The 115,343-nt window shown below is 35.8% G+C and carries 97 protein-coding genes, 2 tRNA genes, 2 pseudogenes, 2 riboswitches and 1 other annotated feature (2 of these 104 cut by a window edge); of the genes and pseudogenes, 27 read left to right on the forward strand and 74 right to left on the reverse strand.

Annotation, left to right across the window (positions count from 1 at the left end):
* From argF to sbnA, 13 genes are all read right to left on the reverse strand, one after another.
* Positions 1-380 carry the 5' end (the start) of an ornithine carbamoyltransferase gene (argF, locus tag C1H58_RS03450; RefSeq protein ID WP_165545340.1) on the reverse strand. Its footprint begins 625 nt before the window's first position, so 380 of the gene's 1,005 nt are visible here — the first part of the coding sequence; it begins with the start codon at positions 378-380; its stop codon lies off the left edge, out of view.
* Between the two features lie 241 nt (positions 381-621).
* The gene (gene rbsD / locus C1H58_RS03455; RefSeq protein WP_165545341.1) at positions 622-1,026 is read right to left on the reverse strand and encodes a D-ribose pyranase; all 405 of its coding nucleotides are present in this window, start codon (positions 1,024-1,026) and stop codon (positions 622-624) included.
* Between the two features lie 18 nt (positions 1,027-1,044).
* On the reverse strand, positions 1,045-1,926 hold the full coding sequence (rbsU, locus tag C1H58_RS03460) for a ribose/proton symporter RbsU (protein ID WP_165545342.1): 882 nt from the start codon (positions 1,924-1,926) through the stop codon (positions 1,045-1,047).
* Between the two features lie 295 nt (positions 1,927-2,221).
* Positions 2,222-3,079, reverse strand: coding sequence for a membrane protein insertase YidC (gene yidC / locus C1H58_RS03465; RefSeq protein WP_165545412.1), 858 nt, complete (start codon positions 3,077-3,079; stop codon positions 2,222-2,224).
* 254 nt (positions 3,080-3,333) lie between these two features.
* Positions 3,334-4,098: a bifunctional transcriptional regulator/O-phospho-L-serine synthase SbnI gene (gene sbnI, locus C1H58_RS03470; RefSeq protein ID WP_165545343.1), complete on the reverse strand. Its 765-nt coding sequence runs from the start codon at positions 4,096-4,098 to the stop codon at positions 3,334-3,336.
* Positions 4,099-4,111: 13 nt separating this feature from the next.
* Positions 4,112-5,299, reverse strand: a complete 1,188-nt coding sequence (locus tag C1H58_RS03475; protein ID WP_165545344.1) for a type III PLP-dependent enzyme — start codon at positions 5,297-5,299, stop codon at positions 4,112-4,114.
* Positions 5,286-6,068, reverse strand: coding sequence for an aldolase/citrate lyase family protein (locus C1H58_RS03480; RefSeq protein WP_165545345.1), 783 nt, complete (start codon positions 6,066-6,068; stop codon positions 5,286-5,288). Before C1H58_RS03480 ends, C1H58_RS03475 begins: the two co-directional genes overlap by 14 nt.
* Position 6,069: 1 nt before the next feature.
* Positions 6,070-7,812, reverse strand: coding sequence for a staphyloferrin B biosynthesis protein SbnF (gene sbnF / locus C1H58_RS03485; RefSeq protein WP_207554622.1), 1,743 nt, complete (start codon positions 7,810-7,812; stop codon positions 6,070-6,072).
* Positions 7,805-9,511, reverse strand: a complete 1,707-nt coding sequence (locus C1H58_RS03490; RefSeq protein WP_165545346.1) for an IucA/IucC family protein — start codon at positions 9,509-9,511, stop codon at positions 7,805-7,807. The genes sbnF and C1H58_RS03490 overlap by 8 nt, the downstream gene beginning before the upstream one ends.
* Positions 9,498-10,757 (reverse strand): MFS transporter, encoded by a 1,260-nt coding sequence (locus C1H58_RS03495; protein ID WP_165545347.1) that lies wholly within the window; start codon positions 10,755-10,757, stop codon positions 9,498-9,500. Before C1H58_RS03495 ends, C1H58_RS03490 begins: the two co-directional genes overlap by 14 nt.
* The gene (gene sbnC / locus C1H58_RS03500; RefSeq protein WP_347563067.1) at positions 10,750-12,501 is read right to left on the reverse strand and encodes a staphyloferrin B biosynthesis protein SbnC; all 1,752 of its coding nucleotides are present in this window, start codon (positions 12,499-12,501) and stop codon (positions 10,750-10,752) included. Before sbnC ends, C1H58_RS03495 begins: the two co-directional genes overlap by 8 nt.
* A gap of 28 nt (positions 12,502-12,529) precedes the next feature.
* On the reverse strand, positions 12,530-13,540 hold the full coding sequence (gene sbnB, locus C1H58_RS03505) for an N-[(2S)-2-amino-2-carboxyethyl]-L-glutamate dehydrogenase SbnB (RefSeq protein ID WP_165545349.1): 1,011 nt from the start codon (positions 13,538-13,540) through the stop codon (positions 12,530-12,532).
* Positions 13,533-14,516: a 2,3-diaminopropionate biosynthesis protein SbnA gene (gene sbnA / locus C1H58_RS03510; RefSeq protein WP_016425799.1), complete on the reverse strand. Its 984-nt coding sequence runs from the start codon at positions 14,514-14,516 to the stop codon at positions 13,533-13,535. Before sbnA ends, sbnB begins: the two co-directional genes overlap by 8 nt.
* Before the next feature lie 213 nt (positions 14,517-14,729).
* Here sbnA and C1H58_RS03515 point away from each other — a divergent pair, with 213 nt between their 5' ends.
* From C1H58_RS03515 to C1H58_RS03530, 4 genes are all read left to right on the forward strand, one after another.
* Positions 14,730-15,710, forward strand: coding sequence for an ABC transporter substrate-binding protein (locus C1H58_RS03515; protein ID WP_060829179.1), 981 nt, complete (start codon positions 14,730-14,732; stop codon positions 15,708-15,710).
* A gap of 24 nt (positions 15,711-15,734) precedes the next feature.
* The gene (locus C1H58_RS03520; RefSeq protein ID WP_165545350.1) at positions 15,735-16,730 is read left to right on the forward strand and encodes a FecCD family ABC transporter permease; all 996 of its coding nucleotides are present in this window, start codon (positions 15,735-15,737) and stop codon (positions 16,728-16,730) included.
* Positions 16,727-17,725, forward strand: a complete 999-nt coding sequence (locus C1H58_RS03525) for a FecCD family ABC transporter permease (RefSeq protein ID WP_165545351.1) — start codon at positions 16,727-16,729, stop codon at positions 17,723-17,725. Before C1H58_RS03520 ends, C1H58_RS03525 begins: the two co-directional genes overlap by 4 nt.
* Before the next feature lie 219 nt (positions 17,726-17,944).
* Positions 17,945-19,936, forward strand: a complete 1,992-nt coding sequence (locus C1H58_RS03530) for a catalase (RefSeq protein WP_165545352.1) — start codon at positions 17,945-17,947, stop codon at positions 19,934-19,936.
* A 239-nt stretch (positions 19,937-20,175) separates the two neighbouring features.
* On the opposite strand, the gene C1H58_RS03535 is transcribed toward C1H58_RS03530, so the two are convergent.
* Together C1H58_RS03535 and C1H58_RS03540 are read right to left on the reverse strand one after the other, a co-directional pair.
* On the reverse strand, positions 20,176-20,841 hold the full coding sequence (locus tag C1H58_RS03535; protein ID WP_165545353.1) for a hypothetical protein: 666 nt from the start codon (positions 20,839-20,841) through the stop codon (positions 20,176-20,178).
* An 82-nt stretch (positions 20,842-20,923) separates the two neighbouring features.
* Positions 20,924-22,699 carry a purple acid phosphatase family protein gene (locus C1H58_RS03540; RefSeq protein WP_165545354.1) on the reverse strand — a complete coding sequence of 592 codons (1,776 nt, stop codon included), beginning with the start codon at positions 22,697-22,699 and terminating at the stop codon, positions 20,924-20,926.
* A gap of 228 nt (positions 22,700-22,927) precedes the next feature.
* Between C1H58_RS03540 and C1H58_RS03545 the strand changes: the two genes are divergently transcribed.
* Both C1H58_RS03545 and C1H58_RS03550 read left to right on the forward strand, forming a co-directional pair.
* Positions 22,928-23,326 carry a (deoxy)nucleoside triphosphate pyrophosphohydrolase gene (locus tag C1H58_RS03545; RefSeq protein ID WP_165545355.1) on the forward strand — a complete coding sequence of 133 codons (399 nt, stop codon included), beginning with the start codon at positions 22,928-22,930 and terminating at the stop codon, positions 23,324-23,326.
* The gene (locus tag C1H58_RS03550; RefSeq protein ID WP_165545356.1) at positions 23,323-26,205 is read left to right on the forward strand and encodes a DEAD/DEAH box helicase; all 2,883 of its coding nucleotides are present in this window, start codon (positions 23,323-23,325) and stop codon (positions 26,203-26,205) included. The genes C1H58_RS03545 and C1H58_RS03550 overlap by 4 nt, the downstream gene beginning before the upstream one ends.
* A 167-nt stretch (positions 26,206-26,372) precedes the next feature.
* On the opposite strand, the gene C1H58_RS03555 is transcribed toward C1H58_RS03550, so the two are convergent.
* The 14 genes and pseudogenes from C1H58_RS03555 to C1H58_RS12320 form a co-directional block, all read right to left on the reverse strand.
* Entirely contained in the window at positions 26,373-27,317 is a 945-nt protein-coding gene (locus tag C1H58_RS03555) for an amidohydrolase family protein (RefSeq protein ID WP_165545357.1), read from the reverse strand.
* Positions 27,318-27,707: 390 nt separating this feature from the next.
* Positions 27,708-28,472, reverse strand: coding sequence for a DeoR/GlpR family DNA-binding transcription regulator (locus C1H58_RS03560; protein ID WP_165545358.1), 765 nt, complete (start codon positions 28,470-28,472; stop codon positions 27,708-27,710).
* Entirely contained in the window at positions 28,465-29,802 is a 1,338-nt protein-coding gene (locus C1H58_RS03565) for an MATE family efflux transporter (protein ID WP_165545359.1), read from the reverse strand. Before C1H58_RS03565 ends, C1H58_RS03560 begins: the two co-directional genes overlap by 8 nt.
* Complete coding sequence (locus tag C1H58_RS03570) at positions 29,786-30,646, reverse strand: metallophosphoesterase family protein (protein WP_165545360.1); 861 nt, start codon at positions 30,644-30,646, stop codon at positions 29,786-29,788. The genes C1H58_RS03565 and C1H58_RS03570 overlap by 17 nt, the downstream gene beginning before the upstream one ends.
* 12 nt (positions 30,647-30,658) lie before the next feature.
* A complete protein-coding gene (locus C1H58_RS03575) occupies positions 30,659-31,555 on the reverse strand; it encodes a carbohydrate ABC transporter permease (protein ID WP_165545361.1) in 897 nt (298 codons plus the stop codon).
* Positions 31,556-31,568: 13 nt separating this feature from the next.
* Entirely contained in the window at positions 31,569-33,260 is a 1,692-nt protein-coding gene (locus C1H58_RS03580) for an extracellular solute-binding protein (protein WP_165545362.1), read from the reverse strand.
* Positions 33,261-33,270: 10 nt separating this feature from the next.
* Positions 33,271-34,233, reverse strand: coding sequence for an ABC transporter permease (locus tag C1H58_RS03585; protein WP_165545363.1), 963 nt, complete (start codon positions 34,231-34,233; stop codon positions 33,271-33,273).
* A 27-nt stretch (positions 34,234-34,260) separates the two neighbouring features.
* The gene (locus C1H58_RS03590) at positions 34,261-35,376 is read right to left on the reverse strand and encodes an ABC transporter ATP-binding protein (protein ID WP_165545364.1); all 1,116 of its coding nucleotides are present in this window, start codon (positions 35,374-35,376) and stop codon (positions 34,261-34,263) included.
* Positions 35,377-35,788: 412 nt separating this feature from the next.
* Positions 35,789-36,145, reverse strand: a complete 357-nt coding sequence (locus tag C1H58_RS03595) for a DUF1722 domain-containing protein (RefSeq protein WP_207554623.1) — start codon at positions 36,143-36,145, stop codon at positions 35,789-35,791.
* A gap of 282 nt (positions 36,146-36,427) precedes the next feature.
* A complete protein-coding gene (gene dhaM / locus C1H58_RS03600) occupies positions 36,428-36,796 on the reverse strand; it encodes a dihydroxyacetone kinase phosphoryl donor subunit DhaM (protein ID WP_016425786.1) in 369 nt (122 codons plus the stop codon).
* Positions 36,793-37,374 (reverse strand): dihydroxyacetone kinase subunit DhaL, encoded by a 582-nt coding sequence (dhaL, locus tag C1H58_RS03605; protein WP_060829163.1) that lies wholly within the window; start codon positions 37,372-37,374, stop codon positions 36,793-36,795. Before dhaL ends, dhaM begins: the two co-directional genes overlap by 4 nt.
* A gap of 38 nt (positions 37,375-37,412) precedes the next feature.
* On the reverse strand, positions 37,413-38,375 hold the full coding sequence (dhaK, locus tag C1H58_RS03610; protein ID WP_165545365.1) for a dihydroxyacetone kinase subunit DhaK: 963 nt from the start codon (positions 38,373-38,375) through the stop codon (positions 37,413-37,415).
* A gap of 7 nt (positions 38,376-38,382) precedes the next feature.
* The gene (locus tag C1H58_RS03615; RefSeq protein WP_165545366.1) at positions 38,383-39,495 is read right to left on the reverse strand and encodes a glycerol dehydrogenase; all 1,113 of its coding nucleotides are present in this window, start codon (positions 39,493-39,495) and stop codon (positions 38,383-38,385) included.
* Between the two features lie 608 nt (positions 39,496-40,103).
* Positions 40,104-40,280: pseudogene (locus tag C1H58_RS12320) on the reverse strand (elongation factor G-binding protein); the annotation flags it as partial.
* Between the two features lie 134 nt (positions 40,281-40,414).
* Between C1H58_RS12320 and C1H58_RS03620 the strand changes: the two are divergent.
* On the forward strand, positions 40,415-42,370 hold the full coding sequence (locus C1H58_RS03620; protein WP_165545367.1) for an acyltransferase family protein: 1,956 nt from the start codon (positions 40,415-40,417) through the stop codon (positions 42,368-42,370).
* A gap of 626 nt (positions 42,371-42,996) precedes the next feature.
* Positions 42,997-43,581 (forward strand): NUDIX hydrolase, encoded by a 585-nt coding sequence (locus C1H58_RS03625; RefSeq protein ID WP_165545368.1) that lies wholly within the window; start codon positions 42,997-42,999, stop codon positions 43,579-43,581.
* A 104-nt stretch (positions 43,582-43,685) separates the two neighbouring features.
* Here C1H58_RS03625 and C1H58_RS03630 read toward each other — a convergent pair whose 3' ends face one another.
* The 8 genes from C1H58_RS03630 to C1H58_RS03665 form a co-directional block, all read right to left on the reverse strand.
* Complete coding sequence (locus C1H58_RS03630; protein WP_165545369.1) at positions 43,686-45,077, reverse strand: cryptochrome/photolyase family protein; 1,392 nt, start codon at positions 45,075-45,077, stop codon at positions 43,686-43,688.
* A gap of 681 nt (positions 45,078-45,758) precedes the next feature.
* The gene (locus C1H58_RS03635) at positions 45,759-47,186 is read right to left on the reverse strand and encodes a sucrose-specific PTS transporter subunit IIBC (RefSeq protein WP_165545370.1); all 1,428 of its coding nucleotides are present in this window, start codon (positions 47,184-47,186) and stop codon (positions 45,759-45,761) included.
* Between the two features lie 25 nt (positions 47,187-47,211).
* Positions 47,212-48,174, reverse strand: coding sequence for a carbohydrate kinase family protein (locus C1H58_RS03640; protein WP_050344948.1), 963 nt, complete (start codon positions 48,172-48,174; stop codon positions 47,212-47,214).
* Complete coding sequence (locus C1H58_RS03645) at positions 48,174-49,652, reverse strand: glycoside hydrolase family 32 protein (protein WP_165545371.1); 1,479 nt, start codon at positions 49,650-49,652, stop codon at positions 48,174-48,176. The genes C1H58_RS03640 and C1H58_RS03645 overlap by 1 nt, the downstream gene beginning before the upstream one ends.
* Positions 49,653-49,723: 71 nt before the next feature.
* On the reverse strand, positions 49,724-50,704 hold the full coding sequence (locus C1H58_RS03650; protein ID WP_182317990.1) for a LacI family DNA-binding transcriptional regulator: 981 nt from the start codon (positions 50,702-50,704) through the stop codon (positions 49,724-49,726).
* A gap of 272 nt (positions 50,705-50,976) precedes the next feature.
* The gene (locus C1H58_RS03655; RefSeq protein ID WP_165545373.1) at positions 50,977-51,639 is read right to left on the reverse strand and encodes an ABC transporter ATP-binding protein; all 663 of its coding nucleotides are present in this window, start codon (positions 51,637-51,639) and stop codon (positions 50,977-50,979) included.
* Positions 51,640-51,654: 15 nt separating this feature from the next.
* Complete coding sequence (locus C1H58_RS03660; RefSeq protein WP_165545374.1) at positions 51,655-52,704, reverse strand: ABC transporter permease; 1,050 nt, start codon at positions 52,702-52,704, stop codon at positions 51,655-51,657.
* A gap of 260 nt (positions 52,705-52,964) precedes the next feature.
* Positions 52,965-53,138, reverse strand: a complete 174-nt coding sequence (locus C1H58_RS03665; protein ID WP_165545375.1) for a hypothetical protein — start codon at positions 53,136-53,138, stop codon at positions 52,965-52,967.
* Between the two features lie 67 nt (positions 53,139-53,205).
* Positions 53,206-53,308, reverse strand: a riboswitch (SAM riboswitch).
* A 219-nt stretch (positions 53,309-53,527) separates the two neighbouring features.
* On the opposite strand from C1H58_RS03665, the gene C1H58_RS03670 reads away from it, so the two are divergent.
* The 3 genes from C1H58_RS03670 (at position 53,528) to C1H58_RS03680 (ending at position 58,843) form a co-directional block, all read left to right on the forward strand.
* Positions 53,528-54,508, forward strand: a complete 981-nt coding sequence (locus C1H58_RS03670; protein WP_207554624.1) for a tRNA dihydrouridine synthase — start codon at positions 53,528-53,530, stop codon at positions 54,506-54,508.
* 732 nt (positions 54,509-55,240) lie between these two features.
* Positions 55,241-56,623: a melibiose:sodium transporter MelB gene (gene melB, locus C1H58_RS03675; protein WP_165545376.1), complete on the forward strand. Its 1,383-nt coding sequence runs from the start codon at positions 55,241-55,243 to the stop codon at positions 56,621-56,623.
* A 3-nt stretch (positions 56,624-56,626) separates the two neighbouring features.
* Positions 56,627-58,843, forward strand: coding sequence for an alpha-galactosidase (locus tag C1H58_RS03680; RefSeq protein WP_165545377.1), 2,217 nt, complete (start codon positions 56,627-56,629; stop codon positions 58,841-58,843).
* Position 58,844: 1 nt separating this feature from the next.
* Here C1H58_RS03680 and C1H58_RS03685 read toward each other — a convergent pair whose 3' ends face one another.
* Together C1H58_RS03685 and C1H58_RS03690 are read right to left on the reverse strand one after the other, a co-directional pair.
* Positions 58,845-59,675 (reverse strand): AraC family transcriptional regulator, encoded by an 831-nt coding sequence (locus C1H58_RS03685; protein ID WP_165545378.1) that lies wholly within the window; start codon positions 59,673-59,675, stop codon positions 58,845-58,847.
* Between the two features lie 398 nt (positions 59,676-60,073).
* Positions 60,074-63,022 (reverse strand): Ig-like domain-containing protein, encoded by a 2,949-nt coding sequence (locus C1H58_RS03690; protein ID WP_242680999.1) that lies wholly within the window; start codon positions 63,020-63,022, stop codon positions 60,074-60,076.
* 559 nt (positions 63,023-63,581) lie between these two features.
* Here C1H58_RS03690 and C1H58_RS12325 point away from each other — a divergent pair.
* Both C1H58_RS12325 and C1H58_RS12330 read left to right on the forward strand, forming a co-directional pair.
* Complete coding sequence (locus C1H58_RS12325; protein WP_242680157.1) at positions 63,582-63,956, forward strand: hypothetical protein; 375 nt, start codon at positions 63,582-63,584, stop codon at positions 63,954-63,956.
* 33 nt (positions 63,957-63,989) lie between these two features.
* Positions 63,990-64,166, forward strand: a complete 177-nt coding sequence (locus tag C1H58_RS12330; protein WP_242680158.1) for a hypothetical protein — start codon at positions 63,990-63,992, stop codon at positions 64,164-64,166.
* A gap of 444 nt (positions 64,167-64,610) precedes the next feature.
* Here C1H58_RS12330 and C1H58_RS03700 read toward each other — a convergent pair whose 3' ends face one another.
* Positions 64,611-65,183: a helix-turn-helix domain-containing protein gene (locus C1H58_RS03700; RefSeq protein WP_165545380.1), complete on the reverse strand. Its 573-nt coding sequence runs from the start codon at positions 65,181-65,183 to the stop codon at positions 64,611-64,613.
* 387 nt (positions 65,184-65,570) lie between these two features.
* Between C1H58_RS03700 and C1H58_RS03705 the strand changes: the two genes are divergently transcribed.
* A complete protein-coding gene (locus C1H58_RS03705; RefSeq protein WP_165545381.1) occupies positions 65,571-67,316 on the forward strand; it encodes an ATP-dependent nuclease in 1,746 nt (581 codons plus the stop codon).
* 700 nt (positions 67,317-68,016) lie between these two features.
* On the opposite strand, the gene C1H58_RS03710 is transcribed toward C1H58_RS03705, so the two are convergent.
* Both C1H58_RS03710 and C1H58_RS03715 read right to left on the reverse strand, forming a co-directional pair.
* On the reverse strand, positions 68,017-68,796 hold the full coding sequence (locus C1H58_RS03710; RefSeq protein ID WP_242680159.1) for a DNA-methyltransferase: 780 nt from the start codon (positions 68,794-68,796) through the stop codon (positions 68,017-68,019).
* 12 nt (positions 68,797-68,808) lie between these two features.
* Positions 68,809-69,618 (reverse strand): DNA adenine methylase, encoded by an 810-nt coding sequence (locus C1H58_RS03715; protein ID WP_165545382.1) that lies wholly within the window; start codon positions 69,616-69,618, stop codon positions 68,809-68,811.
* 365 nt (positions 69,619-69,983) lie between these two features.
* Between C1H58_RS03715 and C1H58_RS03720 the strand changes: the two genes are divergently transcribed.
* The gene (locus C1H58_RS03720; protein WP_165545383.1) at positions 69,984-70,199 is read left to right on the forward strand and encodes a hypothetical protein; all 216 of its coding nucleotides are present in this window, start codon (positions 69,984-69,986) and stop codon (positions 70,197-70,199) included.
* A gap of 206 nt (positions 70,200-70,405) precedes the next feature.
* Here the strand turns inward: C1H58_RS03720 and C1H58_RS03725 are convergent, their stop codons facing one another.
* From C1H58_RS03725 to C1H58_RS03775, 12 genes are all read right to left on the reverse strand, one after another.
* Positions 70,406-71,311 (reverse strand): type II restriction endonuclease, encoded by a 906-nt coding sequence (locus C1H58_RS03725; protein ID WP_165545384.1) that lies wholly within the window; start codon positions 71,309-71,311, stop codon positions 70,406-70,408.
* A 470-nt stretch (positions 71,312-71,781) separates the two neighbouring features.
* Positions 71,782-72,213 carry a hypothetical protein gene (locus C1H58_RS12335; RefSeq protein WP_242681000.1) on the reverse strand — a complete coding sequence of 144 codons (432 nt, stop codon included), beginning with the start codon at positions 72,211-72,213 and terminating at the stop codon, positions 71,782-71,784.
* A gap of 101 nt (positions 72,214-72,314) precedes the next feature.
* A complete protein-coding gene (locus tag C1H58_RS03730; protein WP_242680163.1) occupies positions 72,315-73,910 on the reverse strand; it encodes an AAA family ATPase in 1,596 nt (531 codons plus the stop codon).
* A 121-nt stretch (positions 73,911-74,031) separates the two neighbouring features.
* A complete protein-coding gene (rlmH, locus tag C1H58_RS03735) occupies positions 74,032-74,511 on the reverse strand; it encodes a 23S rRNA (pseudouridine(1915)-N(3))-methyltransferase RlmH (protein WP_165545385.1) in 480 nt (159 codons plus the stop codon).
* A 509-nt stretch (positions 74,512-75,020) separates the two neighbouring features.
* The gene (locus C1H58_RS03740; RefSeq protein WP_050344928.1) at positions 75,021-75,803 is read right to left on the reverse strand and encodes an MBL fold metallo-hydrolase; all 783 of its coding nucleotides are present in this window, start codon (positions 75,801-75,803) and stop codon (positions 75,021-75,023) included.
* Positions 75,804-75,825: 22 nt separating this feature from the next.
* Positions 75,826-76,605: a two-component system regulatory protein YycI gene (locus tag C1H58_RS03745; protein WP_165545386.1), complete on the reverse strand. Its 780-nt coding sequence runs from the start codon at positions 76,603-76,605 to the stop codon at positions 75,826-75,828.
* The gene (locus C1H58_RS03750) at positions 76,602-77,939 is read right to left on the reverse strand and encodes a YycH family regulatory protein (protein WP_165545387.1); all 1,338 of its coding nucleotides are present in this window, start codon (positions 77,937-77,939) and stop codon (positions 76,602-76,604) included. The genes C1H58_RS03745 and C1H58_RS03750 overlap by 4 nt, the downstream gene beginning before the upstream one ends.
* Positions 77,929-79,761: a cell wall metabolism sensor histidine kinase WalK gene (gene walK, locus C1H58_RS03755; protein WP_050329614.1), complete on the reverse strand. Its 1,833-nt coding sequence runs from the start codon at positions 79,759-79,761 to the stop codon at positions 77,929-77,931. The genes C1H58_RS03750 and walK overlap by 11 nt, the downstream gene beginning before the upstream one ends.
* 12 nt (positions 79,762-79,773) lie before the next feature.
* Positions 79,774-80,475 carry a response regulator YycF gene (gene yycF / locus C1H58_RS03760; RefSeq protein WP_165545388.1) on the reverse strand — a complete coding sequence of 234 codons (702 nt, stop codon included), beginning with the start codon at positions 80,473-80,475 and terminating at the stop codon, positions 79,774-79,776.
* Between the two features lie 225 nt (positions 80,476-80,700).
* Complete coding sequence (locus C1H58_RS03765) at positions 80,701-80,940, reverse strand: hypothetical protein (RefSeq protein ID WP_103356121.1); 240 nt, start codon at positions 80,938-80,940, stop codon at positions 80,701-80,703.
* Between the two features lie 170 nt (positions 80,941-81,110).
* Positions 81,111-81,184: transfer RNA gene (locus C1H58_RS03770), tRNA-Asp, on the reverse strand.
* A gap of 8 nt (positions 81,185-81,192) precedes the next feature.
* Positions 81,193-81,267 (reverse strand) — tRNA-Glu (locus tag C1H58_RS03775).
* A gap of 105 nt (positions 81,268-81,372) precedes the next feature.
* On the opposite strand from C1H58_RS03775, the gene C1H58_RS03780 reads away from it, so the two are divergent.
* From C1H58_RS03780 to C1H58_RS03790, 3 genes are read left to right on the forward strand one after another with little or no spacing between them, the layout of a single operon-like run.
* Positions 81,373-82,266, forward strand: a complete 894-nt coding sequence (locus tag C1H58_RS03780) for a YitT family protein (RefSeq protein WP_050344924.1) — start codon at positions 81,373-81,375, stop codon at positions 82,264-82,266.
* A gap of 24 nt (positions 82,267-82,290) precedes the next feature.
* Positions 82,291-82,557, forward strand: coding sequence for a YrhK family protein (locus tag C1H58_RS03785; RefSeq protein WP_060829132.1), 267 nt, complete (start codon positions 82,291-82,293; stop codon positions 82,555-82,557).
* A gap of 10 nt (positions 82,558-82,567) precedes the next feature.
* Positions 82,568-83,095, forward strand: a complete 528-nt coding sequence (locus tag C1H58_RS03790; RefSeq protein WP_060829131.1) for an SA1002 family membrane protein — start codon at positions 82,568-82,570, stop codon at positions 83,093-83,095.
* Positions 83,096-83,226: 131 nt separating this feature from the next.
* Here C1H58_RS03790 and C1H58_RS03795 read toward each other — a convergent pair whose 3' ends face one another.
* The 11 genes from C1H58_RS03795 to hutH form a co-directional block, all read right to left on the reverse strand.
* Positions 83,227-84,510, reverse strand: a complete 1,284-nt coding sequence (locus tag C1H58_RS03795; protein WP_165545389.1) for an adenylosuccinate synthase — start codon at positions 84,508-84,510, stop codon at positions 83,227-83,229.
* Positions 84,511-84,797: 287 nt separating this feature from the next.
* A complete protein-coding gene (gene dnaB, locus C1H58_RS03800; RefSeq protein ID WP_165545390.1) occupies positions 84,798-86,198 on the reverse strand; it encodes a replicative DNA helicase in 1,401 nt (466 codons plus the stop codon).
* 143 nt (positions 86,199-86,341) lie between these two features.
* On the reverse strand, positions 86,342-86,788 hold the full coding sequence (rplI, locus tag C1H58_RS03805) for a 50S ribosomal protein L9 (RefSeq protein ID WP_050344919.1): 447 nt from the start codon (positions 86,786-86,788) through the stop codon (positions 86,342-86,344).
* On the reverse strand, positions 86,785-88,752 hold the full coding sequence (locus tag C1H58_RS03810) for a DHH family phosphoesterase (RefSeq protein ID WP_165545391.1): 1,968 nt from the start codon (positions 88,750-88,752) through the stop codon (positions 86,785-86,787). The genes rplI and C1H58_RS03810 overlap by 4 nt, the downstream gene beginning before the upstream one ends.
* 8 nt (positions 88,753-88,760) lie before the next feature.
* Positions 88,761-89,672 (reverse strand): DUF2232 domain-containing protein, encoded by a 912-nt coding sequence (locus tag C1H58_RS03815; protein WP_165545392.1) that lies wholly within the window; start codon positions 89,670-89,672, stop codon positions 88,761-88,763.
* Positions 89,673-89,884: 212 nt separating this feature from the next.
* Positions 89,885-90,850, reverse strand: coding sequence for a homoserine O-acetyltransferase MetX (gene metX, locus C1H58_RS03820; RefSeq protein ID WP_165545393.1), 966 nt, complete (start codon positions 90,848-90,850; stop codon positions 89,885-89,887).
* An 84-nt stretch (positions 90,851-90,934) separates the two neighbouring features.
* Positions 90,935-91,033, reverse strand: a riboswitch (SAM riboswitch).
* Positions 91,034-91,083: 50 nt separating this feature from the next.
* Positions 91,084-91,413 carry an AzlD domain-containing protein gene (locus C1H58_RS03825; protein ID WP_060829127.1) on the reverse strand — a complete coding sequence of 110 codons (330 nt, stop codon included), beginning with the start codon at positions 91,411-91,413 and terminating at the stop codon, positions 91,084-91,086.
* Positions 91,410-92,105, reverse strand: a complete 696-nt coding sequence (locus tag C1H58_RS03830) for an AzlC family ABC transporter permease (protein ID WP_060829126.1) — start codon at positions 92,103-92,105, stop codon at positions 91,410-91,412. The genes C1H58_RS03825 and C1H58_RS03830 overlap by 4 nt, the downstream gene beginning before the upstream one ends.
* A gap of 319 nt (positions 92,106-92,424) precedes the next feature.
* Positions 92,425-92,952 carry a YceI family protein gene (locus tag C1H58_RS03835; RefSeq protein ID WP_165545394.1) on the reverse strand — a complete coding sequence of 176 codons (528 nt, stop codon included), beginning with the start codon at positions 92,950-92,952 and terminating at the stop codon, positions 92,425-92,427.
* Between the two features lie 72 nt (positions 92,953-93,024).
* Positions 93,025-94,305, reverse strand: a complete 1,281-nt coding sequence (gene serS, locus C1H58_RS03840) for a serine--tRNA ligase (protein ID WP_050344913.1) — start codon at positions 94,303-94,305, stop codon at positions 93,025-93,027.
* 78 nt (positions 94,306-94,383) lie between these two features.
* Positions 94,384-94,583 (reverse strand) — a binding site (T-box leader).
* 46 nt (positions 94,584-94,629) lie between these two features.
* A complete protein-coding gene (gene hutH, locus C1H58_RS03845) occupies positions 94,630-96,132 on the reverse strand; it encodes a histidine ammonia-lyase (protein WP_165545395.1) in 1,503 nt (500 codons plus the stop codon).
* Positions 96,133-96,567: 435 nt separating this feature from the next.
* On the opposite strand from hutH, the gene C1H58_RS03850 reads away from it, so the two are divergent.
* Entirely contained in the window at positions 96,568-97,410 is an 843-nt protein-coding gene (locus C1H58_RS03850; RefSeq protein WP_207554685.1) for an NAD(P)H-hydrate dehydratase, read from the forward strand.
* Positions 97,411-97,539: 129 nt separating this feature from the next.
* On the opposite strand, the gene gyrA is transcribed toward C1H58_RS03850, so the two are convergent.
* The 7 genes from gyrA to dnaA form a co-directional block, all read right to left on the reverse strand.
* On the reverse strand, positions 97,540-100,170 hold the full coding sequence (gyrA, locus tag C1H58_RS03855) for a DNA gyrase subunit A (RefSeq protein ID WP_165545397.1): 2,631 nt from the start codon (positions 100,168-100,170) through the stop codon (positions 97,540-97,542).
* Between the two features lie 35 nt (positions 100,171-100,205).
* Positions 100,206-102,128: a DNA topoisomerase (ATP-hydrolyzing) subunit B gene (gyrB, locus tag C1H58_RS03860; RefSeq protein WP_050344910.1), complete on the reverse strand. Its 1,923-nt coding sequence runs from the start codon at positions 102,126-102,128 to the stop codon at positions 100,206-100,208.
* Between the two features lie 23 nt (positions 102,129-102,151).
* Complete coding sequence (gene recF / locus C1H58_RS03865; protein WP_060829121.1) at positions 102,152-103,267, reverse strand: DNA replication/repair protein RecF; 1,116 nt, start codon at positions 103,265-103,267, stop codon at positions 102,152-102,154.
* A complete protein-coding gene (gene yaaA, locus C1H58_RS03870; protein ID WP_016425730.1) occupies positions 103,264-103,503 on the reverse strand; it encodes a S4 domain-containing protein YaaA in 240 nt (79 codons plus the stop codon). Before yaaA ends, recF begins: the two co-directional genes overlap by 4 nt.
* 109 nt (positions 103,504-103,612) lie before the next feature.
* The gene (locus tag C1H58_RS03875) at positions 103,613-104,314 is read right to left on the reverse strand and encodes a DsbA family protein (protein ID WP_165545398.1); all 702 of its coding nucleotides are present in this window, start codon (positions 104,312-104,314) and stop codon (positions 103,613-103,615) included.
* 190 nt (positions 104,315-104,504) lie between these two features.
* The gene (gene dnaN / locus C1H58_RS03880; protein WP_016425728.1) at positions 104,505-105,641 is read right to left on the reverse strand and encodes a DNA polymerase III subunit beta; all 1,137 of its coding nucleotides are present in this window, start codon (positions 105,639-105,641) and stop codon (positions 104,505-104,507) included.
* A 174-nt stretch (positions 105,642-105,815) separates the two neighbouring features.
* On the reverse strand, positions 105,816-107,159 hold the full coding sequence (dnaA, locus tag C1H58_RS03885) for a chromosomal replication initiator protein DnaA (RefSeq protein WP_060829119.1): 1,344 nt from the start codon (positions 107,157-107,159) through the stop codon (positions 105,816-105,818).
* Positions 107,160-107,696: 537 nt separating this feature from the next.
* On the opposite strand from dnaA, the gene rpmH reads away from it, so the two are divergent.
* The 8 genes and pseudogenes from rpmH to C1H58_RS03925 all read left to right on the forward strand — a co-directional run.
* Positions 107,697-107,834, forward strand: a complete 138-nt coding sequence (gene rpmH / locus C1H58_RS03890) for a 50S ribosomal protein L34 (protein WP_000240855.1) — start codon at positions 107,697-107,699, stop codon at positions 107,832-107,834.
* An 83-nt stretch (positions 107,835-107,917) separates the two neighbouring features.
* On the forward strand, positions 107,918-108,265 hold the full coding sequence (gene rnpA, locus C1H58_RS03895) for a ribonuclease P protein component (RefSeq protein WP_050346185.1): 348 nt from the start codon (positions 107,918-107,920) through the stop codon (positions 108,263-108,265).
* 264 nt (positions 108,266-108,529) lie between these two features.
* Entirely contained in the window at positions 108,530-109,912 is a 1,383-nt protein-coding gene (mnmE, locus tag C1H58_RS03900) for a tRNA uridine-5-carboxymethylaminomethyl(34) synthesis GTPase MnmE (RefSeq protein WP_082704431.1), read from the forward strand.
* An 18-nt stretch (positions 109,913-109,930) separates the two neighbouring features.
* Positions 109,931-111,805: a tRNA uridine-5-carboxymethylaminomethyl(34) synthesis enzyme MnmG gene (gene mnmG / locus C1H58_RS03905; RefSeq protein ID WP_165545399.1), complete on the forward strand. Its 1,875-nt coding sequence runs from the start codon at positions 109,931-109,933 to the stop codon at positions 111,803-111,805.
* Positions 111,806-112,525, forward strand: coding sequence for a 16S rRNA (guanine(527)-N(7))-methyltransferase RsmG (gene rsmG, locus C1H58_RS03910; RefSeq protein WP_060830480.1), 720 nt, complete (start codon positions 111,806-111,808; stop codon positions 112,523-112,525).
* A 39-nt stretch (positions 112,526-112,564) separates the two neighbouring features.
* The gene (locus C1H58_RS03915) at positions 112,565-113,413 is read left to right on the forward strand and encodes a ParB/RepB/Spo0J family partition protein (protein ID WP_165545400.1); all 849 of its coding nucleotides are present in this window, start codon (positions 112,565-112,567) and stop codon (positions 113,411-113,413) included.
* A gap of 189 nt (positions 113,414-113,602) precedes the next feature.
* On the forward strand, positions 113,603-113,923 hold the full coding sequence (locus C1H58_RS03920; RefSeq protein ID WP_165545401.1) for a hypothetical protein: 321 nt from the start codon (positions 113,603-113,605) through the stop codon (positions 113,921-113,923).
* Positions 113,924-114,360: 437 nt separating this feature from the next.
* Positions 114,361-114,471 (forward strand): annotated as a pseudogene (locus C1H58_RS03925) (IS6 family transposase); the annotation flags it as partial.
* Between the two features lie 212 nt (positions 114,472-114,683).
* On the opposite strand, the gene mhqD reads toward C1H58_RS03925, so the two are convergent.
* Both mhqD and C1H58_RS03935 read right to left on the reverse strand, forming a co-directional pair.
* Complete coding sequence (gene mhqD / locus C1H58_RS03930; RefSeq protein ID WP_165545402.1) at positions 114,684-115,271, reverse strand: methylhydroquinone degradation carboxylesterase MhqD; 588 nt, start codon at positions 115,269-115,271, stop codon at positions 114,684-114,686.
* Positions 115,272-115,291: 20 nt separating this feature from the next.
* Positions 115,292-115,343: the 3' end of a flavin reductase family protein gene (locus C1H58_RS03935; protein WP_103356649.1), read on the reverse strand. It continues 563 nt past the right edge of the window; 52 of the gene's 615 nt are visible here — the last part of the coding sequence; the start codon falls outside the window, past its right edge; it ends in the stop codon at positions 115,292-115,294.

The raw sequence follows: 115,343 nt of genomic DNA on the forward strand, positions 1-115,343 counted from the left end.
TTCCAAACAGGAACACCTGATTTGTCTGCTAACGTTTCAACCGTACGTTGTGAAAATCCTCGGTATTCAATGCCATCATACATAGCACCTAATACGCGTGCTGTATCCGCGACTGTTTCTTTTTTGCCCATTTGACTACCTGTAGGACCAAGATATGTGACACGTGCCCCTTGGTCATAGGCAGCTGTTTCAAATGCACAACGTGTGCGAGTTGAGTCCTTTTCAAAAATTAATGCAATATTTTTCCCTTTCAATGTTTGTTGCTCAATACCTGCGTATTTCGCTCTTTTCAAATCTTCAGAAAGGTTCAATAAAAACTCAACTTCTTCCTTTGTAAAATCAAGTAAAGTGAGAAAGCTTCTATTTCTTAAATTTTGCATTATCCATACAACTCCTTTGTGATTGATTTCACACTAATTGTAACCGCTTTCTTTCCAATTCGTCAATACATTTTACACTATTATTTTACTTATTGTAGTATTTTGTATTTTAATATCTTAAAGCTGTGGAGATTGACGCAATGCCAAAACAGCCAACAATTGGACGCTTCAAGCGAACCTAAAAAAGCCCCTCCAAGGACATTCAAAACGAATGATTTGGAAGGACTTTAAAAAGTTTTAATTAAAATGTGACATTAGATTCCAAAATAATATTCGAAAACGGGGTAATCTCACCTGTGCGGATATTGCCTTTATTCAACGGATGACTCAAATACGCTTTCATTTCTGAGTGCGGGATAAACGCAATTTCTACATCTTGATTGACCAATGTTTTAATCTGTTTCAATTGTGCAGCATTATGCGTTTTAATTTCTTCCGCCAAATAGATTTTTTGAATCTTCAATTCATCTAAAACAGCTGCCAATACATCGATAAAAGAAGGCAATCCTTTTGTTACGGCTAAATCGATTCTTCTCTCATCATTTGGAATCGGCATCCCTGCATCATTGACTGTTAATAAGTCAAAGTGCCCCATCGTTGCGATGGCTTGAGAAACATGGCTATTGAGCATAGTTGATTTTTTCATTATCCTCACCTCTGGCTATTATTTAATAAACACCGTTACCGTTGCGGCTACTAAAATTAATACTAAACCAATAATAGTGACCAACATTTCTTTTTGAGTTTTGCGTTGATTTAAGAAATAAATACCTGTTAATGTTGCTAAAACCACAGATGTTTGAGACAATACGAAACCTGTTGCTAAACCATTCATGTCCGATTGTGCAGAGATTAAATATGTCAACGCGGCAAAAGCGAAGAAGAAACCTGAAATGATTTGTAGCCAAGTGACCTTTTTGTTGAAAGGATTATCTTTTTTCATTGTCATCAAACCATAAATGACAGCAGCAAGCACCATTCCCATTGCTTGTGGTAAAAATGCGGCTTTACCTCCAATATCTGTCGCTTGCGGTGCTGCTGAATAAAGCCAGTATCCAATTTCACCAATTAATAAGATAACCACAGCTTTTTTCAAGTCATTATTTCTTGCTTCTTTAGAATCTTCACTCCAAACAGTCATGCGGGCACCGATTAAAATAACGACTAAAGCGGCAAACCCAATCAGTTTGTTTGTCAAACCTGGCCAGTTCCCTAATGCAAATACACCCCAAAGTGATGCACCTAACAATTGGAAAGCTGTCGTTACAGGCATCGCTCGGGAAGAACCGACATATTCAAAAGCTTTGAATGTCATGATTTGACCAAAACACCAACCTGCACCTGAAAGTAATGCAAAAAATAAATCCATCCCAGTAGGAAAATCTCTACCTGTAAATATGAAAAAGGCACCTGCGAAAATCAGCGTTCCGACTGTAGTACCGATAATCTGATTGACTGGTTTACCTCCAAATTTTGATGCGATGGTAGGAAAAAGACCCCAACCTATGAGTGGTCCTAATCCAATCAATAATGCGACCATGTTCATTAATTACACTCCTCTATCTCTATTAAACAATTTATTTTTTCTTTAACAAGTCTATGTATTAAAATATAACACTTATATATAAATACATAAACTTTCTTTTGTCAAAATTGAAAATGATTATTTTAAAATTTAAAAAAATGAAACAAACTTGTCACAGATTTATGAGAATTTCATTTATTCTCATTTTTATATAAACGATGTCTTCTACTTACATCCCCATCACGTCACACGAATCCATTTGAAAAAAGCTTAGCAACATTTGAATCTGCTACCAAGCTTTGCTTTCATCAATTTGTTATTTTTTCTTTTTAGAAACAACCTGAGTATTTTTACCTTTTTTACCGTTACCTGATGTTTTATCCAATTTCGCTTTAATTCTTTTAACTTCTTGTTCGGCATAGGCACCATAATATCGGTTTGCCAAAAACATTTGAACAATCATAAACAAGGCTGACACAGACCAATATAAACCTAACGCTGAGGCAGAAGTTAATGAAATATAAATGATAAAAATTGGTGAGATAATCATCATCATATATCCCATTTGTCGTTGTTCTTTTGGCATATTTTCTAAACTCACGAGTGATTGTAAAAAGTAAAGAACACCGGCAATAACAGTAATTAAAATGTCAGGCTGCGTGAGATGAAACCACAAAAAGTTCGGATGTTCCGTAATACCGCCGTGTGATGGCCATTTTAAAGAAACATATAAGCCAAATAAAATCGGCATTTGAATTAAAATTGGCAAGCAACCTAACATGCTTTTAAACGGATTAAATTCATATTTCTTATAGACTTCCATCATTTCTTGGTTGGCTGCCATTTTTTCTTCTTGTGTCCGCGCTCGTTTCACTTTTTCTTGTACAGCGTTCATTTCAGGCTTTGCTATTTCCATTACTCTACGCATCATTTGACCATTTTTAGTTTGGCTTAACATAAATGGCAACATTACAAAACGAATCACAAGGACGATAATGATAATCGCAAGCCCATAGTTATGGTTGAGATGGTTACCTAACCAATGTAATAAATGATCCATCGGTTGCGCAAAAGTATTATAGAAAAAGCCCGTTCTGTTTTCACTTTTTGAGTAGTCACAACCTGCTAATAAGACTGTAGTTAAACCTAATAACAGTATGTATTTGAGTTTCATCATTCAATCTGCCTTTCCTAATTTGTCGACACATAATCTGTTGTATCCACTTAGCGTCAAAGATACCGCACGATTCATTTGACAGTTTTGTTTTATTGTGTCTATCTTTTGATAGTATCATAATCCATTCGCTTGTCAAATATACGCTGAGTGAACTAAAAAAGGCAGATTTTATTATTTTCTATACGTAAAGTGCCCTACAGCTTACTCGAATTTTGACCTTCAGCTCACTGTAGTTAATTTACCTATACAGATTAAGACTCTATCAAATAGACTTTTTCGTTATAGCAACGCATATGTGTGACCTTATCATGTAAGAATTGTTGCCACGCTTTCAGTTGTGACGCACTGTATTTTTCTTTAAGTAACTTCAAAGGGACTTGTAGATTCAAACATCGTCCCGCAATGTTAAAACGTGTGACGCCTGCAGGGACTGTTTTACCTTTACGGACAATGGCTTCAATTTCACTAAACTGTAGCGGCTGATATTTCATCAAGATTTCCCGAGGTGTGATACATGTACATGCATCCTGTAAAACACGCTCTACTTGGCAAGTCGAACTATAACTCTCTACAACCTTTTCCCAGACATTCATTTTATTCGTGCTCAAATCTTCAGGATATAAGTATTGCTCGATATCTTCATAACACATAGTAATAAATGGTGTCGTATAACGAATTTCGGTTGTCCAAGGCAAATCGGATTCCGCACTTAGAATGGACGTGAGTTGATCACATGGTACTTTGTGACACCACGCTTCTATAGAATATTGAGCTTGGTGAATCACTTGAACGGGAATCACTTTACAGCCTAATGCTTTCAAACTTGTAAAGCGATGAACACCATCAATCACCATATAACGTCCTTGATTCATTGGAACGACTAAAATGGGATGACGGATAAACTGATCCGCTTCAATACTCTCTTTTGTTTTCTCTAAGCGCGAAGGTTCATACGTCTCATGAATGTCAATTTGATCGACATCTATTAATTTGAGTGATTCATGTAAGTCTTTCAATATGATCCCCCCTTTAATGTTGAGATAAATATATAAATTCAGGATGTGGATGACTCAGAAAATCATGATGTGAGATGGACCAACCATATGCGCCGGCATATTGGAAAACGACGACATCTCCAGTCGCGATTTCTGTGATGTCCACTTGTTTCGCAAAAACATCTTTAGGTGTGCACAGTTGACCGACTAATGTCGCAGCATCATTTATTAGATTTACCTTTTCAAAAGCGTAAAGTTCCAATGGAGAGGTATAGACCTCAAATGGATGGTTATGTTGCCATGAAACGGGAAGTCGAAACTGCTGTGTGCCACCTTTTAAAATGACAAACCATTCTTGATGGACCTTCTTAATATCTAAAACTTCTGTCGCATAATAACCGATATGTGCGACCAGATAGCGACCACATTCAAAATTCAATGTGACATCTTGCATCTCATAAACTTCTATAACCGCTTTAAACCCTGCGACAAAATGAGGCCAATCGAATTGGGCGTTTAAATCCTGATAGTTGACACCAATGCCACCACCCAAGTTGAGATGTTGGAGTTCAAACTGATGTTTCTCTGCCCAAGATTTCGCTTTTTGGAAATAGAGTGCCATCACACGCAAGTGTAATTCGGCATCTAAATTATTCGAGATAGAATGAAAATGAAAGCCCTCTAAATGAATATGCGGTAAAGCGAGTGCTTTTTGGATAACCGTATCTATGTCCTCTTCTGAAATACCGAACTGTGTCGGGCGCCCAGCCATATGTAATGTCGCTTCTGGGAAAGGTCCAGACAAGTTGGCTCTTAATAGAATAGACTGTTGACGATTTTCTTCTTCTAATATGGCATTAAGTCGTTGGAGTTCATAGAGGCTCTCAACATGAATACGACGCACTCCAGATTGGACAGCATACCGTAATTCGGCATCTGTTTTTCCAGGGCCACCAAAAATGATATGGTTGGATGCTACGTGAGCTTGTGCCTTTTCAATCTCACCTTGAGAAGCCACTTCAAAACCAGCAACATATTGAGACATCGCACTTAAAATCGGTGCTTCACTATTCGCTTTCATTGCATAGTACATCTCACAATTTTCAGGTAAAGACTGCACGCAAGCTTGGACATGTGCTGCTAAAGCATCCATATCATAAATATAATGACAAACCGAAGCATCCACCTGTATCGTCGCAATCGTCTCGTTAATTTTCTCCATCTATGTTCACCTCTTTGATTTCTCCAACAGTCTGTTTAAAATGACGATAAATTTTACCGCGGTCGTCACCTAAAACAAACATTTTCACGCCTTTGTGTTGCCATTCTTTAATATGGGCTTGCGTTCTTGGCAATGCACAAAATAGCTTATCGTGGGCTTGTGTCGCTTCAAATACACGCGTAATATGATCCCGTACTGTTGGATGCGTTGTTTGCCAAGGCAATCCTACAGATTGAGATAAATCAGCAGCGCCTTCGATAATCATATCGATACCGTCGACTTGTACGATGTCTTCAATCGCTTCTACACCTTCGATATCTTCAATCATGACTATGACCATAATATGTGCATTCGCTTGCTTCATGGCTTCATCAAGTGGAATCTCGCCGAATTGTGCTATGCGCCCGCCATTCAAACTTCTCATACCTTGCGGGTAATAACGACTCAACTTCACCACTTGTTCAGCAGTTTGCTTATCTTTAACATGAGGCACAATGATACCTCTTGCGCCCATATCTAATACTTTAATAATGTCACGTTCAATCGCTTGTGTGACTCGCACAATTGGAATGATATGCGCCGCTTCAGCTGTCCGTATCAAATGCGCTAATGTCTCATCATTAATCGCGACATGTTCCGTATCAATAATGACAAAGTCAAAGCCACTCGCCGCCATGATTTCAATCATTAACGGGTCAGGAATGGAATTAAACAAGCCATACAATGCCTCTGTTTGGGCCAATCTTGTCTTCACTGATAAACGTTGCACTTTATACGCCTCCTAACGGATTATTCACGTGATGAATACGCATTTCCGAATCATCTCTCAAACGCCGTGTCGTCAATTTTTCAACTTGAATGGTCGGTTCAAACAAATCAAAATGCGCATAATTTTGAAGATTTGGAAAATGATTTTGATACGTTTTGATGACTTGTGCAATCATCTCCCATTGTTTGCGTTCCTCTAGCTGATATTGGGCATTGATAAACCGTACGATTTCAGCGATATTGATAAAGAAAAAGGCATCATGCAAAAAGTCTCTGACTAATGCTTCATCTTCTGTTTCAATAAATGAATTACTATTAATCTTTTTATGCGACTCTGGCATCTCTTTTAACTTTGGATCTTGTGCAATATCACTAAGTAACGCACGTTTAAAGCGAACACCATCATGAAAGTCTTTTAATGCAATGCGTGTTGGCCATCCATCTTCATGAATAAGCATCATGTTTTGCGCATGCGATTCAAAAGCGATGCCGTGATAGTAAAGCATGTGAATCATCGGCTCAATCGCAACTTTGAAAAATTGCTCTAACCATGCTTCTAAGCCATATTGCGCAATCCAAGTTTGGATGAGCGGTTGCTGTTGTGTATCTAAAACGTAAAGTGCATTAAATGGTATCGCAGACTCTTTTGGTTCAAGGTAGTTGTGAATATTTTCTCTCCATATCACTCCAAGCGCGCCGTATACGTGCGCTTGCTTGGTCTCTGTTGCCTGTTTATTCAAATAGGCTTGACCCAATACTTCGCCTAAAAAGACTGTTTTTAAAGTTTCTGCTAAATAAACATCGTGCGCTTGAATTTTTTTTATCCAATCCGTAATCTGTGCTGCATTTTCAATCGTATGTGGTGCTAAGATGCGTTTTGTCGATGTATTCGTCAAGCTCATCGGTACTTTTAAGTAGTAACGCTCCGGTTGTTGTGGCGTTAATGTACGAATAGATTGTTGCGGCGTGTACTTTTCTTCTGATATTCCTAAGTACAACAATTCGCCTTGCCATTTCGCCTCCGCAAATTCGACTTCTATGACACGTTCAAATTGCCATGGGTGAACGGGTAGGATGGCGACATCGTCAACGTCTTTGCCATGAGATTGAATCGTTTCCACAAATTGCGTATAAGTATCAGACCCCAGTTGCGCTTGTAACAGCTGACTCACTTCTATCGACTGTGAAATAGTTTCTTCTATATTATGTTTATCTACAGCCACCCAATGTAGTTGAAATGCAGGTCGAAAATCTGGGCCATATGTCGCGTTATCTTTTAAGCTAAAACCTAAACGTGATTTGTAGCTCGGATGATACATGTGTCCATCCATCGCATAAGCTTCATAGTCATCATAAGTGACGAGCTTTTCAACGGGATGTGCCTTGCGATAACGCCAAGCTTGGATGTCTTTAAGCTCGGTTTGTAGCAATTCAATGATGAAGTGCTCTAATTTTGCTTCATCTTTTTCGAATGTAAATTCAACTGTTCTTAACAGTGTCACATAATCTAGCGTTTCCGTTTGACCTTCTGCATGACGCAACCATACAGGAGAAACAACCGTTAAGCGCCCAAAACTCAATGAAGCTTGAATATCAACCTGATAGCTGACATCCGTTCCTTTAAGGGTGTAACGATCGTAGTCTTTAAACGATGCAACGTCATACTGTACGACATCTTCATAAATTAATGACGTTATCAGTTGGTTCATAATGCGTGTTCTTACTTTTTGTACGATACTATCCAATGAGTTGATCCTCCTTTTCCATAAAAATCGGATTCGGTATGTCGATGTAAATTGGATTTTCGCCACAATCTTTCAATTTACTTGTTAAGTTCGCTTTCGCTTCAAAAAATGGTGTGTCACATAAATCTTGAATACACGCTTGCATCACTTCATTACCACTAGCTTGCCACTGGACTAACTGTTGGCGCACTACAGACCAAAGTTGTGATTCATTACGGTATCCTTTTCCTATCGTTGAAATGAGATGTCCAAGCTGATTGACAATAATATAATATTTAAAGCGATGCCATGCTTCTTGATGTGGTAAGACTACTGGACTCTCTTCGTGAACAATATTAGGAATAATATTCGCTTGTTGTGCAAGTTCACGTGATACACAAATACCTTCTAAGTCTCTGACATAACACGTATGCGGACTCCCCTGTTTTAATGCAATCAGTGTATTTTGAACATGCGCTTCTAAACTAATCCCTGTTTCTGAGAACAGTTTCAACATTGGTCGTAACGTCATATTTAAGTAATCAGCAAGCCACGCTTCACTCGTAAATCCACTCTGTTCAATACGCAGACTTAATAACGATGTCGCATTATCTGGTAACGTTTCTACTAAACTCGCAAGCACGTGAATATCTTGCTCGGTTTGATAACTTTCAATACCTTCTCTTACAATCATGGCGCTATTTTCTAAAAGATGACTGTCGGCTTGCGAATCTACTTTAAAAGCGCGATAACCTTCTTCAAACATCAGCTTAAAGGCTGCAGTTTCATAAGAACGTTTAACTGTTGCGATGATTTCTGCGGCATCTAATGTACGTTCAATTTGTTCGAAGTCATTGGTTCTTACAAAATTAGTAATTTTCACTTGAATCGGTAGCTTCAAATAAAAGTTCAAATGTTTCGCAAAAACTGTGCGCACAGAGGAAGTCGGATAAACTTCATCACCACATGGTCCATAAACACGGACTAACCCTTTTGCACACCATACTTTGAACAGTCCACTTTGTTTCAAAATATCAATTTGGAAAGGGTGCACAGCAAGTAATTTGAAGTCTTTGCCGATGTCTGATTTAGGAATTTTAGACAACTGATGTAATTTCGTATCCACCCCTGACTGATGTCCTGTTACATAACGTTCAAGTAGCAATGATTGGTGGACTGCAATATAAAATAATCGGAATGACACATGACACTCTGGCGCATATGCTTGAATGTCTGCTTGTGAAAATCCTGTCGCACTTTTAGGCGTAGGATGAAAAGGATGACCTAAATAGAGCGACTGTTCTGATTGAATGTAACGCGTTTCATGATGTTGAGACTCACGAAAGGCTAAATAGCAAGCTGTCCGTTCAATACTATTATCAATATCAGTTTGCACTGCTTCCAAACGCTGTTTGATTTCACTTTGGTCTTCATCCGTCTCATCCACCATTTTTTCTAAAATAAGATGGATCCCTTCCACTGGTGTCAGTTGCGATACTGTATCACCTTCGTGTAATGTGATGTGATTGTCATACATATGATGCCCCATCGGTGACCAGTAACTGAATTGTCCCATCAATTTACGCGCCTCATTCAGTTGAATTGTCCATTGATGAGAAGGGTCAGACTCCCGGTACTGTCCATTTTCTCGAAAATAGACATTCAATATTCTTTCTAATGCAGCATGCGTTGCGATGTTTTTTGTATTATGCTTTTGCACGTTTTTCCTTTGCCTCCCATAGTTTCATTAAAGTCAAATCGACTTTCTGATTTTTAATATGTGATGAGCATAAAACTAAACTGCTCATTATAAAAACACAGCCCATGACAATAAAGGTCATACTTGGTTGCGTATAACTTGTAATCGCGGCGCCACCTAAACTACCTAACACCTGTCCTAACACGAGCAAACTATTCGTCGAACCTACAAAAGTCCCTTTCAAACGTTGATCACTCGCATTAACGACGACAAACATTACACTTTGAATGAGTGCGCTATATGTGAGGCCCTGCAAAATACGCGTGATTCCGAGTATCCATACGTTTGGTGAAATGCCTTGTAAGACAACACTCAAACCGCATAAAACACTCGCAGTGACATAAACACTTTTGACATAGGAACGATCATTAAAATAACCCCATAACGGTGCACTCATCATTGAAGCCGTCCAAAAAGCAGACTGCAAGAAACCGACGACGGCGCGATGATCGACAGCTGTTTGATTCACTTCTGATGTTAAAGGTGCTAATGCTGTCAACATGCCGTACATCGCAAAGTTTGCTAAAATGCCTACAACGATGAAACGAGACGTCACTTTGGATGACAATAAACATTGAATGGAACGGCGTACACTCGTCTGAACCTTTTGCGCTGACGTTATAGCGATGTGTGCAGTTTCTTTGAGTAAGAAGACACCTAACACACAAATAACAAAAGTGAATATGGCGATACCTATTAATAACACTTGGAATCCGAGAAGCGTCGCAAGCACACCCCCGATGAGGGGCCCTATCAATGATCCTGCACTGACAGAGCTTTGCAATTTGCCTAACACGGCGCCCCGCTTCTCCGGTGGTGCTTCACTACTTGCGAAAGCACTTGATGCATCAACGACACCACCAAAAACACCTTGTAACAATCTCACAATGACAAATTGTAAAGGGGTTTGACAGAATCCCATTAATAATAAGCACATACCTAATCCGAAAAGTGCACGTAAAACCATCCATTTTCGACTGATTTTGTCACCGAGCTTGCCCCATAATGGAGAGGAAATCATTGTTGTAATGGCCGGTGCAGCAATGGCAATACCACTCCAAAACTGAATCTCTACGACACTCAAATCTTGCAGTGACGCCATATAAATAGGTAATAAAGGCACTAATACCGTTAACCCTGCTATGGAAATAAACTGGCTCATCCACAACATTCTAAAGTTGGTTTTCCAAATTTTCTCACTATTCATGTTTCATCATAGGATTGGGCACACGACCTAAACTGGAAGGCATACTCCCTCCACCCGATTCTTTTTGCAATAACAGTGGCAATATAATGCGTTTAAACGGCCATGTCTGTTGCTCAAGTAAAATAGCTTCGACTTTCTCTTTATCTTCAGGCAACCATTCTATCGTAGAAACCCAATATGTTAATTGATTGCGTAAAATAGTCATTAAATCATGTTCTGCAATATCAAAGACTTGGACTAACGCATCAATAATGGCGTACAAATTAACACTGACCGCTAACGTTTGGAAATAAGCAAAGAAATCTTCTAGCGTTTCATTGATGAGCGTGTTCGGTGTATCTTTACGTACGGTATACTGAGGCACCTCAATGTGTTGCTGTTTTAACCATTTCGGATAGATGCGTACCGTATCGTGATCACGTAAAACGAAACTTGAAACTTTGCCATCTTTAAATGCAATCAGTACATTTTGTCCATGAAGTTCAGGTAAGGCGCCCGACTTCATAAATGAACATGTCATCTCTAAAAATGACGACGTAATAGCTTCAAATAAATCCGTGATTTGTGCCTGTGTGAGTGACCCATGAGGCTGACTTAAAATCATGCGGTACAGTGAATCATCGTGTGCTGCAAGAGCTGCCATTGAAACCAACTGTTGCCCGACATCTTTTTTAATCGCTTCAGGATATTGTCTGAATTGCATCGTCAAATGTCCTAACTGATCTTTGAAAATATCACCGTCTGCCGATAAATAGGACCACCATGCCGTCTCATCACATGGCCATACATGACCTTTGAGTCGCTCATCTTGTTGAATCAACGTGTGTAATAATTGTTCAGCTACTTCGCCATTCTTCATATAACGTGTCGGTGTTAATCGAAGTGCCCCTAAAGATTGAATGGATAGTGGCACTTTCAAATGTTCAAACGGTTGTTCCAGATTAATGAGCGTTCTCATAGAAGAAGAGGATAAATAACGTCCAAACGTATGCTTTAAGCGCACCACTTGTTGTGCTTCTATTTCAGCTTCGAATTCAACAGGAAGTACATGTTCATACTGCCATGGATGAACTGGAAAGATCATATACGCTGTCTCTAATAGACCTCTCTCTTGAAGTTCTGCTTTGCATGGGTCTAACGTTGCACCAAAATAATCCTGATAACGTTGGGCATCTGCTTTTTGACCATTTAATACGAAGTCTTTATGAACCGCTACCGTATTCAGTGCGATCGGTTGATGAAATTCTGACTGATACTTTTCATAGTCACTTACGCGAAATCCACGCTTTTCCTTCGCGATAGGATGAAACGGGCGATCTTTAAAACTCGCTAATTGCTCGGCTCTAATAAATGGATGGTCAGACAAGTTCATGCCCTTCAGTTGTCCTGTTAATTGTTGTACAGCGTCTTGTAATCCTTGTCTAAAGCGTCGCCATTCCCACGCTTCTGCTTCTGATGGATTCATTTCGACGATTTGCTCCCATAATTCAACAGCATGCAATGTTTTTTCTTGACCATGCTGACAGAGTAGGACAGCACTCGGCGCATAACGAAACAGATTTAACCCACTCATATAAACAGGAATGCTTAAGTACCTTTCCGTTGTGCCATAATGTAAAAACAATTGATGACCATGCATCACAACCTCACTCTTAGACGCTAATCCACCGATATCTTCGAATAAAAGCGCATCTACCAAATCTTTTAAAATCGTTTGTTGCGCAAGCGCTTCGTTATTTCGTATTTTTTGCACATTCATGAGTGAACACCCCTTAATATAAACTCAATGATGTTCCAATATTTTGTGCTTTTGCTTCTCGATAAATGAAATACGCACTTGCAATATCTTCAATCGCCATACCCATTGGATTTAATAAAATGATTTCTTCATCATTTTCTCTTCCTACAACTTCACCTGTCACAAGCTGTCCTAATTCAGCATGAAGTTTATCTTTACTAAATTTACCTTCTAAAACAAGTTGATTGATTGTTTTCTTCTCGCGATTACATTGTGACCAGTCATCGACAACGACTTTATCTGCTTTAGCAAATACGTCTTTTTGTACATCCATAATCGAAATATTACTAATAAATGCACCTTTTTGAAGCCATTCATATTCAATGTAAGGTTGATCCGTCACTGTACATGGAATAATCACTTCACCTTGCATGACCGCTTCTTTAGCTGTTTCAGCTTTAATAAATGTAATATCCGGACGCAATGCTTCCCATTTCTCGATAAATTGAATCGCTGCTTTGTCAAAATGATCATATATGTATACATTGCGAATACTTTCAAATTGTTCAAGCATCGTTTGGAGCTGCTTATCTCCAATTAAGCCACATCCAATGATTGTTAAATCTTTAAAACCAGGCTTAGCTAAATATTTTGTGGCAATAGCGGAAACGGCAGCCGTACGCATACTACTAATCAAACTTGCTTCCATCACTGCGATAGGATAGTTCGTTTCAGGGTCATTAAGAATAATAACCGCACTTGCACGTTCTTTTTGACGTTTTGACGGATTGTCATGCTTACTACCAATCCATTTAATCCCAGAAATTGAAAGGTCGCCGCCAATATGACTTGGCATCGCGATAATACGGTCAGCAATATGGCCGTTCTCTGTATTTTGTCTTAAGTAAGGCTTTAAAGGCTGGACAAAATCTTCATGGGCATGCGCAGTGAGTGCTTCTGTCAATGCATCAACATAGATTTGTGAGTGATCGCCTCCTAAGTTTTGGATATCTGTACGATTTAAATATAATAATTCGTTATTCATGCGTGATGTGCTCCTTCTTATGTTTTAATTGTTCTAACCATTGTTCTGAATAAACTAAATCTAAATAACGATCGCCTCTATCTGGAAAAATCGTCACAATTGTTTTGCGCGGTTCTATGCGTTGCGTCAACTGTGCAATCGCAGAAACGACTGAACCTGTCGAGCCTCCTGCAAAAATGCCTTCTTCATTGACTAACTGCTGGCATCCGAGCGCTGAATCATAATCATCGACATGAATGACATCATCAATCTCTGCGTGATTAAGAATTTCGGGTACGCGACTGGCACCGATACCCGGTAGCTCTCGATGACATGGCGTGTCACCAAAAATAACAGAGCCTTTCGCATCGACAGCGATAATTTGCGCGTTCGGATGATGGGCTTTTATTTTTCGACTCATCCCCATAATGCTTCCTGTCGTACTGACAGGCGCCACAAAGTAATCAATGGGTCTATCCATAGCGGCAACAATTTCACTTCCTGCCCCATGATAGTGCGCTTTCCAATTCAACTCATTCGCATATTGATTGATCCAGTAGGCATTGTCATCTTGTTGCAACAGCGCCTTTACTCTCTTAATACGCGTGATTAAATAACCACCGTGTTCATCTGGTTCATCAACCATATCTATATTTGCACCATAACTTTGGATAATTTTTAAATTAATGGGTGAAATTTTAGGATCAACGACACACGTTAACTTTAAGCCTTTAATCTTGGCAATCATGGCTAAAGCAATGCCGAGATTTCCAGAAGTGCTTTCGATTAAGTGTGTGGACGAATCAATGCGTCCTGTTTCTAATCCATGTTCAATAATGTATTTGGCCGGTCTATCTTTCATACTTCCACCAGGATTCATATACTCCAATTTGGCAAACACATCATGTTCCGGAAACATTTTTTGAAGTTGTACCATCGGTGTATTGCCAATACAAGACAGTAATGTATCTTGGTGCGGTTCAGCTTTATTAAACAAAAACATTCCTCCTAAAATTATATTGTGTGATTCAATTGATAATGATTATCATTATCGATAGGCTGTATTATATTTTCTCAAAATATTCATGTCAAACATTTATATATTTTCTTTTTTTTAAAAAATTGTATTGACTTAAAGATAACTTTCATACATACTACAATTGATAATGATTCTCATTGTCATAATATAGGAGGAGGATTCCGACAACTTATGAAGAATACATTTAAGGTCTTTATGATGGCGCTTGCTTTCATTCTTGTGTTAGCCGCATGTGGCAATGATTCTCAAAAAGAGACAGAGAAAAAAGAGAACGATGCGGTGACAATTAAACATGCTTTAGGTACGACTGAAATTAAAGGTGAACCTAAAAGAGTCGTTACGTTATACCAAGGTGCAACTGATGTTGCCGTTGCTTTAGGTGTTAAACCCGTTGGTGCTGTAGAATCATGGGCACAACAACCTAAATATGATTATTTGAAAGATGATTTAAAAGATACAAAGATTGTAGGTCAAGAACCTGCACCGAATTTAGAAGAAATTGCGAAGTTAAAACCTGATTTGATTGTTGCTTCAAAAGTGCGTAATGAAAAAGTTTACGACCAACTTTCAAAAATCGCCCCTACAATTTCTCAAGACACTGTTTATAAATTTAAAGACACGACAGAAATGATGGGTAAAGCTTTAGGTAAAGAAAAAGAAGCAGATGCATTACTGAAAAAATATGATGATAAAGTAGCGAAGTTTAAGAAAGATGCAGAAGCGAAATATGGTGACAAATGGCCACTTTCTGCTTCAGTTGTGAACTTCCGTGCTGACCATACTCGTATTTATGCAAGTGGTTATGCAGGCGATATTTTACACGACTTAGGTTTCAAACGCCCAGAAGCGCAACAAAAAGAAGTTGATAAAGGAAAAGACATTATTCAATTAACATCTAAAGAGAGTATTCCTTTAATGGATGCAGATCAAATTTTCGTTTTCAAATCTGATCCTACTGCAAAAGATGCTAAACTCGTTAAACAAACAGAAGACGAGTGGACTTCAAGCAATGAATGGAAAAACCTAGACGCTGTTAAAAAAGGACACGTTGCTAAAAACGTCGACGAAATCACTTGGAATTTAGCAGGTGGTTATCAATCATCATTAAAATTAATCGATGACTTATACGAAAAATTAGACATTAAAAAATAATGTCATGAAATAAGGAGTTACACTATGTCACTTAAACCTCCGCAACATCTTTTGATTGCAGGTTTATGTCTTATCGTTGTAACCGTGCTGAGTTTAATGCTTGGGAATACGCTTGTATCACTACCACAGTTGATACAGGCGTTCTTCCACTTTGACAGAAACAACGATATACATACACTGATTACAGGCGCTCGTGCCTCTCGCACACTCATTGCACTACTGACAGGCGCTGCTTTATCCGTCTCAGGACTTTTAATGCAAGTCCTCACACGAAATCCAGTTGCATCTCCAGGACTTTTTGGTGTTAATGCAGGTGCTGTTTTTTTTATCGTATTTAGCATTACGTTTATTCAAGTAAGTTCATTTGAAGCATTAATTGTGATTGCATTTATTGGCGCAATGCTTGTCACGTTTTTAGTCGTTGCTCTAGGAATGTTTCGACAAACGCAATTTTCACCACAGCGTGTGATTTTAGCAGGTGCCTCTATCGCAATGCTTTTTACCGCCTTTACACAAGGCATATTAATCATGAGTGAAACCAATTTACAAGGCTTTCTATTTTGGCTTGCAGGTTCCGTTTCACTGCGTAATATTTGGGAGATTAAATGGATTATCCCCTTCCTTATCGTTCTCATATGTATTGCTTATTGTATGTCTTCACGCATTAATATCTTGATGACAAGTGATGAGATCGCGACTGGATTAGGTCAAAACATAAAAGCGACAAAGTGGCTATTGATACTTTTAATCAGTTCCCTTGCTGGCCTATCTGTAGCCTTAGCGGGTTCTATCGCATTTATTGGATTGATTGTCCCAAATATTAGTAAAGCGCTATTACCACCAAACTATAAATATTTAATACCTCACTCGGCTATCGTCGGTGCTTGTTTAATGATGATTTCTGATATTGTTGCGAGAATGATTATTCGCCCGTTAGAACTGCCGGTCGGTGTTGTCACAGCTGTCATTGGCGCAAGTGTATTGATTTATCTTATGCGGAAAGGAATCTATCGCCTATGAATTCAACATTAAAACTGAAAGAAACCTTTCTTCTGTTTGGCATTACCGTTGTGCTAATCGTTCTTGTACTTTTAAGTATGATGATTGGGCCGACATATATTCCGTTATCAGAGGTCATCGCATATTTGATTCATCCATCAGAAAGTGCTAACCAATTTACGCTAGAAGTGCTTCGGTTACCTCGTATTATATTAGCCATTTTAGCCGGAACTGCATTTGGTATCAGTGGTTTATTACTACAAAATGTCTTAAAAAACCCAATCGCCTCTCCTGACATTATCGGTATCACAGGGGGTGCAAGTTTAAGTGCTGTCTTTTTTATTACATTTTTCAGTAGCTTGAGTATTCACTGGTTACCCGTATTTGCTGTCAGTGGTGGTGCCATTGGTATGTTAATATTGTTGTCCTTTCAGGTTAAGCGTACGATTCGTCCCTCTACATTGATTATTATTGGGATTGCGCTTCAAACACTCTTTATTGCACTCGTACAAGGCTTAATGCTGACAGCCAAGCAATTGTCAGCATCTAAAGCCTATACATGGCTCGTTGGGAGTCTTTACGGGGGAACTTTCCAAGATGCTGCCGTTTTATTCATCGTTCTATTATGTATGGTGCCATTGTTGGCTCTCATTATTCCAAGAATGAAAGTGGCCGCATTAGACGATGCTATTAGCATTGGCTTAGGACTTAACTTAACCCAAACACGTCTTATCCAAATCATCATCTCTACCGTGCTTGTTTCTGTTGCGATCAGTTTTGTCGGTAACATTGGTTTTGTTGGTTTGATTGCCCCTCACATTGCTAAAACACTGATTAAACAAAGCGCGTTTAAACAAATACTGATGTCTGCGCTGATAGGTGCTATTTCAATATTGGTCGCAGATTTCGTCGGACGGACACTCTTTTTACCGAAAGAAATACCGGCAGGTGTCTTCATCGCCAGCTTCGGTGCACCGTTTTTCATTTACCTATTACTAACCGTAAAAAAATTTTAATTGACCTAATTCATTGCTTCATCCGATGGGAGTGGAACATGAAATCGAATTGATTTCTTCATTTCATTCCCTTTTTTTCAATCTTCTCTACTCGCTTAAAATTATTCGTATACAATCTTTTATGTTCTCCGTTTTTATTCAAACAAAATGTTTCATATTTCACTAAAAATGGAAAAGAGAGTAAGTGTAAGTTAATTTTAATATGTGAGGAGAGTTGAAATGGGAAACAAAAAGACAGATCAACTAAAACATGTAGAAAAGCACAATGAAGGAAAAGCCATGACGACGAATAATGGGGTTAAAATAAGTGAGGATGAAAATACGTTAACCGTGGGGGAACGTGGTCCAAGCTTACTCGAAGACTTCCATTTTAGAGAAAAAATAATGCATTTTGATCATGAGCGTATTCCAGAAAGAATTGTCCACGCCCGTGGTTTCGGTGCTCACGGTGAATTCAAAGTTTATAAAGACTTATCTGAATACACTTCTGCAGACTTTTTAACTCATCCTGAAAAAACAACACCAGTGTTTGTAAGATTTTCAACTGTTCAAGGTTCGAAAGGTTCCCCTGACACTGTCAGAGATGTTCGTGGTTTTGCGACGAAATTTTACACTGATGAAGGCATTTTCGATCTCGTTGGAAACGACATCCCTGTCTTCTTCATTCAAGACGCAATTAAATTTCCAGACTTAATCCATGCGGTAAAACCTGAACCCCACAACGAAGTCCCTCAAGGGGGCTCAGCACATGATACATTTTGGGACTTCTTCGCTCAAAATCCCGAATCCACACATACAGCAGTTTGGGCAATGAGTGACCGTGGTATACCTAAAAACTTTAGACAAATTGAAGGATTCGGCGTACACACTTTCCGTTTAGTCAATCGTGAAGGCCAATCCTACTTTGTTAAATTCCACTGGAAACCTACACATGGTTTAGAGTCATTAGTATGGGACGAAGCCCAAATTTTATCAGGTAAAGATATCGACTTTCATCGTAAAGATTTATATGAATCAATCGAAAAAGGCGACTACCCTGAATGGGAATTAGGTCTTCAGATTATTAAACCAGAGCAAGAATTTGACTTTGATTTTGATATTCTTGACCCAACTAAAATATGGCCAGAAGATCAAGTTCCTGTCGAAATCGTCGGAAAAATGACTCTCAATCGAAATGTATCGAATGTATTTGATGAGACGGAACAAGCTGCCTTCCATCCTGGACACATTGTACCGGGTATAGATTTTTCAAACGACCCTCTTTTACAAGGCCGTTTATTCTCATATACCGATACACAAATTTCAAGACTAGGGGGTCCTAGCTTCAACCAAATTCCAATCAACCGCCCTGTCAATGAAGTGACGAACAATCAAAGAGATGCAATGCATCAAATGAATGTTCATGTTGGTCAAACGGCTTATCACAAAAATGCTTTGAACAATAACGATCCCCATACGACACCTAGAGAAGAAGGTGGCTATGAACACTATCAAGAAAAAGTTGAAGGTCGTAAAATTCAAAAACGTAGTGAAAGTTTCAAAGACTACTACAGCCAAGCTAAACTTTACTTAAATAGTTTGACGCAGCCTGAATATGACCATACGGTAGATGGTTTTTCATTTGAAATAGGTAAATGTAAATCAGTGATGGTAAAACAAAATGCGGTTAATCAATTGAATAAAGTTGACCGTACATTAGCAGAACGTGTCGCTGCGAATGTAGGTGTCGAAGTCCCTGAAGAAAATGAAGAAGTACAATCAGACGCGAAAGATAGTAAACTCACAATGGAAAAATTCGATATTCCATTGCCTGGCCATTCTGTTGCTGTTCTGATTAATGGCAATATCAGTGAAGAAACGTTGAAAGCTTTTGCGAAAACATTCACTGAAAACAAACTCAATTATGCTTTTGTAGGAAAACAGCCTAAAAACATTAGCGAAGAGTTCGGTATCACTGAAACCTTTGATACCGCGCACCCAACACTTTTTGATAGTGTCTTTGTGTTGTCAGATGACTCAGATTTATTACCTGAAGTTGAAGAATTTGTTGAACTCACATACAAACATCATAAACCTGTCATTGTCGACCGCTCAGCATCAGAAAAACTAGGTCATTCAAAGATAAATATTCATGCGTCAGGTGTCTTTATCTCTAATGAGCCTGAAGTTATTGTTGAAGCTTTCGCTAGAGCAAGATACTGGGACAGATAAACTAAAATAAAGTACTTTTAAACTGTGTATATCGGTGCATAACGCACCGACTGCACAGTTTTTTGTTGTTTTTTAACAATAAAGAAGGCTGAGGAGGCCCTCTCGGAAAGCAAAGTCATACAATACGAAGTTTAATCATAAACAAAATAACACTCAGATGATTTTCTATTAAAAATCATCTGAGCGCTATTCATTTCGGAATTGATGTCCCAACCGTTTCATCAATCGAACATATTGAATTATTTCTGAAGACAGCGTTGATAAAACGAACTTAATGCTTTATTTTGCGTGCGCTTAAACTGTTCATTCGGTGCCAAGTTTGGATCTTTATCATTATGATCTTTTGGGGCAAAACCTGAAGAAAGCGTCACGTCCTTCCCATTTTTAAAGGTATATTCATAAACTTGACCTTCTTCAGTGAAAATATATTTAGTGATGGGTTGATTTAAATCTGCCACCTTGCCATAACCTTCAATATTCGATAAGTCAGAAGCGGATGAATCAAATCCAGTCTTTTTATCTTTAGAAGTATAAACCACCGCACCGGTTACCGCATGAAAATCAAAATGCTGACGTCCCGGCTTCCCATTATCATTAATTTGAATTGCACCTTGATCTGTCATCGCATACCAGTCACCAGTTGAAATACTACTTGTACTGAAATAACGATTTGAGACTGCCCTTCCGTCTTCTTTTACCATTTTGGACAGCTTTTGAATGACTTCCGCTTTGATTTTCTTTTTCTTTTCATCTGAAAATTTGGACGCTTGCGGTTGATTTTGTTGAACCGCAGTTGTAGCTTTATCCTTTGCGCCACTTTTTGAGTCTACTTGGCTATGACTACAACCCATGAGCAAGACCATACAACACAACGGAATCCACATCACTTTCATACGTGCTCTCATACAGACTTCGGCTCCTTTTCCAAGGCAATCATTGTGCCTCATCGCATCAACAAGCGACATTTAAATACAGATAGATTTCTACTTAGTCTTTACTAATTCCAAATTCATCTACCAATTGAATATGACGTTGTTCGCCTTTGCTAATGTCACCGCTTAATTGATAAATTTTCACTTTGAGTTGATTTCCTTTCACTTCATAAACAGAGAAGTTTTGATTAGAAGAATCTCTATTATTTTCATGCTTATCATTAAATGCATCCGTCTGTTGCGGCTGTTGACCTACTTTAAATAAACTATTGTAATGAGCTAATTTCTTTTGATCTAACCATGAAAGCTCAGGTCTTACTTTTTTAATATGTGCCAATGAACGATCATAAATACTATCATATTCTTTCGTTCCACCTGTATTCGGTAGTACATAGACTGCACCTTCAGGATGGTCATAATACGTCACTTGATCTTGACCTACAAATTGTTTTGCATCCTCTTTTTTCGCATTCACAAAACTATTTTTAGTCGACGTGTGTTCCAAAGGATACGTACGTGACAATACATGATCGTGACCTTGCAACACAAGATCCACATCTAAATCATCTATCGTCTTTGTCAATTCATCTCTAATTTTTTTCACATCTTTATCCGAAAGGGCATGGTAAGATTTAGAGTACATTGGCTTGTGTAAATTCAAAATAATCCATTTCGCGCCATTTTGTCGGGCTTTTTTAATATCTTTTTTAATCCATTTCATCTGTGTTTTTCCAATGGCTTTTTCATCTGGATTATCTTTAGATTTTTTATTATCATTTGTATTCGCAACGACCATATGCGCGCCATTATAATCAAATGAATAGTATGAACCACCATTTACAGCATGGTTTGCTTCAGGCACATTCACATGCTCATTAAAAGCACCTAACAATTTATCGTCATCTTCATTCAATGCATATTCGTCATGGTTACCCGCTGCCGCAACGACAGGTAATGACATAAATGAAGGACGTGACTTTTCATATAAATCTTTCCATTCATCTTCTACTTGCGCTGTTTCAACAAAATCACCTGTATGTAACGCAAAATTAGGATTTCCAGCTGTTTTTATCGCATTTTTCAGTGTATCTGCACCAAATGCCGCTTCATTTCTAACGTGTTCATTCCAAAATGCGTTTTGGGTATCCGTATATTGAATGAAGCTGAATGCATCGCCTTTGTCTCCACCCGTTTTAAATGTACCGACTTGACTCTTCTTTCCTTTTTCGCTACCCACTTTATAATAATATTGTGTATTCGGTTTTAAATTTTTCGCCTTTGCTTTATACGTATATTCTGGTTTACTGATTAAATCGGTTTCCCCATGTTGATCACCACTCGTCCAAGCTGGCCCTCCTACATTTTTATCCGTATAATAACCGTTCACTTTAGGTTTCCCATTTTTCTTAACTGGCTTACCTTCATCATCCTTTTCAATATCCTTGAAAATAATGTTACCTGCTTTATCTCTTTCAAGATATTTAGAGTTTACCTTTTTAGATTTTGCTTTGAAAGTTTTGGCATGTTTAAAATCTTTCGATTGAGAAACCCAAACTTTGGCATCTTTAAATTCATCCGTCGTATACCAACTAAATCCCATTTCAGATTTTGTTTTCCCATTGATGTTCGTAATGATACGATTCGGGTGATTATTCGTCGGGACGTCAGCGACTTTAGGTTTCTGATGTTGTAACTGTATTTTCTTCTCTTGTGACTGTCCTTCCCCGCTATTCGCGCTCGCATCTACATGACTTGGTGCGACCGTCGTTACAATAATACTTGCACTCATCACAGCACTCAATACGAATGACTTTCTTTTAAACCCTTTCATAAAGAACCTCCCACAGTCTTTTTATTATGTACAATATCATCTTAGCAATCACATTTTAATTTAAAGTAAATTTTATTAAGACAATATAAGAATTGCGTTACTGTTTGTATTAAGAGGAAATAGATGTATTTTTTACAACTTATTGACCCAAAATCTTACATTTTGTGACTGTATCAACTAAATTTTGTTAAAATATAAATAAATATGATGTTTTTGGAGGTCTTATACTTGAAGAAACAAATAGAGGTTGTAGGCGCTGTTATTTTCTCAGATCAAAAAGTGCTTTGCGCTCAAAGAAATGAAAATATGAGTTTACCTCTCATGTGGGAATTTCCTGGTGGGAAAATCGAAAAAAATGAAACTGAAGTTGAAGCGTTAAAAAGAGAAATTAGAGAAGAAATGTTATGCGACTTAGAGGTCGGTGATAAAATAACATCTACCTCCCATGAATATGATTTTGGTGTTGTTCATCTTCATACATACCGATGCAAACTAAAAGATACAATGCCAACTTTGACAGAGCATAAAAATATAAAGTGGTTAGATGTTCATGAGTTAGAAACCCTCAATTGGGCACCTGCAGATATCCCAGCGGTAAAATTGATTAGCTCTGAGGAACAATTATGAATCACCTTCTAGAAGATTTTAATCAATCATTACACAAAGGCTTTATTGATCGTACAATTTCTCACAAGGGAAATTTTATGCCAAAGCTAGTGATTAATAATAAAGAAGAAAACGTTTTATCAAGTATTATTAATGAATTATACAAATGTGAATCATTTACCTTTTCTGTTGCTTTTATTACTGAAAGTGGATTGGCAAGTTTAAAATCATATCTTTATGACTTAAATCAAAAAGGCATTAAAGGTAAGATTATTACTTCCAATTATTTAGGCTTTAATACACCCAAAATGTATAAAGAACTACTAAAACTTAGCAATGTGGATGTAAGACTGACTGATGTTAACGGATTTCATGCAAAAGGCTATGTTTTTGAACAGAAACATTATGCTTCTCTGATAGTAGGCAGCTCCAACCTTACTTCAAATGCTTTAAAAGTTAATTACAAGCATAATATTTTACTATCAACTCAGAAAAACGGTGATCTTGTATATAATATAAAAGCGCAATTTGATGAATTATGGGATAAAAGTGTCCCCCTTACAGAAGCTTGGATCGAAAATTATGCATGCACATATGATTCGCGCTCTTTGAAAAATGCTATACAACTTACAGAAGAACAAAATAATATCAAAGATCAATTAGATCAAACGCTTAAAATACAACCGAACCTCATGCAAAAAGAAGCCCTACATTCATTGGCTGAACTAAGGAAAGAAGAAAAAAACAAAGCGCTCATTATTTCTGCTACAGGTACTGGAAAGACCATTTTATGTGCTTTAGATGTTCGAAACTATCAACCACAAAGATTTTTATTTATTGTTCATAACGAAGGGATTTTAATAAAAGCTATAGAGGAATTTAAAAAGGTTATGCCTTTTGCTAAAGATCATGAATTCGGTTTGTTAACAGGTAAGCATAAGGATATTAAATCAAAATATTTGTTTGCCACAATACAGACATTATCAAAAGACAATATCTTAAAGCAGTTTAACCCATCGCACTTTGACTATATTGTTTATGATGAAGCGCATCGGTCAGCAGCTGAAACATATCAAAAAGTTTTCAATTATTTCACACCTAATTTCATTTTAGGTATGACCGCAACACCTGAAAGAACGGATGACTTAAATATATTTGAAATGTATGATTACAATATTGCTTATGAAATTCGATTGCAGAAAGCACTTGAAAGTGAAATATTATGTCCTTTCCATTATTTTGGTGTAACTGATTATATGCATCAAGGCCGCTTAACTGAAGATCTTACACAGTTAAAACAGTTGACTTCTGATGAAAGAGTTAAACATATTATAGAAAAAACACAGTATTACGGATACTCTGGAGATGAACTTAAGGGCCTTATATTTGTTAGTAATACCGAAGAAGCAAAAATATTAGCTCAAAAATTAACTATAAACGGAATCGCTTCAGTTGCACTAACTGGAAAAGATAATCCTACTAAGAGACAACAGGTGATTTCACAACTCGAAACTGGTGATATTTATTACATTATTACTGTCAATTTATTTAATGAAGGCATTGATATCGCTTCGGTCAATCAAATAGTTATGCTAAGGGAAACAGAATCCAGTATCATCTTTATCCAGCAGCTAGGTAGAGGATTACGTAAAAGTGTTAACAAAGAGTATCTCACCGTCATTGATTTTATTGGTAATTATCAAAAGAACTACCTAATACCTATCGCTTTATCTGGTGATTCCTCACAAAATAAAGATAATTATAGAAGGTTTCTAACAGATAATACCGCCTTAACAGGAGTTTCGACAATTAATTTTGAAGAAATTGCGGAAAAGAAAATTTATGAGTCCCTTAAACAAGCAAAGTTAAGTTCAGCAACTGTAATTAAACAGGCATATAACGAGGTTGCACAAAGAATCGGAAAAATCCCTTTACTTATGGACTTTATCTGGCAAAATTCAATAGATCCACGGGTGATTTTTTCCTCTGATAGCCCGTACAAAAATTATCATGACTTTCTTGTAAAATTCAAGAAAGTTGAAGACAATTTAACTATTAATGAAAAGAAAAATTTGACATTCCTATCTCGAGAAATAGCACCGGGCTTGAAAAAGGTCGACCATATTATTTTAAAAGCAGTTATTGAAAAACCCCGAAAAGTTGATGAGCTTTTCGAGATTGCTAAACGTGAAGATACTAATGTAACTATAAAAGATGTTCAAACAACATTAAAAATATTAGATTATCATTTCTTTATTTCCACAATTCATAATGTATATGGTGAGCCAATTATTGAAATTTCAAACGACGAAGTTTCATTAACAAGCACTTTTACTAATTCACTTAGTAATTTACAATTCAAAAGATATGTAGATGATATTATTGAGTTAGCTGAATATAATCATGTAACGCATCATGGAAATCAGACCGGGCTCTTACTTTATAACAAATACACAAGAAAAGATTTTGTTAAATTATTGAACTGGTCAAAAGACGAATCAAATACAATCAATGGTTATAAATTTGGCCATAACACTTTGCCAATCTTTATCACATATCATAAGCAAGATCATATTAGTGAAACAACTAAATATGAAGATGCCTTTTTAAGCCCGGATGAACTTAAATGGTTCACTAGGGCTAGAAGAACTTTAGCATCTTCAGAAGTACAAAAAATAATAACACATAAAGAAAATCATGTAGATATGTATATCTTTGTTAAGAAAGAGGATGCCGCTGACGGCAAAGAATTTTATTATCTTGGAAAAGCAAACTATCTAGAAGGAACTGTACAACAAACGACTATGGATAATGCTAATAAAGATCAGATTGTTACTATGACATTATCCATGGAAACCCCTATCAAAGATACGCTTTATAGATATATTATTGAATCGTAAGGAGCATGACAAAATTCTGTTTAAACTTATTTTTTAGCCCCTTTTAATAATGGCTAGATTGCGCTCATTAGAAATCATATGCGCAATTTAGCCATCTACTATTATTGTGTTTTTATTTAAACCGGCTAATGGATCAGTCCAAAATGCGCCAGAATCTTCTACCCTTCTTAATGATGATCTGACATATTCAACAATGTTGCTGCGTTTTGATACATCATTTTTTCTTTCTGTTCATCAGATAACAGTGAGGTTGTCGTTATTTCATCTGCAAGCGACGTCACTACTTTTTCTATGGTATACGGTGTATCTGAACCATAGACAATTTTATTTTCATCCGCCATTTCAAGTAATGGTTTTAATTGATAAGGTAATACTTTCCCAGCTAAATCAAAGTATAAATGTTGCATGACTTGTGCAAAATCATCAGGCTGTTCATCATAGTGAAATATTGCATTGGCCATTTTAATGCGTTGTACGATGACAGGCAATAATGCACCACTGTGAGGCACAATCCATTTAATATTCGGATAACGACTAAATGTCCGATTTTGATTCATAAATACAATCGCTCTCGTCGTATCAAAGAAAAACTCCATTAAAGGTGTGAGCACTTTCGCTTTAATGGCATCATTCATCGGCTGAGGTTCATTCGGATGAATGGCGACGATCGCATGACGTTCATTTAACTTTTCAAATATCCGATCTAAACGTTGGTCACCAAGATAAATGCCACGTGCATTTGTCGGTAAGAGGAAGCCTTTCGCATGTTGCGCATCTAACGCACGATCAATCATTTGAATACTTTCTTCTAAAGGTAAAGGGAGCGAAGCAAAAAAGCCTATCTTGTCAGGATATTGAGACGCGAGTTGCGCCCCGTATGCATTCATTTCTTCTGTTAAGTCCAACATTTCATAATCTGGTGCCACACTTTGATGCGGCCCTGCAATAGATAAAATGCCATAATCGATAGTCATCTTCTTCATCAATGCCAAATAGTTTTCAATAGAAAAGTAAGGTGTCGCAACACCGGCACCTTTGCCATCAAAATAATCATCTAAAAACTTTATAAAACCCGGTGAAAAATAATGCGCATGTAAATCAATCTTTTTCATTATACACACTTCTCTCTCTTTTTATGATGTGCTCGATTGGCTTATGGAGAATAGCTCAACTTTAGCATAACAACTGCAACTAAGTATGTTTGCAATTTTAAATAATAACATTATTTATACTTTATATTATATGATTAAAACATCTCCGTCACAAATGTTTACCTTTAATATATTACTGCTAAAATTACACCCCTGTATATTTACATGCATTCTTTATCGTCTCTATGTGTTGTTCATAACTTTTTGGTGATGTCACATGCCCTTGTAATGATAGGTGCATTATCATTTTCAATAGCGTATTTCGTTTTAATTGGAATCATCGTATATTTAATTTGAACATTTTCAGTCTAACAGTATTTTTTATTTCTCTCATACTCAAATATACGCCTTTTAAACTTGTAACCAATGATGTTCATCAAACACAATTTTATCTGGCTTTGCATAATCTGTAATCATATAATCAATAGCCTTAAATGCATTGATTACAAATGCTGCTTGATTATCTCTTTTTGTACTATCTGTGACTAAAAACGTTTCTACACTTTGTTGAATCATAGTATTGCTCACCAATGCCTCTTCTAAATCATATTCATAGATACTTGTTGTATCAAAGGCACCACACGATAAGAAAGCTTTATCGAATTTAAATTGTTGTAATAACTGATTGGTTAATGAGCCACGTACGACATCCTGTGCTGTATTGGTTTTTCCTGGCAACATTATAATCTCCGCATCTATCCGCTGTTCCTCAACCGCTTTGTTCAACTCCGTCACAGTAATCAACGATGGCGTGACAAATGTACAATTAGAAAGATGATTTAAATATTTTGGGATACGTCCTGTGGTTGTGCCACCATCTAAGACAATTATTTCACCATTTCGAATGAACTGGGCAGCCTGCATGGCTAATCGTTCTTTCACGGGTGCTTGCTTTTGCCATTTATTAACAAATGACTGTTCTTTATTCAAATAATTATATTTTACTGCACCACCATGAATTCGAGTTACTTTTTTATCTTCTTCAAGTTGCTCTAAGTCTTTTCGAATCGTTTCCGGTGTGACTTCAAAATATAAAGCCAGATCACTCACAAATACTTTCCCATTAGTGGCAATACGATTACAAATCATCTCTAGCCTAGATTTCTTTTTATACATGTGCGCCGACTCCTATCTTTGATAACTTCAATTTCCATCGCCCTTTGTGCCATCTTCTCAACATGAGAAAGAAGCGTATACTTTCTTCAAAAATATTAGTAAAAATCATTCCAGTATAACCCCAACCCAATCTCATAGAGACAAAGTATGAAATAGGGATTAATAGACACCACGTCGTTATGATATTGATGCAAACTGGATAACGCACATCTCCCGTTATATTGAGCAAATCTACAATATAATTATTCACTGCTCTTATAGGCTCTAATAAAATAAAACAACATAAGTACAATACAGTAAAATGAAAAACCGTTTCATCAATGAAATACCGCCCTAACATATAGAATACTCCAACTAAAGTCGTCATAATCACTACAGAACGTGTGGCATTAATGACTAATCCCCGATGTACGCTTTTAGTCAACACAGTGAACTTTTTACGTGCCATTAATTTACCCAAATAGATTTGGCTTGCCATACTGTATGCCATCACCACACAAAATGAAACATTGCTCATCGCCACTGCTAACGTTTTAGATGCAACAACTTCTGTCCCTATAATAGCTAAAAAAGCGACCATTATCGTTTGGGCAAAGTGATATGAAATTTGTTCACCTGCCCCAGGAAGTCCTAATGAGAGCACTTTTTTACTCTTGAAACGATTCAGCTTAAAATTTTTTAATTGAGGTCTATACATTTTGATTAAATGATAACCTGCATAAAACATCCCTAGCATCCGAGTAATCAACGTTGCAATGGCCACAGCTAATATAGGCTGTCCAAAGTAATCTACAAAAACGAATAAAACGAGATAATTCAATACAATATTGATGATATTCATTCCAATTGTTGTTTGTGCAGCAATATGTGCTAAATTTAAAATTCTTAATAAACTACTCACTAACATTTGTGTTGTTGTTATCCCAAATCCCCATAAGAATACAACGCCAAATTGATAAGTTATCTCAAAGATCTCCTGTGGCACATGCATAAAAATGAGCATTTTATGATAAGTGAAGTGCGCGATGAGGCTGATCAATATGGAAAATACGAAATTCAGCGTTAAACTGTGATAGATTTCTGATTTAAGTTCACTCACTTCATACGCTTTTTGATGAACTAATCGAATCGAAACACCTACATGTATCACCGTAATTATAAATGTTAATAACATCATAAGTTGTGTATTAATACCAGAAACTGCAATGGCTTTCGTATCATAAGCACTTAACATTAACACATCGATTTGGGTCATAAGCATCATAAACAGCTGTTCAATAAGAATAGGGACATAGAGTTGTCTAAACCGTAACTTAGAAACGTTGATCATATTCTACTATCTTCGTTCGATAAGGTTGATATGGTGATAAATCAATGAGTCTTGCACCTCTATTTACATCTCCATAGCAGTTGAATCCACTGATACGACCATAGTTCAAACCAATACCATAATGATTGAAACTAAAATCATTGTCATGGTCATGTCCACAAAACATCCCCTCAATATGACCTAAACTTAACATTTGTGCAAACAAGCCTGAATTCACTGTCGGACAACCAATCTCTTCATTAAATATCCCCCTATAATTTTGGGTTGATGCAATCGCTTGATATTCTGGTATAGGAATATGTGTAAATACCAAATTATGATGCAACATCAACTTACTTTTATCTTGATAGTACTTTTCAACCTCACTCATCCAAGCAATATGCCCTGGATGAATATAGGCATATTCACCAACAGCAGACTCACTGTAATCCCCACCATCAATGATATATAAAAGATGTGACAGTTCGTTTTCATGAAATATTTCTACCACATACGCTTCTTTATCATCAATCAATTTTGAGTGGTGTTTATCAACATAACGCTTAGAGATTGCCGCTTCCATATTCCTCAAATCACTTCGGCGCAATTGATTTTCAATATCGTGATTGCCAAATGTGGTCGCTATTTGGGTATCAAATTGATTTAAGAATATTAACAAAGATTTGTATGTGTTAGCAGCATCCATCACACCTTGCGTCCATATTTGATCACCTGTAAACACACACAAATCAGGATGATACGTCGAAATCATTTGTTCTAACAATTTAAAAGTCTTTTGATCTTTCTCATCATGATTTGAACTTAAATGCAAATCTGTGAACTGCAATATTCTGAAGAACGACATTTTTACACTCCTTTATTCTTTAGTAGAACCGATATTGACTCCCTTAACAAAATGTTTTTGTACGAATGGAAATAACAAAAGGATAGGGATAATAAGCAAAACAATCATTGCCATTTGCAGTGAATCTCCTGTAATCGTGATACGCTCTATCATCTGATATGCCCCTGATTTTTGTTTAAGCGCATTGGCAATAGATTCTTGACTTGTCAACATATCTTGTAAAACTGTAGCTAAAGGCTTTAATTTGGGGTTTCTGACAAAGAATGCACCTGTAAACCAATCATTCCACTGACTTACAGCGTTAAAGAGCGTCACTGTTGCAATCACAGGTTTACTCATTGGTAAAATGATTTTCCAAAATATTTGCCAGTGATTACAGCCATCTATACGCGCTGCTTCGATAACACTATTCGGTATTTGAGAAAAAAACGTACGCATAATCAAAATATTATAAACACTATACAATGAAGGAATAATATAGACCCAAAATGTATCAGTTAAACTTAACTGGTTCAGCAAAATATACAAAGGAACAACACCTGCATTAAATAACATTGTAAAAACTAAGAAAAATGTTATCGTCCGTCGAAAGGGTAAAGTTTTGATTGTTAATACATAAGCTGCCATTGCTGTGAGTATGACACTGAGGACCGTTCCAATTAATGTTTTAGCCAAACTAATCAACAACGCATTCAAAATTGTTCCTTGTTTAAAAATTTCTTTAAAATTATCTAATGAAAACGTTCGTGGCCAAAACGTGATGCCTCCTCTTTGCGCGTCCGTCCCACTGTTAAAAGCAAGTGCAACAATATGAAGCATGGGTAACACAATTGATAATGCCATAATGATAATGATTACCCAGGAAATACTACGAATGATGATACTACTCCAATCATGGTTGATTTTCATTGATACTCATCCTTTAAAATCTTATTTGTTCCCCATCTTTCATTTTCTTTTCAATCATTTTTTCAAACTCTGGCAAGCCCGCTTGGTCGAGTTTATTTTTAGCATCTTTCAAAATACGTTCAGATTCTTTATCTGTTGCTGCATAATATGCACGTTTTATAGATTCATCATATTCATCCAATGCAATCTCTAACTCCTCACCTTTATCAAATTTAGGTAAGAATGATTTCACTGTTAAGCCATCAATCACTTTGGCATGTTTTAAATGTTCATCATAATGCCATGCATCTGCCATCTTTTCCGGATTTGTTTTACCTTGTGCTTTACGAACATGGTCCCCGTACTCTCTTTCGCCAAAATCTGCCTCGTTATCTATATCTGTAAGTCCGAGATGGTCTGCCCAATATGCACCTGCCCCACGAAAACCTCTTTTTTTAGCTTTATCAGGATGAGTTTCGATTTCTTTTAATACTTCTTTTTTTACAAGTGGATTACCTTTTTTATCCAAAGTGTAATCGCGCCCTTCAATTCCATATTGGCCTAACAATTTCCCTTCACGACTGGCTAAAAAGTCAGCTAATTTGACGACGTCTTCTGGGTGTTGCGTACTTTTAGGAATGGACCACCCTCCGTAACCCGACTTATACGGTAAATTCATTTGATAAGGTCCTCTCACTGTATTCAAAGGACCAAGTGGCACGTATTTCATATTTTGATTTTCAGCGACATAATTGTGTAAGTCAGAGACAATACCCCAAGATCCGTTAACAAGCCCTTCTTTCGCTTTGTTTTCAGGCATCGTATAAAATTCTTTTGTCATCAACCCTTGGTGCATTAGCGATTTAACATATTTGACACGTTGCATACCATAATGCGTATCAGCTTCATGTTTTACCTGCCCATGATCAAGTTGGAACTTTTCATCCGCTCCCCCTGTCCATACCAAATCACTATAAAAAGCTGTTCGATCACTACCACCCCAAGCCGTTGGACCAATAGGGGTAATAGCTTTACCGTTCTCATCTTTAAAATGATGTGCTTTGATTTTTTCTGCTAATGCTTTCATCTCTTCCGATGTTTTAATCGAACTTGGATCTATATGAAGTTGTTCTGCAATATCTTTACGTATGTAAGGACCTCCTACCAGCTTTCTGCCCGGATCTCCCGGTTTTCGATTAATATTCATGTGAACGAAATAAGTCCCGTTTAAATCTTTTGGAAACATAATATTTTCACGCGTATCTTTAGGCAAGTAATCTTTCTGTAAATATTTTTTATAAACTTTTGTATCTTTTAAAAGTGGTTTTAGATCTGTTAATTGACCTTGTTTCGCGGCTTTATTCAACACTTTCATCTCTGGACGCCCACTATTATCCAAATAGTAAACGATGAAATCTGGTAAGTCTCCAGAAGCCAGTCCAGAAGTTAAAGCTTCTGTCGCATCGTCACCTGATGCCGTTTGAAGTTCTAAAGTAATACCTGTCTTTTCTTTTAATTCTTTTGCAATGGCTTTATTCATTTCAGGAGATGCATCATTTTTGCTTTGAAAAACAAGCCCTGTAAGTTTACGATCTGCAATCCAAGTATCAGGTTTGTCCTTTGCATCTGCTTTTCGTTTTTCTTCATCTTGGTCCTTGCCACAAGCTGTTACAAATACAATGAGAAAGGTCAACAATACAATACTTATTTTTTTAATATGTTTCATCATTTTCTCCTTAATATAATGATGTATTTAATTTCTTATTGGCAAAACGATTTACAACTACTACGAGCAATAATCCTATCAAACCTTGTAACAAACCAATTGCAATCGAATAACTGAAATCTCCTTGTTGAATCCCTGTACGAATCACGAAAGTATCAAGGATCTCTGAGTATTTTGCATTACCGGGTGTTTTTAATAAGTAAATTTGATCAAACCCTGCTTTCAAAATATCTCCCAAAGATAAAATGAACAAAATGACAATTGTAGGGGATAACATTGGAAGTGTAATATGAATGATTTGTTGCCATTGATTTGCACCATCGATTTTGGCAGCTGCATATATTTCTGGATTAATCCCCATTATTGCAGCAAAGTAAATAATGGAGTCCCAACCGACATTTTTCCATAAGTAACTTGAAAACATAATCGTATGAAAATATTCAGGATTCATCATAAAATAAGTTGACCCGTCTCCTCCAAATTGCTGCATTAATTGATTAATCAAACCACTATCTGGAGCTAGTATTTTTTGAAAAATACCAACGACAACCACCCAAGATAAGAAATGAGGAATGTACATGATTCCTTGAAAAACTCCTCGAAAACGTCCTAATTGGGTCTGCGCAATTTCATTAAACATAATTGCCATAATGATCGGAAACGGTAGCGCTAATACGAGTTTCATTCCGCTAATCACTAATGTATTAATAATAATTTGATAACTTTGTCCATCAGAAAAGAAACGATTGAAATATTTAAGTCCTTCCCATTGTCCACCGAAAATTATCGTATCAAAACGAAATGATTTGAATGCTAAAATTAAACCCGCCATCGGAACATAGTTGAAGATAATAAAAAAAAGTAAACATGGTAATAACATAAAATATAGCCCTTTATGTTGCCAAAATCGACGTAATAAAGACGTTTGTGTAATAGCATCCTTTCTCTTTCCGGGGCGTAAAATCTTTTTCATAGTACTTACTCCAATCCATTGATCTTATTAAATAACAATTTCTTCAGAAGCGGTGTTTTGTTTCTGTAACAATACTTCACCCGTTTCACTATGAAAACAGTGACAATCTTTTCTTTGCATCCCTAGGTGAATGCATTGTCCTATCTCTACATCGGTTTGGTTATCTGCGGATATAACAATTTCTGTTTCTCCTTGCTTACAGTGGATACGTTTTGTTGCACCGATTAATTCTACTAATACTACTCGCCAATCTGGCATTTGAATCTCATTTTCCTTTAAGTCTTTTATATCTGAAGCAAAATGAATATACTCTGAACGCACCCCAAGATTGAAATGTTGCTGTGTCATTCCATTGAAAATATGTACAGACGCAATAAGGTGCTGATGAAAATACCAGCCCTGTTCATTTTGAACAACCGGTATGATATTCATAGCTGGATGACCTATAAAAGTGGCTACAAATTGATTTTTAGGGTAATGATAGATTGCTTCGGGTGTTCCCACTTGTTGAATCACACCTTCTTTTAGCAAAACAATTTTAGTTGCCATCGTCATCGCTTCAATCTGATCATGAGTGACATAAAGGGTAGTTGCTCCCATTTCTTTATGTAATTTGACAATTTCCGTGCGCATATGCGTTCGTAATTTAGCATCTAAATTAGAAAGCGGCTCATCCATCAGAAAAATTTTGGCATCGCGTACAATAGCTCGTCCAAGGGCTACACGTTGTCTCTGTCCACCAGAAAGTGCTTTCGGTTTTCTATCTAACAGGTGGGTGATTTCTAAAATATTTGCAGCCTCTCGAATACGTTGATCGTAATGCTTTTTCTTTACACCACGCATTTTCAAACCAAAAGCTAAATTATTATATACCGTCATATGTGGATATAGTGCATAGTTTTGAAACACCATGGCGATACCACGGTCTTTAGGCGGGACTTGGTTTAAACGTACGCCATCCACATAAATCTCACCCTGACTCACCTCTTCCAACCCTGCAATCATGCGTAATGTCGTAGATTTCCCACAACCAGAAGGTCCGACAAGAACAACAAATTCTTGATCTTCAATTTCTAAGTTAAAATCTTTAACCGCATAATTATGGTCATCATAAATTTTGTTCAAATTTTTGAGTGTAATCATACCTTCACTCCCTTCAATAGGTTTTACAATTCAATTTTAGTTCTGATATGTTAAGTTAATATATTGTTTCAATAAAAAAAGATTAAAGTCCAAATTTTTGTTTATTATTTTTCAAAAGTTTTTCTCTTTAAACGTATCAAAACTACAGCAATATCATTGAAGTTCAAAGCAAAGATATTTCAAAAACTTTTACATTGAAATCATAAAATTCATATGTGCAACATAAAATAAAAGTGAGTAAAAATGATGGCATCAACTAAAAAACAAGTTGACATCCGTAGCAATTGTTTCACTTAAACGCATCAAAAGCGTGCGACAGAAACTGATTTAGTTTACCTTAAAGCTTAAGCCCCTTAATCTTTCTCACATAAAAAAACTACTCACATTTAACCAATAATGTGAGTAGGCGATTCTAGTCGATTAAATTGTAATCATCACTATCAATCTTTGGGAAATTTTTAATGATACTCGATTCTTTGATATACTGTACGTCATAAATCATTGCCATACAATAAAGAAAAAGAATGAGCGTTCTTTCGTCAACTTGACCTGATAAATAATGTGTTTTTAACGATTCGTATAGATGTTTTTCTGAAGGTCTACACACTTTTTTGAAATAGCCCCACATATGGCTCAATGCATTGATAACAGACCCTTTCGTCGGCTCAATCGCCAAGGCTTGATCAATCAACGCTTTTACTTCGTCATAATTGCAGTCGCCTTTTAACGTGGTTCTAATACGGTTGTAACTATTTTGATGATGCCACATGACCTCATACTTATACGTTTTCCACAGCACTTCAATTTCATGTCGACGTGAAATGACAACCCCTCCTCATTTGTTCTTATCTCGTTTATCCTATTGTAGCGATTTCGTACTGATTGATACACTTTCACGCTTGTTTCAATCGATACGGTGACCTCTGTGGCTCAATTTTTATATAAAAAAGCGTGAGGCAGAAATTCAATTTCTCTCATTTCCGTCTCACTGCTCTGTATATAGTGTGTAAATATGTCTTAATATTTTATATAAAACCGTTAAATATTCGCATTATTTATACTGTGTCTTAACTTCTGCAATCGCATCATCCATACTCATGTTTGATTTAATTGCGACACTTGCGATAAAACTACCTTCTACAATAGGTGCTTCAATTTTTTCAATTCGATGTGGACCTTCATACATTTCTAAAACTGTATCAAGGTTCATACCTGCTGAACCGATATCATAGAAGCATAACGCATCATCTTTTAAATTGTTAATTGCTGAAAAAATACGATTAAAGTCTGTTCCTATTTCTTGATTTTCTAAGCCACCTACTGCGACGATGTTGACGCTGTTGTCTGTCATTTGGCCATTTAATTCTTTTACACCTTCTGCAATTTTGTAACTATGACTGACAATGACGATAGATGTCATAATGATTCGCCCCCTATAATTGCGTTTAAGATATAAACGCTACTTTGAGCGCCAGGATCAATGTAGCCTTTTGATGCTTCATTGAAATAAGAAGCGCGTCCTTTGGTTGCTATCATGTCTTTTGTTTCATTTGCATAAGATTGTAACTTTTCAAAATCAACGTTTTCGTTATTTTCTAATGCTTGTCTTGTGCGTTCAATGACATCATACATTGTTTTTTCATTTAATTTAACTTTACCACGTTGTTGGATGCCCTCAGCGAATGCAGTAATGACCTGTTTTAAATTTTCACTGTCCATTTCATCTTGCACTTCATTCGCCATTTTAATAAAACCAAATCCGTATAAAGGTCCAGACGCACCACCGATATTAGACATTAATGTCATTCCTGTAGATTTAAATAATGATTTCATGTCTTTATCATCGATTTTATCTTTTAAATGTTCAAAACCTCTTAGCATGTTCACGCCGTGATCACCATCACCGATCGCTCTATCTAAATCAGTTAATTCTTCTTCTTTTTCTTTAAACTGATCTGCTAAATCCAGTAATCTTACTTTCATTTCTTGCACATTCATTTAAGTCACCTCAAAAATTTAAAACAATGATTATTCGCTTAAAAGTATCGACTTGCTGTAGGTGCAGCTAAAGCTTCACCTAGATCTTCACTATATGGAACAATTGTAATTGAGAAGCCTTGCATATCTATAGAAGTCATGTAATCGCCCACGAACCATTGTTTAACGACAAAGTTGTGGTCTTTCAATTGTGCATCTAAATATTTAGCCACAATATTCAATTCTGATAACGGTGTACCACCCATACCATTGACCATTACAATGATATCTTTCTCTTTGACTTCTTTTAGTAATGCATCTAATAATCGTTCAATAATAACATCTATCGGTTGAACTGCTTCTCGATGTGATCCTTTTTCACCATGAATACCAATACCGATTTCCATTTCTTGATCGTCGATATCAAAGCTGTATTTACCAGTTGTTGGTACCATAGGTGAAGTTAAAGCCATACCAATACTTTTAATTTTCGGAATGACTGTTTCAACTTTTGCTTTAATGTCAGCTAATGAAAAACCATTTTCAGCTAAATAACCTGCATATTTATGAACCAAAACTGTACCAGCGACACCACGACGTTTTTCTGTGTCAGAGACCGCAACATCATCACGAATAATGACACTTTCAACTTGAATGTCTTCCATTTGTGCCATTTCTTGAGCCATTTCAAAGTTCATTACGTCGCCAGCATAGTTTTTGATGATGAGTAAAACACCATCTCCTGTGTCTACGGCTTTAATGACATCAAGAATTTTATCTGGTGTTGGAGAAGTAAAGATTTCACCGCAAACTGCAGCGTCTAACATTCCTCGTGCAACAAAGCCTGCATGTGCAGGTTCGTGACCACTACCACCGCCAGATACGAGGGCCACACCTGATTGCTTTTTATCTTTTCTCACAACAACCGTATCTGATATTAATTCCACATCCGGATTCGTTGTGATAAGTCCATCTAGCATATCAGCTAAGATTTGGTTTTTGTCTTTGATTAATTTTTTCATACTCAAATTACTCCTTTGAAGAGAAATGACTTCTAGACAGTTCATCGACTGTTAAAATGGCATCTGCAATTTCATCTGCTGTAATTTTATCGCTAAGGTTAGCAAATGTATCATCTGGTGACAATGCACGTTCACCTACACTTACTAAATCTTCATAGCTTTTATCGTCGATGTGAAGGCCTTCTAAAGTTGTTGGCATGTTAATGCTACTTAGGAATCTTTGATATTTTAAGAATTTTTCTGTTGGTGCATTTTCTAATACTAATTGGACTAAAATACCATATGCGACTTTTTCACCATGTGTTAAGTGATGGATGTTACCTTGAAGCGCCGTAAAACCGTTATGAATCGCGTGTGCCGCAGCAAGACCCCCATTTTCAAAACCTAAACCTGAAAGTAAAGTGTTCGCTTCAATCACTGCATCAACTTGAGGTGATACAACATGTTTTTCAACCGCTGTATATGCACTGAGGCCATATTCAAAAATAGTTTCTTCACATTTTTGAGCAATTGCTAAGCTTGCCAATGAAGGGCGACCATGAAACATATTCTTACCTTGACGACGTAATGTAGATTCAACTTCTAACAATGTCGCTAAACCATCACTCATCCCTGAAGCAAATAGTCTTACTGGGGCTTGTGCAACAATTTCAGAGTCGACCATCACTGTGTCAGGGTTTTTTGGATAAAATTGGTAACCGCTGAACACACCGTCTTCTCTGTAGATAACTGAAACAGCAGCAGTAGGTGCATCCATTGAAGCTGTTGAAGCAAAGTCAATGACACTTGCTTTTAATGCGTAACCTACAGCTTTACCTGTATCTAATGCTTTACCGCCACCTAAACCGATGACAACGTCAACACCTGATTTTTTATAAGATTCGACAATACGATTAATTTCATCTTCTGAAGATTCACCTTTGAATACTTCATAATCATATTTCACATTTTTGTTGTTGGAAAAACTTTGCTCAATTTGATTTTTCGTAATATCCCAAACAAGACTATCTGAAATAATCAATGCGTGTGTACCTAAACGTTGTGTCTCTTCAGCAATTGAATTAATAACGCCTTTCCCTTGTACATATCTTCCTGGTGATTGAAAAATTAATTTTGACATACGAATTCCTCCAAAATAGTTATAATTAATAATCTGATTTGAAACCAAATTATCACTAACAACAGATAGAATAAGTGTGAATGGAATCATACCCCTTTTTTTCGCCCTAATGTGTTTACCCGTTTTTTTGTAAGAATACATTAATTTTTTAATTTAATTGTTAACATTTTGTTAACGAATCACAAGATATTGATGTTTGTTATTTAAAATGTACTTTACATAAACAGTTCAAAATAAAGATTTTTCTTTTTGAATAAACGCGCACTAACTTTAGCTTTTAAGGGCAAATAATACAGACGAAAAAATAATTCTCATCATTAATTTGCCTTCAAAATAACATTATCTATTATATGAAAGCGTTTTAAATCGAATAACAAGTATATTATCTCACTTTAATAATAAATTTCACTACCATTTATTGACAAATTTCAAAACTTTTTAAAAAATATAACATGATTAAGATAAATATATATTTTATAATATGGGGAAAGGGCTTGGTTCCGCTATATTGTCGGAAACAAACTCTTATATTAATACGTGGCAAACAAAAATTGATTCTGTTCCACTTCATATAAAACTGCTTGATTGTCTAATTTGAAAAATATTTATTAATCAAGTTTTTCTAAAAACTCACTGAAATGTTTTAAATCCGTTAACTGAAAATTACATTTTTCGCTATTATGACAAATATAATTGCCTCTTGTCGTGTAACGTCCGTCACTAGAACTATGTGTCTTTTTCATAAATAGAGACACGTTGGACTCGGTATTACAAATCGAACAAAATACTTGTTGTTTTAATTGTGTTAATCCGATGTTAATCTAAAGTAAAATTAATTAAGAATTTATATTATCATAAAAACAAAATCTAATATTTGATAAGATGTTTACACATAGGAAATTGTAAGGGAAGTGCAAAAATGGACGGACAATTTTTACAAATTGAGAAGAGATTTCGAACAGAAATTGAAGGATTACGTTTTATTGCTGCATTATTAGTGGCAATTTATCATATCTGGTTAGGCAGAGTGTCAGGCGGTGTTGATGTATTTTTTATTATTTCAGGTTACTTAATCACTGCATCGATCATTTCTAAAATCAACAAACAAGGTTACCTTTCTTTTTCCAAGTATTTCGGTGGATTACTGAAGAGATTACTTCCTAACGTACTTATTATCTTAACTGTTGTTGCTATCGCTACCTTTTGGATTATTCCAAGTTCAATCTATGGTAAAACGATAAAAGAATTAATCGCATCATTGTTTTATTATCAAAATCTACAGCTTGCCTTTTCACATACGGACTACTTAAATTCAGAACAAGCGAAAACACCTTTAGAACATTTTTGGGCAATGTCTATTCAAGGTCAATTTTATGTTATATGGTTTATATTATTTTCATTTATCGTTTTATTGTGGAAGAAGCTTAAAACGATACATATTCACACAACAATCAACATCATACTTATTATCCTTTTTTTAGGTTCACTCACATTTTCTATATTTCAAACGAGTACAAATCAACAGTTTGCTTATTTTAATCCAGTCGCACGTGTTTGGCAATTTGCATTAGGGGGTTTAGTCTACCTTAACCTTTTCAAAATAAAAATTCCTGTCATGTTCTCGAATATACTGGGTTGGATAGGTTTAGTGGGCTTAATACTCACCGGTATCATTTTTGATGTCTCAACGATGTTTCCTGGTTATGTTGCATTGTGGCCAATGACATGTGCAATACTCATCTTATTATCTGGCAATGATCCATCACATTTTGGGGTTGAAGCTTTATTAAGTCGCCCAATCCTCATGAAGCTAGGTGGCATTTCTTTCGGAATTTATTTATGGCATTGGGTGCTATTATCGTTTTATAAATATACCGTTGATACACATATTTCTACCCTTATCGGTATAGGTATCATTTTATTAAGTATAGCACTGAGTATTATCACAACAAATTTAGTTGAAAAGCCTATACGACATAGTTTCGGTAAGCCTGTGTTTATGAGGTTAGGTGCTTTTTTTACTGTTGTATTATGCTTGATTGGAACCCTTGGATTTAGCTACAAATTGAATAATCCTACGTATGTAAAAGACGTTCCACCAAATCATGCTTTTCCAGGTGCAACAGCCAAAGCAGATTACCAAAATAAAAAGAACATCTTGCCTCGTATTAAATATATTACTAATGATAAATCTGATGCTTATGATGATGGAGGCATGATTTACCAAGGTGCAAAGGTCAAACCATTAACATATGGTCAAAAAGACGGTTATCAATATCATATATTGCTTGTCGGCGGTTCCCATTCGAGTCATTGGCTGGGAGCACTTCAACAAATTGCTGAAAAAGATAAAATCAAAATCACGCACCTTTGCAAAGCGAATGCTCGTTTTACAATGGGTGAACAAGATGCATTGTCCCAAAAATGGATGGAAAACACGAAAGACTACATAAAAAAACATAAAGATGACTATGATTTAGTATTTACTACAGCTGATGTCGGAAATGACGAAGAAACCGATGTCCCACAAGGCTTCATTGATGCATTTCGTTATTTAGAATCACTTGATTTACCTGTCTTTGCAGTACGTGATACACCAAGATTAGATATCAATGCAATCGAAGCTTATGAAAAAAATAAAAATGTGACCATTGATGTTTCTAAACAACTTCCGGACAAAAACTTTCAACCAATGGAAGATACAGGTGCAAAAGTCTATGATTATAACAATTATATTGCGCCTAATCACACTTTCAAGCCTGTAAGAGGAAATATATTTGTTTTCTTTGACTCCAGTCACATGACGAATACATTTTCAAGAACGCTCGGCCCAGTTATTAAAGATGACCTTATGCGTGAACTTCAAAGTGCTTAGTATTTTTTCAGAACAGAAGCCTTACCTTAACTGTAAAAAATCATGGGAGCGGTACATCATCATATTCATGCAATGCTTAGACACGCTTGCCTAGACGCCTCGTCTCAACTCACCAACGCTTGATTGTACGGTTACACATTTGAAGTGTTGGGGTATTTTTGACTTCGGCTGATTTCACTGCCTTCTCGCTTAAATTGACAATTATGAGACTAAGCCTATGTCGCTTGAGTAGTTGATAGTCATTGAATACGATATCAGTGCCATTTTTATAAATGATTAAAAGTCATAGTCACTGTTTTTTTACCGATTTTAAGGCGATTTCAAACTATATCACAATGGATTAAGGTGGTAGACTTCAATGTCCTGTCTCCTTATTTTAATAAGTTATAAACCAATGTCCGTTCCCCATAATTGATGTGATAATAATAAAGCTCTATGTTACAGTATAATGTTTTACATTCTAAATTTTTTATTCGTGTCCTTCGCCTTTATTTCCAATTAATGCACCGCTTCATTTCCTTTGAAATAACAAATATAATAATAAAGGGACAATAATAAAATCAGGTACTCATCTCATTACTCCCAACCCAAAGAGAGGTGTTTATCCTTAATATGGAGGCTTCATTTTGGCAGAAATTTTGAATACTTTTTATCACAATTATCAATACAAAGGAAAAATGGAGAGAGCATTAGTTCACAAAAATTCGGAATGGCACGAAACGTTTCAATGCATTTTTACGTCAAAAGATTCTATATTATTTCAACAAAGGAATGTCGCCTTACATGACTATCCTGGGCTGATCGACGTCACTGTCGGTGGCCATATCAAATGTGATGAGAAGATGTCAGATGGTATTCGAGAAATAAAAGAAGAGATGGGATTAGATATTTCTTTTGAAAGACTTCGGTTTTTATGTACACTTCCCGAAAGTCTTGAAGGGCTCTTCACCGATAAAGAATTCATCCATATTTACACGGTAGAAATCACGGATGATGAAATCGACGCGATTGCGTTTCAAGATGATGAAGTACAATCATTATACCGAATTAATAAAGATGAATTTAGCAAATTTTCGAAAGGACAAATTGAGACGATTAATGGCGTCTCACTGGATAATCAAACATCTCGATCTTTCACTCAATCTGACTTTCTCCCATACTCTTCAGCATATTTCACTTGTGTCTCGGCTTTAATTGAACGTAATTTGTAATAAGATTAAAGGAAACTAGAAATCAAAACATAAGAATAGATAAAAAGAGGGGCAGCGATCGTATAGATTGCTGTCCCTCTTTTTATGTTGCTAAATATCATACATTATATTCCGTTACTTGGTCCTATATTTTTAAATTGTTGCATGACATAATCCCTACTTTTTTTATGATCTACAATTACTTCGGGATAGTCTTTACCAATTTCAATGTGATGATTTTCTTTTAATTGCGCTTTGTATCGCGTTGGATGGTGAAGATATTGAGGACGTACATCATCGAAAACCTCTAATTCGGACTTTATAAAATAACCATTCGGGTCAAAACGTTCACTTTGACGTATGGGATTAAACATTCTGAAATAAGGCACGGCGTCTGTACCCGTTGACGCTGACCATTGCCAACCGTGTACATTCGAAGCATTATCATAGTCTAAGAGATATTGTCTAAAGTATGCTTCACCCCAAGTCCAATCAATAAATAAATGTTTCGTTAAAAACTGAGAAACAACCATTCTCAAACGATTGTGCATCAGGCCTGTACGGTTGAGCTTCTTCATTGCAGCGTCCACAATCGGATAGCCCGTTTGTCCACTTTTCCACGATTCAAAATGAGATGGATTGTTCGACCACTGCATCCCTCGATATTTTTCAGAAAAAGATTGAGTCGCCGTTTGTGGATATTTTGTCATTAATACATAATAAAATTCACGAAACATCACTTCTCTTATAAACGCTTCGTAATTAACCTCATCACTGTCGTAACCCGCTAATAAATCATTCATAACCTCACGAATATCGAGTAAGCCATACGCTAAAAATCGACTTAAACCACTTACATAATCTTGTGAAATGTCATCTGTGCGCCTTTTATAATCAGATATATCTGTATTTAAAAATGTTGCCCAATCTTGACGTGCGCTTTTTTCCATATCTTCACTATCATTTATCTGCAAATGCGCCTGATTTGTGCCTTTTTCTGCAATTTTGGCGACCTGCTTGTATGCATCCGCTTTATAATGCCTATGTACTAAATTTTTACGATTCGCTTTATAAAAACTCGTAAACACTTTATACGGTTGCTGTTGCTGATTCAACGTTTGTGAGGGTTGAAAATAGTGATTAACACGTTGCCCGATAACTTTAACTTGATGATTCTCAAAAGCACGTTTCATATGAGGATAGTCATAAATCGATTGATGATAGCTCATGATATCTTGTGGCATTAATACATGAGATAACGCTAGATTATCCACAAATACATCTAATTGGTCATAATTGAGAATGTAGGGGTATATCTCACATTGATTTAAAGTATGTACAAAACCTTTAACCACTGTTTTATAATCATCACGCTTCACATTTGCTGCATCAGATAAATCTTCTATCGTTAAAATTAAATAAAGCTGATCTATCTCATTTTGATGCTTAATCACATATTCAAATAATGGATTGTGTTGCATTCTAAAAACTCTGTTAAGTATCACACCTAGACGCATATAAAGCCCCCTTTATTGTTGTGAATACGACATATACTTTCCTGCTGATTCATCTTTAAAAACATTTCCTGGGAAAAGGTCCAACTCAGGCATCGCTTTCAGATTAACCATCTTTGTCAAAGATTAATCTTGTATATCGTATCATAAATCCTCTCTATTCTCAGACAGACAATCCCTGTAAGGCAACCCATCCTGTTCGGTCATCTCAGCACAATTTCTTATTGCCGTTACCATCATGCTATTAAAAATTTTCACCATCAAAAAAGAGTAGAACAACGAAATCACATCGATTTCAGTTGTTCTACTCCCTAATCGTTTAATGACACGCTTTATGTCGTAACTCAATTATGCAAGTTTCCCACTGTTTTGTTATAACGCTTTGTCTTATTAGTCATTTACATTTTTAAAAAATTCTCTATATGTCGGATTAGGATATTTATAGAAACCTTCACCTGTTAAAGCCCTAATTTTCCTACGTCCATATAATTTTTAAGAAATCAGCTCTAAAAATAGCCACAAATATAATAATTAAAGGCAAAAAAGAGGAAGCGATATCTTATCGATACTTCTCCCTCTTCTGTTTTTATTAAATTATCTTAAAATATGTTTCTTACTGTATCGATCTACTTATAACTCATATTGTTAAGCAAATATATCTCTTCATCTGTAGAAAGTCTAAATTTATGATAGCGTTTTGGCTTCTTTAATTTCTTCTGCCATTTTATCACTGTATCCGAAGAACCAAGTCAGTATGAACCCAACCGCAAATGAGACAATAAGTACTAAAATATATAAAGGCAATTGTCCGATGTCTTTAATGAACAACAACATGCCCGGGAGTACTGTAATTGCCATTCCAGAAGCTTTGAGATGGAATAATGATGCCAAGAATCCGCCAGCAGCACCTCCAACTAATCCACAAACAAACGGTTTAAAATATCTTAAATTCACACCGAATATCGCAGGTTCTGTAATACCTAAGAAAGCTGAAAACGCTGAAGGTAAAGCTAAAGCTTTCAATTTCTTTTGACGTGTTTTAAGTCCCACTGCAACTGTTGCAGCACCTTGTGCAGTCATCGCTGCTGAAATAATCGGATTAAATTCATTATATTTGAATTCTTCTAACAATTGAATTTCCATAAAGTTAAAGATATGATGCACACCCGTTACAACAATAATTTGTTGGAAGAAACCTATAAGCAATCCAGCAATTCCAAACGGTAAGTCGAGAACCCATTTCGTACCTGCTAAAATAACTGTTTCTAATCCATGGAACACAGGCCCGATAGCAAAAAGACCTAATGTAATCATAACGAGCAATGTTAAGAAAGGCGTAACGATTAAGTCGATAGCATCTGGTATGCGTTTACGTAAAAACTTCTCAAATTTTGCGCCAATTAGACCAACAAAAAATGCCGGTAGTACAGAGCCTTGATACCCTACAACAGGAATGAGACCAAAAAATTTAAGCGGTGCCGCGGAACCTTCACCAACTGCATAAGCATTCGGTAACGCTGGGTTTACAAGCATGAGCCCTAATACGATACCGAGTACGGGACTGCCGCCAAACACTTTAAAAGCACTCCATGCGACCAGTGCCGGTAAAAATGCAAAAGCTGTATCCGTTAATACTTGTGTAAACAGAATAAAATTCGGCGAGATATCTTTAGGTGTCATCCCCATCCAAGATAAGATTTGCTCATTGACGAGCACACCACGCAATCCCATAAATAAGCCTGTCGCCACAAGCACAGGGATGATTGGAACAAATACATCTCCGAAAGTTCTAATCGCCCGTTGGAACATATTGCCTTGTTGACCGCCCTCTTGCTTCACTTCACTAGCTGAATGGCCTTCTATCCCCAAGCTTTCAACCGCATGATAAATTTTATTTACCGTCCCTGTACCAAAGATCACTTGGTATTGTCCTGAGTTATAGAAAGCCCCTTTCACTTTATCTGTTTGCTCAATTTTGTCTTGATTGATTTTTTCTTTGTCATGAAGTACGATGCGTAGTCGTGTCGCACAATGTGCAATCGACTTGATATTTTCTTGCCCTCCAACAGCCTCTATGACTTGTCTTGCAATTTGTTTATCTGACATGGCCATGATACAACGCCTCCTAGATTTTTATTTATAATTCCATGAATTCGTTAACTTCTGCGAGCGTAGGTAGACTTCCGATAGCGCCTTCCTTTGTCGTTGATAATGAAGCGACAGCATTACTAAATGTCAACATGGACTGTGCGTTTTGTTGAATATAGTCAAATGACTGATTATGGGCTTGCCCTGTCAATAACTGATAAATGATTGCGCCGATAAATGCATCTCCTGCACCCGTCGTATCTTGTACTTTCGATTTATACCCTTCATGTTGGGCAATCTTGCCTTGTTGCGTATAAATGGATGCGCCCTTTGCTCCTTCTGTATAAATGATGACTTGCGTATTCCCTTTAAATAATTGTTGAATCGATGCTTCATCCTTACTTCCTGTTAAATAAACCAGTTCTTCGTCTGCGATTTTAACGATATGAGCTTTTGGCATAAAGGCTAAGACTGTCTTTTTCAATTCATCGACAGAAGGCCATAGAGGAAATCTTAAATTCGGGTCAAAAATAATCGTGCCATTGGCTTTTTCCATTTGTTCAATCGCTTCGATATGCGCTTTTTTCATTGGCGAAGGGATAAGATCAACAGAACAAAAATGAAGAATATCATCTGATTGAAAATTCAACTTAAGTGATGACGACTCAAGCAACATATCAGCTGATGGTTTACGATAAAATGCAAAATCACGCTCTCCTGACGCTGTTAAACTTACAAATGCGAGCCCTGTATTCGCTTCATCTGTTCGACTGATTGAAGTTGTATCTACACCTTGCTTTTGTAGTGTTTCTTCAATTAAGTCTCCGAATGCATCTTGACCTAATTGCGTAATCAGCGCCGATTCCCCTCCAAGTCGCGCAACACAACTGGCTACATTTGCAGGTGCCCCGCCCACTTGAGGCTCAAATCCTTTCACATCTTTCAGTTCAACGTCTCGTGTTTGTGGAATAAAATCAATAAGTGCTTCTCCAATTGCATATAATTTTGCCATTATTGCCCTTCTTTCAAATCATATTTTGTAATATCAAGCGTCACATGGCCACCTTCAGAATGGATACGTATCCCATCTGATGAGACTTTCGGGAAAATTCTAGACGTCATTACCGCCTGGCCATCATTAAGAAAAATTTCTACACTCGATGTATCGACATAAATTTGTAAACGATAAAGTGCATCCGACAATGTAACTGAACGGGTTGTACCGTCAACCTGACCTGGTAATTGTCCACTCAATGTTCGATCAAGCGTAAAACGTTGCATATCGGATTCATACGATAACCGCGTATATTCTTCTTCTGATTGCCTAATATCCATATAGAACCCTTTTGATGCATTTTCTAAAACATCAATATTTAACTCATAGTGTGTTCCAGTAAATTGTTGTAACATTAAAGATTGATCTGATATATCAAAAGTAGCTTGTAATTTCGACTGTCTTAATTGTTGAAGCGCTTTAATCGGCTGCTGAATGAGACGATGATTTTGCACAGACAAGACTCTTGGGATTGTTAAGCAATGCGCCCAGTCATCTTGATCTGTCGGGTATGTCGTATCGGGTAATCCCATCCAACCGATTAAAATTCTTTCATCATCCGCACCTATCATCGTTTGAGGTGCATAAAAATCAAATCCATGGTCTAATTCATTAAAGTCATCATGCGTCAATTCAAGTGTGTCAAAATTTAAAGTTCCCATTACATAACCGGATTGATAAATATTTCGAAAGCGATCGCCGTGTTGTGCTACACCTTGTGGACAAAATAGAACGATGTCATGCCCGTCTATATTGAAATAATCTGGACACTCCCACATATAACCGAACGATGGATATTTTGTCTTTAACTCACCTTTTTGATGCCAATTGTTGAAGTCCTGAGACGCATAAACGACAATCGCACCTGTCATATTTTCACGTTGTGCACCGATAACGATGTAATAACTTTTACGCTTATCGTCATACCAAACTTTTGGGTCTCTAAAGTGTTCTGTATACCCTGTTGGTGGTCCTTCTATCATAGCTTGCTTATCAACGGCTTCTTGTCCCTTTAACGTGGAGACCACTTGATATGGAACTCTTGTCCATGATTGCGTTCTATGATTGCCTGTATAAACCAACCTCACTTCATTATCCACAATTACGGCTGATCCGCTGTATGCGCCATGTGAATCATACACGGTATCAGGTTCCACAGCAGGACCAATTTGTGTAAAATTCACTAAATCAGGGGATGTCACATGATACCAGTACTTCATTCCATGAACCGCACCAAAAGGATGCCACTGGTAAAAAATGTGGTATAGCCCTTCATGATAGACAAGCCCATTCGGATCATTTAATAAACCTGAAATAGGTTGAATATGAAAAGATTGGCGCCACTTCGCATGTTTGACCTTCTCTGTCAGTCGTTCCATCTCTTCAGTTGGCACATCTTCCAATGTTCTATACTTTAATGCTCTCGTCCACTCCATCTCTTCCCTCCTTTTTTGGAACCGGTACCAAAATATCTCAAAAAAAAGTAAAATGCTTTACACTGCGAATTTTACTTTTTATAACGAGAAATGTCAACGCTTTCTTTTTCATCAATATAGAAATCCATGCGCTGAACTAATGGTACTTCTTCACCTTCTAACAATTTCATCATAGACAATGCTGCAATACGACCTGTCTCTTCGTAAGGAAAAACAATCGTTGTAATCATAGGTGTAACAATCGATGTTGTTTCATAACCACCGAATCCAGAAATTGACAATGACTTAGGCACATCCAGTTTTAGATCTAGTGCAGCTTTTAACACACCTAATGCGATATTGTCTGTCGCACAAATCACCGCTTCATATTCATGAATCACTGATTTTGCCAACGTCTGTGCATCGCTCAATTTAAACGACGTTGTATGAATATCTGCCTGTTGATCCGACTCTGCTAGCCCATCTAAGACACCCCGACGTCTATGAATCCCAACCGCTTTATCCGATGCATCCACACCAAAGTAGGCAATACGTTTAAAATGACCCGTCCCAAAGTAACGCCCTATCAACCGGCCTGCTTCATAATCATTTTGGACAATCGAAGGAATCCCCTCATAAGACTGCCCCACTAATATTACTGGCACATTAACCGTATGAATCGCCTTCACATGTGCATCTGTAAGTGTCGTAGCAAATAAAATAATGCCATCCACCTTGTTTTTCGCAAGTGTGTATATCGCATTAATCTCAAGTTGTTGATCCAAATCGGTATTGACAATCATGGTTTGATATTTTTTAGTTCTCAAATACGTCTCAATCCCGTACAATGTTTGGTTCGAAGCATAAGAACTCAAACGAGGTACAATTACGCCCATCATCTGTGTACGCTTTGCCTTTAAACTTTGTGCAAATTGATTCGGACTATACCCCGTCTCCTTCACAACACGCTCAATCTTCTGACGCGTCTTTTCACTAATTGAACCACCATTTAAATATCGAGACACCGTACTCTTCGACACCTGCGCAAGTCTTGCGATATCACTAATATTCATCACGTTCACCTCAAAATCCATCATAGCATAAATAGAGACATCTCAGCGTACCATTCACAACTTAGCACATTCGAAGTTTAACCATCTAAAACTTTAGATAATAGTACTTCATTGGTTAGCGATTGCCTCATCGCTATCATATATGTTTCTCTTTGTATTTCGCTAATTTTCTTATCGTTAGATTCAAATCTTCAAACGCAAGATTCTTCAAAATTGTTTGTTGATTTTTAATCAATCTTTATTATCATAACCTATTCTGACCCTTCATAGGTTTAAGTTGCTGATAAGACCCCATCTTCCATATGGAAAACTTTATCGCAATATGTCGTAAGCCGTTCGTCATGCGTCACGACAATGCATGTTTTATTTTTTTCTTGTGTCTGTTCTTTTAATATTTTCATCACTTCCATAGCGTTTTGTGTATCTAAAGAGGCTGTCGGTTCATCAGCTAATATAATTGAAGGCTTAGTGTACAATGCTTTGGCTATTGCAACACGCTGTTTTTGACCTCCAGATATTTCACTAGGCAATTGATTTTCAATGTCTTCAAGGTTTAATTGCGTCATCAATTGTTGATATGCTTGTGTGCTTAACACGTCTTTTTTCTGTTTCTTTAATAATTGAAATTGTTGCTTCACTGTTAAAAATGGCACAAGATTTGTCGCTTGCAAAATGAAACCAATCTCCTGCATCCGTGTATGCGCCAAGGCTTTTTGAGACATCCCTGAGACTTCCTTACCATTAATAAGAATCTCTCCAGAAGAGGGCGTTTGGAGTGCGCCTGCCATCGTTAAAAATGTGCTTTTCCCAGAGCCTGAGGGTCCAACAATCGCAATAAGTTCATTTTGTTCGAACTTAAGAGATGTCGGTTTGACAGCTTCTATTTTTTTATTACCATCTTGAAAGTATTTCGTCACATTTTTGAATTCTAACATTTCCTACACACTCCTTTAGCCAATAGCTTTTAGTGGATCCACTTTTCTAATCGTAAAGATTGAAAATAAACTTCCTAATAACGATACAATGATAAGCACAACACCGTATATCAGTAGTGTGACCATATTAAATTTTATAGGCACAACACTTGGTAGGAATGCACTTGTGATTAAAGTTAAAATAAGCCCTATCACTGTTCCAATCACTGCAATAATCAAGGTTTGTGATAATACCACTTTGGCTAAGTAACCATTTGTAAATCCTTGTGCCTTTAAAACACCGAACAAGTTTGTTTTTTGTAAAGTGATGACATATAAAAATATACCTATCACAGTTGCTGAAATCATAAATAAAAATGAAATCATAAAGTTTAAAGTCAAATTCTGAGCTGTATAGCCGGGTAAGTTTTTAATAAAGTTATCAATCCCAATCGCTTCTAAATGCGCATTTAAATCTTTTTGATGCCAGTTTTGATCACGCACTACAACTGCATTAACTTTAGATTCATCTAAAGTCGGATTAATCTTCTGTATCGTTTTTTGGTTAGAAAATAGCACTGGAGAAGCATTATATTTCGCACTTTCACTAAATCCCACTATTTTTAACTTCTCATCAGATTTTGAAAGTGATAACTGATTGCCTACTTTAAATCCTTTTTCTTTTAAAGTTTGATCAGCAACGACTTCATCATTAGATTTAAACTTTTTACCCTCAATGATTTTGGGTATTAAAAAAGAATTTTCAGCCACACCAAACAACAACGCATTTTCTTTATGACTACCATTTGAAATAATGACACCTGACTGTTTTAAGGTTGCTTGTTGTTTGTACGTTTCTGGAATATCCTTTTTATTATACACAGATTGTTCCACAGTTTGGTTTGCATCTTTATTTAAAATAATCGCATCTGCATGCCACTTATCGATACCTTCTCTATTCATATTCATTAAGCCACTCGCTAAACCTGACAGTAAAAAAAGCAAATAACTAATCATCATTAGCACACCAATAATCAAGCTGAATTTCAGCTTATTTCGTTTAATTTCATTCCATGCCAGAAACATAAGTGCCCCCCCTTTCGATTCGTACCAGCCTATGTATTTTAAGTACATGAAGGAAATGGCTTAAAATCATTTGTATCAAATTATACCCTTCAACATTGAAAAATATCTATATGTACCTTTTTCATTAAAAGAAAACACTGCATTAGGGATTCCTAGTCTTTCAAATAGATTCTGTTTTGACTATAAAGAAAGCCCTAAGACGATTGTTAAAAATCATCTTAGAGCTATTATTTTTCCATCTTTAACAATGACTATGGAGACTAATTTGTGATTTTCAGAATAATATCTTTATTTTTTGAGACATCAATCTGGTCACGAATTTGAGACTTAATTTGATTGCGCATGGCTTGCTTTAAGATACTGCTCGAAGCGTTATTAGGTTGATACTGGTCCCAATATTCTAATTCTGCATATAGTTCACGACATGTTTTCATCATATAACCACCTTTAAATTAATATACAATAAAATAGCTCTTCAAATTAAGAAGAGCTTTACACATCTTCTCATCTTTCAGTATTAGATACTGTTGGAATTAGCACATCGCATTTTAGCTGTTGCTGGAGTTTCTAAGGGCCAAATCCCTCCACTCACTCTTAATAAGAGAACTATTTTATTAACCTTATTATAACATAAAACACTTTGAACATAGGTGTTTAAAAATCTACAAATTTAATATAGATTGAAAAATAAGTAGTAAATCTAAATAATTAGAATTGTACCTAGTTATTTGACACATTCATTTTGTATATATTTACGCTCTGTGGTAATATCATTATGCGTAAAAATGCGAGATACTAATAAAGAAGAAGGTTTAAATATATTATGAAGGAAAATTTTTGGCGTGAATTGCCACGGCCATTTTTTATTTTGGCACCTATGGAGGATGTGACAGATATCGTCTTTCGTCACGTTGTGAGTGAAGCAGCAAGACCTGATGTATTTTTTACTGAATTTACGAATACCGCAAGTTTTTGTCACCCAGAGGGCATCCACAGCGTTCGTGGTCGCTTAACTTTTAGCGAAGATGAACAGCCAATGGTCGCACATATTTGGGGTGATCAACCTGAACAATTCCGCGAAATGAGTATCGGCTTAGCTGAAATGGGTTTTAAAGGTATTGATTTAAATATGGGCTGTCCTGTAGCAAACGTTGCTCAAAAAGGGAAGGGCTCTGGACTTATTCTAAGACCTGAAGTTGCTGCTGAAATTATTCAAGCCACTAAAGCAGGTGGGCTACCGGTAAGTGTTAAAACACGCCTAGGCTATTACGAAATAGATGAGTGGAAAGATTGGTTAAAGCATGTTTTGAAACAAGACATCGCAAATTTATCCATCCACCTTCGTACACGTAAAGAGATGAGTAAGGTTGATGCCCATTGGGAATTAATTGAAGCCATTAAGAACTTACGTGATGAGATTGCGCCAGATACATTATTAACGATTAACGGCGATATTCCAGATCGACAAACCGGGCTTGAACTTGTCGAAAAATATGGTGTCGATGGCATTATGATTGGTAGAGGCGTATTCCATAATCCCTTTGCTTTTGAAAAAGAGTCCCGTGAACACACTAGTAAAGAGCTATTAGATTTATTGAGATTACATTTATCATTATTTCAAAAATATAATAAAGATGAAGACCGCCAATTTAAAAGTTTACGTAGATTCTTTAAAATATACGTGCGTGATATTAAAGGGGCGAGTCAACTTCGCCATCAATTGATGAATACTGAATCTATCGCTGAAGCACGCGAATTACTCGATGCATTCGAAGCACAAATGGAAAATCGTACGCTAACTTAATCATTGTAATTATTAAAACTGAAGTTTAAACATAACATTAAGCTTAAATAAAGAATCGACAAAGTAAAACCACATTTACTTCGTCGATTTTTTGTGTTATTAAGAAAATAATAGCTCCACACACGCTCATGACAACACAATGCTCCCCAGATGCTTTAATAGATTAATAACAACTAAAAAAGTGGTAAACAGAGAGGTAATAGCAATCAAATTATAGAGGTTAGGATAACTTCTCTCATTATCCCAACGAGAAATGAGTTGGCTTGGTACATAAATCTTTTCTAGAATACCTAATCTAATAGCATACATCCTCTTATAACAGCTTCTTTATAATCAAAAAAACATTTAAGAGTACTTCAGTATCTAATGATTTTGCAATATATATTAAAAAAAGCTATGCAAAATTTGTAGATCTTATTTAACAGGTATTGTATGTTTCCATAATTGAAATAAAAGATTTCTAGAGATAAAAATTTATATCATTAAGTACTTTCCTCATCAGAATACTATAAACCAATAATAAAAAACATCTAAATCAAATCTCAATGAAGCATAACAAATATGTATTATTTGAAGAAAGCTGGAGGTAATTATATTCTTTTCTATTACATATTTCTAAGTAGTTGCTTTACTTTTCAAAATGTCACAAAAATCAATAATGCCTACACAACTGCTCATTCTATAGAAAACGCTTACAACGTATAATTTCCTTAATAATAACGAGGTGATTATATGGCAAAACAAGTAAGCACTAAAGAAAAGTATTCCTTTGGTTTTGGCGCATTTGGGAAAGATATGGTCGTTGGTTTTGTAGGTATGTATTTAATGTTTTACTTCACTGATGTATTAGGTGTCAGTGCTGCGTTCGTAGGAACTTTATTTTTCATTGCACGTTTTTGGGATGCAATTAATGACCCGATTATGGGTATGATTATTGATAATACACGTTCAAGATGGGGAAAATTCCGTCCCTGGATTTTAGCAGGAACGCTTGTAAACTCCATTTTTTTCATTTTGTTATTCACAGACTTTGATTTAAGTCAAACAAGCCTATATATTTATGTCTCTTTAATTTATATTCTTTGGGGGATGTCTTACACAATGATGGACGTTCCTTACTGGTCATGGTTACCTAACTTAACGAATGACCCAGTAGAACGTGAAGAAGTTTCAATTGTCCCACGTGTGTTCGCAAGTACAGCAAACTTAATTAACGGAACATTGGGATTAACTTTCATTTATTTCTTAGGCACTTGGTTTGGTAAACAAGAAGGTGATCAATCAGTTGGATTCTTCACATATGTCTTAATCATTACATTGATTTTTATCCTCACGATTTCATTTACAGTTAAAAATGTTAAAGAAGCACCGACAAATACAGGGGAAGGCATTAAAGTAAGATTTAAAGACATTTGGCGTATCTTATTTACTAACAAAGAACTGCTTGCCTATATCGGAACAATCCTATGTTTCTACTTAGGCGCACAGTTTCTGGCAACAACGCTACTTTATTACTTTAACTATGTTGTTGGTTCTAAAAGTCTCTTTGCTTTATTTAATGCTTTAGGTTTTATGGAAATGGTTGGCTTGATTATTTTCCCTAGAGTTGCAAAATGGATTACTCGCGAAAAAGTGTATCCCTTAGCGACAGGGTTAGCTGTTGTTGGGTTAGCGATTCTCTTCGTCTTCGGATTCATAGCACCGACTTCAATTTACCCTGTGATTGTCGGCACAGCAGCTATTAAATTAGGTTTCGGCTTGATTACCGGGGTAATTACCGTTTCTATCGCTGATGTCATTGACTATAGTGAAGTGAAATTCGGACAACGTAATGAAAGTATTATTACTTCCACACAAACTTTTTTAGTTAAAACCGCAATGGCACTATCAGGATTAGTCATTGGATGGAGTTTATCTCTGTTTCATTATGCTCCTAATATTGAACAAACAGAATTTACTAAAAATGGTATACGTTTCTTAATGATGGGGATGCCTGTGATTTTCATCTTGATCAGCTACTTTATCTACAAATGGGGCTATAAACTTAAAGGGGCATTCTTGAAAGATATTGTTCAGACACTTGAAAACCGTAAAAATAGAGAAAAGAGCGTGTAATCAATGAGCATTTACATTAATCAAGATCTTTTGCAATTTCATTTAACTAACGGACAAATTAGCTATATTTTCTATATTGGTCCTACACATCAACCTGTACAATTATATACGGGCCCCCATATTGAAGATGCCGATTACACTTTTTTAGAACATCAACAATCACGGCCTGTCTCAAACTACATGATTGAAAACGATACGACATTTTCTCATGAACATACACTTATGGAATATCCATCTTTTGGTTCAACAGACTTCCGAAGTCCTGCTTTTGAAGTCCGTCATCCAGATGGTAGTCATATTACAAACTTAGAATATGAACACTACGAAGTACGTCATCAAGCACCAGTACTCAAAGACTTACCACACGTACGTCAAAGCCAACAAAACGTCGAGACATTAATCATTTATTTAATCGATCCTGTGAGTCAATTACGAGTCAAACTATATTACAGTCTCTTTGACGATATGAATATTATTGCGAGACATACTGAATTTGAAAATACAGGTGTAAACACGCTGCCCCTCACACGTGCTCTAAGCATGAATTTGGATTTGATGTCAGATAGTTTTTCACTCGTACATTTAAGTGGTGCATGGGGTCGTGAGCGTCACGTCACTCAACAGTCGCTGTCGCCTGGGACATTTGAAATTCAATCATTACGTGGACATTCGAGTCATCTACATCATCCTTTTTTCGCTTTAGCGCAACCAAATACAACGGAAGATAGCGGATTAGTATACGGAATGTCTTTTGCTTATAGCGGTAACTTCTTAGGCCATGTGGAAGTGGATAATTTTAATAAAACACGTGCATCCATCGGTATTCATCCTGAATATTTCTCATGGCAATTAACACCTGGGACCCAGTTCACAACACCACAGGCTTATCTCGCTATTGGCTTAGCAGGCTTTAACGATATGAGCCAACAATTCCATCGACTAGTACACACTTATCTCATTGCACCTCAATGGCGAAACCAACCACGCCCTATATTGATTAATAATTGGGAAGCCACCTACTACGACTTTACTGAAGACAAGCTGGTAGCGATTGCTGAAAAAGCGAAAGAACTCGGTATTGAAATGTTTGTCTTAGATGATGGCTGGTTTGGTTCGCGTAATAATGACCAAGAAGGTTTAGGTGACTTCTTCATAAATAAGACGAAATTGCCGAAAGGACTCCAACATTTGAATCAACGGATTAACGATTTAGGTCTGGATTTTGGTTTGTGGATGGAACCTGAGATGGTTAATAAGCAAAGCAAACTCTATGCTACCCATCCTGAATGGGTTATACAAACGCCAAATCGCACAATGTCACATGGTCGTTATCAATTTGTATTAGACTATACAAATCCAGATGTCATTGATTATATTTATCATGAAATTTCAAATATTCTTGACCATACTAATATTAAGTATATTAAATGGGATATGAACCGTTCAATGACAGAAGTTTTCTCATCACGATGGCCGACTGAACAGCAAGGAGAAATCTATCATCGCTATATTTTAGGTCTTTATGACTTATTACATCGTATAACGACACGTTTTCCTAATATATTAATTGAATCGTGTGCTAGTGGTGGTGGCCGATTTGATCTTGGTATGCTGTATTACACGCCACAAATTTGGACGAGTGATAATACAGATGCTTACCAACGTCAGTGGATTCAATATGGCACATCATACTTATATCCAACAAGTACAATGGGAACACATGTCTCAAAATCACCGAATGAACAAGAACATCGTTTAATGCCACTTACAACACGTGCCAATGTTTCTTATTTCGGTACATTCGGCTACGAGTTAGATTTAACAACATTAGACCAAACGACTCTTGAAAGCATGAAGCAACAAGTCGCATTTATGAAAACACATCGAAACTTACTACAATTCGGTAAATTCTTTAGATTATTAAACCCAAGTCATAATGAATTTACCGCGTGGATGGTTATAGACCACAACCGTAACCATGCTATTGTAGGTATTTACAAGCATTTAAATAAGGTTAACAATGGGCGTCATCGTGTCGTCTTAAAAGGTTTGGATCCTTCCGCACATTATCACATCCCAGAGCTTGATCTCACAATGGCAGGCAATGCGTTAATGGCCATTGGCATCGACATTCCCGACACAAGTAATGGCGAATTGCGAAACGGCGAAGCAAAAACCCATGACTTTGATTCGTGGCTATATACGCTTGAACGTGTTTAAATTACTTTTGCTTTAAACGATAAGTGGAAGGTGTGTCCCCTGTGATTTGCCTAAATGTTTTATAAAAACTATTGTAACTTTCGTATCCAATTTGATGCGCGATTTCGCTATAAGAATAATCTGTAATGACCAGCAATTCGCGTGCTCTTGTGATACGGAAGTTATTAATATATTCTTTTAGCGTAATACCCAGTTCTTGATGAAATATTCGACTTAAATAACTTCTGTTGACGAATAAAGCTTCCGCCATTTCTGAGATTGTAAAAGGATGATTATAGTTATTTTCAATATACTGCAATGATTCATGGATATATCTACTATATTCTGGAGCAGTTTGAGGCTTTGAAATAGACAAACGACTTAAAAGGATTTCATTTAAAAAGTCGAATAATACGCTTTGAAATAAAAAGTGGGCTGAAATACTTGTCGTTTGATTATCGAGTACTTTCAAAACAATTTCTTGACAGCGATTGTGCTTTTTAAAATTAATAATTGGAAACGTCACAGAAATCCCCATTTGTTGAATCGCCTCATCACTACTAACACCAGTAAAACCTATCCAAATGTAATGCCATGGATCTGCTTCATCTGCCCAATAGACAGAAGACTTATCTGGAAATATTACAAAACTCTGATTGGCAGAAAGTTTATAAACTTGGCCATTGAATTCATAATATCCTGTTCCAGAAATGATATAATGAATAATATAGTTTGGGCGAACCGCTGGACCAAAACGATAGCCCGCCTTACAATATTCTTCTCCCGCGAACAAAAAATGCATATCTTTAAACAAATGCGTTCTCTCACTCGATACAACCCGATACTTTTCCATAGCCGCCCCCAAATATAATAAATTGTTCCATTTCTACCTTACCTGCATTAGTTGCATTCACTGGCATACCAACAAACTGAGCACCCGAATTATAATAGACTTATATTTTTATTTAGTTTTCTTAATTATATTATTTTACAACACTTATGTGTACCAAAAATTTTAAAATCATCACAAATCGAATGAGATTTAGGAAAGTAGAACAAAAAGCGGAGTCGAAAGTTCATCATATTTAACTAAAGACGTAAAACAAACAGAAAATAGCCATACGCCTAAGCTAGTATTAGGACGTATGGCTAAATGATTAATTTCAGAGTATCAGCTATGAAACGATAGACATTCTGTTAAGTTGAGTAAAAGCATAAATGTATGAATACAATAACAATGCTTTTACAGATTTATTTGGCTTTATTAAACTTTGATTTTCTGCGGAATAGTAATACAGAGCCTATGACTGTCAATAAAATTGCCAATGTCGGCGTATTTTTATGTGCTTCTCCAGTGCTTGGTAACACTTTTACAGATTTAGAAACCGCATTTTTATGCAGAGATGTCGACACATTAATCACTGGTGCATTGATTGGGTGCTCTTCAATTTTCTCTTGATTGCGTTCAATCTGTCCACCTTTTCTTTCTGGTGCCTTGCCACCCACCCTATCAATGACTTGATGCTCTTCTATCTCTTCTTGGTTACCTTCATTTCGACCACTTTCTCCTTCTGGTGTTGTGTCTTCAATGATATCAATGACTTGATGCTCTTCTACTTCTTCTTGGTTGCCCTCATTTTCGCCACTTTCTCCTTCTGGCGTTGTGTCCGCTATGATATCAATGACTTGATGCTCTTCTACTTCTTCTTGGTTGCCTTCATTTTGACCACTTTCTCCTTCTGGTGTTGTGTCTTCAATGATGTCGATAATTTGGTGCTCTTCTACCTCTTCTTGATTGCCCTCATTTCGACCACTTTCTCCTTCTGGCGTTGTGTCTTCAATGATGTCAATGATGTGGTGCTCTTCCACTTCTTCTTGGCTACCCTCGTTTTGACCACTTTCTCCTTCTGGTGTTGTGTCCTCAATGATATCGATGATGTGGTGCTCTTCTACTTCTTCTTGATGACCTTCATTTTCGCCACTTTCCCCTTCTGGCGTTGTGTCCGCTATGATGTCAATTACTTGGTTCTCTTCTACTTCTTCTTGATTACCTCCATTTTGACCACCTTCTCCCTCTGGTGTTGTGTCTTCAATAATATCAATAATTTGATTCTCTTCTACCTCTTCTTGGCTGCCTTCGTTTTGACCTCTATCTCCTTCTGGCGTTGTGTCTTCAATGATGTCAATGATGTGGTGCTCTTCCACTTCTTCTTGGCTATCACCATTTTGACCGCTTTCTCCTTCTGGTGTTGTGTCCTCAATGATGTCGACAATTTGGTGCTCTTCTATCTCTTCTTGATGACCTTCATTTTCGCCACTTTCTCCTTCTGGCGTTGTGTCTTCAATGATGTCGATAATTTGATTCTCTTCTACCTCTTCTTGGCTGCCTTCGTTTTGGCCACTTTCCCCTTCTGGCGTTGTGTCCGCTATGATGTCGATCACTTGGTTCTCTTCCACTTCTTCTTGACTACCCTCGTTTTGACCACTTTCCTCTTCTGTCATTGTATTCTCATTATTTTCAATCAAGTTATGTTCTTCCATGACCTCAACATCTTTGTTCTCAGTAACTTCTTCTTGTGGCCCTCTGTTCTCACCATTTTCTTCATCAGGCGCTGTATCCCAACTTATATCGATTACATTACTATCCTCAGTCGTCTCAACTAAATTATTGTGAACTTCAGGATTAGGCTTTGGTGGTGGTACTGGTTTAAGTTCTCCGCTTCCACTCGCATTATTTTCGTAAAACTTTACTCCGTTTATTTTTTCGAAGTTGAATGGATAATAATTATAATAGTATCCTTGTATATACGTTCTATATAATAATTTTTCAGCACTAGAATCGTATTTTCCCTCATACCTTATTGCGTACTTTTGATTCCCGCTTATATCAAGATTTAAAGAATAGCTACCATTATGATAATAAATTGAATTATCATTTATAGTCAGTTCTTCCCACATGCTAGGATCTAAATAAATACTTGCTGGCGGATTACCGTGACCCTTGTACTTATAAATTATCACTTTGGGGTTTTCAGATACCTTTGTGAGTCCACTTACAACCTCACCTCTAACAGAGATAGTGCCTCTCCAGTTGAGATATCCGTATGGGTTTATATAAGCAATTTGCGTAAATTCTCCTTTTGCTTTATTCAATTCTGAAATACGTCCATCAACATAACGACTATTATCATAATCAATATAAACATCTGAACTTATAACATTAGTACCTATCGTAGACTTAATTAATTGAGGTCCACTATCTTTAACATTTTCGTGGCTTGTAAAGTAACTAATAGATAAATCAGCCGTTAAATTCTGCTTTTCATTTACGTAGTCTTTAAAAGTATATGTTATTGTACGACCATCTTGTAATACATTACCTTCAGCAATAACGTCTTCTGTACCATTCTCATTTTTGGTTACAATATTTGGCGCCGTTCTTTCAACAGAAATACCGTGCGTATTAACATTGTCAGATAGTTGTATTTTAAAGGTATCACCTGATTTTACACCTTGAGGGAATTTTAATTTATAATTTAATCTTCCTCCTTGTCCTTGATGAGGTCTGATAATATTACTATTATTAAATCCCTTGATATCAGAACTTTCTACTTCAACTTGACTAGAAATATCTTTACTTGTGGTATCATTTTCATTTTTTCCTTGTACATGTTGATTAACATTAGTGGTAGGTTTCATCTCTCTAGATAATTTCTTTTGAGGTGCTATATCTACCGTTTCATTTTTTTGTTTCTGTATCGCTTCTGAGGACCTTTCTTCATTTTTAGCCGCCGCTTGTCGTTGTGCATCAGTAACTGTATTTTCTTCTACTGATGATGATTTTATCTTTGGCTGCTCATTTTCTACTCCCTCAGTCTTGATTACTTCTTCAGACTGGGGACTATGATTTTCAAGTGCTTTGGAGCCTCTTGCTTGTTCTTCATTAGTTACTTCTTTATATGTTTGTTGAGGCGCTTGTGGATTTTGGTCATTGACCTCAATTTGATTCTCTCCTAAATTATTGAATGATACTTCGCTCGCTTGCGCTTCATTATCTCCCATGAAACCATATATTAAACCTCCAATAACTATGGAAGCTGTACCAACAGAAAACTTTCTAATTGCATGTTTTTCTCTCTTGTTTTCATACACTATAAACAACATCCCTTCTTGTATCTCAATAAAATATAATACAAGCATCAAAAATTGTCTACAATTAAATTTTATAAAATCTATTAAAAATCATTTTAATCAAATACTGATAGAATTATGCGAAAAAACGTTAAAAAACAAGTATTCATATAATAATACTATTATTATTCCTCAGACTATGAACTGGATATTAATATTAAAAATATTGAAAACATGATTATTATGATAAATAACAACATTTATCAAAAACAATATTTTCATTTCCATTACAATATGGATGAGGTGATAAGTCATAGATGAGGAAAGCATTCATAAAATTATTCAGCTTGTTGAAGAGAACCTGCTTGAGAACTATAGTCTAGATGATTATATACAGATGACAGGTTATTCTAAATTTCATTTGATGCGAATTTTTAAGAAAGCGAAAGGCTACACATTCTACAATCATATTTTAAGTAGACGCATTGCTAATCCATCACATTATCTACTCTATACAGATATGAGTATCATCGATAACGACTTTATGCTTAATTTTTAGTCTCAAGAGGCGTTCTCTAGAAGCTTTAAAGCTGTTTACGGTTTACCACCAGGAAAATATCGCAAGTTAATGAGTGGGATTTCACAAATTAGTGAGGAGGAATTAGATATGACAACAGAAGATATTAAAGGATGGATTATTTCAGGAACAGCACCTCAAATGTATGAAATAAAACTTAATTCAAGAGAATACCATAGTGGCAAGCAATCTGTATCAATCGCTTCAATTCGTGAAGCATCTTCGTATAATGAGAATATATTCGGGACATTGATGCAAAGCATCTCTTCTCAGGACTATAAAAGTAAGCACGTGAAATTCTCAGCATTCGTTAAGACAGAAGCTGCAGATAGATGTGGTGTTTGGGCAAGAGTTGACGATGCAACCAGCGATGTTCTAAAGTTCGATAATATGATGGAACGCGCGATTATCGGTACGAATGACTAGAACTATTACTCTGTTGTACTGGATGTCAATGAAATGGCAGAATCACTTCACTTTGGCGTGTTGGTCATCGGTAAAGGCAAGGTTTGGATTGATCAATTTAAGATTGAAGAAGTAAATCTATCTGTTCCGAGTACCGATATAATAAATAAACAACAGAAATTACCTGCTAAGCCAATAAACTTGAACTCTGAAGATGATAGCAGTGCGTAAAACTACTTTGTTAAAGATTGTAAAATTCTTTATCGCAGTCCTATACTTTCTCCTAATAGCCAGATTTATCTATTGTATAGGACATTTTTTCTTTGATTATGACTTGTCATGGTTTAGTATTCCCAATATCCCTTATGGTACAACGGTAGTTAATATCATTCTTATAGTAACGGTCGTAACACTGGAAGAGATAGAAGAACATATGGAAAGAAAGTAAAAGCAGCAGATGATGTCATCTGTTGCTTTTGTTATAGAAGTATAATGTTTTTGATTAAAATACTTCATTTATTAACCTCTAGATTTTACTTATCAGACATATTTTGATATCCACCATTACACCGGACACATAAAGTGAAAAATTGAGTGGAAGTGTTTTTTATGATTGGTGAAATATTAAATGAAGATTTTAAAAAGGTGTTGAATGAATGTTTATCAGGTGTTCCTTTATAATAATTCAAATAAAAATATGCTGATTAATACTAGAATTAAAAAGATCGCTACAAAACCTATAACTGTTACTGTCTGTTCAATAAAGTATTTTGTGTTGTTTCTGTGAACTTTAGTTCTTTTCTCTCCATTTTCCATATAATCTAAGATTTCTTTATACGTTTGAACATCATATTTTTTCTTCAGTCGCTCAATCTTTAAAGAGAAATAAAACGAAATTATCCATAAAATAGCTGGAACTAGCAAGCCAAACCATCCATCACTAAATTTTAAAGCTGCCCCTAGTGCAATAGCACTTAATACTGTAAACAATATCATTGATTTTGCATACTTATCCATATTACTAAGATTTATTGCATTCTTCATTTTTAAAACATCTCCTTTAACAAGTTCATCTAAAGAAACGTTAAACAAGGAAGTAAGCGCAATCAAATTATGGAGGTCAGGATAACTTCTCTCATTCTCCCAATTAGAAATGGTTTGGCTTGATACATAAATCTTTTCTGCTAATTCTACTTGAGATAGTTTATTTTCTTTTCTGTAATATCTAATCTGATTGCCTACATCCACATATAACAGCTCCTTTATAATCAACATAACCTGTTAAAGCATTTCACACCATCTAATGTCTTTATAATATAGTAAAAAAGAGCTATGTATGTATTTATATCTCTTATTTCCTAGGAAATTTAAGAAAAAACTTTGAGGAATAGAGTATTAAAATATAATTAACAAGTAAACTAGACTACCTTTAATAAAGTAATCACATTAACCTCAATTTAAAATATTTCGAAAATATAAATCGTTAATACTACTATACAAAGATCAAACTACTAGTTTTGAAGAAAGTAAATAATAGCAAGATATATAAAGACAACTTTTGATGTATGGACTAGCGATTTCATTGTATATAATGCTAAAATATAAATATGTAAAAAGTTTATTAAGGAGAATAATATGGCACAAATAAATAAAATTACTATCTCTAACTTTAGATCTTTTAAGTCTGCTAATAATACTTTAAAAGATATTAAAAATTTAAATATGTTTACAGGAAAAAATAACGCTGGTAAAACTAATATTTTACGAGCTATAAATTTATTTTTTAACCCTGATGATTATGACCCAAAACTGGATAAAAACATGATTAAAAAAATAACAGGAGGAGGCACAGCCCATCCTAAAATAAAAGTAGATATACAGGATGAAAATATAGATATTAATGGCAAAAATACTTTTACAATTGAGATGAATTTAAACAAAGATGAAAATGTGTATAAAATAGGTGGGAATTATACACATAATAAACTTGATAGTAGTAAAAAAATACAACAATATTTAAATAAGAGTTTTAAATGCGTATATTTAAGTACTACAGATGAAAGTATTACAGAGCAAGCTTACTCCTTGGTAAATGATATGATTCTTCAATATTATCAAAAAAAGAACAGAAATATTAAAAAATCCATAAACAACTTTGAAAAAAATTACCAAAGCTTATTAGATACATTTAGACAAAATATCGAAAGTTTGGAAGGTGACTTAAAAAAACAATTTGATATTTTTAAAAAAAATGAAATCAATATTTCTCCTAAATTAATTATAGGAAATGAAAAAGGAATATCAGATTTTTTATTAGAGAACATTAGACTTGAGTTGGATGATGCTTATTCTCAGGTTTTACAAGTTAAAGGTGCTGGTATCCAAAGAACCTCCCTTATCTTACTAACATTTTTCCTTTTAAAAGAATTATATTCAAATGCTAATAAGATTATTCTTTTAGATGAACCCGAAGCATTCTTATATCCTTTGCTTATAACAGAACTAAAAGATGTCATTGAAAATGCTACCTTAGCCGAGGATAATAATCAAATTTTTATGACTTCTCATTCTAAAGAATTTTTATCTGAAATAAACAACAAAAAATATTCTTTTTATAATATAGAACAAGAACAAGAGATTAACAAATATAAAAGAAGTGCTAACCCCCAAGATATTAATAAGTACTCAGTGATTAAACAATTTGATAGTGAGACTAAATATACAGTTCTAAAAAATTATGGGCTTCTGGATAACATAGATGATCATGACAAAATTATTATATGCGAGGGTAAAACTGATAGAAATTATTTAGTTAATATTCTAGAAGAAAATAAATATAGACCTCAAATTCGTTATGGACCATACGCTGATTATATTAAAGACGACGAAAATATAGAAGAAGTAGACTCACATAAAAACTTCTTTTCACGTGGTACAAATTCTATTATTCCAATCTTATTATATTTGGATAGAATTAGTGACGTTAACAGAAAAATTTTCATTCTCTTAGATGGTGACCGCGCTGGAAATGACGCTTCGAAGAAAATACATTCTAAAGATTATAAAAATTTAAACCTAAAAATAAAGGTATTACCAGAAAACAAGCAAATTGAAGACATGGTATTTGAAAAGAATAATTATATTAACAAGATTTTGTCTATTTCGCAAGAAATTAGACTAAGAGAAAATAGTTTCAAAGAAGTATTAGATAAAGTGTCAACTAATGAGTCAATGATTGACAAGACTAAACAATTTATTGATACGTATTCATTAAATGAAGATATAGGAAATATTAAACATCAACTATCAATTAATCTAAAACCTAATGAGATGAAAAAAGATTGGGTATTGAATGAATTGAATTCTTTTTTCAACTTATAAATCTTCTGTACTAAATAGGACCAGTGATTTAATCACGAGTCCTATTTTTACCCAAAAAGAGCGTTATTTTATTAGTTCGCTTGTTCCTTATTTTAACTGGGTGGGAATTACACTCTATCTCTTTACTTACTAAATTAAAATGAAAGTCAATTAAATTATTATTAATTAATCCCATATTATTTAAATAATTATATTTATTGCTATGGGCTTCTCATGTCACTAAGACCCCATTTAAATCTTTATCGGAACGCTTAGTGATGGATGAATTCAAGAGTGTGAAGAATATTGATGGTAAGATAAGTTTTTTTATGCAGATGCAATCACATATCAGCTTGTCAATATTGTTCCAGATCGGCGATTATTTGCCTTGAAAAAGTCAAAATCATCATCGATCGTTTCCAAATTTTTAAGGCTTTAAATCGGTCCCTACATTTGATACGTGTAACAGTAATAAATCGTTTCAGGACAACTCAAAGGCCTCAATACAATAATTTTAGCTGATAAAAAGAGTTTCTTTTGGTCATAGAAACTTTGAACAATTACACAGTCATATCATTTTATATACGAATCTTTTTATGGCTCATTCCAAAAAGAGGTCAAGCAACGCGATGCTGCTTAACCTCTATATTTTGCTCATCAGTCCTATTTTAACAGAGAGCAATTATTAGTAAGTTACAATGTACCACCCTGATCCGCTTTTCTAAAAAAGTCTCGGCTCTTCATTTGTGTTTTCTACTCTTTTTTTAGCAATATTTATAAAATCTTCCTCTAATTCTATACCAATAAATTTTCGCTGTAATTTTTTGGCTGCTACTGCAGTTGTACCACTCCCTAAGAACGGATCGAGTATAAGATCACCTTTTTGAGTCGAAGCTTCTATAATTCTTTCTAAAAGATACAGTGGTTTCTGGGTAGGGTGCTTACCAAATTTTTTCTCAGATTTTGGAGTTAACGGACCTGTCCAAACATCTTTCATTTGCTTATTATTGTTATACATTTTCATCAACTGATAATCAAAATAATGTTTACTTTTTTTTGAGTCCTTTTTAGCCCATATAATCGTTTCGGTTGAATGTGTAAAATTTCGGCAACCCAGATTAGGTGGTGGATTAGTTTTTTGCCACGTAATATTATTTAAGATTTTAAAACCAGTTTCTTCCAGCGCCATGCCTATAGAATAAATATTATGAAGCGTCCCCGAAATCCAAATTGTTGCGTTCTGCTTCATTATTCTCTTACATTTTAGCAACCAAGCTTTATTATATTCGTGCTTTTCTGCGTAAGTTAAAGTTTTGTCCCATGCCCCTTTATCTACTGTAACCATTTTACCACCTGAACAAGTAATACCTCCAGAAGATAAAAAGTACGGAGGATCTGCAAAAATCATATCTACTTTTTCTTCCTCTAAATCATCTAACACTTGAGACATGTCACCTTGCAAAATTGAAATACCGCTTTGTTCGTACATAATATTATTCAATCTTCTTCCACCTTAATAGTTTGTGATAATTAGCTCTTTTCCTACTCGCTTACTGGCATCGGAATTAATACTTCTTCTAACATTTATTTCCTCTTTTTCGAAGTCTTCATAAAGCTCTCTTATTAATTCCGTATTATGGTTTGTTAACATACAAGCAACACCTTTTGAAGACAACTCTTTATACAAGTTAGCCAATCTAATGTGTTCCTCTAATTTAAATCCCGATTTGTCATAAGAAGTAAAACTAGTAGGCTTTAAAGGCGCATAAGGACTATCAAAAAACACAAAGTCGCCCTCTTTAACTCCTTTGAGTGACTCACTAAAGTCAACGTTTAAAATAGTTACATCCTGTAAAAATTTGGAAATTTTAATAATATTTTCTCGATTATATGACTTAACTAGTTCTTTTTTGTTCCAAGGTACATTGTAAAGTCCCTTTGAATTAACTCTAAATAAACCGTTAAATGCATGCTTGTTAATGTATATAAATAAAGCAGCCGTCTCGATATTATAAATATCATTTATTATATGGTAATTATAACGTTCTCGAAATGCTTTGTACTTTTCATCATCTAACGGTATTGCATCAAATTCATCTATCATATCTAGAAGTTTATCAGGGTCACTCTTGATAACTTTATATGTGTGAATTAAATGACTGTTTATATCATTAATAGTTGATGGCTTATGGTTTAAACCAAATAAAACAGCTCCACCACCTACAAAAGGCTCATAATAATGATTAAACTTTTCTGGAGCTTTTTCTAAGATTTTATTCAAAAACTGTCTTTTACCTCCAGCCCATTTTACAAAAGGATTCATAAAAACTCCTCATTTCTTTTATTTGCATAAATCATTAAATATTGATAAACAATTTATATTCAACTTCTAAATATTTCATTGGAAAATTTAATGTGTCTATTGTCAATTATATAATTTCTCACACTTGCTTGACATAACTATTATAAAGGCTTATCATCTCATTTATCCATAAACTAACTTTGCTCCCAATAATATAAAGAACATTCTAAAATGTCTTCAATACTCCTCCCTACTTTTTATACACTCATACTTTTCTTTTATTCATAAACACACTCTATATTCTCTATTATTCATTTGTAATTATAATATAATTCCCAACAGCTAGTATTTATAACCTCTAGAAGACAATTAAGGAGAAACGTCTAATGAAAGAAAATTCTTGGTACTTAATCAAAACATTTTTGGATAGTCATACACATGAGGAAGTTATTAAGGGTATCGTATCACACATTAGCAAAATCACAGACAATGAGAAATTAGATGTTATTTATTTAGATTACTTAGACAATGATTCTATCACATGTATTTTCAATGATGAATTTATTCAATTAATAGAAGGCAAAGGGGAAGAGCAAACGTAAAGTAGTTAGTAAACTTAAGATATAAATATTTATCTCTTAAAGTGGCATTAAAAACAAGTTATAGTAAAGCTCTTATTTCTGTAGTATTAAAATTCTAACAATATCAACTATTTTTGAATCATTTCCAATATAAAAGACCTGTCATCAAGAAATACTTTTCTTGCAATGGCAGATCTTTTATTTTTCAAATTATAATTTCATAGCAACTATGAAATTAACATAGAGTAAATAAAATCATTTTTCAGCATTTCTAAATTAAATATATTATCGATTTCAGCAAACGCTTCTGAAAGAGGCTTAGTTGCCGTATGCCAACCTTGTCCATCTGTAACCCAAGCAAAGGTAACATTATTTTCACTTCTATTAATAAATTGGTTCAAACTTTTAAATTCACCCGATACAGACTTTAACTTTGAACCGCCGCCATTATAAAAGTTAGTTTCAATAACATGAACAGCTCTGTTTTTTGGATTTAAAATTGCTACATCAAATCTTCTAGCAGACTTATCTGTAGGTACTTCCACGTCCCAATTTTGTTTCATCCATAGTGAAGTAGCCTGTGTCTTAAATTTGAATCCTAATTTTTTACAAATTTCAGCTACTTTTTTCTCTAGAATACTTTCCATTGTTGTACCGGATCTATTTTTCCTAGCATTAGAATCTAATCCAACTTCTACACCATAAACAAAGTCAACTAAATTTTTTTGAGCTGATGTTTGTAAGAATGCTAATAGCCCAGAATTTTTAATAAAATCGAAGTACGCTTCAAAATTTTGAATATCAATATTTTGGAAATCCAGACTATAAAAATCCATTTCATCATCTTCAAGCATTAAAATATCTAGTTTTTCCTCTCTAGTCGCTAATAGTATAGGAATTGTTTTCAACAAATTTGGTTGAGCTCGAAATAAATTTTCAGCTTCTTCTTCAATATTACTTTTACCTAAAAGATAATTCAGCGTGTTTAATTCTAATTCAAAACGCTTAACCCCTCTTTCAACCTTTTCCCAATTCACAAAGTAGTCTGGCGTTTTATTAGTTGAGCTTAATGAATTCATAAACACATTTAACCTTTCAAGCGCATCCAAATTTACGTAATCATTATACTTCAATTTGTTTTCCCCCATTCGAATGTTTATTCCTTATTTAAGCCTTAAAATTACAATTGCACTTAGCTTAATTATATCAAACTAAAGTAGGAGACTTAGCATTTCTTTAAATGAAATATACTAAATCTAAATCATCTATGATAAGTGGGATAATTCCCTAAGAGAATGTATTGTGAAACTAAGGAAGTAATTAGTCTTATTATAACAAAAACATTTAATTCAAACTTCAAATGGTACGATTATCTGAGAGTGAAATAATTGAATGCGAATGATTACAATTGAAATGTGCAAATAAAATGGATTTAATTTTCTCACTGTAGTATATATAGGTGGTAAGTTACTGCAATCTGTTTCATGCAACGATAAGCTTATATTTCTTCTGAAATTAATTTTCAGTCTACTTATAATAGTTCAATACATATTATCCGTGAATTTTAAGCTCTTCTTTAATAAAAAATTATACGACCATTATTTCAATCCTTCATAGCATCAAAATGAGCTTTATCTACTTCTTCTATATATTTCATCAAAAATTTTGCTGATTCAATTACATCTATTGCTCTATAAGGTTTATGTGACAATACATTTATAATTGTTAAAAATGAGCCTAACTTTATTTTTTGGTTATTACTCATTTCATTACCTGTCATTTTTCTATAAACTTCTTCAATTTCTGATTGGTTTGATTTCTGAGGTAGATGGTTATTTTTTAACTTAAAACTTAAAAATTCTTCAAATACCCTTCTAATACCATTAATTGAATGATAATAATAGCAATCATCATCGAGTATATCCTTTTTGTCTTTATTTGATAACTTGTAAATCTCTTGGAATAACTTTTTATATGGTTTCTCTACTTTTTTAATCTTTTCTATAAAACTAAATCCCTGATGATCTTTGTTCACCTCATAAAAATTATATTTTCCTCCCTTCAAACCATAAGTTATATCACAAAAGTCATTCCAAGAATGAGTGAAAATAAATACCTGGTCAAATTTATTTTTTATTATTTTTTTATCATTTCTAAAACGAAAAACCTATTTGCTTCATCAAAACTATTAATTGGATCATCAATGATTAGCGTACTAATATTACTTTTAACGTTTTTCTGCTTATCATCTTCAAAAAGTTCAAAATAAAAAAATAAAAATGCTAATAAATTTTTTTCTCCTTCACTTATATCCTTTATCTTTAATGATACTTTTTCTAATGAATGATAAAGATAATAATTTTGCGTTGTTTCATCTGACTCTAATCTTATATGTAAATTAATACTTTCAAATATATCATTTAAATAATTTTTAAAATCACTATAATCCGATTGTTCTTCTTGTAATTGTGATATTTTTAAATTTATATCCATGTTTAATTGCTCTTGTTCTTTACATTCTTCTTCTTTATTTTGTATGGTTAAAAGTTCTTTTTTTATACTTTGGTTTTCTAATATTTCTAAACCTATAGAACCAGTAACTATTACATTTATATTTTCCATTTTTTTATGTAATTCTTTTAATTTTGTTTTTTTCTTGTCCTTACACTCCTCTTCAATTTCAGACAATCTGCGTATTAATGTAATGTAATTATCAGACGGAAATTTAAGATTGTCATTCTCCATATTTTCTAATTTTTGTTTTAAAATTCTCATAATTTCTTCAATTGAATCTCTCAAATTTTCTTTTTCTGTCTTTTGGACTCCTAATTCACTAACAAAAAATTCAATTTGTTCAATTTTAGATAAATATTGGTCATATCTATCCAATATTTCTTCCATTGACTTTTTAACATCTATGAGATAATCAAAATCTTTTTTCTTTTCATTTGATATATAGATTTCTATTTTCTCTTTAATCAAATTATAATTAAAATTGTTTCCACAAAATTTACATTTATTCTCTTCAGCATTATGCAATTCTAAACCATTACGTAGCCAATTTATGACTTCAAAACTAGGGATTTTTATATCTGTGTAATTATTTTGTAAGATCTCTTTTAATCTATCTACTTCATAAGTTTCAATTTTTAGTCTTGGAACCACAAGTTCATAAATGCGATTATATTTATGTTGAAGTGCTTCATTATCTCCTACAAAATTTTTTATACTTTCTTCATTAGGTTCTATTTTTTCAGCTTCTTCTAAATTATTTTTATAAATGGTTATTACTTCTTCAATACTTTTATTTGATGCTTTTAATGCTATTTTAAGATTCCCTTTTCTGGACCTATGTATATCGTTTATTTTTTCTCTTAACTTCTTTCTTTTTTCAACTAATAAATTTTTAGTATCAGTCACATCAACAATTTCATTTTTCAACTCAGTTATTTCATTTTCAATTTCTACATTTTTTTTACCAAATGTTGCTCTTACCCCTTTAAATTTATTGGAATCTTCTAGTAAAAGAAGTTCATGAATATAATCAGTGTAAAAATATCTCAAAGTATCTGGGTTATTTTCTTCTATTAATTCTTTAATTCCCCTAGCTAATGAAGTTTTCCCCCTCCCATTAACTCCATATATTACATTTATAGCATTAAATTTTAATTCTTCTTTCATACTGTAATTTTTAAAAGACTTTTTTGAAAAACCAGTAATTAATTCCAACATTATATTACCCTTTTATAAAATATATTTACCCGCTATTAAGATGCTAGTTTTTATTTTTTAGTAGTTTTTTATCACCATATTGAATTTACACTATATTAATAGTTACTCCCATTTTGGGTTTTCACTTATGATATGCTTCACCCCTCATGATCTTAAACGCCCGATATACTTGCTCTAACAAGATGACGCGCATCATTTGATGAGGAAATGTCATTTTACTGAATGACAATGCGAAGTTACTTCGGTTTAAGACGTCTTGATGTAAGCCGTTAGATCCCCCTATTACAAAGGTAAAGTCACTCGCACCTTGCGTCATACGTTGATTTAATGTTGTGGATAAGGCTTCAGAGCTAACCATCTTACCTTCGATTTCTAATGTGATGACAGTAGATTGTGGTTTGATTTTACTTAAAATACGTTGGCCCTCTTTTTGTTTCACTTGTTCGACTTCTTTATCGCTCATCGTTTCAGGTGCTTTTTCATCTGGAACTTCAATCATTTCTAATTTTGTGTATGCCCCTAGTCTTTTGCTGTATTCTGCAATAGCTTGCTTCCAGTATTTCTCTTTCAGTTTTCCAACTGCGACAACAGTAATTTTCATTTTGACCTCCATTGTGAATAAACGTAAAGTTATCCACAAGTTATTCAGTTATTCACATGTTTATACCCATTATAACGTTTTTTGCATAAAGTTTGTACACAGTATTTTAGAAATTGCATCCTTTCATTGTGTATAAACCTGTTGATATGTGGATAACTTTGTTAGCAACTACGTTATTAACATGTGAATTGTGTGTAAGTCATATACTTTGTGCACACATTTGGGGATAAGTGCGCCACATTTTGCACTTTTATTCACTTCCGCAGATGCTGTTTCCTATTCCTATTATTTCATCCCTTATCTCATCGCTTTACATGATATTTACCCTTTAAAACGCTTTGTATAAAGATAACATTTTAAATTTTCACCGAATTTTTCTGGTGTCAAATAGATGCTTCCCTACCATTTTAGGAAGGTAAATTTTTTCAATCTGTAAACGACATAAAAAAACACATGAACCTCAAGTCTTTCACTTGAAATTCATGTGCTACTGTCTATCATTAATTTCATTATAATGTATATATTGGCGTAGGTATCGCTTTATCCGTATCACATAACTTCACTTCATTGTGGGTATCAATGTCATGTTCTTGCAAGATTTGTCCGACACTCATGCGTGCCAAATCTTTCATATTGTTATCCTGTGATAAATGCGATAAATAAATCCGCTTCGTTTGACCTGTGATGACGTCTTTCATCGCGTGGGCTGCGTCTTCATTTGACACATGCCCCATATCACTGAGGATACGTTGCTTTGTTTTCCATGGATAACGACACATTCTTAACATATCGACGTCGTGATTACTTTCAAATATAAAGGCATCACTACCACGAATCATACCTTTCATGCGATCAGAGACATAACCTGTATCCGTAATCATCGTTAACTTCTTATAGTTATTATGAAAAATATAAAACTGTGGATCAATCGCATCGTGTGAAACGTTGAATGATTCTATATCAAAACCTGCAATAGACTTCGTTTCATACGGATTAAATACAAATTTCTGGTCTAGCGGGATTTTAGAATCCTTTTTATCAATACATGTCCATGTTTTTTCATTGGCATAAATTGGAACACCGAACTTACGTGCAATGACGCCAAGACCTTTAATATGGTCGCTATGCTCGTGTGTCACGAGAATGCCACTTAAATCTGAAATTTTCCGGTCGATTTGATCGAAAAGTGCTTCCATCTTTTTCCCTGTTAGTCCGACATCGACCAACAAGCTGCCTTGTTCACTTTCTACATATGTCGCATTGCCCGTACTACCGCTTGCGAGTACACTCATTCGTATCAAGTGACCACCCTTTCTATTGTTCTATAATTTGTGGATTCGAGGATACAGCTTCTACATAATATGTATGCACCCCGTTTTTATCTTTAACTTTAATTTCCCAGTTAGCTTGTAAAACTTGAATATTTGTCTCTTTTACAACAGTGTAATAGCCGAGGCGGATACTTTCGACTTCTTCACCATGTTTTAAATATTGATTATAATAAAGTGCTTCCAATGCTTCTCTTGCACGTATGACTTTTTTAGGCTCATTATTGGTCCCCTTAGACGGAAGGATGTCTTCCATCGTGGACTGTTCATATGATTTTGTACTGTCACCTTTCACCTCAAAAGTCAACTCTGCACGATTATTATTCATAATCGGAAAGCCTCTATACGTTTGTTCGTATTTAATTTGACCGTCATTTGTTTCATGGTACTGGTACTCATTACCTTTATAGATTTTATCATCTATATAAGGTTTTAAATGAGAAATCGGATCCACTTTGACATCTACACGTTCATCCATTTCTTTAGATAAAGTATGACCATGATTACTGACCTTAGCCTTATTGTTATCTTCTGCTTCTTCTTTAAAGTCTTTTGAACGTGCTGTAACCAATTGCATTTTGACATGACTCACATCAGGTATACTTTTTGGCAGTTTAATATTTTCTCGTTCAAAGTTGACCGCATTATCGTGTTCGGCATCGCTAATTTTAGATTTATTCACTTTATCTTGATAAACAAAAATTAAACACACATTGACGAGGAGAAAGACAAGTATGAACAACGTTTTAGTGCGTTTCCAGTTCATGTTTCCACCAACTCCCCATCTTTGTATTCATACCATTTATGATTATATTTAATATACCACGTTGGCGTAAACTCGCTGCCTTCTTGAATTTCAATTCGATTTTGAGGTCCGCGAATGGCACTCATTTTATAGCCGACTACCATTTGTTCCACTTTCGTCAAATCAATATTGCCCTTACTTGCTAATGTAGAACGTACATCTTCCGCATCTGGCATCGATTTCGGTTCTTCACCATTATCAATGGTCACATTTGTTTTTAAGAGACCTCGACTATATTCGTATAATCCACGCTCACCCCAGAGTACACGAATTTCATTCAATTGGTTTGGATAAAATATCGGTCGTCCATTGAGAAACATTTGATACATAATTTCCCCTTGCTTGCTATTTGCACTAAACAAGCGGAAATCATCTGTAAAGCCCCCATGCTTATTAATAAAGTCAAATGCACGTGGCAAGCTAATATTCATATCGCGTGTACTATGCTCATCTTCGGACAGATTCGTATAGTCATACGTTTCTTTATCCGCATTGTAATTCACAACCCCTGTATTGTTATTGTACGTTGTGTTACCACTATTTGTTGTACGTACAATCGGCGTATCATCAAAGAGAATCGAGTTTAAATCTTCTACATTAATATGATTAAAAATCGTACGATATGATTTCAAATCTTTCGGTGCTTTTAAAGCATATAAATACGTTGCTTTATTGACCGTACTTCGATTTGTCACGATATCCGAATACGGTTCTAATTCATCACGCATATGATCAATTCGCTGCTGGATTACTTTTGTATCAAGATTCGTTTCTAATTTAATGGCACGCTGATGGTTCGGTTGCATCGCATACAAAACGACATGCTGATGATCATCAATATCTAATATTAAACGATTAAATTTAAAATTCGCCGGTACTTTTGCTGGCATCTCAACGACTTCGTTTAGATACATGGATAGCGGTATGTCTGTCGGGAAGTCTAACACGACAAAATGATGGCTCAAATCTTTCAATAACACGACTTGATCATTTTGAATATCTTCAACTTCAATAATACGATGTTTTTGGAATAGAGACATCATCTCATTAACATCTTTATTTGCAGGCATCCCTTTGAAATGATCATGGTCCACATGTACGAGCTGTAAAGGCGTGATGACCTGATTAAATTGCTTGTCATATCGCGTACCAATCGCTTTCGGTGTATCTTTTGTTTGTGGGTTGTCAACGTTCGTTAAATCTGGCGAAAAGTTCCAAATCATGACTGTAAGTACTACACTGGAAAGAACGAGTAACACTAATATGATAGATTTAATCAGTTCTCTAGTTCGCATCCCAATCACCATCTTCTATTGTTTCACATGGAAGTGTGATAAAAATCGATGTGCCTTGTCCTTCAACACTATTGGCCCATATACGACCGTGGTGGGCTTCGACAATCTCTTTAGAAATCGCTAATCCGAGACCTGTACCACCCATTTTTCGTGTTCTTGCTTTATCTACGCGGAAGAAACGATCAAAGATTTTATCGACTTTATTGATCGGAATCCCGATACCATTATCTTTGATCCGAATTGTTAAACGGTTATGCACCGTGTTTTGTTTCACGTGGAACTCTACACGTTTTTCACCACGAGAATATTTCATCGCATTCGTAATCACGTTATCAAACACTTGTGTCATCTTATCTGGATCAATTTCCGTAAAAATGGTTTCTCTTGGAATATCACGGACAAAAGTGGTATCTTTCGCAGCCATTTCATGTCGATTAATAATTTTATTGATAAACATATTAAAATCGACAATCTCTTTCGTAATAGGCTCAGTTTCATTATCCATTTTAGAAAGATGCAGTAAATCGTTCACTAATCGAATCATCCGCTCTGTTTCTTCACGTGTGACTGATAAAAATTGAGGTGCAATCGATTCATCTCGCCATGCGCCTTCTTCTAGGGCCTCGATGTAACTATTCATTGAAGTCAATGGTGTACGTAATTCGTGCGATACATTGGCCACAAATTCACGTCGTTCACGCTCAATTTGTTGTTGTTCTGTAACGTCATGTAACACAGCGATATAACCTGTCACAAAGCCAGTTGCTTGAACAATAGTACTAAAATTAACGCGAACGATAATACCTTCTTCTTCATTAATATCTAATAAGAAACTATCATTGTTTTCGTTTAATTCTTCAAGTGTAAATTCTTCACTTAAATCAATGACATCAAAAATAAAATGTCCTGAGACTTCCTCTTTAGACTTACCCAACATTTTAAGTGCCATATCATTAATAATACGTACGCGCCCACGTCTATCTGTAGCGATGACACCATCACTCATATGTGTGATAACAGAATCTAAGCGTCGTTTCTCACTCTCTGTATTCGCTTGTGCCTCTTGCACACGTTTCGATAAGTTGTTAAAAGCAAGTGCAAGTTCACCAATTTCGTCATTACCATATATTTTCACACGCTGCGTATAGTTCCCTTTTGACATTTCAACAGTTTGATTACGCATATCTGTAATGGGTTTAGTAATCGTACGTGCAATAAAGAAACCTAAAATGACTGTAATAATTAAGGAAATACCTGTACCTACAATGAAAATTTGATTGATATCATTTAATTGGTCATAAACTTGGTTAATGTTAGATTCAATATAAATATCACCAATTAAACCATCGTTCGTACTTACAGGCATGTTTTTAATCCATACCCGTTGCTTACCTTCACCATAATCTTTTAAAACGGTGTCAGAGTTCTCTTGACCTAATGACAAGGCCTTTTGAATTGAACTCTCATTTGCTTTTTGATTAATAATTGTACGGTTTGACTGTTTCGATGTCGCAATAATAATTTGATCTTTATCAATGAAACGAATTTCTATCATTTCATTGCGATTTGCATATTCGTTTAATAAATTTTGAATATCTTTTTGAATATTTCCGGACTCGTTGTCATCCGCATATATTTTTTCAATACCGAGCTCAATTTGTTTTGCATTTTGAGATATATTCGTTTTAAACGACTCTGTCATTTCTTTTTCGAGACTGTTTGTAAAATATAGCCCAATAATTTGCATACCAATAATAATCAATAGGACATAGACAATAACAAGTTTCGTGTGAAGGGATTGAAATTGTTTTAACCACTTCATATTGTGCGTCCTCTAATCATGTTGTTGCAAGAAATATCCTACTCCACGACGTGTCACGATATAGTCTGGATGTGAAGGATCATCTTCAATTTTTTCGCGTAATCGACGAATTGTAACGTCAACCGTGCGCACATCACCAAAATAGTCATAACCCCAAACCGTTTGAAGTAAATGTTCACGCGTCATGACTTGTCCCATATGTTTAGATAAATAATGGAAAAGCTCAAATTCACGGTGTGTTAAATCAATGTCCTCACCGCGTTTTTTAATAGAATATGCATCTGGATAAATCACAATATCTTTAATTGTAATTTCATTGGTTTGCATATGATTTTCTTGGCTCGGTTGGGCATAATGGCGACGTAAATTGGCTTTTACACGTGCAATCAATTCGCGTGTACTAAATGGTTTAGTCACATAATCGTCTGCACCCAATTCAAGACCAAGCACTTTATCGATTTCTGAATCTTTCGCAGTCAACATGATGATTGGCATATCAAATTTTTTGCGGACTTCACGACACACTTCCATACCGTCTTGTCCTGGTAACATAATATCCAATAAAACAATGTCCGGCTCTTTTTCATAAATCAAATCCACCGCATCGTTACCATCATAAGCAACAAAAACGTCATATCCCTCTTCTTTGAGGTTGAATTCTAATATATCTGCAATTGGCTTCTCATCATCGACTACGACCACTTTTCTTGCCATAAAACATGACCCCATTTCTTAAAATTGCAATGATTATTCGTTACAAACTGGCATAATCCTATACCTTATAATGTATCATTAAAGTCTTGTGAATTCTATCTATTTAACTATTCGCTTCTATAAAACGAATGCGGATGACAACGACCTGCATTTAAATGTACAAAAAAGCAGTGTCTCAGCCTCTTTTGAGACTGCTTCACTGCCTGAGCATAATGAACTTCTATATTAAATAAAATGAATTAAGATTAATAAAACAATGACGATGCCACAAAAGATACCAACTTTTTTCTGTATACGCATGACAGAGAGTGTCATCAATAATAAGCCAACGATATTCAATAAGAATACCACATGATTTTTGTATTGTGCCACATCCAATAATGCTAATATACCCATGATAATCACGATGGCTAAGCCACTGATAAATAAAATTTTCTCAGTAGGTTGAACTTCCTTTTTAAACACAGCAATCGTCCTCCTCATTTCTATACACTTTTATAGTAAAAAACACGTCACTCACATTATAAAAGTTCTCATTTTTGATATATACTTATGAAAAAAAGCCATTGTCGTTCACTTTCATGAACTTCAATGACTTTCGTTTGAGCTAAAACTATTGTTTTAGGCTGATTTAGCGGTCCCGACGGGAATCGAACCCGCGATCTCCTGCGTGACAGGCAGGCGTGTTAAACCGCTCCACTACGGGACCATATTTCATGGTGACTCCTACGGGACTCGAACCCGTGTTACCGCCGTGAAAGGGCGGTGTCTTAACCGCTTGACCAAGGAGCCTTTCTTAAACACAAGATTGATTATAGCATCAGGAAATCAAGTTGACAAGATTTTTTTGAATTTTTTTGTATAATTTTTCATATAATGTTTAAAAGGGGGCAACATATGGAAAAACAAGTAAAATCAGCCGTTCCATACACGAAAGAAAAACCAAAAAAGCAACTTCAATTTTTTAAAAAGTTTTTCTTTATGACATTGGGTGCAGTATTAATGGGCGTCGCACTTGAACTTTTTCTCGTTCCAAACCATTTGCTTGATGGGGGAATTGTAGGGATTTCAATTATCCTTTCTCATTTATTAGGACTCAAGTTAGGGATATTCATTTTTATACTGAATTTACCTTTCTTCTTTTTAGGTTATAAACAAATAGGGAAAACTTTTGCGATTTCAACTTTATATGCGATTTCTGTTTTATCTATTGTCACTATCGTTTTGCATCCAATCGATCCTGTCATACATGATAAATTTTTAGTAACAATTTTTGGAGGAGCTGTATTAGGTATCGGTGTCGGTATTGTCTTAAGGTATGGGGGATCCCTCGACGGTACAGAAATTTTATCGATTTTAGTTCATTCGAAAATACCATTTTCAGTTGGAGAAATCGTAATGTTTATTAATTTCTTCATATTTGGTATTGCAGGCTTTGTTTTTACGTGGGAGAGTGCTTTATTCAGTGTTGTAGCTTATTTTATCGCTTCTAAAATGATTGATACTGTCTTACTTGGTTTTGACGAATCGAAATCAATATGGATTATTAGCGATGCTTATAAGGAAATAGGAGAAGCTATTAACTCCCGTCTCGGTCGTGGCGTCACATATTTAAAAGGAGAGGGCGCTTATACGGGAGAAGATAAGCGTGTCATCTTCTGTGTCATTACACGATTAGAAGAAGCAAAATTAAAAGATATTGTCATGGCCATTGATGAAACCGCATTCTTATCTATAGGTAATGTTTCTGAAGTTCGTGGCGGTAATCATCGTAAACGTGATATTCATTAATGTTAATGGTAAAGGAGGTTAACGATGAAGAAAAAGAAATCACAAATCTCTTTTGGATTACAAACACGTCAAAATAGCCGTTCACTCATTTATAAAGCATTGTACCAACTCAATGATGTCGTACTAGGCGTTATCTTTTTAATAGGAAGTTTTCTCTTCTTTTCTGATTCAACTGTCTTTGACGGTACCGTTTTATTTGTAATTGGGAGTATTCAAATGATTATTCGTCCTTTGATTGCGATGGTTCACGATTTACATATGGCAATCATCGAGAAACGAGAAGGAGATTAGTCGAATCGCAATGATTATCATCAATGTCATCATTATTTTAGTTTTATTTCTATTAATTGGTTATATATCTGGGACATACAAAGACGACTGGCTCTTTGTGAAGGCATGTGGTGTCAGTCTTGTCCTTATGATCACAGCTTTATTATCACTTGCGATAGCGGGCGGTCTTGTTTATATCTTATTCGCTTTTCTATTACATGAAAAAGGGAGTATATTTAATATATTAGTTATTTCTATTTTGGCTGGTGGTTTTTTACAGTTTTTCTTTGTTCGTTATATGATGCGATTGAATGCCTATAACGAAACGTTAATTGAAATTTTAGAGTATTTTATTCAATGGACCACCATACTCTTTACACTTTATCAATTTATTGTTACATCCAAAGGGACGATGGCTTTTATTAGTACCTTAAAGATCAACACACATTCTCTGAATATCACATTATTAAATATCGTTATCTTACCTGTCCTTCTCATCAGTTGGATCGGGATTGCGATGACGAAAGTTTATATTAAAGATCATTATAAAGATGAATAAACAAAAAGCGACAAGCAGTGGCCCCTCTAAAGACCATCGCTTGTCGCTTTTATAATTGATTTTTATAGACTATTTTATAAGGAGGCAGTCTTACCGAAGTGTTTCCGATAGACTTACCGAAGTCTAAATACTTACCATAATTTTTCAACGATATTCGTTTGATTACGGTCAGGACCTACAGAGAAGATAGAAATATGGACGTTACATAATTCTGAAATACGCTCTAAGTAACGACGTGCATTTTGTGGTAATTCGTCTAAACTACGTACACCTGTAATATCTTCAGTCCAACCTGGTAATGTTTCAAAGATAGGTTTACAACGTTTTAAGTCGTTTAAGTTTGCTGGGTATTCTGTAATCTCTTTTCCATCTAATTCATAAGCTGTACAGATTTTAACCTCTTCTAAGCCAGTTAAGACGTCGATAGAGTTAATTGATAAATTTGTAATCCCACTTACACGACGAGAGTGACGTAATACAACGGAGTCAAACCAACCTACACGGCGTGGACGACCTGTTGTTGTCCCATATTCACGTCCGATTTCACGAATATGGTGTCCTTGTTCATCAAATAATTCTGTTGGGAATGGACCATCACCTACACGTGAAGTGTATGCTTTACAAACGCCGACTACTTTTGATACATTTGTTGGTCCTACACCAGCACCAACTGTCACGTTACCCGCTACAGGGTTACTTGATGTTACAAAAGGATATGTCCCGTGATCGATGTCTAGCATCACCCCTTGCGCGCCTTCAAAAAGAACGCGCTCATCAGCTACAAATGCATCGTCTAATACTTTCGCAGTGTCTGTCACATAAGGTGCAAGACGTTGACCTGCTTGATAGTATGTCTCAAAGATTTCATCAAATGATGGTGCAGATTGACGAAACATGCCTTGGAAATAATCATTTTTATATTCTAAATTTTCTTTTAAACGTTGTTCGAAAACTTCTCTATCTAATAAATCAGCAACGCGAATTCCAATTCTTTGTGCTTTATCTACGTATGCTGGGCCAATACCTTTCTTAGTCGTACCGATTTTATTATCACCACGACGCGCTTCTTCAAGCTCATCTTGCTTAATGTGATAAGGTAGGATGACGTGTGCGCGGTTTGAGATGCGTAAATTATCTGTTGAAATACCTCTTTCATTTAAACCGTCTAATTCTTTTAATAAAGCAACAGGATCAACTACTACACCGTTACCAATCACTGCAAGTTTATCTTTATAAAAGATACCAGATGGTACTAAATGTAATTTGTATGTTTCACCATCAAATTTAATGGTATGTCCTGCATTGTTACCGCCTGAAAAACGTGTAATCACATCTGCTTGTTCCGCTAAAAAGTCTGTAATTTTACCTTTTCCTTCGTCTCCCCACTGTGTCCCAACAACTACGATTGATGACATAAGAGCACCTCCAAGTTTTCTCAATTAACCAAAGAGTATTCTACCAGTATCACTGTATGATTGCAAATCAAAAAACGAACATTATCGTGTCATTCAGATAATGACATCTAGCATATGATATAAAGTAATGTGAATCCTAGAACCACGCGTAATAGAAGCATTGAATGCCATTTCATACAATTTCTAAAATCCTAACTTACGATAAATATAAGTAAAGAAACCAAACTAAAAGCCGTACTTTAAAAACAAAAAATCGTTTTTCGTACGGTTTTTAAGCTAAATATTTTTTATCCCATCTCTGCGTGGGCGTAATCAATATCCGTAAATTTATTGTATTGTTTCATGAAATGCAATTTGACTGTTCCAGTTGGGCCGTTACGTTGTTTTGCAATGATGATTTCGATTTCTCCATTCTCATCATTCGTTTGCGGTTCAAAACCACCATCATCGTCATCATCATCTCCGTCGCCACGATTATAATAATCATCACGGTATAAGAATGCGACAATGTCCGCATCTTGCTCAATTGACCCTGATTCACGTATATCACTCATCATTGGTCGCTTATCTTGACGTTGTTCTACACCACGTGAAAGCTGACTCAACGCAATCACAGGACACTCTAACTCACGTGCAATCGCTTTAAGCATTCGAGAAATCTCAGAAACTTCTTGTTGACGGTTATCTGACGAACGAGAACCGCTGCCTTGTATTAATTGTAAATAATCGATTACAATCATATCCAAACCGTGCTCTTGTTTAAGACGGCGGCATTTCGAACGAATATCTGTAATACGAATCCCTGGCGTATCATCGATAAAAATTTTAGTTCGTGACAATTTACCTACTGCCACAGTAAATCGATTCCAGTCTTCTTCAGTCATTGTCCCTGTACGCAAACGATTGGAATCGACATTACCAGAACTACAAATCATACGTGTCGCAAGTTGGTCTGCACCCATTTCAAGCGAGAAAATGCCCACTGTATATTGATCTTCATGTGTCGCGACTTTTTGCGCAATATTTAAAGCGAAGGCAGTCTTACCTACAGAAGGCCGGGCTGCGAGAATAATTAAATCATTTCGGTTGAATCCTGCCGTCATTTGGTCTAAATCGCGATATCCTGTAGGAATCCCAGGTGTTTGACCACTATTCTGATCGAGCTGTTCCGCATTGTCATAAACTTGTCCCAACACGTCACGAATATCTTTGAAGCCATCACTTTCACGTGTAGAAGAGAGCTCTAGAATACGACGTTCAGCATCGTTTAAGACGGTATCTAAATCTAATTCATCGTTATAGCCATCATTCGCAATACTATCTGCTGTATGAATCAACTTACGTTTAATCGCATTTTTAAAAACGACATCCGTATAATATTGAATATTACGCGTTGTCGGTACATTGGTTGTAATTTCAGCGAGATATTGTGGTCCACCCGCTTCATTCACGACACCTTCTTGTGTTAGTCGATCAAGGACAGTCACAATATCTATATCTTGTCCATCTTCGTTTAAATCCATCATGGCACGGAAAATGTGTTGATGTGCGCCACGGTAAAAAGATTCTGGCAACAACACTTCTTGTGTCGGTGACATCAATTCTGGATCTAAAAAGATTGCACCTAAGACAGACTGCTCTGCCTCATGACTGTGTGGCATTCGATTGTGTTCAAACATTTCATCCATGCCGAGGACCTCCTCATATTTGTTACATATCTTAACATATTCTATTATAAACCATACATTCCGGCAATGGTTGTCCGTTAGATGCCGTGATAAAGTATGATATAAAAAAGCTGGTGACTTTGTCGTCCCAGCTTTTTCTATGCTTATTGCTCTACAGTGTGTACACGAATTGTACCTTCCACTTCTTTATGAAGTTTAACTGGCACATTTGTATATCCTAACGCGTGAATACCTTGAGGTAGATCCATTTTTCGTTTATCTAATTTAATATCATGTTGCGCTTTAAGTGCTTCAGCAATTTGTTTCGTACTGATAGAACCGAATAATTTGCCACCTTCACCTGATTTCGCTTTAACTTCGACTTCAAGTTCACTTAATTTTTCTTTTAAAGCTTTCGCATCTTCAAGTTCTTGTTGCTTGTCTTTTTCGATACGTTTATTCTTTTGATCTAATTGTTTAAGGTTTCCAGGTGTTGCTTCTACTGCATAGCCATTTTTAATTAAGAAGTTGTTCGCGTAACCAACTGGCACCTCTTTAACTTCTCCTTGCTTACCTTTACCTTTAACATCTTGTGTGAAAATTACTTTCATGATTCGTCACTCCTATCCATTTGTTCGTTGATCACATGTTGTAATTTTTCAATGGCTTCCTCTACAGTCACACCTTCAAGTTGTGTTGCTGCATTGGTTAAATGACCACCGCCACCGAGTGCTTCCATCGTCAATTGAACATTGAATTCACCAAGTGAGCGCGCTGACATACCAATTAAGTTTTCCTCGCGTCTTGCTACAACATAGGATGCTTCTACTCCATCTAAACTTAACAGTTCATCCGCTGCCTGTGCAACTGTAACTGGGTGATAAATTTTTTGATCCGAGCCATGTGCAATCGCAATGCCATTTTCTTGCAGTTTCACAGTACGAATCAATTCTGAACGATTGATATACGTTTCTATGTCATCTTTTAAGAAATGTTGCGTTAATATCGTGTCTGCACCGTGCGCCCGTAAATAGCTCGCAGCATCGAAAGTACGTGACCCTGTACGCAATGTAAAGTTACGTGTATCGACAATAATACCTGCATACATCACTGTGGATTCGAGTCGCGTCAAACGCTGTTCTGTCGGTTGATACTCGAGTAACTCTGTAACAAGTTCTGCTGTCGAACTTGCGTAAGGTTCCATATAAATAAGTAAAGGATTGGAAATAAAGCTTTCACCACGACGATGGTGGTCAATTACGACTTTACGATTAGCTTTATTTAAAATATTTTCATCAATCACCATCTCTGGTTTATGCGTATCTACGATGACTAAAGTCGTTCTAGACGTCATCATATTCCACGCATCATCAGATGTGATAAAACGTTCTTTTAATTCTGGTTTTTCATCAATTTCATCCATCACACGGCGAAGTGTTGGATCGATGTCGGAATCATTTAACACAATATAGGCATCAAGATTATTCATCATTGCAAAGCGTGTCACACCGATTGCTGCACCGATGGCATCTAAGTCCGGGCGCTTATGACCCATTACAATCACTTTGTCGCCTTCTAATAATATATCTTTTAATGCGTGAGAAATGACGCGCGCTCTTACACGTGTCCGTTTTTCCATCGGGTCAGTCTTACCGCCATAGAAACGAACATTCCCGTTCATATTTTTAATCGCAACTTGATCTCCACCACGACCTAAAGCCAAATCTAGACCAGATTGTGACAATTCTCCAAGGTCAATTAAATTTTCAGAGCCTTCCCCAATACCAATACTGAGTGTCAATTGTGCGCGATAACCCACACTTTTTTCACGAAGCTGGCTCAAAATATCAAATTTCGTATCTTCAATGTCTCGTAAAATACGACGATTCATATAGGCAATAAATTGATCGGAACTGTATCTTTTGAAAAAGACATCGTGTTCCTGTGCCCATCGACTAATCACACGAGTGACCATAGAGTTGATTTCTGAACGTTGTGTATCATTCATATTTTGCGTTAACTCATCATAGTTATCCAAAAACAACGTTGCAATAATTGGCTGTTGATCATCGTAAGCTTGTTGTATTTCAGCTTCTTCAGTTGAATCCAAGAAATACAAAATCCCTTCATCTTCTGAATACTTCACGCGATAATGGTATGCGCCATCTTGCATCTCTATCTCTTTTGCTTTTTCAAGCTGTTTTAAAATATTAGGATAGATTTCATTAATGGGATCCGAAATCACATTGCGATCAAAACGTTCGGTCATAAAAGGGTTGACCCATTCTATCCGATCATTTTCATCCAATACGATTAACCCCATAGGCATCGTTTTGGCAGCTCTATCACTTGCGAGCGACACCTTTCCACTCAAATCATCTAAATAACGATCAAAGCGGCGATACAGCCGTCTAAAAATGAACAAACTGACGATGAGCATCACAAAAACAATGATAGCAGCTATAAAAGCCAAAAAGCGATTAAAGAAAAAGGACACACCTACAATAATCAATGCTGTCATCGTAATTACAAGGAACGGAACAATCAGTGCTTTCTTCATTGAATGACGGTTCATCTTGTTTGTCACCTCTTATCGTTTTTAATCATACTTTTTAAATTTAAACCAAGATCTAATAAACCAATCAAACGTGTCATTGGATAAAAAATAATACCTAACACAATAAAGATGACAGACACAGCAACTGGCATTCGTTTTATTGTCGTAAAGTAATGTATAAAACTTAAACCTTGAATGACTAATAAGAAACCTAATACAATTTGAAAATTAATACCGATACTATTGATTGTTGTGGCAGGTTCTGTTGTCACACTGACCAACAACGCAATGGCGTAAATAATAAATAAAGAACGTTTCATTTGCCATAAATATAATGGACGAAAAACAGGCGTTGCAATTTTAAATTTACGTAAGATTGGAAAGATAATCATCAACGTAACGATCAAATAAATTGCAATCGTAACAACAATCATAGCTGGCAATTGAACTGCCAACTGATGTACAGAGTTATTTAAAACCTCTCTTGCCTGTTGATCTAAATTTTGCATCTCAATCATTTGATTAACGATTTTTTGATAAGGTTCTAATAACACTTGTGCATAAGGTAATTGTTTTAAACCTTGCAAAATCATGATAGCTCCGATTGTAATGATGCTCGTCACAAGTGTTGCGACATACAAAATATGTTCTTTTGAGGCACGTTGTTTAAGCAATTGTGCAATCACTGCACTCAATGCTAATAGAATGATCATAAAGGTCATTACAAACAAGTCACCTGTTAATGTTGAGACTAATATCGTAATTAAAGTAGCCAATCCAAAAGAATGGATGGAACGGTACCATAATATGATTCCTGGTAAGGTTGCAAAACATGCGATAATCACGACTGACCATGGCATAAAATGCAATACTAAAGCCACCACTAATAAGGCTATTGTGCCGATTAGGGTTTCTTTAGGCTTAATTTTAGAAAACAAAGACGCCACTTCCAAACTAATTTATTCTATAACTTCTATTTTACAAGCTTTGTAATATGAATACAATTTGTGTTGATGAGATGACAAAGCTTTACATCCCCCTCAAACGCAAAGAAAAGCTATATTTTAGCTATTATCCCTAAAATACAGCTTATTGTCTAGTATTTCTAGTTTACGCAATTATAACAAATAGATAACATTATCGTCTAAAGTTAGCGTCGAAAGCGCGAAACTTTTAAGAAATGATATAAATAGGGCGCCCAGTCATTAAAATTAAGCAAAAAGCCATCATGACCAACATTATCAGGCACAAAAAAATGACGATGGTATTTAAAGTGCTCACCAAGTGCAGCAACTTGATCATCGGGGTACAACAAATCATCGGTAAAACCAAGTGTCAGCACTTTTGTATTCAATGATTGATACTCCTTGTCCACATTTTCTCTTCCTCTATAAATATCATGGCTATCCAAGACGTCGAGCAATGTTAAATAACACTGTAAGTCAAATTGTTCTTTAAATTTATCACCTTGATATTTTTGATATGTGACAACTTCGTCAGGAGTAAAACGGGCTTCATAACTTTTAGATGAACGATACGTCAAGAAACCGAGTTGACGCGCAATACTTAACCCTTCTTTACCTGCTAAATGGATGGCTTGTCTCGCAATTTCATTAAATGCACGGCTATACGAAGATGTCTTTGCAGTCGCCGCAAGAATCACTGCTTTTTCCACTTCAAATTTATGACGATAGAGGAGCTCTAGTGCTTGCATACCGCCTAAAGAACCGCCTATGAGTACATTGATCTTACGGAAACCTAAAGCTTCAATTCCTTTTTCAAGCGCACGGGCAATATCGCGCATTGTAAGGTGCTGAGGAAAATTTTGATCTGTTACACGTGAGCTAGAACCGAATGGACTACCAATAACATTAAAAGTAAGAAACTGATAATCATGAAGCGGCATGTAACCACCGTCAATAATCTCACGCCACCACCCTGGATTTTCCTCTGTTCCGTATGTTAAATGATTGCCTGTCAACGCATGACAAACAAGTACTAAAGGTTGACCTGGGTAGCCTACATATTCATATTGAAGCTTTAAATTTTCAATTTTCTCTCCAGATTCAGTCGTAAAAGCGCCTAACTCTAATGTGTCAACTCGATAATTCATCATTTTAGTATGCCCTCCCTCTAAAATTCAAAAAAAGGTTGTATTACCGCAATAACGGTAATACAACCTTTGTAAGCCTATCTAGTTAACTTATCATCCGCAATGGTTGGTCGTAGCACCGTACTTATCAATAAGTGGTTGCTGAAGCGTCACAGGGCCAAATCCCTCAACTTCTCTTAATAAGTATATTTTTGTTTTTTATCATACCTCATTCATTATCGACATGCAAACGATTATTAGAATAATCCGGCTATTCTTAATAATGCGACACTTATCATGCCTACAATAACTGTTATTGTTAAACTTCTGAGCCAAAAAGCACTAATGACAGTGGGAATAAGGGCTAAGGCAAAGTTCCAGTTTAATGTATAACCCATCACACCTTTATGTTGCTGGATTAAACCATCCATGACTAAAGCTGTGAAAAGTGTGATTGGAATGAAAGTGAGCCATTTTAAAACTTTATCAGAAAGCTGTACACGAGAAATCATCAAAAGTGGTGTAATACGTAAAAGTAAAGTGACAATTCCCGAACCTATAATCGCCAATAAGATATAAAGCGTCATCGGTCAATCACCATCCCTATTGCCGCAGTGATCGTAGACGCGAATAAAATTGCTAAATAGGAAGACATGACCATACTTAGCGATAGCATCATAACAATGACAATAAGCATCAATAACAAATAAGTACGCATTTTTGACTTGGTGATACCTTCAAATTGTGCAATCGTTAAAAATACAAACATCGCTATAATGGCATAATCTAAACCAAATGCATCTGGATTTTTAAAAAAGTTTCCAAGTAACGCCCCTAAAATAGAGACAAAAATCCAAAATAAGTAGGCTGTTAAATTTAGTCCATACATCCAATTGCGCGTTATGGGAAGATCTTTTGAATGAGGCGTAATGGCCACAGCAAAAGTCTCATCAGTGAGTAGCGCGCCTACCCCCACTCTATGAAGTAAGCTTTCCTGCTTAAAATTATTTGCTAATGTCATACTCAATAGGAACATGCGACTATTTACGATTAACGTTGTCAGTACAATAATCCAAACTGGTGTATGAACAACCATTAAAGCGACAATAATAAACTGAGCAGCTCCGGCATAAACAAGCATCGATAACATTACGATTTCGAGTAAACCAAAACCAGAAGCAACACCGACAACACCAAAGGAAAATCCTATCCCTGCATAGCCTAACAAAGTTGGAATACATTCTTGTACGCCTTGCTTAAAAGTTGTATGCGACACCATGACACATCCCTTCTAAAAAAATTAATCTTATTATAATACAAGATTATCAAATTCTCTATTAGGTTAGTCTAACGTCATAGCGTCCGAAGTCTAACGATTGTGTTAAAAAGGCTTAACAAAGGCGTTTAAAAAAATAAAATTTTCAGACTTTTTAACTGTTGTAAAAGTAGTATAATATCATTTTATCTATTTACATGCTCAAAAATAGAGCGAGACAGAAACCATTTTGATTTCGTTGTCCCGCTCTAGCAAATATAAAGACGTATATCTCTTAAACGCTAACTCTAATTTTATATCATTAATAAAACGATAATCTTAATTATTCTTCTACAACTGTTTCAAGGTTAAGTTCGATTTTAACGTTTTTACCTATAAAGACACCGCCTGTTTCTAAAGGTGCATTATAAGTAAGGCCGTAGTCTTCGCGGTTAAGTTCACCTTTTAACGTAAACCCTGCATTTGTATCGCCACTTAGAGGGTTTTTACCTGAGCCATTGACATAAAGCTCAAATTCCTCATTTTGAGTATGGCCTTTAAAAGTCACTTCAACTTGTGCTTTGTAGTGATCTCCCGCTGGCTCAATCGTTTTTGTTGTAAACTTAATTTCTGGGTATTGTTTTGCATCAAAAAAGTCTTCGCTTTGCAAATGGTCATCTCGATCTCTTACATACGTATCGATAGAGTTCACTTGAATTGTTCCTTTTGCTTGTAAAGATGTCGGCTCGTCTAAATCGCCTTCAATCTCAAATTGATAGTCATGAAATTGACCTTTCAATGTATTAACCATCATATGTTGAATTGCAAATCCCACGTGACTATGTGCTGGATCAACTTTAAAATGTGCCATTAAAATACCTCCTTAAAAAATACGCATCTCTAGAATATTTACCCTAAAGATGCGTATTCAATCATGTTATATTTACTTTGGCTCAATCACAGTTTGACCGCCCATAAACGGCACTAACGCTTCTGGTACAGTAATCGTACCGTCCTCATTTTGATAGTTTTCAACAATAGCCGCAAATGTACGACCTACCGCTAAACCAGAACCATTTAATGTATGAACATATTCAGGTTTCGCATCTTTATCGCGTTTAAAACGGATATTAGCACGACGCGCTTGGAAGTCTGTACAGTTTGAACAAGAGCTAATTTCTTTGTAGTCATTGTAACTTGGTAACCAAACTTCTAAATCATATGTTTTACTAGCACCAAAACCAATATCTCCTGTGCATAAAATGACACGACGATAAGGTAATTGAAGCGCTTCAAGAATCGCTTCAGCATTAGTCGTCATTTCTTCCAAAGCATTCCATGAGTCTTCTGGCTTTTCAATTCTAACCATCTCTACTTTATTGAACTGATGCAAACGAATGAGTCCACGAGTGTCACGTCCGGCAGAACCCGCTTCACTTCTAAAACATGCAGATTGGCCTGTGAATTTTTCAGGTAAGACACCCGGCTGGATAATTTCATCTCTATAATAATTTGTCAATGGCACTTCTGCTGTTGGAATCGTATAAAGACCTTCTTTTTCTACTTTAAATAAATCTTCTTCAAATTTTGGTAATTGTCCTGTACCATACATCGCTTTAGCATTTACAAGTTGAGGTACCATCATTTCTGAATAACCATGTTGTGTCGTATGCATCGTAATCATAAAGTTCATTAAAGCACGTTCTAATTTTGCGCCATCATTTGTTAAATAGACAAAGCGTGCGCCTGATACGCGTGCTGCACGGTCAAAGTCAGCCATTTTTAAAGTTTCTACAAGATCCCAATGGGGTTTCGCTTCAAAGTTAAATTCACGTGGTGTGCCCCATTTTTTCAACTCAACATTTTCACTGTCATCTTTACCTTCAGGGACATCATCATGAATTAGGTTAGGAATGCGAGAAAGTTTGTCTTTTAAAGTATCGTCAACTTCTTTAAGTTGTGCATCGATCGCTTTAATTTTCTCCCCTACTTCACGTTGTGCTTTAATCGCATCATCTGCATTTTCTTTGCTTCGTTTTTTTTCTGCGATTTGTTGTGATGCTTTATTACGCTCTGCTTTTAAATCTTCTGTTTGTTGAATCAAGTCACGACGTTGCTGATCTAATGTCAAAACCTCTTCCACAACAGCAGGATCCATACCTCTTAAAGCAATTTTCTCTTTAACTTTTTCCTTCTCACTTCTAAATAATTTAATGTCTAACATATGCCAACTTCCTTTCACAAGTTTTTTAAAATTTAAGATGAGGAAACATCACGAAAATAAAAAAACCACATCCCCAACACAAGGGACGTGGTTTTGACGCGTTGCCACCCTATTTAACAGACACCATCATATGGTCTGCACTCTTACAAAAGTTAACGGTTTGACCCGAATTGTTTACATACGTGGATAGATTTCATATAGTGCTGTACATTTGTTTTCACCAACCACAAACTCTCTTATTCCATTCCTATATTACTTATTCCACAAACAATGTACTCTATTAATTTACATTTAATATATCAAAGAAAATTTTGAATAGCAAGCTTAATTCTGATATGCCACATTTTGTAAATAATTTGCTACATTTTCAATATCTCGATGGAATTGACGATCTTCCTTGATTGAAGGGACAATTTTTCGTAAAGCCGTAAACTTTTCATATGTTTTAGGTGATAATTGAGACACATTTTTAAATTCTACGGCTTGAAGCGCAATAATTGCTTCAATTGCGATAACACGACGTACATTTTCTAATATTTGATAACCATGGCGTGAGGCGATCGTTCCCATGGATACATGGTCTTCTTGGTTAGCCGAAGATGGGATAGAATCGACACTCGCTGGATGGGCTAATGTTTTATTCTCTGATACTAGGCTGGCTGCAGCATACTGCATAATCATTGCGCCACTTTGTAGACCTGGCTCAGGACTTAAGAAAGGGGGGAGCCCACCGTTCAATTGTGGATTAACTAATCGTTCAAGACGTCTTTCAGATACATTACCGAGTTCGCTTGTTCCAATTTTTAAAAAGTCGAGTGCAAATGCGACAGGTTGACCGTGAAAGTTACCCCCAGAAATCACGCGGGTTTCATCATTTTCATCAAAGATGAGCGGATTATCATTCGCTGCATTCATTTCAAATTCTAATTTTTCACGTACGTAATTGAAGACTTGAAAGCTGGCCCCATGAATTTGAGGAATACAACGTAATGTATAAGGATCTTGGACACGAATTTCCCCTTGGCGTGTAGTCAATTGGGAGCCTTCCAACCAGTCTAACATCCGTCCTGCTACCGCGACTTGCTCTTCGAAATTACGCACTCTATGTACCGCTTCATGATAAGCATCTGTAATACCATTCAAAGCTTGATGTGTTAAAGCAGCTACCCATTCTGCTTGATAAGCAAGACTCTCTGTCTCAATAAATGTAATCACACCTTGTGCAGTCATAGCTTGTGTTCCATTTATCAATGCTAAGCCTTCTTTAGCTTGAAGTGCCAAAGGATTGCGGTCAAGACGTTTTAAGACATCCGAGCTGTCTAAAACCTCACCTTGGTATTCGACTTTGCCTTCTCCGATTAAAGCTAAAGCGAGATGAGACAATGGCGCTAAATCACCCGATGCGCCTAAAGAACCTTGTTGCGGAATCACTGGAATGATTCGATTATTAATAAAAAAGACAAGCTGATCAACTAGGTCAGTTGTGACACCAGAATGACCTTTCAATAAAGTATTAAGACGTAAGACCATCATCACTAAAGCGACACGTTGCGCAAAAGGTTGACCGACCCCACAAGCATGTGAACGAATCAGATTGACTTGTAATTCATTATATTTTTGTTGATCAATTAATACGTCACTGAATAACCCAAAGCCTGTCGTAATCCCGTACACTGTTTCCTTATTTTCAATAATGCGCTCCACAATCGCACGGCTTCTTTTGACACGCTCACGTGCCTCTTCACTAATTTCAATTTGATCCCCAGTAGCTAGAAATTGGCGAATCGCTTCAATTGTGAGTTGATTCCCATTTAGACGTAAAGTCATCATTATCCACCCCTATCATATATTAGCCTTTGATGCGCATCGGACATCTTTTTGCTCGTCTACTCACCTTTGATGCTGTCCCATCCCCATCACACTTAATAATCAGTATAGGATTCTTAAATCGCTTAAACAATAGTTTTCATAATATTCGTAACATGGTATTAAATTAATCTTTTAACGTGTTAAACAAATAAGAAGAGACTTAATCATTCTCTTTTAGTACAAGGTCAAGGTCGAACCGAAGACGAAATTCATTTGAGTGAAAGCGATATATTAATTCTATTCAGCATTTTGATCTCAAAATGATAAAAATATCTAAAGGCTAACCGCATGACATCAGCCTTTCCTATTGCCGGTAAGCATGACCGCATTCTAGAAGCTTTGAATTGGTATTGACGAAAGGACAAACCAGGTATAATATATCTTGTTGTAATAATGGAAATTCCAGATAGGAGGGTCACAAACGTGAAAACATTGTCAGCTGTCAGCATACCTAAACGTAAGCGTGACACGCATAAAGGAGACTACGGTCGTATACTCTTAATTGGTGGCAATGCCAATCTTGGTGGTGCGATTATGATTGCAGCACGTGCGTGTGTTTACAGTGGTGGTGGATTAATTACAGTCGCAACTCATCCAACAAATCATGTTGCACTTCATTCGCGCTGTCCAGAGGCTATGGTCATAGATATTAATGATACGAAAAAACTGACAAAGATGATTGAAGTTTCAGATTGTATTTTAATTGGTCCAGGTTTGGGTCTTGATTTTAAAGACAATAATGCGATGACATTCCTTTTACAAAATATTCAACCCCACCATACGCTCATTGTGGATGGCGATGCGATATCAATTGTAAGTAAATTAAAACCTGAAATTCCAGCTTGCAATGTCATCTACACACCACATCAGAAAGAGTGGGAGCGTTTGAGTGGCATTCCAATAGAAGAACAAACTTATGAACGAAATCGAGAAGCCGTCGATCGTCTTGGGGGCACAGTTGTCCTAAAGAAACATGGAACAGAAATTTTCTTTAAAGACGAAGAATATCAATTACAAATTGGCAACCCTGCGATGGCGACAGGCGGAATGGGGGATACCCTTGCTGGAATGATAACAAGCTTTGTAGGTCAATTTGACAATCTTGTTGATGCAATTACCAGTGCCACATACACACATAGTTATATAGGAGAAAAACTTTCTCAGGAAATGTATGTTGTACCCCCTTCAAGAATGATTGACGAAATTCCTTATGCAATGAAACAATTGGAAGATTAAAATATCATTCTTCGTTAATGCATGAAGCGGTCGAAATCCTTTGATGCTGTTTTCATGACTCTGTTCAATTAAAAAAGAAGCGGCGGTGATTCCCAATAGAATCATCGTCGCTTCTTAATTTATCTCATTTTATTCATCTTCATTTTCAATATCTTCATTAACACGATCCATAAAATCTTGTCTTAACGTTTCTCGTTCTTCTGTGTCGTTGTCGCTCACTTCAGGCGCTTCTGTATGAATTGTAGCACCAGGTACATCGTCTTCAATAACAGTCTCTGTCTCTGATTCTAGTTCATCATTTTCCGCTTCAAGATTTTCTGGTTCTTTTTTCACTTTAGCCACTGTAGATACAAACTGTTCATCATCTAGGCGAATTAAACGTACACCTTGAGCCATACGTCCATTCACTGAAATATCGCTCACTTCCATACGAATAATCACACCTTGGTTTGTAACAACCATTAAATCTTCATCACCTTCAACCGTTGCAATACATACGAGTTGACCGTTTCGCTCTGTCAATTTGGCCGTTTTAACACCCATACCACCACGGTTAGACAAACGGTACTCTTCAATAGAGGTACGTTTACCGTAACCTTTTTCAGTGACTACTAAAATCTCATCATGACTTTCCTCATTCGTAACGCCTAAGCCAATAACCTCGTCACCATCGCGAAGCTTAATCCCTTTGACGCCCGCTGCGATACGACTCATGGAACGTACATCTGTTTCTTTAAAGCGGATAAGAGAAGCATCAGCTGTACCAATCAAAATATGTTTTTCGCCATCAGTTAAACGTACAGCTACTAACTCATCATCATCTCTAAATTTAATCGCAATCTTACCATTACGGTTGATACGGTTAAAGTTACTCAATGCAGAACGTTTAATCAAACCTTTTTTCGTTACAAATACAAGGAAGTCTTCTTCAGACTCTAAATCTTTAACAGCTATCATTGTGCTGATATTTTCGTCACTTTCAAGTTCTATCGCATTCACAATAGGAATACCTTTAGACTGACGTGAGAGTTCTGGCACTTCATAACCTTTGAGTTTGTAGACCCGACCTTTATTCGTAAAGAACAAGATATGGTCGTGCGTACTCGTTGTAACCAACTGACTCACAAAATCATCTTCTAACGTATTCATACCTTGTACACCACGACCACCACGATTTTGTGAGCGATATGTTGATGCCGGTAAACGTTTGATATAGTTATTGTGACTCAATGTAATAACAATTTGTTCTTCTGGAATAAGATCTTCATCTTCAAGTCGATCTATACCGCCAAGTTGAATTTCAGTACGTCTGTCATCACCATATTTTTCTTTAATTTCGGTAAGCTCTTCACGAACAAGTGCTAATAACTTTTCTTCATCTGCTAAGATTGCTTCTAATTCTTCAATATAGGCAAGAAGTTCGTTATATTCGTTTTCAATTTTATCTCGTTCTAAGCCTGTCAGACGTCTTAAACGCATATCAAGAATTGCTTGGGCTTGACGTTCAGAAAGTTCAAAACGTGATTGTAAGCTTTCCATTGCCACCTTATCTGTTTCAGATTCTCGAATAATTGTAATAATCTCATCGATATGATCTAGTGCAATTCTTAAACCTTCTAGTATATGCGCACGGTCTTTTGCTTTACGTAAGTTATAAGCTGTGCGACGACGAACTACTTCTTTTTGGTGCTCTAAATAGTGATACAACGCTTGTTTCAAGTTAATTAATTTCGGTCTACCGTTAACGAGCGCAATCATATTGACACCAAATGAAGTTTGAAGGGGCGTTTGTTTATACAAGTTGTTCAATATCACACTTGCATTCGCATCTTTACGAATATCAATAACGATACGAACCCCTGTACGTAAACTCGTTTCATCACGTAAATCTGTAATGCCTTCAATTTTTTTATCGCGTACTAATTCAGCAATTTTTTCAATCATACGTGCTTTATTGACTTGGAATGGAATTTCCGTCACAACGATACGTTCACGGCCTCCACCACGTGATTCAATTTCAGCTTTAGCTCTCATAATAATAGAGCCACGGCCTGTTTCATACGCACGTCGAATACCACTTTTGCCTAGAATTAAGCCTGCCGTTGGGAAGTCTGGGCCTTGAATATTTTCCATTAATTCATTAATGGTAATGTCTGGATTATGACTTAAACTTAGGACACCATCAATGACTTCGCGCATATTGTGTGGTGGGATATTCGTTGCCATACCTACCGCAATCCCTGAAGCCCCGTTAACCAGTAAATTTGGGAAACGTGACGGTAACACACTTGGTTCGCGTTCATTTCCGTCATAGTTATCAATAAAATCAATCGTATCTTTATTAATATCACGCAACAGTTCTAAGGCAAGTTTTGTCATACGCGCTTCAGTGTAACGCATTGCTGCTGCGCCGTCACCATCCATAGAACCAAAGTTACCTTGTCCGTCTACAAGTGGATAACGATAGCTGAAATCCTGTGCCATACGGACCATTGCTTCATAAATAGAAGAGTCCCCATGTGGATGATATTTACCCATTACATCCCCTACGATACGGGCAGATTTTTTATACGGTTTGTCTGGCGTCATACCTTGCTCATTGAGGCCGTATAAAATACGACGATGTACAGGTTTTAAACCATCTCTGACATCTGGCAAAGCACGAGACACAATAACACTCATGGCATAATCCAAAAACGATTCTCGCATCTCTTTGCTGATATTACGTTCATTAATTCTTGATTCAGGTGTTTCAGCCATCAAGATATCCTCCTTCTCATTTTCCAATTCTCATTCTAGAAATCTAGGTTGGCATATACGGCATTATCTTCAATGAACTGACGACGATTTTCGACGACATCGCCCATCAACATTTCAAATGTCTGATCCGCTTCGATTGCATCATCTAAAGTCACTTGAAGCATTGCACGGTTTTCAGGATTCATTGTTGTTTCCCATAATTGGTCTGCATTCATTTCCCCTAAACCTTTATAACGTGCAATTGACCATTTTGGCGTTGGATTAAGTCTTTCTTTTAATTTATCCAATTCACGGTCATTAAAGACATAATATTTTTGTTTCCCCTGTGTTAACTTGTACAATGGTGGTTGTGCGATATAAACATAACCAGCTTCAATAAGTGGGCGCATAAAACGATAAAAGAACGTCAATAAAAGCGTCCGAATATGTGCACCGTCGACATCCGCATCAGTCATAATGACAATCTTATGGTAACGGGCTTTTGAAATATCGAATTCTCCGCCGATACCTGTTCCAAATGCAGTGACCATTTGACGAATTTCGTTGTTATTCAAAATCTTATCTAAACGTGCTTTTTCAACGTTTAAAATTTTCCCTCTTAAAGGTAAAATCGCTTGCGTACGTGAGTCTCGACCTGATTTTGTAGACCCCCCGGCAGAGTCACCCTCTACTAAGAAAATCTCACTTTCAGATGGATCTTTACTTGAGCAGTCTGCTAACTTACCTGGCAAGCTTGAAATATCAAGCGCAGACTTACGACGTGTGACTTCACGCGCTTTTTTCGCAGCGATACGTGCACGAGAAGCCATAATCCCTTTTTCGATGATAATGCGTCCAATTTGTGGATGCTCGTATAAGAAACGTTCAAAAAGCTCTGAGAATACGCGATCAACAATTTGACGAACCTCAGAGTTGCCTAATTTTGTTTTTGTTTGTCCTTCAAACTGAGGGTCTCCATGCTTGATGGAAACGATAGCAGTTAAACCTTCTCGCGTATCTTCACCTGACAAGCGTTCTTTCTCATCTTTGATTAACTTATTTTGAGATCCATAATTATTTAACACTCTCGTTAACGCACGTTTAAAGCCATCTTCATGCGTCCCACCTTCATATGTGTGGATATTATTTGCGTAAGTCAGTAAATTTGTCGCAAAACCACTGTTATATTGAATAGCGATTTCGACTTCAATGTCATCGCGTGTCTCATGAACATAAATAGGTTCTTCATGTAATGGCTCTTTATTCTCGTTTATAAGCTCGACATACGACTTTATTCCACCTTCATAGTGGTAACTATCCTCACGAATTTCTTCTTCGTCACGCTCGTCTCTGAGCGTAATACGGATACCTTTATTTAAAAAGGCTAATTCACGAATACGTTTTTGCAAAGTTTCATAGTTATACACTGTCGTTTCTTGGAATATCGTTTCATCTGCCTTAAAACGAATAACCGTTCCTGTTTGATCTGTATCACCAATTTGTTTCAAATCAAATGCAGGTACACCCATGTGGTAGGCTTGATGGTGAATACGTCCATTTCTATGAACGTAAACTTCTAACGTCTCACTCAATGCATTTACAACAGATGAACCTACACCGTGTAAACCACCTGAAACTTTATAGCCACCGCCGCCAAATTTCCCACCAGCGTGTAATACAGTTAAAATAACTTCTACAGCAGGACGTCCCATTTTTTCTTGAATATCGACAGGAATACCGCGTCCATTATCTGTAACTTTAATCCAATTGTCTTTTTCGATGATCACTTCAATATCATCCGCATATCCTGCAAGTGCTTCATCAATACTGTTATCGACAATTTCCCAAACAAGATGATGTAGACCACGTTCTGAAGTAGAACCAATATACATACCTGGTCGCTTACGTACCGCTTCAAGTCCTTCTAAAACTTGAATCTGACTCGCACCATAATTTTCCGAGTTGTTCACATCAGCCAATGCTTCCCACCTTCACTTTCTTCCTACTGCTTAATATTTCCTTGTGCAATTTGATATATCTTCGCGTTTTTCATAATTTCATGATCAATACCATCTACCGAAGTGGTTGTCACAAATGTTTGAACTTTATGCTGAATTGTACTTAAAAGATGCGTTTGACGTGCATCATCTAGTTCACTTAAAACGTCATCAAGTAATAAAATGGGGTATTCCCCCACTTCTTGATTCATTAATTCAATTTCTGCTAACTTAATCGAAAGCGCCGTTGTCCGTTGTTGACCTTGAGAGCCATAAATTTGTGCGTCCATGCCATTCACTTGAAAAGCTAAATCATCACGGTGTGGTCCATGTAAACTCACACCGCGCTCGATTTCACGATTCAGTTGACTTTGAAGGTCTTCAAATACTTTTTGAATTAAGACTGCCTCTGTTTGCGAGGTGTCTTCCATTTTGATACTAGGTAAATATTTTAATGTCAAAGCTTCGCGACCATTCGTAATACCTGAATGAATGGGCTCTGCTAAAGTTTCTAGCTCTGCAATAAATTGTGCTCGCCGTTGTGTTACTTTCACTGCATATTCAGCAAATTGCTGATTCAGTACTTCTAACATCGTCGTATCTTTCGTCTGTTTCATTTGCAACTGTTTTAAATAGTGATTGCGTTGTTTCAAAATACGTTGATATTGCGATAAATCATTTAAATATAAGTTTGAAATTTGCCCAAGTTCCATATCGATAAAACGTCTTCTCACTTGTGGTGCACCTTTGACAATATTTAAGTCTTCAGGCGCAAAAAGGACCACATTCAAATGGCCTATATACTGCGTCAAACGACTTTGCTCTAAATGATTGACTTTTACCTTTTTACCTTTTTTCGTGATAAACATTGTGAGCGGCATCGTACCGTGGCGAAAACTGAGCTCACCCTCTATTTTAGCATACTCAGTATTAAAACGAATTAATTCCCTATCATTCGTTGTACGATGACTCTTCGCCAAGGCTAAGGTGTAAATAGATTCCAACAGATTGGTTTTTCCTTGTGCATTCTCACCAATTAAAATATTGACTTCAGGATGACATTGAAGCAATATCTCTTCGTAATTTCGATAGTTTTCTAATTGGAGTGTTTTAAGTTTCATTGCTCACCGAATTTGATGATATATGAACCTACTTCAGGAATTTCTATACGGTCCCCGTCATGTAACTTTTTGCCACGACGTGATTCATGCTCGCCATTCAAGAAAACATCATATTCACTTAAAAACCACTTCGCTTGTCCTCCTGATTCAATGATGCCTTCATAGTTTAAAAATTGTCCTAAAGTGAGTTCACCATCAACAATTACTTCCTCAGCCAATTTAATCACTCCATTCATATTTGCTCACCTATATATTATACCGTTTTATCGCAAAAATTTCATGTACAGAAGGCAATTTTCGAGTAAAAGTTTCATGTGGAACAAATGATGAATGACCAATCATGCGTTAGGACTTTTGATCCTTAATCACTTGATCAACTTTAGATTTAATCGTGTCAAAATCCTTAGTATCTTCTATTGGTTCACCGTTGATATACAACGATGGCACTTGTGGCACTTTATACTTTTTAGCTAAGTGATTATCGTTTTGCGCTTTTTTAGCGATTTCTCCATTTTTGTCTCGATATGCCGAAGTAATCTTTTCTAATTGTTTAGGTGACAAGTCTAATTTTTTTAGTTGTTGTTGAATAAAATTATCTGTTAACCAATGTTTTGTAGTCACGTCATCTTTATTCGACGGTTGACCTTGATATAAAAGTTTGTGAAACGCCCAATATTGGTTCGGTGCATACTGATTTACTGCTAATGCAGCTTTTGCACTTAATTCAGACTCTTCTCCATGTATTAAGACGTTAACGTAGCGAAATTGTACTTTTTGCGTATCAATATATTCTTTTTGCAGTTGTGGCTTAATGTTACGTTCAAATGCACCACAATAAGGGCATTTAAAATCACCATATTCCACAATTACAATTTTATTCTCTTTTGCGCCTTGATGTGGTTGTGATTGGGTGTCTGTCACCATTTCTTTTTCATTTTGACGCGCTGTATTAGGGGTTGAATCATGTGTACTCATTCTAATAATGATTGCTATTACAATTGCGAGTACCACTATAATTGTTAAAATTAAAGGCCATTTACTTTTCATATTCCAATCCTCCATCACATTATCTTTTAATTATACTAAAATCAGGCTGCTTTGAATATTACACGCGCGAACGATTCAAATGACTTTATTTTTTACTAACTTTACGTATGGAAACTGAGCTGTTAAGTCACACAAAAAACGCAGTTGGTTAAGTCCAACTGCGTTTTGTATCATAGGCTTTTTAAATTATTTAGTAAGTACGTATCGGTAAAATTAATTGTGTAACGGTGTCATCATCTTTTGGTTTTAAAATAAAAGGTTTCATCGTACCGAAAAATTCGACTTCAACTTCGTCATTATCGATCGCTTTTAAAGCATCCATCATGTATTTTGAGTTAAAAGAGATTTTTAAGTTACCACCTTCAACCTCGTTTGCAGTAACTTCTTCCTTCACTGTCCCAATTTCAGGTGATGTAGATGAAAGTTCCACTTGCTCATCGCCTGCACTTAATTTAATGACATTGTTGCCACCTTCTCTTGCTAATAGAGAAGCACGGTCAATGGCATGATAAAAATCAGAATTATCTAATGCTAATTTGATTTCGTAGTTTTCTGGGAACAAGCGTGATGTATCAGGATAGTGTCCCTCTAGTAAGCGTGAAATAAAGTTTACGTTACCGACACGGAACAATACTTGATTTGATGCAAAGAAAATATCAATATGCTCTTCGCTCTCTGTCATAATTTTATTTAATTCTGCTAAAGCTTTACCTGGAATAATGACATTTTTATCACCAATTTCTTCGTCTTCAAGTTTCAACTTTCTTACAGCCAAGCGGTGTGAATCAGTCGCCGTGCATATTAATTCATTTTCTTGTATAAGCCAGTTTACACCTGTAAGGACTGGACGTGTTTCTGAGGTGGACACTGCAAAATTAGTTTGTGCAATCACGTTTTTCAATACTTTGACTGGTAATTGCAATGCATCTTCACTAGATACTTGTGGTAACAATGGGTATTGATCAGGGTCTAATCCACTTAAATTGAACTCTGAATGACCTGATGTAATCAATGTTTGGAATTGTTCGTTTGTAGAGAGCTTAACTTCTCGACCTGGTAATTTCTTAATAATGTCAACGAAGAAACGCCCTGGCAATACAACAGAACCTGGCTCTGTCACATTAACAATTTCTTCTCCATCAACTTGATTCGGGATTGTAATTTCAATTGATATCTCTGAATCTGATCCAGTTAAGACAATACCTTCGTTTTTGGCATCAATTTTAATACCTGTCAATATTGGTAATGTCGTTCTTGGTGAAATGGCTTTTAATGTATCGTTTAATTGAGTGATAAAATAATCTCTTTGGATAGAAAACTCCATCATTCTATAAACTCCTTTCAGTCGTTTATAATAGTTATAGTTATTATTTAAAGTCGTAATCATAGTCATAGGGGCTGTGGATTAGTGGATAACTCATAAAATTGATTGATATCAAAGGTTATTCACATGTGGATAAGTTGTGTATGATGTGTACAACTTTTGCCCACTATCCACAAATCAACTTCTGATCTCTTTTTCAATACCTTCTATTTCTTGTCGTAATGTAGGGTCATTTTCGATATCTTTTTTTATTTTATCATGCGCATGAATGACTGTCGTATGATCGCGTCCTCCAAATTCCTCTCCAATTTTTGGTAGAGAAAAATCAGTTAGCTCTCGCGATAAGTACATCGCGATTTGTCTTGGATAGGCAATTGATTTTGTACGTTTCTTTGCTACAAAGTCTTCAATACGTACGCCGTAATACTCACCAACAACTTTTTGAATATCTTGAATCGTAATTTTTTTAGATTTTGTAACTTGAATAATATCCTTTAAAGCATCAGAGGTTAATTCGGTCGTAATCGGTTTACCTTGTAATTTTGAATATGCGAGTACACGCGTTAAAGCACCTTCAAGTTCACGAATATTCGTTTGAATTTGATTTGCGATATAAGTTAAAGATTCGATAGGAATATCTAGATTTTCTTCTTCTGTTTTCTTTTGTAAAATGGCCATCCGTGTCTCAAAATCTGGTGGCGTAATATCAACGATTAACCCCCATTGGAATCGGGATTTTAGACGTTCTTCTAAAGTAGAAATTTCTTTCGGTGGACGATCACTGGAGATGACAATTTGCTTTTTGTTTTGATGCAAGTCATTAAAAGTATGGAAAAATTCTTCTTGTGTCTGTTCCTTCTTTTGAATAAATTGAATATCATCAATTAATAAAACATCGATATTACGGTACTTTTCACGAAATGACTCTGTATCATTGTTACGAATGGATTGAATAAACTCATTTGTAAATTTTTCGCTTGATGTGTAAAGTACTTTCGCATCAGGATTATTTTCCAGGACATAATGACCAATCGCATGCATAAGATGCGTTTTTCCTAAACCTACACCACCATAAATGAAAAGCGGGTTATAGGCATTTGCCGGTGATTCCGCAACAGCAAGGCTCGCAGCATGCGGGAAGCGGTTGCCGGGACCGATGACAAATGTTTCAAATGTATTGTTTGTGTTAAATTGCTCGCCTGACACGACAGGTTCAACATGCGAATGATGCTCTGAGTTTTTAGAGGATGACGCGATATTGAGCTCTGCTAAATCTTCTTCAGTAATAAAGTTGATGTTCTCAATATCGTGTCCCGTTACAGCTTCTAAAAATTGTTTGACGAGATCTGTATAATTGGTCGTTAGCCAATTTGCAATAAATGGCTGTGCAGCAATAACGACAGCTTCTTTATTAGATAGAGCATGTAATGTTGTGTCTTTGAGCCAAGTGTCATATGAAACATTAGTAACATTTTCTTTGCATAAGTTGAGAACATTATCCCAAATTTCTTGTTCTGACATTTTTTAACTCCATCTTCCTAAGTAAAAATTTTGTTATACACAATATCCCCATAATTTAATTAAGATAATCACAGGGTGTTAATAATTATCCACAAGTTAATCACAAACTGTGGATGAACAACATAAAACGTTACATTATTCACAACTCTTTTAAGCTATATACATAATATAAAACCTATGTACTATAAGGGTTTAAACCACTTATCCACACAATTATACTTTTTCACAACCATTACTGTCAAACGGCTGTGAATATGTTGTTATCTTTTTGTGTAACTTGTGAATAATAAATTGTTATCCACAGTTTATTTATTTTGCCCTGTGTATAAGTGGACAACTTTTTTTAGGTCTGCTGTATCTAATTATGAAAAAACACACTTGATTTACTGTTGTGATTTTGTTATATTTTAGTAGTTGCTTGAAATGTAGACATTTCATTTTATTTAAGAACATCAATTTGAACACATAAAAATGAAATTAACTTATCTATAATGATGAATATTAGATAATTGAATGATTGAGATGGAGGTGTTTTGCATGGTAAAACGTACTTATCAACCAAATAAACGTAAACATAGTAAAGTTCATGGTTTCAGAAAACGCATGAGCACTAAAAACGGCCGTAAAGTATTGGCACGTCGTCGTCGTAAAGGTCGTAAAGTTTTATCAGCATAAGATCACTGACTCATTCAGTGATCTTTTTTTTGCGAACAAGCCTGTTTGCCTTAGGTATTCAGAAGAAAGACGAGTGATATTTAATGGAAAAAGCATACCGTATTAAAAAAAATGCTGATTTTCAGTCCATCTATCGTAAAGGTAAATCTGTAGCGAATCGCCAGTTTGTTGTGTATACGTATGAACAGCAACAAGCAGCGCACTTTAGGTTAGGTATTAGCGTATCTAAAAAATTGGGTAATGCCGTGACACGCAACCGTATTAAAAGAAGTATTCGAGAATGCTTCAAAGTGCATAAAACAGATATGTTACCAGTCGATATGATTGTGATTGCACGATTTCCTGCCAAAGCGATGTCTACACAAGAAATTCAGAAAAGTTTAGAGCATGTACTCAAAATTGCAAAGGTCTTTAACAAGCGAATAAAGTAATTTTTAGACTTCGGTTTGTATGACTTCAGACAAACCGAAGTCTAACTTATAATATGAGAACCCTTGGTATAAAGGCTTTTCTATTAGGTTAAGTCTTAGCATTTAGACTTAAGACTTAATGCTCTTCTATTTATATAAAGAATGCGTGATAGGTATTACACGTAGGAGATAATAAAAGAAAATAAAACATGGCATTCGCAATTTTGAATGAAACATTTTACAATATTATAATGATATATTTTGACAAAAGGAGGTACGTCAATTGTGGAACAATTAGACACGATTACAAGTATATCAACACCAATGGGCGAGGGCGCGATAGGAATTGTACGTTTATCTGGTTTAGATGCGGTTGAAATTGCAGATAAGCTTTATAAAGGAAGAAAACAATTAAAAGATGTACCTACGCATACAATTAACTATGGACATATCATTGATCCTGAAACGCAAGAAGTTGTTGAAGAAGTGATGGTTTCGGTATTGCGTGCACCACGCACATTTACACGTGAAGACATCGTAGAGATTAACTGCCATGGTGGCATTTTGACAATTAATCGTGTGTTAGAATTAACAATGACTTACGGTGCAAGAATGGCAGAGCCTGGTGAATATACAAAGCGTGCCTTCTTAAATGGAAGAATTGACTTATCACAAGCTGAAGCAGTAATGGATTTTATACGTTCTAAAACTGACCGTGCTTCGAAAGTCGCAATGAACCAAATTGAAGGGCGATTAAGTGAATTGATTAAAAAGCAACGTCAATCCATTTTGGAAGTTCTAGCTCAAGTAGAGGTTAACATTGATTATCCAGAATATGATGACGTAGAAGAAGCTACTTCAGAGTTGCTGTTAGAACGCGCGCAAGAAATCAAAAATGAGATTCAAAAATTATTAGATACAGGTGTTCAAGGTAAAATTATGCGTGAAGGTTTATCAACTGTCATTGTAGGTAAGCCTAATGTAGGTAAATCATCCATGTTAAATAACTTGATTCAAGATAATAAAGCGATTGTGACAGAAGTTGCTGGAACAACGCGTGACGTTCTAGAAGAATATGTCAATGTACGAGGCGTACCGCTCAGACTTGTAGATACAGCAGGTATACGCGAAACAGAAGATATCGTTGAACGAATAGGGGTAGAGCGTTCTCGTAAAGCATTGAGTGAAGCAGATCTTATTTTATTTGTATTAAACAATAATGAGCCTTTAACGGAAGAAGATCGAAAACTCTATGAAGTTGTAAAAACGAGCGATGCAATTGTGATTATTAATAAGACAGACTTGACGCCACGATTAGACCGTGACGAAGTGAAAGCGATGGTGGGCTCAATGCCTGTTATTGAAACGTCAATGCTCGAACAACAAGGGATTGATGAGCTTGAAATTCAAATACGTGATTTGTTTTTTGGTGGAGAGGTTCAAAGTCAAGATATGACTTATGTTTCAAACTCACGCCATATTTCATTACTGAAACAAGCGAAAAAGACGATTCAAGATGCGATAGATGCAGCTGAAATGGGGATTCCTATGGATATGATTCAAATCGATTTAACACGGACATGGGAACTTTTAGGTGAAATTATTGGTGAATCTGCAAGTGAGGAATTGATTGATCAATTATTTAGTCAATTCTGTCTCGGAAAATAATAAATGGAGGTTAATAAAATGGTGAAATCATTTGATGTTATTGTCGTAGGGGCTGGACATTCTGGTATTGAAGCCGGTCTTGCATCTGCGAGACGTGGTGCGCATACACTCATGTTGACAATCAATTTAGATAATATTGCCTTTATGCCATGTAATCCTTCTGTTGGTGGACCGGCAAAAGGAATTGTTGTACGTGAAATCGACGCTTTAGGTGGCCAAATGGCGAAAACAATTGATAAAACGCATATTCAAATGCGTATGCTTAATACAGGAAAAGGGCCTGCAGTACGTGCATTACGTGCGCAAGCCGATAAAGTCATGTATCAACAAGAAATGAAGCGTGTACTTGAAGATGAAGACAATCTAGAAGTGATGCAAGGCATGGTGGATGAACTTATCATCGAAGAGGGCGTTGTTAAAGGTGTGCGTACTAATATTGGTACAGAATACCGTGCTAAAGCCGTTATTTTAACAACAGGTACTTTCTTACGTGGTGAGATTATTCTCGGCAATTTGAAATATTCTAGTGGTCCAAACCATCAATTACCTTCGATTACGCTTGCAGATCACTTAAGAGAACTTGGCTTTGATGTTGTTCGTTTTAAAACGGGTACACCACCGCGTGTGAATGCGAAAACAATAGATTATAGTAAAACTGAAATTCAACCAGGTGATGACGTCGGTCGTGCTTTCAGTTATGAAACAACGGAATATATTTTAGACCAACTTCCTTGTTGGCTGACTTATACAAATGGTGAAACGCACAAAGTCATCGATGACAATCTTCATTTATCTGCGATGTATTCCGGAATGATTAAAGGTACAGGTCCACGTTATTGTCCATCAATTGAAGATAAATTTGTTCGTTTTAATGATAAACCGAGACATCAATTGTTCCTTGAACCAGAAGGCCGTCATACAAATGAAGTATATGTTCAAGGTTTATCAACAAGTATGCCTGAAGCAGTCCAACGTCAAATGCTTGCGACTATTCCTGGTTTAGAAAAGGCAGATATGATGCGCGCAGGTTATGCGATTGAATATGATGCATTAGTACCAACACAACTTTGGCCAACTTTGGAAACTAAAATGATCAAAAACCTCTACACAGCAGGTCAGATTAATGGGACATCAGGTTATGAAGAAGCGGCTGGTCAAGGCTTAATGGCAGGTATCAATGCAGCCGCACGCGTATTAGGTCAAGAAGAAACGATTTTACAACGTTCAGATGCTTATATCGGTGTTTTAATTGATGACTTAGTGACAAAAGGTACAAATGAGCCGTATCGATTACTTACTTCTCGTGCAGAGTATCGTTTATTACTACGTCATGATAATGCAGATTTACGTCTTACAGATATTGGCCATCAAATTGGTTTAATCTCAGAAGAGCGTTATGCGCGTTTCAATGAAAAACGTCAACAAATTAGTGATGAAATGAAAAGATTATCTCAAATCCGCATTAAGCCAAGTGAACGCGTACAACAAATCATTGAGCGAGAAGGGGGCTCACGCCTTAAAGATGGAATTCTAGCCAATGAATTGTTACGTCGACCTGAAATGACTTATGCAACAATAATTGAAATTTTAGAAGAGACACATCAATTACCATCAGATGTTGAAGAACAAGTCGAAATTCAAACAAAATATGAAGGTTATATCAATAAATCATTACAACAAGTAGATAAAGTGAAAAGAATGGAACAAAAGAAAATTCCAGAAGATCTCGATTACAGTAAAATCGATAGCTTAGCGACTGAAGCACGTGAAAAATTGGCTCAAGTTAAACCACTTAACATCGCACAAGCCTCACGTATTTCAGGTGTGAACCCAGCAGATATTTCAATATTGTTAGTCTACTTAGAACAAGGTAAAATTCAAAGGGTGAAATAAATGAGTGTAGAATGGTTAGCAACACAATTAGGTGCACACGGATTGACATTATCTGATAAACAGAAGCAACAATTTGAAAAATATTATGAAATGCTTGTAGAATGGAATGAGAAAATTAATTTAACGAGTATTACAGAGGAACATGAAGTGTATCTTAAGCATTTTTATGATTCTGTAACACCTAGTTTTTACCATGATTTTAATCAACCTTTAAGTTTGTGTGATGTAGGTGCGGGTGCAGGGTTTCCAAGTATTCCTTTAAAAATTATGTTTCCAGAAATTCACGTTACAATTGTTGACTCGTTAAATAAGCGGATTCAATTTTTAAATCAATTGGCAGATGCGTTAGAGCTTGAAGGTGTCCGATTTGTGCATGATCGCGCTGAAACATTTGGAAAGCAGGAAGACTACCGGGCGTCTTTTGATATCGTAACAGCACGTGCTGTTGCGAGAATGTCTGTATTAAGCGAATTGTGTATACCACTCGTGAAAAAGCAAGGTCTCTTTTTAGCTTTAAAATCATCAAAAGGACAAGAAGAACTTGATGAAGCGCGCTTTGCAGTAGGTGTCTTAGGTGGCAAAATTCGCCAAATCGATACATTTACGCTTCCAGAAGATGCAGGTGAGCGTCAAATTATTACAATTGAAAAGCGGAGTCAAACACCTAAGAAATACCCAAGAAAACCCGGAACACCCAATAAAACACCACTTGTAGAATAACAAAAATGTATTTTGGAATATTAAGGGGAGCGAATAAAAATGAAGAAACCCTTTTCTAAGTTGTTTGGATTAAAAAATAAAGACGACTTACTAGATGCCAATGAAGCGGAAAATCAAGGTGTCGAATCAATTAAAATTGAGCGAATTGTTCCGAATCGTTATCAACCACGTCAAAAGTTTGATACTGCACGGATTGAAGAATTAGCTGAATCTATCAACGCTCATGGCTTGTTACAACCTATTGTAGTAAGACCGATTGAAGAAAATATGTACGAAATCATTGCAGGTGAACGTCGTTTTCGTGCGTTACAAATGAATCATATGACTGAGGCAGAGGTTTTAATCCGTCATTTAGATGATGAAGAAACAGCTGTCGTAGCATTGATAGAAAATATTCAACGTGAGAATTTATCAGCGATTGAAGAAGCAGAGGCTTATAAAAAACTGTTGGCGTTTGAAGGTATTACACAAGCTGAACTCGCTAAAAGTGTCGGAAAAAGCCAAAGTTTCATTGCGAATAAATTGCGCCTATTGAAATTAACGCCTGTCGTGTTAGAAGCAGTACGGGAACATCAAATTACTGAGCGTCACGCGCGAGCGCTAGTAGGACAAACACCTGAACGACAAGAAGAAATGTTGCATATCATTTTAACTGAACAATTAAATGTCAAACAAACAGAAGATCGGTTGAAAATGCCTGCTGAAAAAGATAATGAAGGAGAGAAAGTCGTTGCGACCCCTCCTGAATTTATCCAAGATGTTTCAGCCGCACGTGATATTATTGCGGATAGCTTGTTGGAAGTCAGTGCGAATGGTATCAAATATGAACAACGTGAAAAAGAGCATGATGATTACGTTGAAATTCAAATTCGTCTTTATCGAAAATAATCATTTTTAATGCATGAAACCATTTTATTTTAAATAGCAAAATTTTAAAAACTGTGTAAGTGATAAATCGTCACTTATGCAGTTTTTTACGCTTAAGGATGTATGAAAAACTCGGTCTATAGCGCTATGATTTTTCTTTTAATATTTTATATATTTATATATATTCAATGTAATTAAAGGAGAAATGGTATGAAAAACAAGAGACGCATCATAGGCTTATTTGCTTTTTTATTAGTAGGGGCTTCAATTTATTTGATGACGAGTTTTGGTATGCTTAACCGAAGAGAAATTTATTATGGAAAGTTTGTTCAAAACAATCAACCTGCCAGCCTTTATTCACATGACGATCAATATCAAATGAAGCTGAATAAAGAACGAGATAAACTCCAAGAAGGCAATTGGGTTAAGGTTACATTGACTGATCAAAAAGGTGTCATTGTGGATGTAAAAGCTATAGATAAAACGCAAATTCCAAAAAACGTATTACAAAAAATAGAGAGAAGTCAATAAGGAAAAGGGAAAGGTGTTTTTTACATAATAATTAAGAATCATATATCAATACTAAACTTTGAGAGAAGAAGATCTTGATGTCTTGTTCTCTCAAAGTTTTACGGCGAAAGAGCATTCTAAAATAACAAAGTAAAGTATTGTTGAAAGTTTCAATATAGAAGGATATATTTATTTGGCTGTTAGTGAATAGTAACCTCATAGTTTTTGATTATTACAGAGCACAATTATTAAGCATTAATGAAAAGGTTATGTTGCTTTTCTTTAAGTGATTTGAAATCAAATATTAGTTCTTTATTACAATGACTTTTACACTTTTAAAAATGGTCTATAAGAAGTGACGATAATCAAATTGAATTTTTAGGTTCTTTTGCAAAGTTAAGTTTATAGTATAATTTAATTGAAAAAGGGGTCTTCTGTATGAACTATTTCAGATATAAACAATCAAGGGTATTGAATGTATTTATGGACTATATAAAAAGAACTGTAGGTCTCTTCAGATCTACGGATTTTCGCCATGCCACGAAATTAGTTATATGTTAGCGAGTTAAGCGAATGCTGACATGATAAAAAAGGAAATTAGATATTTTTTTCTAACTTTGCAACAGAACCGAAAATTAGCACGGTAAGTGTTAATTTTAACTAGAATTCAAATGAAAAACACCACAAAAATCATTTCAAAAGGTTTTTTGTGGTGTTTTACTTGAAAGCTGAAACCCTATGTCCCATCCCCGTTATAGATATATAGTTTACTTTACTTTCTTTATAGTGTTGCTTTTGCGGCTTCAACTGTTTCGCGTGTTAATTCATGACTGTTCACCCAAAACTCAGTTACCTCTGCACCACGATCTTTAAAGATTGAGCGAACGTGTTCACTTTCTGAGATAGGTACGATAGGGTCATTTTCACCCATTGAAAGGTAGACTGACTTACCACTTAAATCGATATCTTTTGGTACTTCTAAAGGATAGAGTGGTGCAAATAATAGGCCTTTTTTATATGGCATCGCTTCATTCAACATTAAACTAATCGCAATGTTAGAACCGTTAGAAAAACCAACGAGAATCACTTCATTGAGATCAAATTGATAACGCTGAGCAGCTTCTTGTAAGAACTCGTGTAATTCTGTCGTTCTAAATTTTAAGTCTTCTACGTCATATTGACCTTCACCGTGACGTTTGAAGAAACGGTTCATCCCATTTTCTGAAATGTTACCACGTACGCCTAAAGCATTGTACGTTGGATCAAGTAATTCGGCAATTGGGAGTAAATCATGTTCATCGCCGCCTGTCCCATGCAGTAGGACAAAAGTTGGTTTTGATAAATCACCTTGTTTAAAAATATGTTCCATATCCATTCACCTCTTTATCATTATCGGGGTCTTTTAATTGTAAAAGTTTCACCTAATCGTGCATAATCATCG

The sequence above is a fragment of the Staphylococcus sp. 191 genome, from assembly GCF_011174885.1.
Taxonomy (GTDB): Bacteria; Bacillota; Bacilli; order Staphylococcales; family Staphylococcaceae; genus Staphylococcus; species Staphylococcus coagulans.

Excerpts from the sequence above, each read along its gene's own strand:
- C1H58_RS03555 (WP_165545357.1), bottom strand. The coding sequence starts at position 27,317 with ATGAAAAAGATTGATTTACATGCGCATTATTTTTCACCGGGTTTTATA.
- rlmH (WP_165545385.1), bottom strand. The coding sequence starts at position 74,511 with ATGAAAATTACTGTTGTCGCAGTTGGAAAACTGAAAGAGAAATACTGG.
- C1H58_RS03835 (WP_165545394.1), bottom strand. The coding sequence starts at position 92,952 with ATGGCACATTTTAAAGTTGATCCAGCACATAGTCACGTGGGATTTGCA.
- C1H58_RS03645 (WP_165545371.1), bottom strand. The coding sequence starts at position 49,652 with ATGGAGTGGACGAGAGCATTAAAGTATAGAACATTGGAAGATGTGCCA.
- yycF (WP_165545388.1), bottom strand. The coding sequence starts at position 80,475 with ATGGCAAGAAAAGTGGTCGTAGTCGATGATGAGAAGCCAATTGCAGAT.
- rnpA (WP_050346185.1), top strand. The coding sequence starts at position 107,918 with ATGGAAAAAGCATACCGTATTAAAAAAAATGCTGATTTTCAGTCCATC.
- C1H58_RS03635 (WP_165545370.1), bottom strand. The coding sequence starts at position 47,186 with ATGGCCATGTCAGATAAACAAATTGCAAGACAAGTCATAGAGGCTGTT.
- rsmG (WP_060830480.1), top strand. The coding sequence starts at position 111,806 with ATGAGTGTAGAATGGTTAGCAACACAATTAGGTGCACACGGATTGACA.
- C1H58_RS03750 (WP_165545387.1), bottom strand. The coding sequence starts at position 77,939 with ATGCGAACTAGAGAACTGATTAAATCTATCATATTAGTGTTACTCGTT.
- dhaM (WP_016425786.1), bottom strand. The coding sequence starts at position 36,796 with ATGACATCTATCGTCATTGTCAGTCATAGTTACAAAATTGCAGAAGGT.
- C1H58_RS03530 (WP_165545352.1), top strand. The coding sequence starts at position 17,945 with ATGGGAAACAAAAAGACAGATCAACTAAAACATGTAGAAAAGCACAAT.
- C1H58_RS03475 (WP_165545344.1), bottom strand. The coding sequence starts at position 5,299 with ATGGAGAAAATTAACGAGACGATTGCGACGATACAGGTGGATGCTTCG.
- C1H58_RS03690 (WP_242680999.1), bottom strand. The coding sequence starts at position 63,022 with ATGCTTGTATTATATTTTATTGAGATACAAGAAGGGATGTTGTTTATA.
- C1H58_RS03565 (WP_165545359.1), bottom strand. The coding sequence starts at position 29,802 with ATGATCAACGTTTCTAAGTTACGGTTTAGACAACTCTATGTCCCTATT.
- mhqD (WP_165545402.1), bottom strand. The coding sequence starts at position 115,271 with ATGGAACATATTTTTAAACAAGGTGATTTATCAAAACCAACTTTTGTC.
- recF (WP_060829121.1), bottom strand. The coding sequence starts at position 103,267 with ATGAAACTTAAAACACTCCAATTAGAAAACTATCGAAATTACGAAGAG.
- C1H58_RS03915 (WP_165545400.1), top strand. The coding sequence starts at position 112,565 with ATGAAGAAACCCTTTTCTAAGTTGTTTGGATTAAAAAATAAAGACGAC.
- C1H58_RS03575 (WP_165545361.1), bottom strand. The coding sequence starts at position 31,555 with ATGAAAATCAACCATGATTGGAGTAGTATCATCATTCGTAGTATTTCC.
- C1H58_RS03550 (WP_165545356.1), top strand. The coding sequence starts at position 23,323 with ATGAATCACCTTCTAGAAGATTTTAATCAATCATTACACAAAGGCTTT.
- C1H58_RS03570 (WP_165545360.1), bottom strand. The coding sequence starts at position 30,646 with ATGTCGTTCTTCAGAATATTGCAGTTCACAGATTTGCATTTAAGTTCA.
- dnaN (WP_016425728.1), bottom strand. The coding sequence starts at position 105,641 with ATGATGGAGTTTTCTATCCAAAGAGATTATTTTATCACTCAATTAAAC.
- C1H58_RS03825 (WP_060829127.1), bottom strand. The coding sequence starts at position 91,413 with ATGACGCTTTATATCTTATTGGCGATTATAGGTTCGGGAATTGTCACT.
- C1H58_RS03585 (WP_165545363.1), bottom strand. The coding sequence starts at position 34,233 with ATGAAAAAGATTTTACGCCCCGGAAAGAGAAAGGATGCTATTACACAA.
- C1H58_RS03560 (WP_165545358.1), bottom strand. The coding sequence starts at position 28,472 with ATGTATAAAAAGAAATCTAGGCTAGAGATGATTTGTAATCGTATTGCC.
- C1H58_RS03615 (WP_165545366.1), bottom strand. The coding sequence starts at position 39,495 with ATGTCAAAATTAATTTTTCAATCACCAGGAAGATATGTACAAGGGAAA.
- C1H58_RS03620 (WP_165545367.1), top strand. The coding sequence starts at position 40,415 with ATGGACGGACAATTTTTACAAATTGAGAAGAGATTTCGAACAGAAATT.
- C1H58_RS12330 (WP_242680158.1), top strand. The coding sequence starts at position 63,990 with ATGGCAGAATCACTTCACTTTGGCGTGTTGGTCATCGGTAAAGGCAAG.
- walK (WP_050329614.1), bottom strand. The coding sequence starts at position 79,761 with ATGAAGTGGTTAAAACAATTTCAATCCCTTCACACGAAACTTGTTATT.
- mnmG (WP_165545399.1), top strand. The coding sequence starts at position 109,931 with ATGGTGAAATCATTTGATGTTATTGTCGTAGGGGCTGGACATTCTGGT.
- C1H58_RS03680 (WP_165545377.1), top strand. The coding sequence starts at position 56,627 with ATGAGCATTTACATTAATCAAGATCTTTTGCAATTTCATTTAACTAAC.
- dnaB (WP_165545390.1), bottom strand. The coding sequence starts at position 86,198 with ATGGATGAAATGTTTGAACACAATCGAATGCCACACAGTCATGAGGCA.
- C1H58_RS03670 (WP_207554624.1), top strand. The coding sequence starts at position 53,528 with ATGAAGGAAAATTTTTGGCGTGAATTGCCACGGCCATTTTTTATTTTG.
- C1H58_RS03515 (WP_060829179.1), top strand. The coding sequence starts at position 14,730 with ATGAAGAATACATTTAAGGTCTTTATGATGGCGCTTGCTTTCATTCTT.
- sbnB (WP_165545349.1), bottom strand. The coding sequence starts at position 13,540 with ATGAATAACGAATTATTATATTTAAATCGTACAGATATCCAAAACTTA.
- C1H58_RS03830 (WP_060829126.1), bottom strand. The coding sequence starts at position 92,105 with ATGGTGTCGCATACAACTTTTAAGCAAGGCGTACAAGAATGTATTCCA.
- C1H58_RS03850 (WP_207554685.1), top strand. The coding sequence starts at position 96,568 with ATGGAAATTCCAGATAGGAGGGTCACAAACGTGAAAACATTGTCAGCT.
- C1H58_RS03580 (WP_165545362.1), bottom strand. The coding sequence starts at position 33,260 with ATGAAACATATTAAAAAAATAAGTATTGTATTGTTGACCTTTCTCATT.
- C1H58_RS03590 (WP_165545364.1), bottom strand. The coding sequence starts at position 35,376 with ATGATTACACTCAAAAATTTGAACAAAATTTATGATGACCATAATTAT.
- C1H58_RS03495 (WP_165545347.1), bottom strand. The coding sequence starts at position 10,757 with ATGAATAGTGAGAAAATTTGGAAAACCAACTTTAGAATGTTGTGGATG.
- serS (WP_050344913.1), bottom strand. The coding sequence starts at position 94,305 with ATGTTAGACATTAAATTATTTAGAAGTGAGAAGGAAAAAGTTAAAGAG.
- C1H58_RS03650 (WP_182317990.1), bottom strand. The coding sequence starts at position 50,704 with ATGAATATTAGTGATATCGCAAGACTTGCGCAGGTGTCGAAGAGTACG.
- C1H58_RS03745 (WP_165545386.1), bottom strand. The coding sequence starts at position 76,605 with ATGAACTGGAAACGCACTAAAACGTTGTTCATACTTGTCTTTCTCCTC.
- C1H58_RS03790 (WP_060829131.1), top strand. The coding sequence starts at position 82,568 with ATGATTATCATCAATGTCATCATTATTTTAGTTTTATTTCTATTAATT.
- C1H58_RS03780 (WP_050344924.1), top strand. The coding sequence starts at position 81,373 with ATGGAAAAACAAGTAAAATCAGCCGTTCCATACACGAAAGAAAAACCA.
- C1H58_RS03525 (WP_165545351.1), top strand. The coding sequence starts at position 16,727 with ATGAATTCAACATTAAAACTGAAAGAAACCTTTCTTCTGTTTGGCATT.
- C1H58_RS03540 (WP_165545354.1), bottom strand. The coding sequence starts at position 22,699 with ATGAAAGGGTTTAAAAGAAAGTCATTCGTATTGAGTGCTGTGATGAGT.
- gyrA (WP_165545397.1), bottom strand. The coding sequence starts at position 100,170 with ATGGCTGAAACACCTGAATCAAGAATTAATGAACGTAATATCAGCAAA.
- metX (WP_165545393.1), bottom strand. The coding sequence starts at position 90,850 with ATGATGAATTATCGAGTTGACACATTAGAGTTAGGCGCTTTTACGACT.
- dhaL (WP_060829163.1), bottom strand. The coding sequence starts at position 37,374 with ATGAATGTGCAAGAAATGAAAGTAAGATTACTGGATTTAGCAGATCAG.
- hutH (WP_165545395.1), bottom strand. The coding sequence starts at position 96,132 with ATGACTTTACGTCTAAATGGGAATCAACTCACAATTGAAGCGATTCGC.
- C1H58_RS03685 (WP_165545378.1), bottom strand. The coding sequence starts at position 59,675 with ATGGAAAAGTATCGGGTTGTATCGAGTGAGAGAACGCATTTGTTTAAA.
- C1H58_RS03595 (WP_207554623.1), bottom strand. The coding sequence starts at position 36,145 with ATGTGGCATCATCAAAATAGTTACAACCGTATTAGAACCACGTTAAAA.
- C1H58_RS03655 (WP_165545373.1), bottom strand. The coding sequence starts at position 51,639 with ATGTTAGAATTCAAAAATGTGACGAAATACTTTCAAGATGGTAATAAA.
- yidC (WP_165545412.1), bottom strand. The coding sequence starts at position 3,079 with ATGAAACTCAAATACATACTGTTATTAGGTTTAACTACAGTCTTATTA.
- C1H58_RS03715 (WP_165545382.1), bottom strand. The coding sequence starts at position 69,618 with ATGAATCCTTTTGTAAAATGGGCTGGAGGTAAAAGACAGTTTTTGAAT.
- C1H58_RS03660 (WP_165545374.1), bottom strand. The coding sequence starts at position 52,704 with ATGTTTCTGGCATGGAATGAAATTAAACGAAATAAGCTGAAATTCAGC.
- C1H58_RS03640 (WP_050344948.1), bottom strand. The coding sequence starts at position 48,174 with ATGGCAAAATTATATGCAATTGGAGAAGCACTTATTGATTTTATTCCA.
- C1H58_RS03810 (WP_165545391.1), bottom strand. The coding sequence starts at position 88,752 with ATGAACCGTCATTCAATGAAGAAAGCACTGATTGTTCCGTTCCTTGTA.
- C1H58_RS12325 (WP_242680157.1), top strand. The coding sequence starts at position 63,582 with ATGAGTGGGATTTCACAAATTAGTGAGGAGGAATTAGATATGACAACA.
- C1H58_RS03720 (WP_165545383.1), top strand. The coding sequence starts at position 69,984 with ATGAAAGAAAATTCTTGGTACTTAATCAAAACATTTTTGGATAGTCAT.
- C1H58_RS03630 (WP_165545369.1), bottom strand. The coding sequence starts at position 45,077 with ATGCGTCTAGGTGTGATACTTAACAGAGTTTTTAGAATGCAACACAAT.
- C1H58_RS03705 (WP_165545381.1), top strand. The coding sequence starts at position 65,571 with ATGGCACAAATAAATAAAATTACTATCTCTAACTTTAGATCTTTTAAG.
- C1H58_RS03665 (WP_165545375.1), bottom strand. The coding sequence starts at position 53,138 with ATGAAAACATGTCGTGAACTATATGCAGAATTAGAATATTGGGACCAG.
- dhaK (WP_165545365.1), bottom strand. The coding sequence starts at position 38,375 with ATGAAAAAATTAATCAAAGACAAAAACCAAATCTTAGCTGATATGCTA.
- yaaA (WP_016425730.1), bottom strand. The coding sequence starts at position 103,503 with ATGAATGGAGTGATTAAATTGGCTGAGGAAGTAATTGTTGATGGTGAA.
- C1H58_RS03875 (WP_165545398.1), bottom strand. The coding sequence starts at position 104,314 with ATGAAAAGTAAATGGCCTTTAATTTTAACAATTATAGTGGTACTCGCA.
- rbsD (WP_165545341.1), bottom strand. The coding sequence starts at position 1,026 with ATGAAAAAATCAACTATGCTCAATAGCCATGTTTCTCAAGCCATCGCA.
- C1H58_RS03920 (WP_165545401.1), top strand. The coding sequence starts at position 113,603 with ATGAAAAACAAGAGACGCATCATAGGCTTATTTGCTTTTTTATTAGTA.
- rbsU (WP_165545342.1), bottom strand. The coding sequence starts at position 1,926 with ATGAACATGGTCGCATTATTGATTGGATTAGGACCACTCATAGGTTGG.
- C1H58_RS03520 (WP_165545350.1), top strand. The coding sequence starts at position 15,735 with ATGTCACTTAAACCTCCGCAACATCTTTTGATTGCAGGTTTATGTCTT.
- melB (WP_165545376.1), top strand. The coding sequence starts at position 55,241 with ATGGCAAAACAAGTAAGCACTAAAGAAAAGTATTCCTTTGGTTTTGGC.
- C1H58_RS03740 (WP_050344928.1), bottom strand. The coding sequence starts at position 75,803 with ATGAGTGTACTCGCAAGCGGTAGTACGGGCAATGCGACATATGTAGAA.
- rplI (WP_050344919.1), bottom strand. The coding sequence starts at position 86,788 with ATGAAAGTAATTTTCACACAAGATGTTAAAGGTAAAGGTAAGCAAGGA.
- dnaA (WP_060829119.1), bottom strand. The coding sequence starts at position 107,159 with ATGTCAGAACAAGAAATTTGGGATAATGTTCTCAACTTATGCAAAGAA.
- C1H58_RS03795 (WP_165545389.1), bottom strand. The coding sequence starts at position 84,510 with ATGTCATCAATCGTAGTTGTTGGGACACAGTGGGGAGACGAAGGAAAA.
- C1H58_RS03535 (WP_165545353.1), bottom strand. The coding sequence starts at position 20,841 with ATGAGAGCACGTATGAAAGTGATGTGGATTCCGTTGTGTTGTATGGTC.
- C1H58_RS03785 (WP_060829132.1), top strand. The coding sequence starts at position 82,291 with ATGAAGAAAAAGAAATCACAAATCTCTTTTGGATTACAAACACGTCAA.
- rpmH (WP_000240855.1), top strand. The coding sequence starts at position 107,697 with ATGGTAAAACGTACTTATCAACCAAATAAACGTAAACATAGTAAAGTT.
- C1H58_RS03730 (WP_242680163.1), bottom strand. The coding sequence starts at position 73,910 with ATGTTGGAATTAATTACTGGTTTTTCAAAAAAGTCTTTTAAAAATTAC.